The organism is Sphingobacterium siyangense (assembly GCF_023277505.1).
Classification (GTDB): Bacteria; Bacteroidota; Bacteroidia; order Sphingobacteriales; family Sphingobacteriaceae; genus Sphingobacterium; species Sphingobacterium siyangense.
The window spans coordinates 5,302,428-5,417,770 of the sequence record NZ_CP080574.1; the positions used below are offsets into that span (position 1 = coordinate 5,302,428).

The 115,343-nt window shown below is 38.7% G+C and carries 102 protein-coding genes and 5 tRNA genes (2 of these 107 cut by a window edge); 56 read left to right on the plus strand and 51 right to left on the minus strand.

The window, feature by feature from the left end:
* Both mrdA and rodA read left to right on the plus strand, forming a co-directional pair.
* A protein-coding gene (gene mrdA, locus K2F45_RS22345; RefSeq protein WP_248932476.1) for a penicillin-binding protein 2 crosses the window boundary here: on the plus strand, positions 1-1,294 show its 3' portion. 689 nt of this gene lie to the left of the window's left edge; 1,294 of the gene's 1,983 nt are visible here — the last part of the coding sequence; its start codon lies beyond the left edge, outside the window; the stop codon is at positions 1,292-1,294.
* A complete protein-coding gene (rodA, locus tag K2F45_RS22350; RefSeq protein WP_075993982.1) occupies positions 1,287-2,552 on the plus strand; it encodes a rod shape-determining protein RodA in 1,266 nt (421 codons plus the stop codon). Before mrdA ends, rodA begins: the two co-directional genes overlap by 8 nt.
* A gap of 103 nt (positions 2,553-2,655) precedes the next feature.
* Here rodA and K2F45_RS22355 read toward each other — a convergent pair whose 3' ends face one another.
* From K2F45_RS22355 to K2F45_RS22370, 4 genes are read right to left on the minus strand one after another with little or no spacing between them, the layout of a single operon-like run.
* Entirely contained in the window at positions 2,656-3,510 is an 855-nt protein-coding gene (locus tag K2F45_RS22355) for a nucleoside phosphorylase (RefSeq protein WP_075993983.1), read from the minus strand.
* Positions 3,507-4,124, minus strand: a complete 618-nt coding sequence (locus tag K2F45_RS22360) for an IMPACT family protein (protein WP_075993984.1) — start codon at positions 4,122-4,124, stop codon at positions 3,507-3,509. Before K2F45_RS22360 ends, K2F45_RS22355 begins: the two co-directional genes overlap by 4 nt.
* Positions 4,121-4,990, minus strand: coding sequence for an EamA family transporter (locus tag K2F45_RS22365; protein WP_075993985.1), 870 nt, complete (start codon positions 4,988-4,990; stop codon positions 4,121-4,123). Before K2F45_RS22365 ends, K2F45_RS22360 begins: the two co-directional genes overlap by 4 nt.
* A gap of 14 nt (positions 4,991-5,004) precedes the next feature.
* The gene (locus K2F45_RS22370; RefSeq protein WP_083663844.1) at positions 5,005-5,481 is read right to left on the minus strand and encodes a thermonuclease family protein; all 477 of its coding nucleotides are present in this window, start codon (positions 5,479-5,481) and stop codon (positions 5,005-5,007) included.
* A gap of 572 nt (positions 5,482-6,053) precedes the next feature.
* Here K2F45_RS22370 and K2F45_RS22375 point away from each other — a divergent pair.
* The 5 genes from K2F45_RS22375 to K2F45_RS22395 all read left to right on the plus strand — a co-directional run bounded on the left by K2F45_RS22375 (position 6,054) and on the right by K2F45_RS22395 (position 11,439).
* The gene (locus K2F45_RS22375; protein WP_046671823.1) at positions 6,054-6,878 is read left to right on the plus strand and encodes a prephenate dehydratase; all 825 of its coding nucleotides are present in this window, start codon (positions 6,054-6,056) and stop codon (positions 6,876-6,878) included.
* A gap of 46 nt (positions 6,879-6,924) precedes the next feature.
* Positions 6,925-8,037 (plus strand): chorismate mutase, encoded by a 1,113-nt coding sequence (locus K2F45_RS22380; RefSeq protein ID WP_046671824.1) that lies wholly within the window; start codon positions 6,925-6,927, stop codon positions 8,035-8,037.
* Positions 8,037-9,287, plus strand: a complete 1,251-nt coding sequence (aroA, locus tag K2F45_RS22385) for a 3-phosphoshikimate 1-carboxyvinyltransferase (protein ID WP_075993986.1) — start codon at positions 8,037-8,039, stop codon at positions 9,285-9,287. The genes K2F45_RS22380 and aroA overlap by 1 nt, the downstream gene beginning before the upstream one ends.
* Before the next feature lie 204 nt (positions 9,288-9,491).
* Positions 9,492-10,598 carry a chorismate synthase gene (aroC, locus tag K2F45_RS22390; protein WP_075993987.1) on the plus strand — a complete coding sequence of 369 codons (1,107 nt, stop codon included), beginning with the start codon at positions 9,492-9,494 and terminating at the stop codon, positions 10,596-10,598.
* The gene (locus K2F45_RS22395; protein WP_075993988.1) at positions 10,585-11,439 is read left to right on the plus strand and encodes an ROK family protein; all 855 of its coding nucleotides are present in this window, start codon (positions 10,585-10,587) and stop codon (positions 11,437-11,439) included. The genes aroC and K2F45_RS22395 overlap by 14 nt, the downstream gene beginning before the upstream one ends.
* Positions 11,440-11,497: 58 nt before the next feature.
* Here K2F45_RS22395 and K2F45_RS22400 read toward each other — a convergent pair whose 3' ends face one another.
* Complete coding sequence (locus tag K2F45_RS22400; RefSeq protein ID WP_075993989.1) at positions 11,498-13,912, minus strand: alpha-ketoacid dehydrogenase subunit alpha/beta; 2,415 nt, start codon at positions 13,910-13,912, stop codon at positions 11,498-11,500.
* 227 nt (positions 13,913-14,139) lie between these two features.
* Between K2F45_RS22400 and K2F45_RS22405 the strand changes: the two genes are divergently transcribed.
* The 3 genes from K2F45_RS22405 to K2F45_RS22415 are packed head-to-tail and all read left to right on the plus strand — an operon-like array spanning position 14,140 to position 16,623.
* Positions 14,140-15,330, plus strand: coding sequence for a DEAD/DEAH box helicase (locus K2F45_RS22405; RefSeq protein ID WP_075994950.1), 1,191 nt, complete (start codon positions 14,140-14,142; stop codon positions 15,328-15,330).
* A gap of 52 nt (positions 15,331-15,382) precedes the next feature.
* The gene (locus tag K2F45_RS22410) at positions 15,383-16,129 is read left to right on the plus strand and encodes a hypothetical protein (RefSeq protein WP_075993990.1); all 747 of its coding nucleotides are present in this window, start codon (positions 15,383-15,385) and stop codon (positions 16,127-16,129) included.
* A gap of 38 nt (positions 16,130-16,167) precedes the next feature.
* Complete coding sequence (locus K2F45_RS22415; protein ID WP_075993991.1) at positions 16,168-16,623, plus strand: NUDIX domain-containing protein; 456 nt, start codon at positions 16,168-16,170, stop codon at positions 16,621-16,623.
* 298 nt (positions 16,624-16,921) lie between these two features.
* Here the strand turns inward: K2F45_RS22415 and K2F45_RS22420 are convergent, their stop codons facing one another.
* Positions 16,922-17,635 carry a class I SAM-dependent methyltransferase gene (locus K2F45_RS22420; protein ID WP_075993992.1) on the minus strand — a complete coding sequence of 238 codons (714 nt, stop codon included), beginning with the start codon at positions 17,633-17,635 and terminating at the stop codon, positions 16,922-16,924.
* A gap of 171 nt (positions 17,636-17,806) precedes the next feature.
* Between K2F45_RS22420 and K2F45_RS22425 the strand changes: the two genes are divergently transcribed.
* Complete coding sequence (locus K2F45_RS22425; RefSeq protein WP_075993993.1) at positions 17,807-18,688, plus strand: LysR family transcriptional regulator; 882 nt, start codon at positions 17,807-17,809, stop codon at positions 18,686-18,688.
* A gap of 83 nt (positions 18,689-18,771) precedes the next feature.
* On the opposite strand, the gene K2F45_RS22430 is transcribed toward K2F45_RS22425, so the two are convergent.
* On the minus strand, positions 18,772-21,288 hold the full coding sequence (locus tag K2F45_RS22430; RefSeq protein WP_075993994.1) for a TonB-dependent receptor: 2,517 nt from the start codon (positions 21,286-21,288) through the stop codon (positions 18,772-18,774).
* 226 nt (positions 21,289-21,514) lie between these two features.
* On the opposite strand from K2F45_RS22430, the gene K2F45_RS22435 reads away from it, so the two are divergent.
* Positions 21,515-22,651, plus strand: a complete 1,137-nt coding sequence (locus tag K2F45_RS22435) for a serine hydrolase domain-containing protein (protein ID WP_075993995.1) — start codon at positions 21,515-21,517, stop codon at positions 22,649-22,651.
* Positions 22,652-22,804: 153 nt separating this feature from the next.
* Here the strand turns inward: K2F45_RS22435 and K2F45_RS22440 are convergent, their stop codons facing one another.
* Positions 22,805-23,329, minus strand: coding sequence for a glutathione peroxidase (locus K2F45_RS22440; protein ID WP_075993996.1), 525 nt, complete (start codon positions 23,327-23,329; stop codon positions 22,805-22,807).
* 11 nt (positions 23,330-23,340) lie between these two features.
* Positions 23,341-24,207 (minus strand): N-acetylglucosamine kinase, encoded by an 867-nt coding sequence (locus K2F45_RS22445; protein WP_075993997.1) that lies wholly within the window; start codon positions 24,205-24,207, stop codon positions 23,341-23,343.
* 336 nt (positions 24,208-24,543) lie between these two features.
* Here K2F45_RS22445 and K2F45_RS22450 point away from each other — a divergent pair, with 336 nt between their 5' ends.
* Positions 24,544-26,289, plus strand: a complete 1,746-nt coding sequence (locus K2F45_RS22450) for a M61 family metallopeptidase (protein ID WP_248932477.1) — start codon at positions 24,544-24,546, stop codon at positions 26,287-26,289.
* A 54-nt stretch (positions 26,290-26,343) separates the two neighbouring features.
* On the opposite strand, the gene K2F45_RS22455 is transcribed toward K2F45_RS22450, so the two are convergent.
* Positions 26,344-26,844, minus strand: coding sequence for a hypothetical protein (locus tag K2F45_RS22455; RefSeq protein ID WP_075994951.1), 501 nt, complete (start codon positions 26,842-26,844; stop codon positions 26,344-26,346).
* Positions 26,845-27,106: 262 nt separating this feature from the next.
* On the opposite strand from K2F45_RS22455, the gene K2F45_RS22460 reads away from it, so the two are divergent.
* On the plus strand, positions 27,107-28,873 hold the full coding sequence (locus K2F45_RS22460) for an AMP-dependent synthetase/ligase (RefSeq protein WP_075993999.1): 1,767 nt from the start codon (positions 27,107-27,109) through the stop codon (positions 28,871-28,873).
* A gap of 35 nt (positions 28,874-28,908) precedes the next feature.
* Positions 28,909-29,910 carry a YihY/virulence factor BrkB family protein gene (locus K2F45_RS22465; RefSeq protein ID WP_075994000.1) on the plus strand — a complete coding sequence of 334 codons (1,002 nt, stop codon included), beginning with the start codon at positions 28,909-28,911 and terminating at the stop codon, positions 29,908-29,910.
* A gap of 5 nt (positions 29,911-29,915) precedes the next feature.
* Here K2F45_RS22465 and K2F45_RS22470 read toward each other — a convergent pair whose 3' ends face one another.
* A complete protein-coding gene (locus tag K2F45_RS22470; protein WP_075994001.1) occupies positions 29,916-30,602 on the minus strand; it encodes a hypothetical protein in 687 nt (228 codons plus the stop codon).
* Positions 30,603-30,666: 64 nt separating this feature from the next.
* A complete protein-coding gene (locus K2F45_RS22475; protein ID WP_075994002.1) occupies positions 30,667-31,278 on the minus strand; it encodes a WbqC family protein in 612 nt (203 codons plus the stop codon).
* 87 nt (positions 31,279-31,365) lie between these two features.
* Between K2F45_RS22475 and K2F45_RS22480 the strand changes: the two genes are divergently transcribed.
* The 7 genes from K2F45_RS22480 (at position 31,366) to rplI (ending at position 37,558) form a co-directional block, all read left to right on the plus strand.
* Complete coding sequence (locus K2F45_RS22480) at positions 31,366-32,232, plus strand: lysophospholipid acyltransferase family protein (RefSeq protein WP_075994003.1); 867 nt, start codon at positions 31,366-31,368, stop codon at positions 32,230-32,232.
* Positions 32,229-33,260 (plus strand): glycosyltransferase family 2 protein, encoded by a 1,032-nt coding sequence (locus K2F45_RS22485; protein ID WP_075994004.1) that lies wholly within the window; start codon positions 32,229-32,231, stop codon positions 33,258-33,260. The genes K2F45_RS22480 and K2F45_RS22485 overlap by 4 nt, the downstream gene beginning before the upstream one ends.
* A gap of 119 nt (positions 33,261-33,379) precedes the next feature.
* On the plus strand, positions 33,380-35,404 hold the full coding sequence (gene ligA / locus K2F45_RS22490) for an NAD-dependent DNA ligase LigA (RefSeq protein ID WP_075994005.1): 2,025 nt from the start codon (positions 33,380-33,382) through the stop codon (positions 35,402-35,404).
* A 37-nt stretch (positions 35,405-35,441) separates the two neighbouring features.
* Positions 35,442-36,320, plus strand: a complete 879-nt coding sequence (gene dapA, locus K2F45_RS22495; protein ID WP_075994006.1) for a 4-hydroxy-tetrahydrodipicolinate synthase — start codon at positions 35,442-35,444, stop codon at positions 36,318-36,320.
* Between the two features lie 147 nt (positions 36,321-36,467).
* Entirely contained in the window at positions 36,468-36,836 is a 369-nt protein-coding gene (gene rpsF / locus K2F45_RS22500; protein WP_046671750.1) for a 30S ribosomal protein S6, read from the plus strand.
* The gene (rpsR, locus tag K2F45_RS22505) at positions 36,836-37,099 is read left to right on the plus strand and encodes a 30S ribosomal protein S18 (protein WP_028071347.1); all 264 of its coding nucleotides are present in this window, start codon (positions 36,836-36,838) and stop codon (positions 37,097-37,099) included. The genes rpsF and rpsR overlap by 1 nt, the downstream gene beginning before the upstream one ends.
* A gap of 15 nt (positions 37,100-37,114) precedes the next feature.
* A complete protein-coding gene (gene rplI, locus K2F45_RS22510) occupies positions 37,115-37,558 on the plus strand; it encodes a 50S ribosomal protein L9 (protein WP_046671751.1) in 444 nt (147 codons plus the stop codon).
* A 548-nt stretch (positions 37,559-38,106) separates the two neighbouring features.
* On the opposite strand, the gene trxA (K2F45_RS22515) is transcribed toward rplI, so the two are convergent.
* Both trxA (K2F45_RS22515) and dnaE read right to left on the minus strand, forming a co-directional pair.
* Complete coding sequence (gene trxA, locus K2F45_RS22515) at positions 38,107-38,427, minus strand: thioredoxin (protein ID WP_046671752.1); 321 nt, start codon at positions 38,425-38,427, stop codon at positions 38,107-38,109.
* Positions 38,428-38,551: 124 nt separating this feature from the next.
* Positions 38,552-42,970, minus strand: coding sequence for a DNA polymerase III subunit alpha (dnaE, locus tag K2F45_RS22520; protein ID WP_075994008.1), 4,419 nt, complete (start codon positions 42,968-42,970; stop codon positions 38,552-38,554).
* A gap of 649 nt (positions 42,971-43,619) precedes the next feature.
* Between dnaE and K2F45_RS22525 the strand changes: the two genes are divergently transcribed.
* The gene (locus K2F45_RS22525; RefSeq protein WP_075994009.1) at positions 43,620-44,402 is read left to right on the plus strand and encodes a Cof-type HAD-IIB family hydrolase; all 783 of its coding nucleotides are present in this window, start codon (positions 43,620-43,622) and stop codon (positions 44,400-44,402) included.
* Here the strand turns inward: K2F45_RS22525 and K2F45_RS22530 are convergent.
* Entirely contained in the window at positions 44,399-44,998 is a 600-nt protein-coding gene (locus K2F45_RS22530; RefSeq protein WP_075994010.1) for a hypothetical protein, read from the minus strand. The two genes, K2F45_RS22525 and K2F45_RS22530, sit on opposite strands and share 4 nt — an antisense overlap.
* Before the next feature lie 45 nt (positions 44,999-45,043).
* Here K2F45_RS22530 and K2F45_RS22535 point away from each other — a divergent pair, with 45 nt between their 5' ends.
* Positions 45,044-45,946 carry a pirin family protein gene (locus tag K2F45_RS22535; RefSeq protein WP_248932478.1) on the plus strand — a complete coding sequence of 301 codons (903 nt, stop codon included), beginning with the start codon at positions 45,044-45,046 and terminating at the stop codon, positions 45,944-45,946.
* A 141-nt stretch (positions 45,947-46,087) separates the two neighbouring features.
* Here K2F45_RS22535 and K2F45_RS22540 read toward each other — a convergent pair whose 3' ends face one another.
* Together K2F45_RS22540 and K2F45_RS22545 are read right to left on the minus strand one after the other, a co-directional pair.
* The gene (locus K2F45_RS22540; RefSeq protein ID WP_046671757.1) at positions 46,088-46,687 is read right to left on the minus strand and encodes a DUF502 domain-containing protein; all 600 of its coding nucleotides are present in this window, start codon (positions 46,685-46,687) and stop codon (positions 46,088-46,090) included.
* Between the two features lie 44 nt (positions 46,688-46,731).
* Positions 46,732-49,173 (minus strand): bifunctional UDP-N-acetylmuramoyl-tripeptide:D-alanyl-D-alanine ligase/alanine racemase, encoded by a 2,442-nt coding sequence (locus K2F45_RS22545; RefSeq protein WP_075994012.1) that lies wholly within the window; start codon positions 49,171-49,173, stop codon positions 46,732-46,734.
* A 77-nt stretch (positions 49,174-49,250) separates the two neighbouring features.
* Between K2F45_RS22545 and K2F45_RS22550 the strand changes: the two genes are divergently transcribed.
* The 3 genes from K2F45_RS22550 (at position 49,251) to K2F45_RS22560 (ending at position 50,014) form a co-directional block, all read left to right on the plus strand.
* Entirely contained in the window at positions 49,251-49,739 is a 489-nt protein-coding gene (locus K2F45_RS22550; RefSeq protein WP_075994013.1) for a regulatory protein RecX, read from the plus strand.
* 112 nt (positions 49,740-49,851) lie between these two features.
* Positions 49,852-49,924, plus strand: a tRNA-Gly gene (locus K2F45_RS22555).
* Between the two features lie 5 nt (positions 49,925-49,929).
* Positions 49,930-50,014: transfer RNA gene (locus K2F45_RS22560), tRNA-Leu, on the plus strand.
* A gap of 138 nt (positions 50,015-50,152) precedes the next feature.
* On the opposite strand, the gene chrA is transcribed toward K2F45_RS22560, so the two are convergent.
* From chrA to K2F45_RS22575, 3 genes are all read right to left on the minus strand, one after another.
* Positions 50,153-51,481 (minus strand): chromate efflux transporter, encoded by a 1,329-nt coding sequence (gene chrA / locus K2F45_RS22565; RefSeq protein ID WP_248932479.1) that lies wholly within the window; start codon positions 51,479-51,481, stop codon positions 50,153-50,155.
* Between the two features lie 204 nt (positions 51,482-51,685).
* Positions 51,686-52,207 (minus strand): OmpA family protein, encoded by a 522-nt coding sequence (locus tag K2F45_RS22570; protein ID WP_075994015.1) that lies wholly within the window; start codon positions 52,205-52,207, stop codon positions 51,686-51,688.
* 97 nt (positions 52,208-52,304) lie between these two features.
* Positions 52,305-54,491, minus strand: a complete 2,187-nt coding sequence (locus tag K2F45_RS22575; protein WP_248932480.1) for a glucoamylase family protein — start codon at positions 54,489-54,491, stop codon at positions 52,305-52,307.
* A gap of 160 nt (positions 54,492-54,651) precedes the next feature.
* Between K2F45_RS22575 and K2F45_RS22580 the strand changes: the two genes are divergently transcribed.
* The 3 genes from K2F45_RS22580 to K2F45_RS22590 all read left to right on the plus strand — a co-directional run bounded on the left by K2F45_RS22580 (position 54,652) and on the right by K2F45_RS22590 (position 56,589).
* Entirely contained in the window at positions 54,652-55,605 is a 954-nt protein-coding gene (locus K2F45_RS22580) for an acetyl-CoA carboxylase carboxyltransferase subunit alpha (protein WP_046671762.1), read from the plus strand.
* Between the two features lie 266 nt (positions 55,606-55,871).
* Positions 55,872-55,944, plus strand: a tRNA-Lys gene (locus K2F45_RS22585).
* A 459-nt stretch (positions 55,945-56,403) separates the two neighbouring features.
* Positions 56,404-56,589, plus strand: a complete 186-nt coding sequence (locus K2F45_RS22590) for a hypothetical protein (RefSeq protein ID WP_157626207.1) — start codon at positions 56,404-56,406, stop codon at positions 56,587-56,589.
* A gap of 58 nt (positions 56,590-56,647) precedes the next feature.
* Here the strand turns inward: K2F45_RS22590 and K2F45_RS22595 are convergent, their stop codons facing one another.
* The 3 genes from K2F45_RS22595 to K2F45_RS22605 form a co-directional block, all read right to left on the minus strand.
* Positions 56,648-57,397 carry a LytR/AlgR family response regulator transcription factor gene (locus tag K2F45_RS22595; protein ID WP_338055419.1) on the minus strand — a complete coding sequence of 250 codons (750 nt, stop codon included), beginning with the start codon at positions 57,395-57,397 and terminating at the stop codon, positions 56,648-56,650.
* Position 57,398: 1 nt separating this feature from the next.
* The gene (locus K2F45_RS22600) at positions 57,399-59,015 is read right to left on the minus strand and encodes a sensor histidine kinase (RefSeq protein WP_248932482.1); all 1,617 of its coding nucleotides are present in this window, start codon (positions 59,013-59,015) and stop codon (positions 57,399-57,401) included.
* 316 nt (positions 59,016-59,331) lie between these two features.
* Complete coding sequence (locus tag K2F45_RS22605) at positions 59,332-61,230, minus strand: alpha-L-fucosidase (protein WP_248932483.1); 1,899 nt, start codon at positions 61,228-61,230, stop codon at positions 59,332-59,334.
* A 380-nt stretch (positions 61,231-61,610) separates the two neighbouring features.
* Here K2F45_RS22605 and K2F45_RS22610 point away from each other — a divergent pair, with 380 nt between their 5' ends.
* The 4 genes from K2F45_RS22610 (at position 61,611) to K2F45_RS22625 (ending at position 64,370) form a co-directional block, all read left to right on the plus strand.
* Positions 61,611-62,063 carry an SRPBCC domain-containing protein gene (locus K2F45_RS22610; RefSeq protein ID WP_120333347.1) on the plus strand — a complete coding sequence of 151 codons (453 nt, stop codon included), beginning with the start codon at positions 61,611-61,613 and terminating at the stop codon, positions 62,061-62,063.
* A gap of 92 nt (positions 62,064-62,155) precedes the next feature.
* Complete coding sequence (locus K2F45_RS22615; RefSeq protein ID WP_248932484.1) at positions 62,156-62,584, plus strand: DUF1801 domain-containing protein; 429 nt, start codon at positions 62,156-62,158, stop codon at positions 62,582-62,584.
* Between the two features lie 8 nt (positions 62,585-62,592).
* Entirely contained in the window at positions 62,593-63,522 is a 930-nt protein-coding gene (locus K2F45_RS22620; RefSeq protein WP_248932485.1) for a DUF1801 domain-containing protein, read from the plus strand.
* A 23-nt stretch (positions 63,523-63,545) separates the two neighbouring features.
* Positions 63,546-64,370, plus strand: coding sequence for a VOC family protein (locus K2F45_RS22625; RefSeq protein WP_083663747.1), 825 nt, complete (start codon positions 63,546-63,548; stop codon positions 64,368-64,370).
* A 75-nt stretch (positions 64,371-64,445) separates the two neighbouring features.
* On the opposite strand, the gene K2F45_RS22630 is transcribed toward K2F45_RS22625, so the two are convergent.
* Complete coding sequence (locus K2F45_RS22630; RefSeq protein ID WP_075994020.1) at positions 64,446-64,865, minus strand: SufE family protein; 420 nt, start codon at positions 64,863-64,865, stop codon at positions 64,446-64,448.
* A gap of 12 nt (positions 64,866-64,877) precedes the next feature.
* Positions 64,878-66,101 carry a cysteine desulfurase gene (locus K2F45_RS22635; protein ID WP_248932486.1) on the minus strand — a complete coding sequence of 408 codons (1,224 nt, stop codon included), beginning with the start codon at positions 66,099-66,101 and terminating at the stop codon, positions 64,878-64,880.
* A gap of 190 nt (positions 66,102-66,291) precedes the next feature.
* Here K2F45_RS22635 and K2F45_RS22640 point away from each other — a divergent pair, with 190 nt between their 5' ends.
* Positions 66,292-67,284: an acyl-ACP desaturase gene (locus K2F45_RS22640; protein WP_075994021.1), complete on the plus strand. Its 993-nt coding sequence runs from the start codon at positions 66,292-66,294 to the stop codon at positions 67,282-67,284.
* A gap of 79 nt (positions 67,285-67,363) precedes the next feature.
* On the opposite strand, the gene K2F45_RS22645 is transcribed toward K2F45_RS22640, so the two are convergent.
* From K2F45_RS22645 to K2F45_RS22680, 8 genes are all read right to left on the minus strand, one after another.
* Complete coding sequence (locus tag K2F45_RS22645) at positions 67,364-68,893, minus strand: peptide MFS transporter (protein ID WP_075994022.1); 1,530 nt, start codon at positions 68,891-68,893, stop codon at positions 67,364-67,366.
* A gap of 54 nt (positions 68,894-68,947) precedes the next feature.
* Positions 68,948-70,720: a peptide MFS transporter gene (locus K2F45_RS22650; RefSeq protein WP_248932487.1), complete on the minus strand. Its 1,773-nt coding sequence runs from the start codon at positions 70,718-70,720 to the stop codon at positions 68,948-68,950.
* A gap of 137 nt (positions 70,721-70,857) precedes the next feature.
* Positions 70,858-71,187 carry a helix-turn-helix domain-containing protein gene (locus K2F45_RS22655; protein ID WP_046671770.1) on the minus strand — a complete coding sequence of 110 codons (330 nt, stop codon included), beginning with the start codon at positions 71,185-71,187 and terminating at the stop codon, positions 70,858-70,860.
* A 66-nt stretch (positions 71,188-71,253) separates the two neighbouring features.
* Positions 71,254-72,624, minus strand: a complete 1,371-nt coding sequence (locus K2F45_RS22660) for a Mur ligase domain-containing protein (RefSeq protein ID WP_075994023.1) — start codon at positions 72,622-72,624, stop codon at positions 71,254-71,256.
* A gap of 7 nt (positions 72,625-72,631) precedes the next feature.
* Complete coding sequence (gene prmA / locus K2F45_RS22665; protein ID WP_075994024.1) at positions 72,632-73,471, minus strand: 50S ribosomal protein L11 methyltransferase; 840 nt, start codon at positions 73,469-73,471, stop codon at positions 72,632-72,634.
* Positions 73,472-73,480: 9 nt separating this feature from the next.
* Positions 73,481-74,248 (minus strand): triose-phosphate isomerase, encoded by a 768-nt coding sequence (gene tpiA / locus K2F45_RS22670; protein ID WP_075994025.1) that lies wholly within the window; start codon positions 74,246-74,248, stop codon positions 73,481-73,483.
* 11 nt (positions 74,249-74,259) lie between these two features.
* Entirely contained in the window at positions 74,260-75,426 is a 1,167-nt protein-coding gene (locus tag K2F45_RS22675; protein WP_248932488.1) for a putative sugar nucleotidyl transferase, read from the minus strand.
* Positions 75,427-75,504: 78 nt separating this feature from the next.
* Positions 75,505-75,753 carry a type B 50S ribosomal protein L31 gene (locus tag K2F45_RS22680; protein WP_046671774.1) on the minus strand — a complete coding sequence of 83 codons (249 nt, stop codon included), beginning with the start codon at positions 75,751-75,753 and terminating at the stop codon, positions 75,505-75,507.
* A 225-nt stretch (positions 75,754-75,978) separates the two neighbouring features.
* Here K2F45_RS22680 and K2F45_RS22685 point away from each other — a divergent pair, with 225 nt between their 5' ends.
* Positions 75,979-76,317 carry a DUF2853 family protein gene (locus tag K2F45_RS22685; protein ID WP_075994026.1) on the plus strand — a complete coding sequence of 113 codons (339 nt, stop codon included), beginning with the start codon at positions 75,979-75,981 and terminating at the stop codon, positions 76,315-76,317.
* Between the two features lie 23 nt (positions 76,318-76,340).
* Here the strand turns inward: K2F45_RS22685 and K2F45_RS22690 are convergent, their stop codons facing one another.
* Both K2F45_RS22690 and K2F45_RS22695 read right to left on the minus strand, forming a co-directional pair.
* Complete coding sequence (locus K2F45_RS22690; protein ID WP_075994957.1) at positions 76,341-76,985, minus strand: carbohydrate-binding family 9-like protein; 645 nt, start codon at positions 76,983-76,985, stop codon at positions 76,341-76,343.
* A gap of 79 nt (positions 76,986-77,064) precedes the next feature.
* Positions 77,065-78,171 (minus strand): phosphotransferase enzyme family protein, encoded by a 1,107-nt coding sequence (locus K2F45_RS22695; RefSeq protein WP_248932489.1) that lies wholly within the window; start codon positions 78,169-78,171, stop codon positions 77,065-77,067.
* 230 nt (positions 78,172-78,401) lie between these two features.
* Between K2F45_RS22695 and K2F45_RS22700 the strand changes: the two genes are divergently transcribed.
* Both K2F45_RS22700 and K2F45_RS22705 read left to right on the plus strand, forming a co-directional pair.
* Positions 78,402-79,748 (plus strand): Gfo/Idh/MocA family protein, encoded by a 1,347-nt coding sequence (locus tag K2F45_RS22700; protein WP_075994028.1) that lies wholly within the window; start codon positions 78,402-78,404, stop codon positions 79,746-79,748.
* 144 nt (positions 79,749-79,892) lie between these two features.
* The gene (locus K2F45_RS22705; RefSeq protein WP_075994029.1) at positions 79,893-81,185 is read left to right on the plus strand and encodes a hemolysin family protein; all 1,293 of its coding nucleotides are present in this window, start codon (positions 79,893-79,895) and stop codon (positions 81,183-81,185) included.
* Positions 81,186-81,282: 97 nt separating this feature from the next.
* On the opposite strand, the gene K2F45_RS22710 is transcribed toward K2F45_RS22705, so the two are convergent.
* The 8 genes from K2F45_RS22710 to K2F45_RS22745 all read right to left on the minus strand — a co-directional run bounded on the left by K2F45_RS22710 (position 81,283) and on the right by K2F45_RS22745 (position 94,271).
* Positions 81,283-82,872 carry a peptide MFS transporter gene (locus tag K2F45_RS22710; RefSeq protein WP_075994030.1) on the minus strand — a complete coding sequence of 530 codons (1,590 nt, stop codon included), beginning with the start codon at positions 82,870-82,872 and terminating at the stop codon, positions 81,283-81,285.
* Between the two features lie 83 nt (positions 82,873-82,955).
* A complete protein-coding gene (locus K2F45_RS22715) occupies positions 82,956-84,530 on the minus strand; it encodes a peptide MFS transporter (RefSeq protein ID WP_083663750.1) in 1,575 nt (524 codons plus the stop codon).
* Positions 84,531-84,804: 274 nt separating this feature from the next.
* Entirely contained in the window at positions 84,805-85,695 is an 891-nt protein-coding gene (locus K2F45_RS22720; protein ID WP_046672364.1) for a TIM barrel protein, read from the minus strand.
* 22 nt (positions 85,696-85,717) lie between these two features.
* A complete protein-coding gene (locus K2F45_RS22725) occupies positions 85,718-86,446 on the minus strand; it encodes a (Fe-S)-binding protein (RefSeq protein WP_070566110.1) in 729 nt (242 codons plus the stop codon).
* 20 nt (positions 86,447-86,466) lie between these two features.
* On the minus strand, positions 86,467-87,765 hold the full coding sequence (locus tag K2F45_RS22730) for an MFS transporter (protein WP_075994031.1): 1,299 nt from the start codon (positions 87,763-87,765) through the stop codon (positions 86,467-86,469).
* A 10-nt stretch (positions 87,766-87,775) separates the two neighbouring features.
* Positions 87,776-89,095 carry a D-alanyl-D-alanine carboxypeptidase gene (locus K2F45_RS22735; protein ID WP_159333289.1) on the minus strand — a complete coding sequence of 440 codons (1,320 nt, stop codon included), beginning with the start codon at positions 89,093-89,095 and terminating at the stop codon, positions 87,776-87,778.
* A 124-nt stretch (positions 89,096-89,219) separates the two neighbouring features.
* Positions 89,220-90,935 (minus strand): RagB/SusD family nutrient uptake outer membrane protein, encoded by a 1,716-nt coding sequence (locus K2F45_RS22740; RefSeq protein ID WP_075994033.1) that lies wholly within the window; start codon positions 90,933-90,935, stop codon positions 89,220-89,222.
* A gap of 33 nt (positions 90,936-90,968) precedes the next feature.
* Positions 90,969-94,271 carry a SusC/RagA family TonB-linked outer membrane protein gene (locus K2F45_RS22745; RefSeq protein WP_083663751.1) on the minus strand — a complete coding sequence of 1,101 codons (3,303 nt, stop codon included), beginning with the start codon at positions 94,269-94,271 and terminating at the stop codon, positions 90,969-90,971.
* Between the two features lie 428 nt (positions 94,272-94,699).
* On the opposite strand from K2F45_RS22745, the gene mqnC reads away from it, so the two are divergent.
* From mqnC to K2F45_RS22760, 3 genes are all read left to right on the plus strand, one after another.
* The gene (mqnC, locus tag K2F45_RS22750) at positions 94,700-95,824 is read left to right on the plus strand and encodes a cyclic dehypoxanthinyl futalosine synthase (protein ID WP_075994034.1); all 1,125 of its coding nucleotides are present in this window, start codon (positions 94,700-94,702) and stop codon (positions 95,822-95,824) included.
* Between the two features lie 9 nt (positions 95,825-95,833).
* Positions 95,834-96,394 carry an SMC-Scp complex subunit ScpB gene (gene scpB / locus K2F45_RS22755; RefSeq protein WP_075994035.1) on the plus strand — a complete coding sequence of 187 codons (561 nt, stop codon included), beginning with the start codon at positions 95,834-95,836 and terminating at the stop codon, positions 96,392-96,394.
* A gap of 153 nt (positions 96,395-96,547) precedes the next feature.
* Positions 96,548-96,709, plus strand: coding sequence for a hypothetical protein (locus tag K2F45_RS22760; RefSeq protein ID WP_167450446.1), 162 nt, complete (start codon positions 96,548-96,550; stop codon positions 96,707-96,709).
* Between the two features lie 87 nt (positions 96,710-96,796).
* Here the strand turns inward: K2F45_RS22760 and trxA (K2F45_RS22765) are convergent, their stop codons facing one another.
* From trxA (K2F45_RS22765) to K2F45_RS22775, 3 genes are read right to left on the minus strand one after another with little or no spacing between them, the layout of a single operon-like run.
* The gene (trxA, locus tag K2F45_RS22765; protein WP_075994036.1) at positions 96,797-97,093 is read right to left on the minus strand and encodes a thioredoxin; all 297 of its coding nucleotides are present in this window, start codon (positions 97,091-97,093) and stop codon (positions 96,797-96,799) included.
* The gene (locus K2F45_RS22770; RefSeq protein WP_248932490.1) at positions 97,093-97,824 is read right to left on the minus strand and encodes a rhodanese-like domain-containing protein; all 732 of its coding nucleotides are present in this window, start codon (positions 97,822-97,824) and stop codon (positions 97,093-97,095) included. Before K2F45_RS22770 ends, trxA (K2F45_RS22765) begins: the two co-directional genes overlap by 1 nt.
* Positions 97,825-97,832: 8 nt before the next feature.
* Positions 97,833-98,681, minus strand: a complete 849-nt coding sequence (locus K2F45_RS22775; protein ID WP_075994038.1) for a glycoside hydrolase family 25 protein — start codon at positions 98,679-98,681, stop codon at positions 97,833-97,835.
* Between the two features lie 67 nt (positions 98,682-98,748).
* On the opposite strand from K2F45_RS22775, the gene K2F45_RS22780 reads away from it, so the two are divergent.
* The 6 genes from K2F45_RS22780 to K2F45_RS22805 all read left to right on the plus strand — a co-directional run bounded on the left by K2F45_RS22780 (position 98,749) and on the right by K2F45_RS22805 (position 102,419).
* The gene (locus tag K2F45_RS22780) at positions 98,749-99,633 is read left to right on the plus strand and encodes a bestrophin family protein (RefSeq protein WP_075994039.1); all 885 of its coding nucleotides are present in this window, start codon (positions 98,749-98,751) and stop codon (positions 99,631-99,633) included.
* A gap of 96 nt (positions 99,634-99,729) precedes the next feature.
* Positions 99,730-99,814: transfer RNA gene (locus K2F45_RS22785), tRNA-Ser, on the plus strand.
* A gap of 264 nt (positions 99,815-100,078) precedes the next feature.
* Positions 100,079-100,975, plus strand: coding sequence for an alpha/beta fold hydrolase (locus K2F45_RS22790; RefSeq protein WP_248932491.1), 897 nt, complete (start codon positions 100,079-100,081; stop codon positions 100,973-100,975).
* Between the two features lie 4 nt (positions 100,976-100,979).
* Positions 100,980-101,474, plus strand: coding sequence for an RNA polymerase sigma factor (locus K2F45_RS22795; RefSeq protein WP_248932492.1), 495 nt, complete (start codon positions 100,980-100,982; stop codon positions 101,472-101,474).
* A complete protein-coding gene (locus tag K2F45_RS22800; protein ID WP_075994041.1) occupies positions 101,461-102,057 on the plus strand; it encodes a hypothetical protein in 597 nt (198 codons plus the stop codon). Before K2F45_RS22795 ends, K2F45_RS22800 begins: the two co-directional genes overlap by 14 nt.
* A 277-nt stretch (positions 102,058-102,334) precedes the next feature.
* A tRNA-Ser gene (locus K2F45_RS22805) sits at positions 102,335-102,419 on the plus strand.
* A 66-nt stretch (positions 102,420-102,485) separates the two neighbouring features.
* Here the strand turns inward: K2F45_RS22805 and K2F45_RS22810 are convergent.
* Positions 102,486-103,376 (minus strand): winged helix-turn-helix domain-containing protein, encoded by an 891-nt coding sequence (locus K2F45_RS22810; protein ID WP_248932493.1) that lies wholly within the window; start codon positions 103,374-103,376, stop codon positions 102,486-102,488.
* A 172-nt stretch (positions 103,377-103,548) separates the two neighbouring features.
* Between K2F45_RS22810 and K2F45_RS22815 the strand changes: the two genes are divergently transcribed.
* A complete protein-coding gene (locus K2F45_RS22815; RefSeq protein ID WP_075994043.1) occupies positions 103,549-104,091 on the plus strand; it encodes a hypothetical protein in 543 nt (180 codons plus the stop codon).
* A gap of 317 nt (positions 104,092-104,408) precedes the next feature.
* Positions 104,409-104,945 (plus strand): ExbD/TolR family protein, encoded by a 537-nt coding sequence (locus K2F45_RS22820; RefSeq protein ID WP_075994960.1) that lies wholly within the window; start codon positions 104,409-104,411, stop codon positions 104,943-104,945.
* A 186-nt stretch (positions 104,946-105,131) separates the two neighbouring features.
* On the opposite strand, the gene K2F45_RS22825 is transcribed toward K2F45_RS22820, so the two are convergent.
* Positions 105,132-105,698 (minus strand): hypothetical protein, encoded by a 567-nt coding sequence (locus K2F45_RS22825; protein ID WP_075994044.1) that lies wholly within the window; start codon positions 105,696-105,698, stop codon positions 105,132-105,134.
* A 188-nt stretch (positions 105,699-105,886) separates the two neighbouring features.
* Between K2F45_RS22825 and K2F45_RS22830 the strand changes: the two genes are divergently transcribed.
* Positions 105,887-106,279 (plus strand): group III truncated hemoglobin, encoded by a 393-nt coding sequence (locus tag K2F45_RS22830; RefSeq protein ID WP_075994961.1) that lies wholly within the window; start codon positions 105,887-105,889, stop codon positions 106,277-106,279.
* 109 nt (positions 106,280-106,388) lie between these two features.
* Here the strand turns inward: K2F45_RS22830 and K2F45_RS22835 are convergent, their stop codons facing one another.
* From K2F45_RS22835 to fbaA, 3 genes are all read right to left on the minus strand, one after another.
* Positions 106,389-107,057, minus strand: a complete 669-nt coding sequence (locus K2F45_RS22835; protein ID WP_236582760.1) for a sterol desaturase family protein — start codon at positions 107,055-107,057, stop codon at positions 106,389-106,391.
* 234 nt (positions 107,058-107,291) lie between these two features.
* Entirely contained in the window at positions 107,292-107,966 is a 675-nt protein-coding gene (locus tag K2F45_RS22840; RefSeq protein ID WP_075994045.1) for a head GIN domain-containing protein, read from the minus strand.
* 135 nt (positions 107,967-108,101) lie between these two features.
* The gene (gene fbaA, locus K2F45_RS22845; RefSeq protein ID WP_046672381.1) at positions 108,102-109,181 is read right to left on the minus strand and encodes a class II fructose-bisphosphate aldolase; all 1,080 of its coding nucleotides are present in this window, start codon (positions 109,179-109,181) and stop codon (positions 108,102-108,104) included.
* 332 nt (positions 109,182-109,513) lie between these two features.
* Here fbaA and K2F45_RS22850 point away from each other — a divergent pair, with 332 nt between their 5' ends.
* From K2F45_RS22850 to K2F45_RS22875, 6 genes are all read left to right on the plus strand, one after another.
* On the plus strand, positions 109,514-109,861 hold the full coding sequence (locus K2F45_RS22850; protein WP_153846852.1) for an ArsC family reductase: 348 nt from the start codon (positions 109,514-109,516) through the stop codon (positions 109,859-109,861).
* Positions 109,862-110,030: 169 nt separating this feature from the next.
* Positions 110,031-111,977: a M1 family metallopeptidase gene (locus K2F45_RS22855; RefSeq protein WP_237241809.1), complete on the plus strand. Its 1,947-nt coding sequence runs from the start codon at positions 110,031-110,033 to the stop codon at positions 111,975-111,977.
* Between the two features lie 121 nt (positions 111,978-112,098).
* Positions 112,099-112,785: a peptidase associated/transthyretin-like domain-containing protein gene (locus K2F45_RS22860; RefSeq protein ID WP_075994047.1), complete on the plus strand. Its 687-nt coding sequence runs from the start codon at positions 112,099-112,101 to the stop codon at positions 112,783-112,785.
* A gap of 115 nt (positions 112,786-112,900) precedes the next feature.
* Positions 112,901-113,314 carry an Rrf2 family transcriptional regulator gene (locus K2F45_RS22865; RefSeq protein WP_075994048.1) on the plus strand — a complete coding sequence of 138 codons (414 nt, stop codon included), beginning with the start codon at positions 112,901-112,903 and terminating at the stop codon, positions 113,312-113,314.
* 7 nt (positions 113,315-113,321) lie between these two features.
* On the plus strand, positions 113,322-113,969 hold the full coding sequence (locus K2F45_RS22870) for an NAD(P)-dependent oxidoreductase (protein WP_248932494.1): 648 nt from the start codon (positions 113,322-113,324) through the stop codon (positions 113,967-113,969).
* 132 nt (positions 113,970-114,101) lie between these two features.
* On the plus strand, positions 114,102-115,343 hold the 5' portion of the coding sequence (locus tag K2F45_RS22875; RefSeq protein WP_075994050.1) for an amino acid permease. The gene runs 243 nt beyond the window's last position; 1,242 of the gene's 1,485 nt are visible here — the first part of the coding sequence; its start codon is at positions 114,102-114,104; its stop codon lies beyond the right edge, outside the window.

A 115,343-nucleotide genomic window follows, 5' to 3' on the forward strand; every position in this document is an offset into this window, starting at 1 on the left:
AGGACTGGTTTCCTCTTTGGATAAGGACCTCCAGATTCTAGGGGAAAACCTCATGAAAAATAAATTGGGGTCCATTGTCGCTATTGAACCTGCAACAGGTGAAATATTGGCGTATGTAAGTAGCCCGAGTTACAATCCAAACATGATGGTCGGCAGACAGTCTGGCAATAATTATATGAAATTATTGAAAGACGACACCAAACCGCTTTTTAACCGTCCTATTCAAGCCTCTTACCCCCCAGGCTCTGTATTTAAGGTTGTTTCAGCACTGACTGCGCAGCAGGCTGGTGTTATTGATCGCAATACGGTATTTTTCTGCCCGCATGGATATAGCTATGGTGGTGGACGCGGCTGGATGGGCTGTACGCACTATCATGGATCAACTACATTACAGCGATCTGTAGCTGTATCATGTAATACCTACTATGGATTTACCTATGCTAAGATGATCGACGGACGTGGGCTTTCGGGACCTAAGGCCTACGATCTATGGCGCAATGCAGTAACACAGTTTGGAATTGGCCATAAACTTGGAATTGATCTGCCGGGTGAAAAACCAGGTTTACTACCTACGTCAGATTTTTATACCAAACGCTATGGTAACGATAAATGGCGTTCAAGTTTCAATATCTCCTTATCTATTGGACAAGGGGAAATGGGTATAACGCCCTTGCAAATGGCCAATATTATGGCTATCGTTGCCAACAAAGGTTTTTATTATAGACCCCATCTGATTAAAGGTATTGGCGCACAGAAGATTGCCAAGAAGGAATTTACCGAAAAAGTCAGTGCCGGCGTGGATGAGCGGTATTATCCTGTTGTTATCCAAGGGATGAGTGATGCTGTCAATACACCCGAAGGTACCGCATGGGCCAATCGTATCCCAGGCATCGAAATGTGCGGAAAAACGGGTACAGCACAAAACCCACACGGAGAAAACCATGCCGTTTTCTTTGCTTTTGCGCCTCGAGAAAACCCTAAAATTGCCATTGCTGTCTTTGTTGAAAATGCAGGTTACGGTGGAACCTGGGCAGGACCTATCGCAAGTATGATGGTTGAGAAATACCTCAAAGACACGATAACTGCACCAAAATATATTCAGGACCGCATTTATAAAGCGAATTTTCTTCCTGCACCAAAAAAGGTTGTCGATCCAAAGATTAAAGATGTAAAAAAGACTGATTCCGTAAAATCAAAAACGGATACGTTAAAATCAAAACGCCAGCTGGCAGCCTTAACAAAACCAAAGGAAACAATTGTTCACCATAGCGAGATAAAGAGAAGATATGAATAATCAAAAAACTAGTTTCTTTGGAAAGATAGACTGGCTAACCATCACTCTTTGGCTTGCGCTATGCTTAATTGGCTTATTCAATATCCGTGCGGCTGTATTTAATCCTGAACTACCCAATTTCTTTACCTTAGGAACCAATTATGGAAAACAGTCTTTATATCTTGTTTCCGCAATTATTCTAGGGGTATCCATTCTGATCATAGACGCGAAATTTTTCAGTTCCGCCTCACCGATATTTTATGGTATAACAGCTGTCCTGCTTGTCATCGTGCTCGTTGTAGGGCGAAATGTCGGCGGAAACCAGGCCTGGATTGACTTAGGTTTTTTCCGCTTACAGCCTTCCGAGTTTGCAAAACTTTCAACCTGTCTGCTCTTGGCTAACTTTCTAAGTTCTCAAAGTAACAAAGCGCCGACCATGCAGACACTGGCCATGGGTGCGGGTATTGTCTTATTTCCTGTATTTTTGGTTATGTTACAACCCGATACGGGATCTGCCCTTGCCTTCTTTTCGTTGATTTTTGTATTCTACCGCGAGGGCTATGTTAATAATGAACTGCTTATATTTGGCGGGCTATGCATTTTACTTTTTGTTCTTTCTTTATTGGTCAATCCTTGGATTCTTATCTTGATTTTAGCATTGCTCATTGGCCTTGTCATGTGGAATTACCGTAAGAGAAGAAAATACATTATCAATCTAAGTATACTTTTTGCAGCCTCTGCTGTATTTGTTCTCTGTGTGGACTTGGTCTATGAACATGTGCTACAACCCCATCAACGTGACCGTATTGACATTATCCTAGGCAAAATGGAAGACCCTAAAGGTAAAGGATATAATTTGAATCAGTCGAAGATTGCAATTGGATCGGGGCAGCTTCTAGGCAAAGGTTACTTACAGGGAACCCAAACGAAATACAATTTTGTGCCGGAGCAGAGTACGGACTTTATTTTCTGTACCGTTGGAGAAGAGTGGGGATTTGTTGGATCAGTTACCTTATTACTTATCTATCTCACCTTACTGCTACGCATTATTCATATCGCCGAACGACAGCGTTCAGCCTTCGCCAGGATATATGCATACGGTGTAGCGTCCATCCTCTTTTTTCACTTATTTATCAATATCGGTATGACAATAGGTATTGTTCCGGTTATCGGGATTCCGCTGCCTTTTATCAGTTACGGTGGTTCATCCTTATGGAGTTTCACCATTTTACTGTTTATCATGCTTAAATTTGATTCAAATAGAAAAGGAGTTGTCTAAAAACAACTCCTTTTCTATTTGTAGCCTTATTTAGTTTTTCTCAACTCTTTTACTGCATCAATTGAGAAAAACTAAAGTCTCCCTTGCCTGCACAGACAAACGGTTAAATACGCTCCAAAACGAGCTGTATAGCTTTATCCACAACTTCTTCAGGTGCGGAAGAAAACCGGCCATCTACCCGACTTGCCAAAATTGCATTGATGGATAAAGCCTGATGTCCAAACATGTTAGCCAATGCATAAATACCAGCTGTTTCCATTTCCAGGTTGGTGAAACGCTGATCTTTATATTGAAAGGAGCTGATCAAGTTTATAAAATTGGGAATCGTATTAGTTGATCGGACAGTCCTTCCCTGCGGAGCATAAAATCCGGGCGCAGTCAAGGTGACTCCCTTCGGTAAATCAAAGGCTATTCGATCCAGAAGGCTTGCGCCAGCTTTTGCAACGTAGGGCTTTAAGTTTAATGCGGAAAAATATTCGGCTAGCTCAACCTGAAGCGCCTGCTCCTCGCCATCGTAAGATCCCTGATAATAGTTCATCAATGCATCAAGACCTATTCCATACGCAGAGGCCAAAATAGTTCCCATCTCAACATCTTGTTGTACCGCTCCAGAGGTTCCAATGCGAACAATATCCAATGAGCTAAGCGTCGACTTTACCGTTCTATTGTCAAAATCAATATTTGCCAGCGCATCCAGTTCATTCAACACAATATCTATATTATCAGTACCTATACCTGTTGAGATTACAGTCAACCGTTTATTTCCCAGATAGCCGGTATGCGTAATAAACTCACGTTTCCCTTTTTTGAGTTCAATACGATCAAAGTGTTTCGATACTTTCGCTACACGGTCTGGATCACCGACCGTAATTACTGTACTTGCCAGATCTTCCGGCAACAAATTCAGATGGTATATACTACCATCTGCGTTTAAAATCAATTCCGATTCGTTGATCATATCGTATATAAATAAGTTAACTGACAACCTTCTATTTTGGAAAACCGATCAACAACTCGATTGACTTGCATTTTTCGGACTTCAAACTCCAAATAACACTGATTATCAAATTCCTGCTTTTCAACTTCGACGCCCTCTTCCTTTATGATCCGCATAATATCATTCATATGGAGGTAATCGAAGGTAATACCATAATGGTCATTCACTGTACGCTCGATAATTTCTGATTGGGTCAAAGCATCTTGCGTTGCTGATTTGTAGGCATTAATCAAGCCTGGGACACCCAATAATGTACCACCGAAATAGCGAACGACAATCACGATAACATTGGTGACATCCATCGACAGGAGGACGTTCAAAATTGGGCGTCCTGCTGTCCCTGACGGCTCTCCATCATCATTCACACGAAAGACAGCACGATCTGGCGTGAGACGATAAGCCCAACAATGGTGTCTCGCTTTCGGATGAATCGCTTTCACTTCCAAGATCAGATCTTTTAATTGGTCTTCGGATTTAAATGGAAAAGCATAAGCAATAAATTTACTGCCCTTATCCCTAAAAATTCCCTCGTATTTTGCATCAATAGTCCGGTAAGTATCTTCAAATAAACTCATAGATATGCTATGATTAAAACTGAAACAATAGAAAGCGCTATGCCTAAATAATTCAATAACGATAACCTTTCTTTAAAAAATAAGACGCCAATTAGAGCGCCCAATGAGATCACACCAATATTCATCCCAGTAAACACGACTGATGGATTGTCTGGTAAGGCACGATGCGCTTTCATATAAAATAGGATGTTACAAAAGTTAAATACACCCAAAACCAATCCATATCCCATAGCTTGCTTTGAAAAACGTTGCTTTTCCACCAAAAGGAAATACAGCAATAGCACCATTGCAATAAACATCGCCATCACAAAGATAATAAACATGGAACTGATATAAGGTATATTAACATGCAAGGCGACCTGTTTGAAGAGGATATCAATTATACCCATACCGATAAATACCAATAATGGATAAAGCGCTTTATAACGACTATCAGCCATCGAGCTATTATGCTGATTTTTTTGCCAGCCAATAGAACATAGGATGGCTAATAAACCAAGGCCTATTCCAAGCATCTTATGTCCCTCCATTTTTTCATGAAAGAAGAAAAATGATGCAAGCAGGGGAATAAACAACGATAGACGTTGTGCAATCTCTGTCTTGACCAAACCACTATAGCGAATGGACAAAGCTATAAAAACAAACATCCCTGGAAGTAGTATCGCCAGACTCGTATACAAGGTAACCGGCATAGCATCCCATACGAGCGATTTTAGATCCGGTTGCAATACAAAATAGGTCAGTGCAACCGCCATGGGGTAATTCCAAACGATAACTTGTTTGGTTTCGACTCCATTTTGTTTTGCCAATTTTAATAAAACAGCAACGGTTACGCTGCAGATGACACTTAATAAAACAAAAATCATGATTCAAAATTCATTTATTTCCAAAGGCCACGTTTCTCCTGACGAGCCTGACGTTCCAATTTTACAAATAAATCTGCATATTGTACATTTGGCGCTAGCGTATAGGATACTGCATACCCCTGTTCAACCAAATCCCGATTGACGAATTTCTTTCCGATATACACATAGGCAAGAAGTCTTCCATACCGATCCCGTTTTCCAACGTCAAAGACTAACTTTACACTTTTTCCATTCAACATTGCCGTTAAGTACTGCTTTGCTTCTTGACCATAGTAACCGATTTCCTTACGTGCTGTCCGTCTCGTTTCCGGGGCATCTACCCCTATCAACCTAACTTTCTCCCCTTTTGAGGTTCCATTTTCAATGACAAAGGTATCACCATCTATAACGCGCTTTACCTTCGCATCTTTTTCCTCTCCTTTAAAAGTAAAACCTGTCAATAAAAAACAGATCATACATCCACATACATAAAAATTACTTCGTTTTAGCATAAAATCCAGCGTTTGCCCAAAGGTAGTAAAATACTTTTTTAACAAAACAGTCAAAAAAAACGGAAATATTAATATTAAAAACACATAAATTTAACACAAAAAAAACAGTAAAAAATCACATAAAAATACCGCTGTTTTCAATATAAAAAATAACACTAAAACATAATTTATTATAAAAGAAAAACAACAATACAAAAACTTAAACAACTAAAAAACAATACAATACTAACATTAAAGCAAAATAAACACTTTAAAAACATCACAAATAAATCACTGAAAATTAATCAAAAAAATCACATAAAAACACATAAAAAAAACCTTAAATTAACTCAATATTTATAATAAAAAATTATTTTTTTCTTTGATATTTCAAAAACATTCGTACATTTGAAATGTCAAACAACAACAGGATGAACAGAACATATACATATTTCTATTTTAACTTCTTTTATTTTAAAAATAAGAGCCGGGATTAGATTGTGTATAAATCATAAAAAATACAAACAAGAAGAGTCCCGGTTCAAATGATCGGGACTCTTTTTTTTGGAGACAACATAGCGAACAAAAAAACAATGAGTTTAAAAATTGCAATACAGGGAGCAAAGGCTTCATTTCATGAAGAGGCCGCATTTAAATTTTTCGGAAGAGAAGTTGAAATTGTAGAATGTGATTCATTTAAAAAAACTTGTGAATTGCTGAAGCAAAGAAAAGTCGACTATATCGTTATGGCGATCGAAAATTCAATTGCGGGAAGTCTATTACCGAATTATAATTTATTGAGAGATTACAAGTTCCATATCACTGGGGAAGTTTACCTAAACATTCAACAGAATCTCATGGTGCTGCCAGGCGTTAAGTTAAAGGATATTAAACACATCGAATCGCATCCAATTGCCATTCGCCAATGCGAGGAATTTCTTTCTGAACTTGAAGGTGTACGTATAACCGAGGGATCTGATACCGCTGCAACTGCGAAAATGATTGCGGAGCGAAAATTAACGGATACTGCTGCAATTGCTGGGACATTGGCTGCTGAAATCTATGGTCTTGAAATATTAGAAAAGAGAATCGAAACCAATAAAAAGAACGCAACGCGTTTCCTCGTATTATCTAATGAAGTTGTCGAACATAAGAATGCCAATAAAGCATCATTATCATTCCAAACAGGAAATACAGTAGGATCTTTGGCGACTATTTTACAATGCTTTGCCGAACAGAATATCAATTTGAGCAAAATTCAGTCAATGCCGGTAATCGGAAAACGCAATGAATATGATTTTTTCGTTGACGTAGAATGGAAAAAACAAACAGACTACGAAGCAGCAATACGTAAAGTACTCAAACATAGTGTCAATTTCAATATTATGGGCGAGTATGTCAAAAACGAAAAACTATAATTAACAATTTACGCATACAATATTAAAATAGATAATCAAACTTAACATGAAAAATACATTAGACATCACTCCTTTAAAATCTTGGTTGGACACAGGAGACAAACCTTTAATTATCGCAGGTCCTTGTAGTGCTGAAACAGAAGAGCAGCTGGTATCGACAGCACATTTGTTGGCAAATACCGGAAAAGTAAATATTTTACGTGCTGGTATCTGGAAGCCACGTACTCGTCCCGGAGAATTTGAAGGTATCGGTTCAATTGGTTTGGAATGGTTGAAAAGAGCGAAAGAAGAAACAGGTTTATTAACAGCTACTGAAGTTGCTACAGCAAAACACGTGGAAGAAGCTTTGGCTGCTGGTGTGGATGTACTATGGGTAGGTGCACGTTCAACTGCCAATCCATTTACCGTACAAGAAATTGCTGATGCTTTACAAGGTGTAGATATTCCAGTATTTGTTAAAAACCCTGTAAACCCAGATTTATCGTTGTGGATCGGTGCATTGGAACGTATCAACCGTGCTGGTATCAAAAAATTAGGTGCTATCCATAGAGGTTTCTCTTCTTACGAGAAAACAGCATTCCGTAATGAACCAATGTGGGATTTAGCGATTCAGTTAAAAACTGCTTGTCCTAATCTACCAATCATAAACGACCCAAGTCACATTTGTGGAAACCGCGAATTGTTACCATACATCGCACAAAAAGCAATGGATATGGATATGCAAGGATTGATCATCGAATCACATATTGATCCATCTGTCGCTTGGACTGACGCAAAACAACAAGTAACGCCAGCTGCATTGGCCGAGTTGATCGACCACTTGACGTTACGTAAAGCAGCTTCTGACAATCCTTCATTCGAAGATAAATTAGCAGAATTGCGTAGCAATATCGACAAATTAGATGATTTGATCATCCAAAAAATTGGTGAGCGCATGAAAATAGCTGAGAAAATCGGCGAATACAAACGCGATAACAACGTGACAATTTTGCAAGTTAACCGTTGGGATGAAATTGTTCAAAAACGCACTAAATTAGCGGAAGCGCTTTCTTTGGGTAGCGAATTTGCGACGAAATTCCTCGAATTAATTCACAACGAATCTATCCGCAAACAAAATGCGGTCATGAATACTCAGGAGCAACCAACAGCAGAAGCATAATGAATCAACAAGTCATCACGCTGACGCATCCTTCAAAAAAGATACAGGGCACGGTTCAACTCACAGGTTCAAAATCTGAGAGCAACCGTGCTCTTATTATCCAATCGCTGAGTAAAGGACAAGTTGAAATAGCCAACCTCTCTGAGGCTGCAGATACGGTTACCCTAAACGGCGTATTGCAAATCGCATCAGAACCGCAACCCGGTTATAATACGATTGACATAGGCCCTGCAGGAACGGCTATGCGCTTCCTTACAGCTTACCTCAATCTTGTTAAAGGCAATTTTATCCTGACGGGGACAGAGCGTATGCAACAGCGCCCAATCGGAATATTGGTCGATGCCATGAAAGAAATTGGCGCCGAAATCCATTATGAAAAAAAGGCGGGGTATCCTCCTTTGAAGATTGAAGGTGGATTATTTCAAGGAAAAGACCGTGTTAAGATCAAAGGAAATATCAGCAGTCAATACATATCGGCCTTGCTATTAATTGCTCCGGCATTAAAAAAGGGACTTACATTAGAGATTGAAGGCGAATTAACTTCCAGACCTTATGTATCCATGACCTTAGATATGCTTAAAAGTGTCGGGATCCAACATGAATGGACGGAGAACGCGATTAAAATTGCACCGCAAGAATTTGAAAAGCAAACCATATATGTCGAGCCAGATTGGAGCGCAGCATCCTACTGGTATGCTATTGTAGCACTTGCCGATGCAACTGCATCGATTGTATTGCCCGGACTAAGACAACATAGTTTACAGGGCGATATTGCCATCACAGACATTATGGCGCATTTTGGTGTTTATTCGAGCTTTGAATCGGATGGATTGCATTTAAATAAAAAAGAAATCAATTCAGACAAAACGTTGTTCGACTTTAAAGAATGTCCTGATCTCGCGCAAACAGTCGTCGTTGTCGCAGCGGCTTTAAAACGTGATGTTTCCTTTACAGGCCTAGAAACCCTAAAGATTAAGGAGACCGACCGTATCGCTGCGTTACAGACAGAAATCGCAAAGTTCGGTGCTGAATTGATCGAAGATGGTGATACCTATCACCTGAAAACAGCACAGGTATATCAGCCTGAAGATGTGACCTTCGACACTTACGAGGATCACCGTATGGCGATGGCATTTGCACCGCTGGCATTAGTTTTTGACCGAATCAAGATTGCTGAACCTCAAGTTGTAGAAAAATCATATCCTGATTTTTGGAAACATTTACAAGCGCAAGCTTTTGTAATTGACTAACATATTAAAAACAGGGATTAACATCAACATTAATCTCTGTTTTATTATTCAATCTCCCAGATAGCCTTTAGCCTGGGACAAAAAATTGTGATGTAATCTATTAGGCCATAGACGAGTTACAGATCCATAAATTTGTAGTCAGTCTGGTGCTTTAGAATTGCATTTAAAGGCAAATTTATCTAAGTTTATTGAAATTTAATTTTTATGGCAGGAAATTCATTTGGCGATTTATTCAGAATTAGCACTTTTGGCGAATCACACGGCAAAGCTATAGGTGTAATTATTGATGGTTGCCCTTCAAATATAACAATCGACGAGGAATTTATCCAGTCTGAGCTCGATAAACGTAAACCAGGTCAATCTAAGATCACGACACAAAGAAAAGAAAGTGATACCGCACAGATTTTATCTGGCGTATTCGAAGGGAAATCAACGGGAACACCAATAGCAATTGTTATTCCAAATGAAGACCAGCGTTCGAAAGATTACACACATATCAAAGATATCTTCAGACCTTCCCATGCTGATTTCACCTATCAGATGAAATATGGTATCCGTGACTATCGAGGCGGTGGACGGTCTTCGGCGAGGGAAACCGCTGCCCGTGTTGCTGCAGGTGCAGTAGCAAAAAGCTTCCTGAATCAATTTGGCATAGAAATCTTTGCCCACGTTTCGGGGGTAGGCACCATCGAGGCGCCAAATGTAGATACCAAAGATCTAAAAGCTTTGCTTGAATTACGGGAAGCTAACATTGCACGTTGTGCAGATCCAGCAACAGCAAATGAAATGGTTGAGTTTATCGACTCGGTCAGAAAAGCAGGTGACACAGTTGGCGGACGTATTTCGGCTGTCATCAGACATGTCCCTGTTGGTTTAGGCGACCCGGTCTTTGATAAGCTCCATGCAGACCTTGCAAAAGCAATGATGAGCATTAATGCTGTACATGGTTTCGAATATGGTTCAGGTTTTGCAGGTTCGGAGTTGCGAGGTTCCGAACATAATGATATATTTGTAGCAGATGACCATGATTTAAATCGAGTGCACACACATACCAACTTCTCTGGAGGGATTCAGGGAGGGATTTCAAATGGTATGGATATTACTTTTAAAGTAGCATTTAAGCCTGTTGCCACTATCATGAGAGATCAAGAAACAGTGGATATCCATGGCAACCCTGCTATTGCAAGTGGCAAGGGAAGACATGACCCTTGTGTTGTTTCGAGAGCAGTAATTATTGTGGAAGCTATGGCAGCACTTGTAATCGCGGATCATCTACTTAAAAATCAAAGTTACAAACATGCTGCAAGATAATTATGTCGTAGGTGTTGATATTGGAGGCACACATATTTCTGCCTGTATCATTGACACAAAACAATGGAATATATACTTAGAAAACGTGGCCAGAAACCACGTTTTTTCTCAAGGAGATGCTAAAACGATTTTACAAACCTGGGCATCCGCTATACGCGATATCATAGCCACTTCTCCTGCTCCTATTCAGTTCATCGGCATTGCTATGCCGGGCCCCTTTGACTACGAAAATGGAATATCTAAAATACAGGGACAAAGCAAGTATGATAATCTTTACAATAAAGATGTCAAAACTCTTTTAGCTGAAGAATTGGGACTTTCGCCTACGTCTATTCACTTTATCAATGACGCAGCAGCCTTCCTACAAGGTGAAATATTCGTACAGAACTTGCAAACAAACAACCGGATATTAGGAATTACGTTGGGTACTGGACTTGGATCTGCAGTATGGAATAAAGGTGAGAAGGCCTTTGATGCCGCCCTATGGAACAGCCCTTATGAAGATTGTATTTTCGAAGAATTTCTTGTCACACGATGGTTCGTCAAGCGTTTCAAAGAAGTAGCAGGAAACGATGTTACGGGACTTAAGGAGATTTTAGATAATCATCGGGAAACTGAGGAATTTCAAATTATCAAAGATGAATATGCTAAACATCTCTTTGATTTTATGCAGTTCTTCGCAGAGAAATATTCTTCTGAAATATTTATAATCGGTGGCAATATCGCTAAGGCGCTACCTATTTTCATTGGTGACCGAAAAGAATTTGAAAGATTTCAGATTTACACCGCCATACTTGGTGAAAAAGCAGCTATGATTGGTGCTGCGAGTATATTCAATTAAGAAAAGATATCATCCCTCGTTGGAATACTTAGCTTGGTCAAAAAAAGATATCCATCTATTAAAACATAGATGGATATTTTTCTGGATTAGCTTCATGCATAATGGCATACACCGTCTCGACAACATCGTCAGAAGATGGCTTCGAGAAATAATCCCCGTCGGAACCATATGGTGGGCGATGTGCCTTTGCAGTCAGTGTTCTTGGCTGACTATCCAATAGATAGTAACCATTTTGCTTCTCTAAGATCTCTTGTAAGATGAAAGCTGAAGCCCCGCCTGGTACATCCTCATCTACAATAAGTAGTTTATTTGTTTTCTTCAGCGATTCGGCGCAAAGTTTTCCTTTGTCAAAAGGCTGCAATGTTTGTGCATCAATAATTTCGATGAATATCCCCAAGCGCTCCAGTTCCACGGCTGCTTCTTCAACAACACGTAAAGTTGAACCATAGGATACTACAGTAATATCGCGCCCCTCTTTAACACATTCAGCATAACCGACTGGCACCGTAAATTCACCAACGTTTTCTGGTAGACGCTCTTTTAGACGATACCCATTCAGACATTCGACAACAATAGCCGGTTCGTCAGAGCGGAACAACGTATTGTACATACCTGCTGCCTGTGTCATATTACGCGGCACACATACATGCAAACCTCTCAAGGATCCTAAAATTACCGACATAGGCGAGCCCGAATGCCATATACCTTCCAATCGATGACCCCGTGTACGAATAATTAATGGTGCTTTCTGACCAGCAAAGGTGCGATAACTTAAACTTGCCAAATCATCACTTGCGACCGTAATACCATAGATTAGGTAATCCAAGTATTGGATCTCAGCAATTGGACGAAGTCCACGGATTGCCAAACCTAGTCCTTTTCCTATAATTGAATTCTCGCGAATACCGGTATCAAATACGCGATGCACACCAAGCTTTTCTTGTAGACCTGCAAAACCTTGATTCACATCTCCAATCTTACCGACATCCTCTCCAAATGCTAGTAGTCTTTCGTCACGTCTAAAGTTCTCTTCAAAACATAGATTCAAAACCTCACGTCCATCGACCACTTTAGCTTCTTCACTGTAGACTGCAGGTACGACTGTCACATGAGCAGGTGAATCTACACCATCTGTAAATAATTTTGAATTATAACGTTTTTCATTCAGTTCCTGCTTCTCTTTATACCAATTTAACAATTGCTGGCGCCCATCGCTATGCTGACCTTTAAGCTCGTGCAATACCTTGCGAACCTGGCCGTAAACCTCTTTCAAAGAAGGCTCAACCATCGATTGTAATTTCTTTGACGCAAAATCAGCCCGCTCATTTGGAATACCCTGAAGTAAATCAATAGCTTCCCTTGCTTCGATGCTCAACGTTTTAATATAATCGGCCCAAGCTCGTTTTTGTTCTTGACGAACATGGTCTTTGGCATGTTGATCCAATTGATCCAATTCCGCTATGGTAGCAATACCAGAACTTAAGATCCATTCTTTCATTTTCGCTAGACAATCGAAGTCAGTTTCCCATTGTAATCTATCTTGCGATTTATACCGTTCGTGTGAACCTGAAGAAGAATGTCCTTGCGGCTGCGTCAATTCGGTCACATGAATCAAACATGGAATATGCTTCTCGCGAGCAATATGGGCAGCCTGTTCGTACGTTTCACATAAACCCGCATAATCCCATCCTCTCACTTTGAATATCTCAATTCCGTTTGTCAGTTCTTCCTTCTGAAAACCTTTGAGGACTTCTGAGATATCTCCCTTTGTTGTTTGAATTTCATTGGGCACAGATATCCCATATCCATCATCCCAAATAGAAATCACTGTTGGAATCTGGTGAACACCTACGGCATTAATAACTTCAAAAAATACACCTTCAGAAGTCGCTGCATTTCCGATAGTGCAGAATGCAACTTCATTTCCTCTATTTGAAAAATAAGATAGGTAGTCTAAATTTCTATTCTGCTTATACAACTTAGAAGCCAAGCCTAAGCCCAGCAATCTTGCCATCTGACCACCGGTGGTCGAAATATCTGAAAACGAGTTTTTCTGAACCATTTGATCCAACCAGTTCCCTTGGTCGTCCACAACACGAGTCGAAAAATGGCAGTTCATTTGCCTTCCTGCAGAAGAAGGATCTGCCTCGACATCGGGATGGGCATATAATTGAGAGAAAAAATGGTAGACATCACTGATGCCAGAAGCAAATATAAATGTTTGGTCACGGTAATATCCCGACCGCCAGTCCCCATTTCTGAAAACTTTAGCCATCGCGATTTGTGCCAATTCTTTTCCATCGCCAAAAATACCAAACTTAGCCTTACCTGTAAGCACTTCTTTACGTCCCAATAAACTCACGTAACGACTTTCTAAGGCAGTTCGATAATCATTCACAATAATCTTTTTGAACTCGTCAAAGCTCAAAGTGGAAATTGATTCATTGTTTTGGTCAAATGCAGTATCAAACATATTCTTTTTTGTTTCAACAAATTTAACAAAAATATTATTCTATATAATTGGTGTTTATCAAATAAATTGATAATCAATAACTCAGATTTGAAATAGAATATTCTAATTTCTCAAATTAGTACTTTTTGACAAAAAATCCTAATTTTTACAGATTTTTAATTCCTATAAGCAGGCAAAAACACCATTGTCCTTTTTAATTTTTATTTTTGGGTTTTACATTCATTATTTTGAATTTTTCAGCACTTAAACTCGATAAAATCCTTGTCGCTAATCTTGAAAAACAAAAGCTTTCTTCGCTTACACCTATTCAAGAAATAGCTATCCCTGCCATTTTGGAAGGTAGAGACTGTTTGGCGATTGCCCCAACCGGTACGGGAAAAACGGAGGCTTTCGCCATCCCTATTATTCAGCGCTTACGAACCAAGATTACCGCAGACCACTTATCGGTCCTTATACTCCTTCCTACACGTGAACTCTGTATACAGACCAAACAGCGCATATCAGGCCTTATCGATGGTTTGGATTTGACTATCGCTAGTTTCTATGGTGGGGGAACTTATGAAAGTCAGCTTGAAGTTTATCCAAATGCCCAAATGATCTTGGCTACTCCAGGACGTTTGTTGGATTTTATTGAACAAGGTATTATCGATCTAAAAACGATAGATACATTGGTGATCGATGAATTCGATCAATTGTTGGATCTTGGTTTCACGAAAGAACTCAATAAAATTATCGGCACATTGCCCGCTGAGAGACAAACCATTTTCAGTTCAGCAACGAAAACCCTTGAAATCGAAAAAATTGTTCGAAAGAGATTAAGTAACCCTGTCGAGATCAACCTAGAAGCAAAGACCAAAAAAGGCCAAATAGAAGAATCTGTACTCTATGTCGATAAAAATGATAAAAAGAATCTTCTCCGTTATATCCTTGAGAACCGTGTTTCACGGCAGGTAATTGTTTTCACGCGAACAGTTCATGCAGTCGAACGGATCGCAACAGATCTAGATCGACACGGCATTTCTTGCTCTGCATTATATGGCGATAAATCACAGCAAAAACGAGAAGAGATTATTGATAAGTTCAGACAAAAAGAGGTACGTGTATTAATTGCGACGGACCTCTTGGCTCGAGGTGTAGATTTTCCAGACCTAGAGGCTATCATAAACTACGAGATTCCGGATAGCCCTGAGCTCTATACGCATCGAATTGGTCGAACAGGCCGTTCGGAAGCGGCGGGAAAGGCGTTTACCTTTTGCGATGCAGAGGACAATGAAAAGTGGATAAAATTACAGTTATCCTTAAAACGGCAAATTAAAATTGATGATCAACATCCTTATTTATTGAGCTGGGAGAAAATGCTTTCCAGTAGCCAAAACAATCAACGAAAAGGCGCCTCGAAATCAAGAAAACGTCGTTAATTAATAAATATTCTTTTACTTTTACCAGCAAATCAAAAAATCACAATCCGAGATGAATACAATACATTTATTTGACGATAGCAACAATGCGAATGATAATCGATTGGGAGACCTTGAAAAAACGATTATAATAAATAGCCTGATGGAAGTTCCCTTTGAAGAGCGGGATGAAGAGTGGCGTGATATATTTCTGGCTAATATTGCTGAATGTACCTTAAAATTAGCAGAAACAGAAGTGGTTGTTGGACCTGACGGATTTCCCTATTTTCAACTCGAAAGTGTTCCGAAGGATCAGAACTTTCAGGCTTTTGTCATTAAAAATCGGCTAAAGGATTTCGTGTTGCCAAAAGGTTTTGGTATTGCTATCAATACACAAAATGAAAACCCTGATTGGGTATTCACCTATGGCGACTTAGTTAACTACTTTTTAAACGGAGAGTTTTATACAGATGATAGTGTTTTCTCTAAGAAAAATGAACAAACGATTATAGGCAAAGATGAAGAAATATTAGTGGGGCAACCTGCAGAGACAATTCTTCCTCAGGCTGTCCGCAACCAATTACGTGAATTTTTGGATTATTATGGCGTAAAGAACACAAAGGTTATGCTCCTTGCCCGTAATTATAAAGATGAAGAAAATGCTTCACAAGATTTGGCATTCAATATCGTTGCAAACCAATTCAGGACTGAAAAAGAATTTACCAATATCATGGAAGCAATAGGCTGGTTTCTTCCCAGACATTATTCCTATATCGGATTGGATGAATTTGCAGTAGACAATGGTTTTATGCCACTGTAAAAAAACAGAAACTAAATATATACAAACATAATTAACCCATGTTTCCATTTAACGTAAGAGTGTACGGAATATTGATCAATGAAAATCAAGAGGTATTGATCAGCGATGAAAGAACGGAAAATGTTTCATTTACCAAATTCCCTGGTGGGGGCTTAGAATACGGGGAAGGCTTATTGGATGCTTTGATCCGAGAGTATCAGGAAGAATGTGATTTTGACATTGCTGTGGTTAAACATATTTACACCACAGACTTTTATGAGAAATCAAGCTTTAATGATAGCCAAATCATATCGATTTACTATCAGGTAAAGAATACCTCAGCTATTCAGATCAGAACGACTACCAAAGCTTTTGATTTCGATCCTGATCAGAGACCTGAAGATAATAAGCTCCAATCTTTTCGATGGGTACCAATTGAATCGGTTTTAACGGCAGATTTGACCTTCAAAACAGATCAAATCGCCTGGGAAGAATTCTTAAAAACAGTCAAATAATAATAATTTTTCAATTTTCATCATTTTTATTTGTATTTAAAAAATAAAGACATATCTTTACGTAAACCAATGGAAATACTTGATTTTTTTAAAGTATTGACCTTAATAATTACATTTTATTATTTATTTGACATCTCGCATGTGACGAGGAATAAAAGTAGAGAAGCGTGGGATGGATACATACATTGGTTTATTGAATTTGTAAATTCCTAGTCCTATAGGTTTTTTAATAGTTAGTGTGATTTTATGGCGATACTCCCCGTATCGCCTTATTTATTTGACACTCGTTTTCCAGCCCCTATTTGAATCCCATATAAGAAGCAAAACAAAGATTTTTGTGTAGAACATCAACATTTTTAAAGCCAACTTGTGTCAATAAGTTTAGTTGATAGATCAGCGATCTTGGTGTATCCTCGTGTTCGATATAGTCAAAAACATGATCACGATACTGCTCATCCTTCAGGTTAGTTAAGTATTCACCATATTTTTCCCTGTAAATTAATTTTTGAAGCTGTTCATTATTTTGCTCAATCAAATCAAAAATCCACAGACTTCCTCCGGTTCTTAATAAGCGGAACAGCTTGCTAAACGCATTTTCCCAATCTTTATCATCTCGAAGATGATGTAAAACGGATGTTGCGATAATGACATCAAATTTGTTTTCCTCTAAAGCTGCGGCACGAAAGTCGCCTTTAATCAACTGAATTTCTCCCTTGGTTAATTTTCCAACGCGTTCCCTTGCTCTATTTAACATTGGCTGGCTCAGGTCCAACAGACTAACATTTGGATTAGACTCCAATTTTTGCAATAGTTTTACGTCGTAATTGCCAGCTCCGCATCCAATGTCCAATATATTTTGAGCGTTTGGATAAAGACTGACAATGGCATCCGTAATAAGCTCCATGTTCCATACCGCATCCAATGTGGTTGCTTGACCTGTTTCTAAATTTGAGAACCGCTCGACATCGTTGTCAAACCGTGTTTCAATCTCTTGTAGCGTCGCTTTGTTCATCTGTAAATTGTTTATTCTCTAAAGTTCAGATAGATTCCCCCGCACAGCAGTATCTTACACTGTCTGATCGGCGGTATTTCATCCATTAATTTTTAATAATTTAAAGGTAGGACTAACTGGAATTCATTAAAAATATTTATTTTGTCATCAATTCATACCAAAAAAGTATCGATGGAAATCCGACATCTCATTTATTTCAAAACAGTAGCCGAAGAGCTTCATTTTGGCCGAGCAGCAGAACGCTTATTTATGTCCCAGCCCCCATTAAGCCGGCAGATTAAAGATCTAGAAGACGAATTAGGTGTTATTCTTTTCTTCCGAACCAACAAACGCGTCGAGCTAACGGAAGCAGGGAAATACTTTTTGGAGGAGGTTGTGGAGATCCTACAAAATATCGAACACAGCAAAACGATCACCAAACAGATCCACAACAATATCTCAGGAGAATTCAAACTGGGCTATATTAGTTCGACACCTAAGAAAATGCTTGCTACGGTATTAAAGCAAATTCAATTGAAATTTCCATACTTAAGAGTTAGTCTTTTCGAAACATCGACACAGAAACAAAAATTAGCACTCGAAAACGGAAAATTGGATCTGGGTATTATGCGTGCTCCAATTTATTCAAGTGAATTGCTTACCACTCCCCTTTTCGAAGACCCTATGGTTATTGTAGGTCATTCACAGGTGAAATTTAATGCGATCAACTTTTTTAATGAAAGTTTCATTTCTTTCAATCAGAAATACGCATCGGAATATCACCGACTTGTTATTAATACCTGTAATCGCATGGGCTTTGAACCAAAAATTGTACATCAGAGCAATTCGATGTCTTCTATCCTTGAGTTGGTGTCACAAGGCCTGGGCCTGGCAGTCGTCCCTTCGTCCACCATCAAACAATACCCGCATTTAAACCTAAAAATCATGAAGCTTGAGGATATGGATAGCAAAACAGAAGTGATCCTGGTCTCTAATATAAAAAGTAAAAACAGTGCATTAGGCGAATTTATAGCCTGTATCCAGAAAGAGTATCTTGATTTTAATGCGTCCTAAAGTGGCATCGATTGAAATTCCAGTATAAAAAAACGGAGTCAGCATGTTGCTGACTCCGTTTTTTTATGGGTTGAAGAGCGATATTACCTCTTCTCAAATTTATACGCTAAAGTTGCCATAAAACTACGCGGTGGAATCGGATTCACACTATAGTTTTCATGGATATAATAGTTAAACGCGTTGGTGATATTGGATAATTTACCCAAAATACTCCAGTTTTTATAAGCATAACCAGCGGAGAAATCTATGGTTGTAAATGGACTAACGGAGATCAGACGATTAAGACCATCGCGTACGTTGATCTTTGTATTATTCCAACCTGCATTACGTCTACCTGTATAAAATGCGGAAAAACCTAACTTCAGCCCCTTAACAGCCCCGTTTTGAATGGTATAAAACACGGTTCCATTAGCCGTATGTGCTGTAGTTCCTACCAAACGTACATTTTCTTCGTTTCCAGAGATTTCAGTCACTTTCTCCTTACCATCAACGATGGTTGTATAACTTGAAATTGGATTGGTTTCGGTATAACGCATATAATTATAGGAATAACCGGCGATAACATTCAATCCTGGAAGTAAAGTTCCGGTAACATCAACTTCCAATCCGCTTGAAGCCGTCTTTCCAGAAAATTCTTTCATATTTGCATCGCTATTGCTTGTTCCATTCGGAAGTACCAATAATTGTTGGGCAAAGCGATTGTTGTTAATTCTATACCAAGCAACATTTGCGGATAACCTACCATTGAAAAAGTCATTTTTCACACCTGCTTCGTACTGATCGATGATGGAGGGAGCTAACGGTTGATAATTTACATCGTATCCCGAATTCGATGTAAAGTTATTTGCATAAGTAACATAGACACTTGATGAGCGGATCGGCTGATAGATCAATCCAAATTTAGGCGACCATGCTTTGTCGACTTTTGCTCCGATCGGATTTTTTTGACCATCTAGATTAATAATCTCTTCCGATTGATTCGTCGCATACGTATACTTTTCCGAATTCGGTGTACGCTGATACGTATAGCGAATCCCAGCCAATACTTTAAATTGTTCAGTAACTTCTATTAAGTCCTGGAAAAAAGCGCCATAACGGAAGATATCCGTTGTTGTTTTGGTCAATAAATCCGCTTGTGGCATATCTGTTCGAAGTCCATTTCCCGAAGCCAAATGCTGCGCAGTTTGTGAGGGATTAAAGACATAAATAGAATCGTATACACCGCCCACATTTTTAGATGCATCAATTTTATAGGCATACGCATTTGAATGCGATTGATCGGCATCTGCTCCCACCAGGATCTTATGCTTGATGGATCCTGTTTTTACAGTTCCCGTTAGATTCAATTGCTGGTTGGCCGTAAACTCATTTGATTTGGATCGGGTTAAACTCCGCGGAGCAATTCCATTTTTATTCGCTTGAATCCGATCTGATCCATAATAATCACGATCGTACGTTTGGTAACTTGCTATTGCGTTTAAATTCCATGAATCATTAAACTTATGGTTCAAATTGATCTGGCCGTTTGAGGTATTTGTTCTGTTGAAAGCAAAAGGCACATTCATAAAAGTGTTTCTGCCAACTTCATTGTTCAACTTTCCATCCACGGTCCCCATTCCAAAGTCTGGAGTAAAATCACTTTTTAAGTAATCGAATGTAAAGTTGAGATCAGTTTTATCGGATATTTTATATAAAACAGAAGGATTTACATAAGTACGTTTTGATGTGACCTGATCCCTAAAGCTACCCGCTTTTTCATAAGTTCCGATAACGCGGAATGCAACCTTATTGGAAATTGGACCATACACATCCACTGTTGGTTTATAGAAGTCATAACTTCCTACGCGCATTGAAGCCTCGCCTCCATAATAAAATTTAGGCTTTTTCGTAACCAGATTTACAACGGCCCCACCAGATACACCCCCATATAACAAAGCAGAACTTCCTTTTAAAATCTCTACAGATTCCAAGGTGCTCGCCTCAATCGAACCTCCATTGTTGGTTCGCGCACCATTTTTAAATATATTATTCCCGCCTAAGCTATAGCCCCTTGCGTAAAAATTTTCGTTGACCCCACCGCGATTTGCTCCCATCGCGACACCGTTTGCATTTTTTAGCGCATCACTCAAGCGATTAACCTGTTGATCTGCAATAACCTGTTCGTTTATAATTTGTACACTCTGCGGCAAATCCCGATCAATAATACCTGCTTTACCGACATTAACTGTTTTACTGTTATGCGAGTTGTAACCTACCACTTCCACTTGTTCCAATTGAGATTCAGAAATATTCAAAGAAACATTAATAGCTGTCGCCTTTCCATTTTTAACCTCGATAGTACGCTCCTCAGCTCCATTTCCGATACTTTTGATCCGAATAGTATAGGTTCCATCTGGAAGATTAGAAAAATGGAAGCTTCCATCACCGGAAGTCGACGTAGACCTACCTAAAGAAACTATGGTTACTGTAGCCGATTCAATTGGTGCACCATCTTTGGTTTTAACACGGCCATGTATCCCCTTACTTTGCGCCGATGCATCCAAATGAATTGCTCCTACCAATCCTAGACTTAAAACAAGTCCCAGAAAAGTTCTTTTCATGTTAATAAATTGTGAGTTCGTAAAAATTATTTGTCGGCGCAAACATACGATATTATTTTATTGTTTAGAATAGTTTTAAATAAAAATAGCTTGTTGTTGTAATATGTGAATGATTCAGCTATGTAGCATTTATTATATGTTGCAAGGATTCATTGTAACTATTTCTATTAATCGTAAGGATTTCCTTACATTTATACCATAACTAACATCCCAACTAATCAATTCAATGATAACGCATAAGCTCCTACTCTCCGTTTTTATTTTTCTATTCTTTCCCACATTTTTGCTGGGCCAGCAAACACAGGTTGATCATGATCTCACAGCAATTATGCATCGTTATAATGCTGTCGGGCTCAGTGTGGTCGTCGTCAAAAACAATAAAATTGAGTATCACAAAAATTATGGTTACAAAAACTTGGAAACCAAAACGGCTCTCGGAGAGAATGACCTCTTTAGAATTGCTTCTATTTCAAAGTCATTCACTGCAACATCATTAATGCAATTAATAGCAGATGGCCGATGCAAGTTAGACGACGACTTCGGGGATTTGATAGGTTTTCCAATCAGAAACCCCAATTATCCAGAAAAAAAAATCACACTCCGGATGATCCTTTCCCATACGTCCAGCGTCAATGATAAAAACGGTTACTTCAACCTAGATGTCATCAATCCATCCAAGAACCCAAATTGGAAAGATTCCTACAATCTTTATGAACCCGGCACACAATACCAATATTGTAATCTCAATTTTAATATGGCAGGAGCCGTCCTAGAGAAACTGACCAATACACGTGTCGACAGCTACATTGTTAATCAAATCCTCAAACCGCTCAACTTATATGGTGGTTACTGTATAGACTCCTTGGATCAGAAGAGATTGGTTTCGTTATATTCCTTTGATGAAAAGGGAAATCCACATGAAGAGCCCAGTGCCTATAATCCACGTCGGGAAGAACTCAATCAGTACATCTTGGGGTATAGCACTCCTGTGCTTTCTCCGACAGGTGGAATGAAAATATCTGCCTTAGATTTAGCAAGATACATGATGATGCACATGAACTACGGCCATAGTCAGGAAAAAAACATCGTCACTAAAAAGTATGCAAAGATTATGCAGACAGCTGTAAATAAAGAATCAGGCTATGGATTAGCGATTATGAACAATGCAAAAATTGTCCCCGGTGTTAACCTGACAGGACATACCGGTTCGGCATATGGGCTTTATAGTGCGCTGTTTTTCAATCCAAAGAAAAAATATGGGTTTATTGTGATAACCAATGGCTGCAATATTCCCGATAGCGATGACTTCAACCCTTTGCTTAAAGATTGTATAGGAGCCTTGTACGATGCATATATCAAATAGGTAACAGCTTACATCAAGTAAACAAAAGCCAACCCATAAACTATAACCTTGTCGCTAAGCTTTATGGGAAAACCAGAGGCCCTCGGATCGACTGGACAATAAACAAAATAAAAAAGCTGCAGATTTTGCAGCTTTTTTATTTTGTTATTTTTACTATTTCTTGTTTTCTACCCAGTTTACAATAGCCGGATCCAGCGGATTCGTCGCTGAACGGAAGCGATGTACAAGTTTACCGTTCTCATCGATCAAAAACTTTTCAAAGTTCCATTTGATTTCACCTTTAAAATCGGGGTTTTCCTGAGCGGTCAAATACTTAAACAGAGGTGATATTTGATCTCCTTTCACATCGACCTTTTCGGCCATTAGAAAATCAACACCATAATTTTGTTCACAAAACTCTTGAATCTGCGCATTTGAACCCGGTTCCTGTTGTCCAAAATTATTTGCCGGAAAGCCAATAATGACGAGCTTATCACCAAAGGTTTTGTGCAATTCCTCCAGATCTTTGTACTGTTTTGTGAAACCACATTTTGAGGCAGTATTCACGATCAATATTTTCTTTCCCTTGAAATCGGACATTTTCACTTCTTGCCCATCAAGTGTCGTAAACTTAAAATCATAAAAATTGGGATTGCCAAATAACATTGACATATACACCATAATAGTTGCAATAATCATATCTAATTATTTTAAAGACTTAACAATGAATTACTCTCTCTTTCCAGTACCGCATCAAAAAGCTCTTTGATAGGAGATTTTAAAATGGTACCTACCTTTATCTGATGTGCTTCACAGACTTCCCGTAAAATTAAATCAAAACTATAAGCAATAGAGCCTACAAAGTGACAGGCATATTTATTATAGTCCGGATAGGTCAAAATCGAAGCTTGAACAAATTCTTCGAATCCACTCTTTACCAGATCAATAATAAAGGGATGGGTAATATTATCGGACATGAACGGTGCAAACGATGCTAAGAAAGCATTTGGACGTTCTTTTTGATAAACATTTTTGATGACGATCTCTTTATTTATTCTGTATTTGTTCGCAAATTTTTCGTTCAGATCTTTCGGCATACGGCCATATAGAAAAAGTCTAACAAGATTTTTACCAAAATATGCCCCCGATCCCTCATCACCTAATACATAGCCATTTCCATTATGCGATGGCATCAGCTCCTCTCCGTCAAAAAAACTCAAATCAGACCCTGTACCTAATGTCGCTACATAACCTTTTTTATTACCACAGGTTGCTAAGGCACTACCAAAAAGATCATTTTCAACAGAAATGTAAGCATTTTCGAATAAGGGTGTCAATGCATTTGAAACCATTTCCCGACGATCAGGTGTAATGCATCCTGCACCAAAAAAATACAACTCCGTAACTTCATCGGCGTAGGGAATAATTTCGGGTATCTCCTTAATAACACGTGTGATTTCCTTTTCATTTACAAAAAAAGGATTGAGTCCATTTGTACTGAACGAGATAGGTGCACTATCTGGCAATTCCAACTTCCAATCCGACTTTGAAGAGCCGCTATCAACAACTAAGATCATACAAATTCTTGATTATTTTCCCCCTATAAACTACTGTATCAAACTTAGCAAAAATTCTGATAAAAAACAGATTTTTTGCTTCATCTCCCCAGTCCAATAAAAACCGGTATTTCATCCAAAGCAGCTATTATGCCTATCGATTAACACCTCATTTCTTAAATAAATTTATGTATATTGGAGGGTACTATTAGCTGCTTCCCGTCATTGTTCTTTTTCTACTGAAGGAACAATGACGGAGCACGCTAATTCATAATTGTAGAACCAACAATCTATTTTTTTGTTTGGTTAAGCGTACGATACTTTTAATTTTGTAAGCTCATACTAAAATCATCTTTCATGGACAGTGACCATTTCAGTATACCCGAAATACATTTTGAGGTATCATTTTCAGAAGCACAAGCTCATTATATCGAAGTAAAAATGAGCATCGCAAAGCTCAACCAGCCTTATGTCGATCTAAAAATGCCGGTCTGGTCTCCTGGATCTTATTTAATTCGTGAATATGCTAAAAACGTAGAACGATTTCGATCATTTGACAAAACAGGAAATACAATTGCCTACCAGAAAATTTCAAAGAACACCTGGCGAATACCCACAGAATCTTTGGATCAGATCGAAGTCATCTACGCAGTATACGGTTTTGAAGTTTCTGTGCGTACCAACTTTTTCGATAGTGACCATGCTTTTATTGTGCCTACGGCAACTTTCTTTCATATCGATGGCCGTATAGACAATCCTTCGACAATCAGCATAGCACTAAAAGATTCGTGGGCAAGTATATCAACTGGACTCCAACAAATTGAAGAACGTACGTTTTATGCGCCAAATTTTGACATATTATATGATACACCCATCGAAGCTGGTAATCAGGATGTCTGGAAATTCCAAGCTGCCGGTGTCGAACATGAATGCGCCATGGTCGGGGGTGGAAGCTATGATAAAGAACGCCTGACGAAAGATATCACACGTATCGTCGAAGAAGAAACCCGCATCTGGGGTTCAAACCCCAATGAGCGATATGTCATTATTACCCACAACTACCAATCTGGAGGTGGAGGTCTAGAACATCTCAATTCAACAGTATTGGGAGCCTCGAGAAATGCCTATCTAAATGAGACCAGCTACAAAAACTATTTGAGTCTCGTTGCACATGAGTATTTTCACCTATGGAATGTGAAACGCTTACGTCCAAAAGCATTAGGACCGTTTAATTACGATGCCGAAAACTATACCACAGGCCTCTGGATCATGGAAGGATTCACTTCGTACTATGATAATTTAATTATTAAACGCTGTGGATTCTATGATGAAAAAGAGTATCTCGCTTTGCTAGCCAACGATTTCAACATTGTATTAAACCGCCCTGGGCATACGATACAGTCTGCTGCCGCCTCAAGTTTCGATACCTGGATTAAATATTATCGGCCTGATGAAAATTCGATGAATTCTGGAATTTCCTATTACAACAAAGGTGCAATGCTGACAGCATTGTTGGATATTAAAATTATTGCCGCTACAGAAGGTAGGCTAAAATTGGATGATGTTATCCGCGAGGCTTATGAGGAGTTCTACCTAAAACTTGATCGTGGATTTGAAGAAAACGAATTGAGAAGCCTTGCTGAACGTATCGCAGGCACTTCGCTGGACGACATTTTCAATGCTGCTCATCAGGACGGAGAACTGGAATACAACGATTATTTTAATCTCGTTGGTTATGAAATTGTTGATACCAATGTTAATAACAACACGTTGACACTAGGTATTACAACCAATAAAGTGGATGGGCTAATTTCGGTAGCGACAGTGGAAAAAGATTCTGGTGCATATGATGCCGGATTAAGTGTAAAAGACGAACTAATTGCAATTAATAGTAACAGGCTCGATGTTAAGGACAAGGAAATTGATTTCATTGTTCAACATGCCAAAGAGGGGGAGATATTAAACTTCCTGGTGGCACGAGATGGTTTAGTGCGGGAAATCCCTGTTCAAATCAAAAAGAGCAATAAAAAGATATACGAAATCCGTCCGCTCAAAGAACAAACCTTTCTACAGGAATTGCTAGGTAAAATCTGGATGGCTTAACACGGAAGTATTATCATCAAAAAAAGAATAGCGGGAAATCCCGCTATTCTTTTTTTAAAATTTATATCTTACCGAAAAACCGATCGGATCAAATAATTTGATACTGGATTCGTTTAGAAAATCGAAATATGGTTTTACATCCAATGAGATTTGAAACGGTGCCTGCGGAATATTATATTCAATACCTACGATACCGTCAATACTTAGATTAAGCTGTGAATCAAATGAATGGCGCTGACCATCTATAATTTTGTCTTTCTCCTTATAAGAACCGATACTACCACCAAAACCATAATACCAATTAAACCCAGCAGTCAATGGTTTATAGATTTCATATAAACCCACAACGCGGAAACGGCGAAAATCAGAATTGCTCTGAATACTCATAATTCCTTCCAATGCATGGTCCGAGTTAAGCGTGTGACGATATGTAATTCCCTGAGCAGACCCGAAACGTCCACCAATAGCACCCTTATTGTCCAACTGAGCCATAGCTCTATTGGATAATGCTCCAAACATCAGCATTCCACCGACAGCCAAAAATATTTTTTTCATAAAAATCGTACGCTTTTTTTGCTTTACATTTTTCCAAACATAGATAAATTGCTTTTTATATGCAATATAATTGCAGTGCACATAAAAAACTATTTACCAGAACTTCCCTTACGAAGGACCTTTTCGATAGGGTAAATATCCATTACAGCTATAACGAAACAATGTTTAATTTGTTATGACAATAATCCCAAATTATCCAACTTTATTTCTGTATATTTAGGTCAATACAGCATGTAGTAGTAACCAAATAAACTCAAGTGATATGGGCAGAATTTTTGACTTTATAACCTTATATAAAGAAAAATACGCAAAGGACATCATGGTGGCAGGGCGAGATGGAAATGGCCAGTGGAAGACATATTCTACCAAAGAATACACCGACGCAATTGACACCTTAAGCAGGGCGTTACTACAATTAGGCCTCAAAAAAGGTGATCGGGTAGGAATCATGTCTGGCAACAGACCCGAGTGGAATTTAGTTGATTTTGCCTGCAATCAAATAGGTCTTGCAACTGTTCCCCTCTATCCCACTTTATCCGCACAGGATCTTTCGTTTATTGTAAATGACTCGGATGTCAACGTACTATTTGTCAGCAACAGAGAATTGACGGACCGTATTGAACAAGCCATCAAAGAGCACGGTATACACCCACAACTGTATACATTTGATGCCATTGAAAATTATACGCAGCTAAAAACATTCATCGAAACAGCAAAAGATGACACAACCGACCTTGCTCCACTTCGAGAGGCTGTTACAGAAGATGATCTATTGACACTGATCTACACTTCAGGTACCACAGGACGCCCTAAAGGCGTATACCTGTCCCACAAAAATGTATACAGCAACGTCTTGGCATGCAATCATCTCATCCGATCGGATTTCAAAACAGCACTAAGCTTTCTTCCGCTATGCCATATTTTTGAACGCATGGTGGTATATATGTACTATTCGAAAGGAATCCAGATCTATTTCTCCGAGACCTTAGACAATGTTGTTGCCGATATCAACGATGTCAAACCGGATGTATTCACCACCGTACCCCGTGTCCTAGAGAAAGTATACGATAAGATTATTGAAAAAGGGAAAGCCTTAACTGGATTAAAAAAGAAAATTTTCTTCTGGGCTGTTGATCTTGGTTTGAAATTTCAAGAACCGGAGCATAATGGACCACTTTACAAGCTCAAACTTGCGATCGCTAGAAAACTGATATTTTCGAAATGGCAAGAAGCTCTTGGCGGAAATATTAAGATCATTGTATCCGGTGGTGCAGCTCTTCAAGAGCGTTTAGCACGTGTATTCTGGGCCGCTGGACTTAAAGTACTTGAGGGGTACGGCCTGACTGAAACATCTCCGGTTATTGCTGTAAACTCCTACTTACCCAATGGGTTGAAATTTGGAACTGTGGGCAAACCGCTGAAAAATTTAGAAGTAAAAATTGCTTCAGATGGTGAAATTCTTGTCAAGGGCCCCAGTATCACGACAGGCTATTATAAAAATGAAGAAGCCACAAAAGAAGCTTTTGACGATAATGGTTTTTTCAAAACGGGCGATATTGGGGAAATTACATCCGATGGTTTCCTAAAAATAACCGATCGAAAAAAGGAAATGTTTAAGACGGCAGGTGGTAAATATATCGCGCCCCAATCCATTGAAAACAAACTCATGGAGTCTACATTAATCGGACAGGTCATGGTTTTTGGAGAAAATAGAAAATTTCCCGGCGCCTTGATTGTTCCCGCATTTGATGTGCTGTCCAAATGGGCCAACCAAAAAGGTATTAACAGCGGTTCAAACGAAGAAATCATCAAAAATCCGGAAGTAATCCAAAAATATCAAGAAGAAATTAACCGATTATCTACTAACTTTGGACATTGGGAAATTGTCAAGAAATTTATTCTTCTTCCAAAGGAATGGACAATCAACGACGGTCAATTGACGCCAAAATTGAGTCTAAAACGAAAAATTATTTTAAAAGAGAACGAAGCCGCAATCGACAAATTGTATCAGGAACAAAACCAAGAGTAACAATTTGCACGATTATTGGAGCTGATCATCTTATTATGAAGCACGTTACATTACGAGATTTATTTACACTCGCCTACTGGAAAAACGTTTGGCATGTCTTAGTTGATGCCTTTAATGGATTCAATGATGACAAATGTATGAAGAAGAGTGCTTCATTGGCTTATTATACCGTCTTCTCCATCGGCCCACTTCTTATGATTGTTATCTGGTGTATCGGATTTTTCTATGGAGAACATCTTCAAAGTGGATCTTCAGCGCAGGATCAGGTGCTGGAGGAAGTCATGGTTCTTTTTGGTCAGGATGTAACCACACAGATCCAGTCCTATCTTCAAAAAATAACTTTCGAGAATAAATCTAATATGGGGATCACGATTGGTATCGTTACATTGATTCTATCCTCCACAACCTTATTCGTTGATATACAGGACTCAATAAACAATATCTGGAAAGTAAAACCGAAACCAAAAAAGGGATGGCTAAAATTAATCATCAACAGGCTGATTTCTTTTTCCATCGTGATTGCCCTTGGTTTTTTGCTAATTGCCTCACTCATGATCAACGGAGTTATTGTTGCCGTGACCAATTTAGTCATGACTTATTTTCCTTTTATTCCGATTGCACTCATTTCGTGGGTCAATACGGGTATCACATTTTCGGTCATTGTCATTTTATTTGGCTTTATCTTTTCCTTCCTTCCGGATGCTAAAGTAAAATTCAGGGACATGCTTGGCGGAGCTATCTTTACAGGCTTACTCTTTATGTTAGGCAGGTACGGCATTTCAATCTATCTGAACCTTTCCTCCACAGCAAGCTTTTACGGAGCCGCAGGATCTATCATTGTCATGTTATTATGGATTTACTATTCGGCTGCGATATTGTACTTTGGCGCAGAATTCACGAAATTTTATGCAATTAAATTTGGCGCAGGCATTATTCCGTCCGCATTTGCAGTAGCGATTGAACAAACGGAAAAAGTAAAAAAAACAGGCAGCGACGCCGAAGCACATGTTGGAGACACTATTCAGGTCTTAAAATAAGTCATCTATTTTTTCTCTTTTTTACCACTAATGGAACCATCGATACCAATGACATTGATGACTTTATCCCCAATTTGTGTAATATCGGATTTTAATCCAACCATGACGGTAAAAATATTCACAGGAGTGTCCTGAATCTTCCTAAAATTATGGAGATAACCAAGCTCAAGCCCTAAAAAGAAACCGTTAAATTTATAATCTGCCCCAGCACCTATTTTGCTGGAGAAATTCAGGTGATTTTTATTTTCCATCTTAATAAGCTTTTGGTCTGCGAGTACATTCGCCCTTGGCTCACTCGTCAATCCTACACCGGGACCTACAAAACCATAGATATTCAATAATCGCATCTGCTTCCTAATGCCCCCCGAAAATGAAAGGGTATAGAAATTGGTATTTGCATCTTCGATACGATACTCAAAATTCGGATCGACCAATCGCTGCTTATACTTGAATGAAAGTGTATAAAGTGTGGGGGATACGAAAAACATTGGATTTTTCAGGGAGATATCCAAACCAATACTACCAGAAAACTTTGGCGAAAGTATATCTTTGGTTTTTCCGATCGGAAAGCCCATTCCCGTTGTACCCCAATAGTAAACTTTTCGATAATGTATCGTATCAACACCGCCCTGAGCCCGCGCGAAAGTCCAACACAAAGAAAAAAGAAGAAAAGTAAAAAAGAAATGTTTCATTTAAATGCGTTCAATATTGAATAACAACAATATTAAACGCATTTTGTTCAAAAAAACCGTCAGGCTACAGGTAACTTTTTGATTGTGGTCCTTGATTGAATAGCAAATCAATAATGCTTAAATCGGGATAAAAGCCATTTTTATCAGAAAAAACCTGATAATATTCTTTTGGATCACGCAATACACTTTCTTTTTTAGGATGAATCAGGTTACGGAAATCGATCATTTCCGAAGGCGCAGCAACATACTCTTCTGTAAACCCTATTGCTCGTTTAAGTTTGATCGATTTTAGAATGAGTTCTAACTGAGCAACATTAAAGTCTACCAAATACGCAAACTTTTCCTTATAGAACCGTATAAAATCATCTTCATAATATTCAAAATATGCAGAGCTACGGTAAGCTGTCTGAATACTTAGCCAATGTAAACGCTGCCAGTCAAACTCATAGCTTATCCGAATATCTTTCATAGGAACACGTTCTTTATTGCCATGTTGAATGGGTACGATCAAATCCTGCACACCATTTGCTGAAGCAATGCGTGCTCGCGTACGATAACTCTGCTTTTGAAAATGCTCATATTTCTCGATGACCAAAGGAAGATTATGCTCATGTATCGTATGAAAATAGGATATTGGTGGAAGATAACATGCCGGAAGTAATAACTGCGATTCCATAAAAACTGATGATTTTTGTTATAAGTGACGCAAAAATAACTTAAATTAAGGATATTTGTAAAGAACACTGGGAATTTTAGCTATAGCATGAAACAAAAAGCGTTAAACGCATTAATCTATATCATATCTCTTCTCCCCTATTGGTTTCTATATTTGATCTCCGATGGGCTTTATTACATACTCTACTATATTATTGGATATAGGAAGAATATTGTATTTCAGAACTTAAAGAATGCTTTTCCAGAAAAAACGGATAAAGAACGTCTGGTGATTGCCAAAAAGTTTTATCGTTTTTTCCCGGATCTTCTTGTCGAATCGATCAAATTGAAAACGATTACGGCTGAGGAAGTCAAGAAAAAGATGACTTTGGATAATGTAGAAGAATTGACGAAACACCTCGAAGCGGGCAAAAACGTAATCGGGGTGACCTCACATTATGCCAATTGGGAGCTGGGTATTCACCGTTTGAGCTTAATTACAAACTTTCCTACGCTGATTGTATACAAACCACTCAATAACAAAGATATTGATACCGTATACAATGATATGCGTGGAAGATTTGGCGCCGAAATGGTACCAATGAAACAAATACTCCGCCATATCGTAAAGTTGAAAGGCCAGCCCAATATCAGTATACTCGTTGCCGATCAAACACCGCTGTATTCGGATTCCGATTATTTTATTAATTGGCTAAATCAGGAAACATTGGTCTATACAGGAGCCGAAAGACTTTCTAGAATAAGTAAAGCGCCTGTGGTCTATTGCTATATCGGAAGAAAGCCCAAAAGAGGGCAATATTTCTGTAAATTCGTTACTTTAATCGAAGATCCAAGTGGCTTTGGAGAACATGAAATTACCGATATACACAATCAATTTGCTGAACAGCTTATTCGTGAAAACCCAGAATATTGGTTATGGTCACATAATCGCTGGAAAAGAAAACGTAGAAAATGAGTAAATTACCAAAAGTAGCTGTCGTTATCCTCAATTGGAATGGCCGATTTTTCCTGGAAAAATTTTTACCATCCGTATATAACAGTTCGTATCCGAATGTCGAATTTGTCATTGGAGACAATGCCTCCGATGATGATTCAATTTCATTTGTGAAACAGTACTATCCGACGATTACTATCCTTGAAAATGACAAAAACTATGGCTTCGCGGGAGGTTATAACAAAATACTGCAGCGTGTAGATGCTGATTACTATGTACTTCTCAATTCGGATGTTGAAGTGAGCCAAAACTGGATTGAGCCAGTGATTGAATACTTGGAAAGAAACCCTTCCCTGGCAGCAGCACAGCCCAAAATACGTTCATTTCATGACAAGCAGAAGTTCGAACATGCCGGAGCGGCCGGTGGGTATCTGGATTACTTTGGCTTTCCTTTCTGTAAAGGTAGAATCCTACATGAAGTAGAAGATGATGCGGGACAGTACGATAATGAATCCGAGATTTTCTGGGCATCTGGAGCGGCACTTTTTATTCGCTCTGACGCCTGGAAAGAGGCAGATGGCCTTGACGAAGATTTCTTTGCTCATATGGAGGAAATCGATCTATGTTGGCGATTAAAGAAAATGGGCTATGGCATAGGCTATTGTCCTAAATCTATTGTTTATCATGTTGGTGGGGGAACCCTCAATGCAAGTAATCCCAAAAAGACTTACCTCAATTTTAGGAATAACATGGTCATGCTGCAAAAAAACCTGCCGCTAGGCAAAGCAATATGGATTATTTTCATCAGGCTTTGGTTTGACCTTGCAGCCCTTGCTAAGTTTCTGATCGACAGGAAACCCAAGGATGCCTGGGCAATCAGTCGTGCACATCAGTATTTCTTCTTGAATATTTTCAAAAATGCTAAAAAACGAAAAAAATACAAGGTGAAAGAAAATACAAAAGGACAGTACACAAAATCGATTATCATTGATTTTTACACAAATAACAAACATAAATTTTCTCAGCTAAATCCAGAGGATTTCAAATAGCGTATTATTTCCCTGTAACATAAAATGCAGAAAAACGCATTTTCAAAATAAAGCAGTCATTACGACAAGATTCTTTATTTATTTTATTTAAACGTACTTTTTATTTGTAATTTTGCAAAATGTTGGTGATGGATATTGAAAAAAAGATAAAAGACTTAACGGCAGAGCTCAACCATTATAACTATCAATACTATGTATTGGCGAACAGTGTTATTTCGGACTACGACTTCGACCTTAAATTAAAGGAACTCGAAGCGCTGGAAGCTCAATATCCCAACTTTGCCGACCCCAACTCCCCTACACAGCGTGTTGGTGGAGACATTACCTCCCGATTTCAAACGGAAAAGCACCGCTGGCCAATGCTTTCATTGGGCAACACATACAATCAGGAGGAGTTACTTGACTTCGACCAGCGAATCCGCAAAATCATCGGCGATCAGTTCGAATATGTTTGTGAATTAAAATTTGACGGTTTATCCATCAGCTTGACTTATGAAAATGGCCTACTAAGTAAAGCCGTTACGCGCGGTGATGGTACACAAGGCGATGTTGTCACAAACAATGTTAAAACCATTCGTTCTATCCCGATCAAACTCAAAGAAGGAGATTATCCAGATCAATTCGAAATACGAGGTGAAATATTTATGCACAAATCAGCTTTTCTCCGCCTGAATAAGGAACGAGCCGATAATGAGGAGCAAACTTATGCCAACCCAAGAAATTTCGCTTCTGGAACCATCAAACTCCAAGATTCTGCTGAAGTTGCAAAACGCCCATTGGACTGTTTCCTTTACTTTTTGTACTGCGACAACAGAACAAATCTATTTCACGACCATTGGAATAGCTTAAACCATGTCAAAGACTGGGGATTTCACGTCAGCGAGCATAGCAGAAAATGCAGCACGTTAACCGATGTTTTTGCATTTATTGACTACTGGGATGTCGAACGTCATAACCTAGGTTATGAAATTGATGGAATTGTTATTAAAGTAAATGATTACGCACAGCAGGAGGAACTTGGCTTTACTGCCAAAAATCCACGTTGGGCAATATCCTATAAATTCAAAGCAGAGCGTGTAGAAACCACACTAAACTCGATTAGTTATCAAGTTGGACGCACCGGCGCTGTTACACCTGTTGCCAATCTTCAACCTGTACAACTGGCAGGCACAACGGTAAAACGCGCTTCCCTACACAATGCAAATGAAATCGCACGTCTCGACCTACACGAAGATGACACTGTCTTTGTAGAAAAAGGGGGCGAAATTATACCTAAAATAATTGGGGTAAACCTCGAGAAAAGATTAGCAGGATCAACAAGTTTTGTCTACCCCACATCTTGTCCGGAATGCGACACAGTACTCATACGGCAAGAAGGCGAAGCCGTACACTACTGCCCTAATGAAACTGGATGCCCGCCACAAATTGTTGGCAAAATGCAGCATTTTATCGGACGAAAAATGATGGACATCGAGGGAATGGGAGACGAGACCGTGGATACTTTCTTCAAGAAAGGTTTGTTACGCAATATCGTTGACATCTATGGCCTAAAAGACCATCAAGATGACCTGCAACAACTGGAACGTTTCGGTCAAAAATCAATCGATAACATGCTCAACGGCATCGAAAAATCCAAAGAAAAACCTTTTGAAAAAGTCTTATTTTCGCTTGGAATACGTCATGTCGGCGAGACGATTGCAAAAAAATTAGCTCAGCATTTCAAAAATATTGATGCACTCGCGCAAGCCTCGACAGAGGAAATCGAAGGAGTACAAGATATTGGACGCCGTATTGCGGAGAGTGTCAAAGAATACTTAGACAATCCAATTCATCAACAACAGATTGTTGCACTGAGAAATTATGGCTTAAATTTCGAAATTGAGGAAAAGGAGATCATCCTTGCGAGCAATTCACTTGAAGGGAAAACCTTCCTGATTTCCGGTGTATTTGCAGACCATTCACGTGAAGAGCTAGCAGCAGTAATTGAAAGCAATGGCGGAAAGATGTTATCTTCCATTTCTGCCAAATTAAGCTACCTCGTAGCGGGAGATAAAATGGGACCGTCCAAACTAGCGAAAGCAGAAAAATTAGGTATCCCGATGATTAATGATCAAGAACTATTTGAACTCATTAATCCCAAGTAAGTTTTTTTAATTAAATTTATATAAATACAAAAACAAGATGAACGAGCTTCACGGCGCAGGAGTAGCATTAGTCACTCCTTTTAACTCAGATGAATCTGTTGATTTCGAAGCATTAGGTCAGCTAATTGACTTGCAAATCAACGAAGGTATGGATTATTTGGTTTCTTTAGGTACAACTGGAGAAGTTGCCACTTTAACCAATGATGAACGAAAGCGTATCTGGGATTTTACTGTCAAGCGCGTGAACGGTAGACTTCCTTTGGTTGCTGGAATTGGTGGTAATAATACGGCCGAAATTGTGGAACAAATTAAAAACTTTGATCCAACAGGCTTCTGTGCAATTTTATCCGTATCTCCTTATTATAACAAACCAACACAAGAAGGCATTTACCAGCATTACAAGGCTGTTTCAAACGCCTCTCCACTTCCGGTTATTTTATACAATGTGCCTGGGCGTACGGGCAGCAATATAACAGCACAGACAACATTACGACTGGCCAATGGTTTTTCCAATATCGTAGCCATCAAAGAAGCTTCTGGAAATTTTGCACAATTCAGCGAAATTCTACGGGATAAACCTACAGGATTTCTATTGATCTCCGGAGATGATCCGGTTACCTTGCCGATGATGTCTCTTGGAGCTGCTGGTATCATTTCAGTGATCGGAAACGCATTACCGAAAAAGGTCGCCACATTAGCTAAGTTATGCGCTGAAGGCAATTATGCGGAAGCTAGATCGATCCATAATGAACTCCTTAACATTACAGATCTGTGTTTTATTGAAGGAAACCCTGCTGGTGTAAAATATATTCTACAAGAATTGGGGATCGGAAAAGATCAATTACGACTTCCTTTAGTCCCTGTTAGCGAGAAAATACAGGCAGCTATCAAAGAAGAATTAAAGAAATTGAACTAAAATATAGCCTAGTTCGGTTGAGAAAAGTTTAGATCCCTCCAAAGGATCTAAACTTTTTTATTTCAAAGCTTTGCAACATAACAATATAATAACTACCTTTGCACTTCCACAAAAGTGGAATTTTAAATAACAAAATTAATTAACACAATGCAACAGTACGAATCTGTAATCGTTCTTACCCCGTTGCTTTCTGATGATGCTGCGAAAGAAGTAATCGCAAAATTCAAAAACATCTTAACAGAAGGCGGAGCCGAGATTGTCGCTGAAGACAATTGGGGTTTGAAAAAATTAGCGTATCCAATCCAGAAAAAAACTACTGGATTTTATCACTTAACTGAATTCAAGGCTCCAGGTGAATTAATCAATAAATTAGAGGTTGAATACAAACGTGATGAGCGCATTATGCGTTTCTTGACTGTAAGCTTAGACAAACATGCTAAAGCATACAACGAGAAAAAACGTAGCGGTGCATTCAACAAAAAAGCTGAAACTAAAACTGAGGAGGGCGCAAACTAATGGCTAACGAAAATATCCAATACGTAACTGCTCCTAAAGTAGAGGACAACCGTAAAAAATACTGTCGTTTCAAAAAGAATGGTATCAAATATATCGATTATAAAGATGCTAACTTCTTGATGAAATTTGTAAATGATCAAGGTAAAATCTTACCTCGTCGTTTAACTGGTACATCTTTGAAATTTCAACGTAAAGTAGCTCAAGCTGTTAAACGTGCTCGTCACATCGGCTTATTACCTTACTTAGCTGATGCAATTAAATAAGGAGGACGATAGAAAATGGAAGTAATTTTAAAACAAGATATCAAAGGCTTAGGTGAGCAAAACGATATCGTTAATGTAAAGCCAGGTTTCGGTCGTAACTACTTAATCCCGCAAGGATTTGCTATCCAAGCGACTGAATCTGCAAAGAAAGTTTTAGCTGAGAACATCAAACAAGCTCAGTTCAAACAAGAAAAAATCAAAAAAGACGCTACTGAATTAGCTGGTAAATTGGAAGCTATCAAACTTTCAATCGGTGCTAAAGCAGGTGAATCTGGTAAAATCTTTGGTAAAGTAAACAGCATTCAAATTGCTGATGCGTTGAAAGCAAAAGGTTTTGATGTAGATCGTCGTCGTATCACTTTCGAAGTAGAACCTAAAGAACTAGGTGAATACATCGCAAACTTAAACTTACACAAAGAAGTGAAAGTTCAAGTTCCTTTCGAAGTAATTGCTGAATAATTCAGTTTATTTAGTAAATAATAAAAAGCGGCTATCCGAAAGGATAGCCGCTTTTGTTTTTACCCATACTTTAGCCCCAAAAAAAACTCGCGTTACGGAGAGCAACGCGAGGCATAATCTAGGGTATTTGAAAGGGAAAATCTTTGTCAATTTCTATTTTTTTCAAAAAAAACAACTCCTAAATCATCGAGTCAAAAAAAATAACATCAAAATCAAAAAATCGAAACAAATTCTTTTCGAAAACCAATTTCAATACTCAAAAGAAGTAAAAAATATTTGTTTTTGCAAATAAAATTGATTTTTTATCAAAAAATAAATATAAATACACAAAAAACAACAACAAAATCACACTAAAAACACTAAAACACTAAAAATACAGCACATTACACTATTAAAGTAGCAAAATAAACACAAACAATACGCAAAACAAACAAAATATAGACATAAAACAACTAAAGTTTGAAATAAAATCAAAAAAAAATGGGGTTTTAAAAACAAAAAAAGCCTGAAAGATAATATTTCAGGCTTTTTATTATTATTTAGCTAAGTTATGCTAATTGTTTTTCTAATTTCTCGTTCAATACTGATTTTGGAACGGCTCCAATTTGTTTATCAACAATTTCTCCATTTTTAAAGAACAATAGAGCTGGAATATTACGAATGCCATAACGAACAGAAATCTCTGGATTTTCATCCACATTTACTTTTCCTACAACAGCTTTACCTTCATAATCCTTAGCCAGTTCTTCAACCACAGGACCTACCATACGGCAAGGACCACACCACTCTGCCCAAAAATCAATTAATACTGGTTTGTCTGCTTTTAAGACAACTTCTTCAAAGTTGCTATCTGTAATTTCTAATGCCATAATCTTTTAATTTTATAAACCGAAGTTATATCTTTAATACTATTTAATTGCTAAAATCAATAAACAAAGATAGTAACAACTACCAATGTATTTGTAATCTTAATTACACAAATTCCAATCCAAACTAATTCAATCGGTAATTTATCCCTTCAAACTTATCTATACATTCCAAAAATTCATTTGTTAGGTTTATTTTCAGACTTTTAGCTGGCATTTCGACAGATATTTCATCTTGGGGATCCCAAATTTTAAACTTTAATTGACAATTTGGCACAACCCCCTCAATCTCATTTTGCGCCAGTATATCTTTGATTCCGTCAAGAAATGCTTCATTCAACTTAGGTAAAGGAATATTGATCGTAAAACTCTTCGCCATCTTCTCACGAAGATCCGAAAGTAACTGTACACTACGCAGCTCAAAGCCCCAATTTCCAACCTGTCTGAAACGTTCCTGTACCAAACCTCGTAATTGCACAAAATAGCCTTCTTGCAAATACCCCTTCAATTTGACGTATTCTTCGCCAAAAACTGCCATATCATAAGAATCACTATAATCTTCTATGATAAACGACGCAAAAGGCTTACCAGTCTTCGTCAATCGATGGTTTGCCGATGCGATAATGCCACCAATCACCAATTCTTTATTCTTGATTCGATTAAACTCAAGCAAAGTCTCTTCATCGACCTCTGCCGCTTTAACTTTATTGATCAATGCCAAATCTGAAACCGAATTCTGACAAAAATGCTCAATCTCAAACCGGTATGTATCTAAGGGGTGACTGGTCAAATAAATACCGATAACATCTTTTTCATATTTAAGCTTTTCAATCAATCCCCATTGCGGACATGGTGCCAAAACAGGTTCCGGCAATTCTGCTGCTCCACCTACACCAAACAAACTCGCCTGGGCCGAACTTTCATTTTCTTTAAAGCGCTGGCCAAATCGTATCGCCTTTTCCATTCCTGTTGAATTTTCATCCGAATGGAAATATTGTGCACGGTGCGTGTTCTCAAAACTATCAAAACCACCAGCATAAGCCAGACTCTCGAAAGCTTTCTTGTTGACCGCACGAAGATCAATCCGTTTGGCCATATCGAAAACAGATTTATACAATCCTGATTGTCGAGTTTGCACGATAGCATCTACTGCTCCTGCCCCGACACCTTTAACTGCACCTATTCCAAAACGAATAGCGCCGGACTCATTTACTGTAAACTTATAATAGGATTCATTCACATCAGGACCAAGTACCTCTAGCCCCATGCGCTTACATTCCTCCATAAAGAATGTCACCTGCTTGATGTCATTCATATTGTTAGAAAGTACCGCAGCCATATATTCCGCTGGAAAATGTGCTTTCAAATAGGCTGTTTGATAAGCAACCCAAGCATAACAGGTAGAATGGGATTTATTAAATGCATAACTTGCAAAAGCTTCCCAGTCGGTCCAGATCTTTTCCAAAACTTTTGCATTATGTCCTTTCTCCTCTGCCTGCGACACAAACTTAGGCTTCATCTTATCCAGTACTGCCTTTTGCTTCTTACCCATGGCCTTACGCAAAACGTCGGCATCACCTTTCGAAAATCCAGCTAACTTTTGAGACAAAAGCATTACCTGCTCCTGGTATACCGTAATTCCATACGTTTCTTTCAAATATTCCTCGCAGGCATCCAAATCGTAAACAATAGGATCTATACCATGCTTACGCTTAATAAAACTTGGAATATACTCTATTGGACCCGGGCGATAAAGTGCATTCATCGCAATCAAATCGGCAAATACTGTCGGCTTAAGGTCTCGCATGTATTTCTGCATTCCAGGAGATTCATACTGAAACACCCCGATGGTCTCTCCCCGTTGAAAGAGCTCATAAGTAAGCTCATCGTCGATCGGAAATTGATCCGGATCCAGCACGATACCATGGCTTAATTTGACATTTTCGACTGTATCTTTAATCAGTGTCAGTGTCTTTAAACCCAAAAAGTCCATTTTCAGCAAACCTGCACTTTCAACAACGTGGTTATCGAACTGCGTCACATAAAGATCTGAGTCTTTTGCCAAAGAAACAGGAACGAAATTAGTAATATCGTCTGGCGTAATGATAACACCACAGGCATGGATACCTGTATTTCGGACAGAACCCTCCAAAACCCGGGCCTGTCTGATCGTTTCAGCCTCCAATCCAGCACCATCAGCAATAGATTTCAACCGATTAACAGCTTCAATTTCCTCAGTTCTCAGCTTTTCCTTTAAGCCAGCATCATCTAAAGTAAAAATCTTGGATAATTTAAGATTCGGAATCAGCTTGGCAATCTCATTGGCATCACCCAAAGGTAAGTCTAATACACGCGCTGTATCTTTGATGGATGACTTCGCTGCCATTGTACCATAGGTAATAATCTGGGCAACCTGACTAGCTCCATATTTATTGATTACATATTGCATGACACGACCACGCCCCTCGTCATCAAAATCGATATCGATATCGGGCATTGACACACGGTCGGGATTCAAGAAACGCTCAAAAAGCAAGTCATATTTAATCGGATCGATATTGGTAATTCCCAAACAATAGGCTACCGCCGAACCAGCAGCAGATCCCCGTCCTGGCCCCACGGAAACTCCCATATCTCGGGCTGCCGCAATAAAATCTTGAACAATCAAAAAGTACCCTGGATACCCCGTTTTCTCGATGGTAGCCAACTCAAAGTCAAGACGTTCGCGAATATCATCTGTTATTTCCTCATAACGCTTCTCAGCCCCCACATAACAGAGATGAGCCAGGTATTTATTTTCACCACGTTTTCCACCATCTTCAAGGTCGGCTTCCACCTGAAATTCTTCGGGTATATCAAATTTAGGTAAAAGGACATCCCGGTTTAACTTAAATATCTCTACCTTATCGACAATCTCCTGAATATTTAGAATCGCTTCGGGCAAATCTTTAAATAAAGCTTTCATTTCATCCGAAGACTTGAAATAATACTCCTGATTCGGTAAACCAAAACGGAACCCTCGTCCTCTACCTTTTGGCGTTGAGAGTTTCTCACCATCCTTTACACACAGCAAAATATCATGTGCATGCGCATCGCCTTTCTTCTCATAATACGTATTATTGGTCGCAACAACTTTAACCTTATATTTACGGGAAAACTTCAGCAAGGTTTGGTTCACACGATCCTCATCTTCCTGACCATGACGCATCAATTCCAGGTAAAAATCATCCCCAAATTGTTCTTTCCACCACAGCAAAGCTTCTTCGGCCTGGCTCTCACCAATATTCAGTATTTTATTCGGCACCTCGCCCTGTAAGTTACCTGACAGAGCAATAACATCTTCCTTGTATTGAAGAATAAGATCTTTATCAATCCGCGGCACATAATAGAACCCTGACGTATAAGCAAAAGAAGCCAGTTTAGCCAGATTATGGTACCCGCGTTTATTTTTCGCCAATAACACAATCTGATAACCATTATCCTTCCTGGACTTATCTTTGTGGTTTTCACAAACAAAAAACTCACAACCAACAATTGGCTTTAAAAGCTGACCAGTAGGCTCCTCTCCATTCTCAACTGCCTCCGCATTTTGTGCTTCAACTTCTTTGTTATGGCCTATAACACGAGAAACAAACTCAAAAGCCCCCATCATATTTCCGTGATCCGTTAACGCAACAGCAGGCATATTATCCTTGACCGCTGCCGAAACTAACTTATCGTACGACATCGTCGACTGCAGGATCGAAAACTGAGAGTGGTTATGTAAATGGGCAAATTTGGCATCCTTTAAAGCTGCTAACGCGTCCGCATCAACGACAACCTTGACTTCATCTGGCTGAGACCGTTTTCTAATTTCATCAGAAGCTGCTTTTAGGTTGATATGTTTCAGTCCAACAGTAGGTATAGGCCCCGGATTGTTGGTTTTAAAATCGACAAAGTAGCCCGTATCGACCTGAAGTTCTTCGGCAGTGAATACCTCTCTTCTGACAAGCTCCAGAAAACAACGTGTTGTTGCCTCAACGTCGGCTGTTGCATTATGTGCCTCAGCAAACGGCACCCCAAATAAATAGGAATGCAGCTCGGTCAAATTAGGTAATTTAAAACGTCCACCGCGACCGCCCGGAATTTTCAGGAGTTCAGCTGTTACTTCCGTACAGGTATCCAATACAGGCATATTAGCCATATTGGACACAACACCATAACGGTAAAATTCACAGCCCATGATATTCAAATCAAAACCAATATTCTGTCCAACAACAAACTTGGCTTTATTCAATGCCACATTGAATTTCTCTAGGACCTCCTGAAGCGGCAACCCCTGCTCTTCTGCCAATGCAGTCGATATGCCGTGTATTTTTTCAGAGTCATAGGGTATATCAAATCCATCTGGCTTAATCAAGAAATCGTGATGTTCGACCAAATTTCCCATCTCATCATGAATCTGCCAAGCCAATTGAATACAGCGAGGCCAATTGTCCGTATCGGTAATTGGTGCGTCCCAACGCTTAGGCAAACCCGTCGTTTCCGTATCGAAAATAATATACATAAAATTCTAACCCTCTTTAATACAATACATTAAATGCAAGACAATTTACATTTTTTTGAACTTGAAATTTACGAAATTATTAGAGAAGATTGTGTCAGATTTTTGCGAAAATCCACTAAAGAAAATCTGGCGTTACACGATATCTTGCAGTTGTTTCGCTTTAACAAGAAACAGCATCATAAACTCCTTTATCTTTCTCTTTTTATTTGCATCGAAAAAGTCAATATCAGGCCAAATCATCAAGCCCTCGAGCTCTTTTTTATCATGTATATCAAAAGATCCAACAGTATACCAACTTCAAATTAACAGTTTTTTTAACACGTACTTCAGAGGGACTTTATAGGGACCTCATTCGGACCTTATTCGGATGAATACCTATAATGTTCCTATTAATCCCCTTGTATTTCCGATTTTATTTTCTCTTAACCTTGCGATTGACATTTACTTATCTCCACCAAGTGTGGTAAAAATTTTCATCAAAAATCGCAACAAACCATGAATAGACCTGTTGCCTTCTATTCAGATATGTTTATACACACTTCCATTAAAAACCAGATAACCCTATGGGAGATAAAACACCGCAGATTTAATATTGTAATAGTTACACTATCCCAAGTATTTAGTATATTTGATTTTGACCCAAAAATCCATGATTAAAGCTATCTTTTTTGACATCGATGGAACTTTGCTAAGTTTCAAAACACATCAAGTTCCCGAATCTACTCAACAAGCATTTCAATTATTAAAAGAAAAAAACATCAAGGTATTTGTTTCAACAGGAAGGTCCTACAATCAGCTGGGGCATATTCGTTACCTCGATTTTGATGGATATATCACCTTCAATGGCGGGTATTGCGTCACGAAGGAACAGGAAGTCATTTATAAAAATAACATTCCTCAAAAAGACATTCGCTCCTTATTGGATTATGCTAAAAAGCGTGAAGACCTGACTTTTTCATTCATGTCTGAAAAAGAAATTTCCTTGAACCAGGTTACACCGGAGGTACAACGAATGTACGAACAGGTCAATGTCCCCACCCCACCAGTTCGGGATTACGAAAAGGATTTTGATCTTGACTCAGTTATGCAGGTCAATGTTTTCATCAATCCTGAAGAAGAAGCTGAATTCATGGAAAATGTAATGCCAAATTCGGTTGCTTCGAGATGGACGCCCATTTTTGCTGATGTCAATCCGATGGGACAAAGCAAAAAAATTGGAATAGATGTTTTTTTAGATCATTTCAACTTCACTTTGGAAGAAACCATGTCATTTGGCGACGGCGGAAATGATATTACCATGCTAGCGCACACCCATATTGGAATTGCTATGGGTAATGCCAATCCCGAGGTAAAGGAAATTGCAGATTATATAACGGACAGCGTTGATGAAAATGGCATCTGGAATGCCTTAAAACACTTCAATATCATCTAAAGTTGGATAGTTAACGTAATTCGAGAAGTATTGCTGTTGCTATTCATCAGCAAATTATGTTTTTCCGGAAAAAGATAGTCCAATCGCTGTCGAAAATCACGTATCAATGTGCTGCTAAACTGACTTTCCAGATAATGGTTCACGCGATAGCTAACTTCCAGCATAATCAGCTTTGATGAGCCCGATAAGCGAATCCGAACTGGATGAGAAGACATCGTATTATAACCATTTTCAACAGCATGCTGTACCACAGGAAAAAGAATGAGCGGCGGCAACATAATTTCACCCTGAGACTGTAGCTTATTTTCCCATTTGACTGAAAAACCTGCTGGAAGAAAATGTTCGGCCAACTGCAAATATTGGTTCAACAAGTCCAGCTCTACCTGCATAACCTCAAATCGGTCAACATGAAGCTTAAGCAACTGCTCTTGAAAAACAAAATAGTCCACTGGATCTATTTTGTCACGTTGTATAAAATGCCCTATCAAAAAACTGTCCAGCTGACTGTTCCTAAAAGACAACCTATCCGCCAGTGCCAAAAGCTCTTCATTTCTTACACTCTTTTTACCCAAAAACCGATTGATTATACTGGACATTTCTTAAATTGCTTTAGATTAGAAACACAAAAATAAGGAAACATTATGTCAAATATTGCAATAGTTATTGAAGAAAGAGCCGCTGACATAGGCAATTTCTTAGTTGGGCGACTTCTTCCTTTCAGGCAGAAACGTATGGTCGGCCCTTTTATCTTTATCGACCACATGGGACCTGATAACATTGCCGAACCGCACTTTATGGATATTGCTCCACATCCGCATATCGGATTATCCACATTGACTTATCTATTCGAAGGTAGCATTATGCACCGTGACAGCTTAGGAAATGCCGTGGAGATCAAACCTGGAGCAGTCAATTGGATGACGGCTGGTAAGGGTGTCACACACTCCGAAAGAACTCCCGAACAGCTGAGATCTACCCCGCACGACCTACATGGGCTGCAGATTTGGGTGGCCCTACCAAAAGAACTCGAAAAAATGGAACCTAATTTTGTTCACATAGAAGAACCGCAGCTTCCACATTGGACCGAAGACGGTGTATCTTATTGTTTAATTGCAGGTGAAATTAAAAACCATCGTTCCGAGGTTCCGGTATATAGTCCATTATATCTTATTGAAATCAAAGCAGAACAAGATGCGACCATTAAACTGGGCGATTACCTATATGGCGAAAGTGGATTGTATATCCTTCATGGAACTGTTCATGCGGAAGGCCAGGAATTCGGTCCAAAACAGATTTTAGTTGCCAAGGATGCGAAACTATGTGAATTCGAAATGAGGGCGGGTACTTCAGTTTACATTTTTGGGGGCGAACCCTTTCCTGAACAACGATATATCGACTGGAACTTCGTCGCTTCAGACATTGAAACATTGAAAATAGCGCGCGAAAAATGGGAAAATCATGAATTTCCAAAAGTACCTGGCGATGACGGCTATATTCCAATCCCACCAGTAAATCCGACTTTAGGGCAGAAAAAAAATCAATAGCAATGCCCTATACGAATAACAACGTGGACGTATAAATTGGAAAAGCCCCAAAAGTAGAAAGACAGAATAAGCAAAAAAATAAAAATGCTGGAAATCATACAACGACTTCCAGCATTTTTACTTAACCGATATGAAAGCCGACTAATGGGCTATCCCGCTCACACCACCGGAAACAACGAGTTTCATGGCATCTGTTGGAGACATATCTAATTTTTTCACCTTATCTGCACTGATAATGACGACCTGCCCTGCAAAAGAGTAGGAATATGGAAAATACACCATAACTTCTTCTTCAAGCCCAATGCTTTTTAAATCATGCTGCGTTAAGAAACCTATCTTCTTCAGACCAAACTCATTCACCGTCACCAGGACAGGTTCATTAAATTTCTTTGCATCACCAACAAAGGCCTCTGTAAAATCTTTAATCGAAGAATATAAGGTATTTAAAAGCGGAATCCGCTGGATCTGATGATTAATCCACACTTTAATGGGGTCTGTCACAAAATTTGTAAAAATAAGCCCCGCCAGAACCAATACCAAAATAACGGTCAGAATACCTATTCCTGGAATATACAAGGGGTGCCCTCTATCATCCTCCAAAAAATGTTCAGTTAGATTCAATGCCGAATCAACTGATGCAACAATCCAAACTATTAAAAAAATAGCACCAGCTAGAGGAACCACCACCAGGATACCTCGTATCAAATAATTAATAAATCCTCTGATTAATTTGCTAAACATGAATTGAAAATCAAATATTATTCAAAAATGCAGAATATCCTTTATTATTCATAAAAATATACTCTTTTTACGCGTTGGGAAATACTCGTCAGCAGTTCATAAGGAATCGTTCCTATAGCTTTCGCCGCTGACTTTATATCAGGGTACACGATAACTTCATCTTCCTCTCCAACTTCCACACCCGTAACATCCAACATGCACATATCCATACATATATCACCTATAGTAGGGACTAAAAACCCGTTTATCAACATTTTACCCACACCGTTACCAAAACGCCTATCGTAACCGTCCGCATAACCAATTTTAATTGTCGCAATCTTACTGTCTCTATACAGGACGCCGTGCCTATTATAACCTACGGTTTCACCTGCCGGGAGGTATTTAATCTGTGTCACATTCGTTTTCAAGGTACTCGCCTCCCTAATGGGTAAATCATGGCGCTCAATATCGATACCATAGAGCCCTATCCCCAACCTCACCATATCAAAATATGCATTCGGCCACAATTCAATACCCGATGTTGCTGCAATATGACGTAGAAAAGAATATCCTATACCACTTTCGAGACGCTTTGTAAACTCATCCAGCAGATCAATTTGTCGTTGTGTAAATTCCCGATCCTTTTCATTACCTGCAGACGCTAAGTGGGAAAATGCAGATTTAACCTCTAAAATCGCTTCCGCACGTAGCACCGCTATTAAACGATCGACCTCGTCAGGCATAAAACCCAACCGATGCATACCTGTATCTATCTTAATATGAATCGGAAAAGAAGCTATTTGTTTCGTTTTCAGAAAATTCAAAAAGGAGAACAATATTCTAAAGCTATAAATTTCCGGTTCAAGGTTATACTGAACAATGGACTCAAAAGAACTTTCATCAGGGCTCATCACTACAATAGGTAATTTTATGCCCGCACCACGCAAATCAACTCCCTCATCCGCAAAAGCAACCGTCAGATAATCCACCCGATTGAATTGCAAAAGATTTGCGATCTCGAAGCTTCCACTACCATAAGAAAAAGCTTTGACCATGGTCATCAACTTCACCTGTTTCGGCAGCAGCTGTCGATATACGTTCAAATTATTCTCGAGTGCATTCAAATTGATTTCAAGCACTGTATCATGCGATTTTGCAACTAAAAGCTGACTGATACGTTCAAAATGAAACTCACGTCCTCCTTTCAATAACACCGTGGCATTTTCAAAAGAAAGCGACCTAATATCGGCCAAGAAAGCAGTTGTATCGCTATATGAAATAGAAGGCACATCAAATTGTGATGCCACTTTAGGCAACACTTCGCCTATCAATATCAATTTATCCAAACGATACTCACGAAGCAAACGTTTCAGCTTGGACAAACTTTTTTCATCTTCGATATGGACACCAGGGATATCCGACAATATCAACATCTTGAACGGATGCTGCCCCTGCTGATTTAAAAACTCCAGGGCTATCTGCAACGCATCTAGATCATTACTATACGAGTCATCGATAATGGAGCTATTCTTTTTTCCTTTTTTTAATTCAAGACGCATCGCCACTGGCTGCAACTCTTTAATCCTCGATGCGATCACTTCATTTTCATAACCAAAACGTAGCATCACCGCTACACAATTTATCGCGTTCTCAACATTACCTTTATCCACAAACGGTACTTCAACAGCAAAGGTGCGACCGGTATAATAGAACGTGACCATAGTAAATCGGTCGTTAACCTGTTTGATGGAGTATACTTCCAACGAAAGGCCCTCATCAAGCCCCCAAGAAAATTTTCGTGGTCTATATGGCAATTGAATATTTTCGAGGTAACTATTTGGAAAAATCATAGTTTCAACATTTTTAAAAAGCTCGAGCTTTTCATAAATCTTTTCCTCCTTAGATTTGAAACCAGCTTTATGGGCAACACCGATGTTGGTTAATAGTCCTATAGTTGGTTTTATCATCTGCTCAAGGCGCAGCATTTCCCCCTTTTCTGAAATCCCCGCTTCGATTAGCGCAAGATTATACTGATCGGACAATCCCCACAAGGACAAAGCCACACCAAGTTGAGAATTATAGCTCTTAGGACTTCGGTAAATCTTATATTCAGGAGACATAAGCTGGAAAAGCCACTCTTTTACAATCGTTTTGCCATTGCTCCCAGTAATTCCGATGAAAGGATAATCAAATTTCTGACGATGAAAAGTTGCCAGCTCCTGCATAGCAACTAAACTATCCGATACCCAAAGAATATTAGCTTCCAAAAGCTCCATTTCCTGTCCCTCCTCGGCCTGAAGCACAAAATTACGAACTCCTTTTTCGTAGGCTTCCCGGATATACCGATGACCATCTCTGTTCTTCTGAAGTGCAAAAAAAATCCCGTTGTCCGCCTGGGCAATTTTACGGCTGTCATAAAATAAATGCTGGACAAAAGAATTAGGATCCGTTATAAATGTGCGATTAGGATGTAAAATCTGGGCGATTTCCGATATTTTGTACATTCTCCTGATATATTTTGATTGTGTCAAAACTGAACATTTTTTTAGTTATTTCATATTATTTTTGAAATTTTGACAATATGTTTGACGAAGAAAAAAGAAACAAGAAGATATTAACGCAGCATCAGGCGCAGTTGAAAGCGGAAAGCTATTGCGTCTATCAAGAACGCGCACAGCAAGAAGTACGCGATAAGCTCTACAGTTGGGGACTAAACGAAGAAGAAGTCGAAAATGTATTGGCTAATTTGATCAGCGATAATTTTTTAAATGAAGAACGCTTTGCTATTGCCTACTGTAACGGAAAACTCCGCATGAAAGGCTGGGGTAAAGTAAAAATCAAGCAGGCACTCAAAGCAAAAAGGGTATCCGAACAATTGATAAAAATTGCCTTTAAGCAAATCGATCTAGATGAATATGAACAAATCTTAAATCATATCATTGACAAAAAACTCCGTGAAATTAGTGGTAAGAACCACTATGCAGTTAAAAACAAAGTTTATCAGTTTGCACTATCCCGCGGATTTGAAAGTGATTTAATTTTTTCTACACTGAATTCAAAGGAGTTATAAAAAACACAGAAAGAAAGTAAATAAATATTTTGCAATATTGAATTTTCGCTCTATATTTGCATCACCAAAAAGGAACGCAAGGTTCTTTTAAAAATTGAAATAAAATTCCAATGCGAAAATAGCTCAGCTGGTAGAGCACAACCTTGCCAAGGTTGGGGTCGCGAGTTCGAATCTCGTTTTTCGCTCACCTGCCTAGGTGGTGGAACTGGTAGACACGCAGGACTTAAAATCCTGTTCCCGTTAAGGGAGTGCGGGTTCGATTCCCGCCCTAGGTACAAGAAAGCTCATCTAACGATGGGCTTTTCTTGTTTATGCGCGTATGTTACCTCGAATGGCCCTATCAAATTCACAAAACTCCCTTCAATCTTCAATAAACTTGCTTGCGAAACTCATCAGCCAATAGACATTTTATTTTATCGCCATAAAAATAAGAGAAAGCCGTAGGCCAGACTCAACAATATAAGTTTCAACATGCCTATTTTATACTTGAATAAAAGAAAAAGTGAAAATAACACCCAAACCAGAGCCATCGGCTCAATGGCATACCAAGAACTGACACCACTTGGAAATAGAATTCCTATACCTAAATAACAGGCTAAATTAACGATTACACCAACTACGGATGCAGTCACTAAAGATAGGATAAATTGTATACATGTATTTTTTTGGGTCCGTTCAATCAGTGGTGCCCCAACAAAAATCAAGGCAAAGTTTGGCAAAAAGGTAAAATATGCTGTAGTGATCAAACCTATTGCTGCCATGGAATAGGACTGATGAAAATGATTGAAGCCAGCCATAAAACCAACATAGGCCAAAACAACCACTAAAGGCCCCGGCGTCGTCTCTGCAAGAGCAAATCCATCGATCATCTGGCTCTTCGAAAGCCAAAACAATTTCTCTGTCACAAGAGCTGCAACATAGGGAATGACGGTATAAGAACCTCCAATTGTCAAATACGCAGACTTTGTAAATAAAAAAGAAAGTGTCTTCCAAAATTCAGTATCGATGGTAAAAAACAGCAAAATGCTCAACGGAATCAACCATAGTAAGAAAAACAGCAGCACCTGAAGAGAAATACGACGGTAGGATACCGAAGGAAGTGTTTCGAGCGTATTGACATAATAAGTAGATTCGAACTGCTTGTCTTCATTTTCACGATTAGCATCAATTTTCGAAGTTTTTGACAAGATTGCATATAGTAGTAGACCAACAGCGATCACACCCACAATAATCCAGGGCATTGGAACCCCAGCAAAATACGATAGAAGAAAAGCGGCCAATGCTACCAAATAATGCCATGTGCTGACAAGAGATTTCTGCCCCACCCGAAAGGTTGCAAATATAATGATCGCTAGAACTGCAGGTTTTAAACCCGAAAATAAAGCAATAAGCAATGCGGAGTTGCCATAGTGAGCATATAGTGTACTGAGTCCACATATAATAAGAAGTGAGGGAACAATAAAAAATACCCCGGCCAACACACCACCTTTTATGCCGTGCAACTTCCATCCTAAATAAATCGTCAATTGATGCGCTTCCGGTCCCGGCAACAACATACATGCATTGAGTGCCTGAAAAAACTTCCTGTTACTTACCCATCTTTTTTTTTCGACCAAAAAATCGTGCATAATGGTCACATGGCCGGTTGTTCCACCAAAACTTATCCAACCTAACACAAACCAAAACCACATGGCTTCCCGAAAAATTGGCTTCTGTCTATTATTTTCTTCCTCTAAATTCATCTTTTTCAACGCTATTTGTCTTAGGCCCGGATTTTATCGAAAACAATTTCTGCAGAACAGGCCCTATTCCGATGTCTCCTGTTTTAAAACATCTTGTTTCGGGAGACCATATACAGCGGTGTGAAAACCGCCATATAACTGCATAAAAAAAGCGAGATATCTTAAATATCTCGCTTTTTTTATATTAAGAATTGGTCTGATAAACTATTTTTTATCTAAAATAGTAACTTCCACTCTTCTGTTTTTTTGACGTCCTTCCGGACTTTTATTATCTCCAACTGGATTTGATTGACCGAAACCTTTTGCCGTAATGCGCGATTCAGCAACCCCAGAATCTACCAAGAACTTCTTAACAGACGCCGCTCTTTTATCGGAAAGCCACTGATTATACTCAACAGTACCCGTAGCATCAGTATATCCATCAACTTTGATCTTATTATTACTTTCCTTCAAGATCAACGCTAATTTACTAACTTCAGTTTTCGCCTTCTCAGATAGGTAAGAAGAGTTTGTTGGAAACAATAAATCAGACGATATACTAAACTTAATCCCTTCATCAGTTCTTTTCGCATCATTAAAATCCTTCTTCACATTTTTCAAACCATCATCAGTTCCATCTTTTGTTACAACTGCACCTGGATTGACTACAATAGCTTGTTGTTTACAGGAAAATAACGATAAACTTGCACATAAGGTTAAAATTCCCAAATTAATTTTTCTAAGCATGTCGTTTCTAACGTATTTAATATCGATTTAAGCAAGTAAATATAGCGAAAAAAGTCCAATATGACATCCGTTTTACGTCATATCTAACGTAACAAATCTATTTCTTGGTATATACTTTTTCTAAAGTCTTTTTTACCTCAGGAATATTCTCATACAATTTCCAAATCATGCCTGAATTTGCATTCTCGATCATCACGGCAATCGTTGCCTGATTCCTCGCACGATAAGTTTCAGAAACATCGTTGTTTTTAATATCAATCCAGCTTCTGAAACCATATTGTGTAAATAACACATCAGCGTATTCTTCGTAAAATTTACGTAATGCTTTTAGACCAATCTCCTTTTCAAATGGGTAAGCTGCAATAGCTATTGCAGGATTCACCAAATACCCCTGATAGGTATCTTCCACATTTTCCACTCCCCAAATATCGGTAAATCGAGTCCCTATACTCATTTCATTATCTCTCCGTTTATAGGCAAGAATATAATTCGATAAATATTTCTTGTAATCGACAAAATCATCTACTTTCCCTTTAGGATCCATAATCAAAAAGGGACGATAGACAGACATCAATGATTCATTTAAACTGCCGCCTGCAATACTCTTGGCAAAAATAACTTTGTCGTCGGAGTAGATCGAAATTCCGGCATTTCCCCTATCGCCAATTAAAGGGTTTGCACTTATTGAAAGCGCCAAAGAATCATTTAATTTCATTTTGAGTTCAGGAGCCAAATCACTGGAGTCATCCCCAAAATACAATTCGTTGCCTTTATGTTTGGTTGCAAATCCATTGATATAAGCTGAAATAGCTAAAGGGTGGGTAGGTGAAGACATCGCCAGTAAATAGGTACCCAAACTCTCGTTAAATCCCCCCAAAGGCCTCGATCTAGCTGTACTGTCTACAGGCGACCACTTATTCCAGAGTACATCAGGATTCTGTGCGTCGGTAAAATAGTTCCAATTTATGCGTTCCCAGAGCTTCGTAATATTATTTCTCAACGTCTGTTCCACAGGATCTTCTTTAGAAAAATATTGCCGGGCGATTAAAAGCGATTCCATGATATGTGAGGTTCCGCGCAAATCGTACGTTGGAATTGAATCGCGATAATAAGGCACCCCCGACCGGCCATCGTAAAGCGCTGTAAAGATCCCTTGATGTTGTTGTGCACTGCTCAAAAATTTTACAATCCGTGTTAACCTGACCAAAAGAGCTTGTCGCGAGATCAAGTTATTCTCTCCCGCCACAAGTAAGCCCAAGATCGCATAGCCAGTTTCATTTGTAGATACAATAGCCTGTCTATTGCCTCGATCAGGCAGAAACATACCACTATTTACATCATAGTTGTCTATAAAATAATTCACATGAGCATTCCGGATAAAATTTAACATCTCCGTATCCGTACCTTTTTTTGTCTGTACCTCCCTAACCTCAGAAAAAGGAGATTCAACATAATTATAGTCTACCCAAGCGATCTTATAATAATAAGATTTGTTATATTCATTTACCCTATCGAGCGACTTCTGTACATAGATGGGTAAAATTGCGATCGGCTGAAAATTGAGTTTATCTTCCGAACGGTAGATTTTCACGTAGCGAATACTTGGTGTTAGCGGCAATTGCCAGACCAACTCGACTTGTTTATCCACGGAACTGATCTTAGATAAGATAGCTGCTGATGACAGTCTTACCTTTGGATAGTTTTTGGGCAAAAACTCTATTTGATCGATAAATAATTGATTTGTCTGCAGTGCAGTTCCATTCTGTTCAAGAATTAAAGCCGAAACAGGCTTCCCTAATGAAATTCCTACACATTTGGCGACTGGAATGGAAACATTAAGCCAAGTATCATAAGCAAAATCATCGATATAATTTGCGATATCCACAGCATTTGTCCTTGTATCATTTTGCTGTAAGGTGACTTTTGGCAATTGTCCCTTTTCAGTATTGCTTTGAATAAAAAGCTTAAAAGTTAGCTGATCATCCTTGGCAATTAAATAGGGAAATTTCTGTTTATCGTTTAAAATACTTGCCTCCCATTTACCATTAGGAGAAGAAACGTACCGCAAAGAAAGCGAATTGCCTGGCGTAAAAAACAAACTATCGGAAACCGGTAGGCTATAGCTCACATTTTGGATCCATGATTCACCAGTATAATGAGCGATACTCTTAGCATAACTCCCGTTGATAACACTATTGTCAAATAAAACCTCAGGATAACTTTCTGATCGAACAAGTGTAGGTAAGATCAGTAACAAAAGAAAGTAAAAATATTTTTTCAGCATAAGTCAACATTTTTCACAGGCCTACAATCAAAAACTAAGCCACCAGTACGATTATAACGCAAATGTAACAAAGGAATTCCAATGATATTATCCTCCCTAATTTTAATTTCAGAAAAAATGCGCTAAATTAGCCCTCTGAATATTTTCATAAAATAGATATATGAAAACCACGTTTGATTTTGAAAAGCCAATTGCAGACTTGCAATTGCAAATTGAAAAGGTAACTCAAGTTGCCGAAAAAACTCAAGTTGACATGAGCGCAACCGTTCGTGAGCTTGAAGAAAAGCTTGCTTCTACTGAAAAAGAAATATACGGCAATTTAACAGGCTGGCAGAACGTTCAAATGTCACGCCATCCGGATCGCCCTCAGACTTATGATTATATAGAAGCTATCTGCGACGAATTTATCGAGTTGCATGGTGACAGAACCGTTAAGGATGATAAAGCGATTGTCGGTGGTATGGCTTCTATTGATGGTAATGCCGTTATGATCATCGGTCATCAAAAAGGTAAAAACACCAAAGAGCGTCAATACCACAACTTTGGAATGGCCAATCCTGAAGGCTACCGAAAGGCACTACGTTTAATGAAAATGGCTGAAAAGTTCAACAAACCTGTGATCACTTTAATTGATACGATGGGTGCTTATCCAGGACTTGAAGCTGAAGAACGCGGACAGGGTGAAGCGATTGCACGTAACCTCATGGAGATGGCTGTATTGAAAGTTCCAATCATTTGCGTTGTTATTGGTGAAGGAGCTTCAGGTGGAGCTTTGGGTATTGGCGTTGGAAACAGAGTCTACATGATGGAACATACCTGGTATTCGGTCATATCGCCTGAATCTTGTTCTTCTATCCTATGGAGAAGCTGGGATCATAAAGAAAAAGCCGCTGAGGCATTAAAATTGACTTCAGAAGACATGTTGGGCAACGGCTTGATTGATGGTATTATCCCTGAACCGCTAGGTGGTGCTCACCAAGATCCCGCGGCAGCAGCGGCTAATCTAAAAAGCCAGCTGTTGAAAGATCTTGCTGAATTGACGGCTAAAGATAGCGATACATTAGTTACTGAAAGAATTGATAAGTTTAGCAAAATGGGTGTGGTAACTGAATAATGTTAGCAATACAACCCTAAAAAATAAAAAAGTCAGCAATTAGCTGACTTTTTTTATGGCTATCCTGCATTAAAAATACACCTCCTCGTTCTAACGAACAGCCTCCATACAAATCAATCCTATCCACAAGTTTCTAAAAGGCTTTTTTAATAAAAAATAATTCGGTAATTTTTAAATAGTTACAACTTTAATCAATAAAAAAGACAAAAACATTTTGCGCAAATAACTTATTTTTCTACCTTTGCATCACTTTCAAAAACAGAAAGGATTCCGTAGCTCAGCTGGTAGAGCAATACACTTTTAATGTATGGGTCCTGGGTTCGAATCCCAGCGGGATCACAAAAGAAAAGCTAATCTTACGATTAGCTTTTTTTGCTTTATCGGTATTTGAACCCGAAAGAAGTGTAGACAGGGTTTGATCGGAACATGTTAATCTACATCCCAAAATGTTCTATTACCCCACAATAACGATCGTTTTGTTATCTAAGCGTAGTCCTTTTCATTTTTAATTTTTAGCTGCACAAATTAGGATCAAGTAGGGACGAAATTCGCTTTTATTACAGTGCTTGTTCAGTGCTCGTTCAGTGCTTGTTCAGTGATTGCTCAGTTATGGTTCAGTATAGACTGAATAATCACTGAGCAATCACTGTCTAAAAATTGATTGAAAATTGTTATTAGGTATAAGTTGGTATGCGAGACCTCCAAGAAGATACCGTTGGTAAAAGAATAGAAAAGCCAGAATTTCCTTGAAATAATAATCATTACCTTAAGTGAATGTTTCATCATTAGGCTCGGTATATGATTAAACTTGGTTATTTGATCGCTATGGAGCTGATCACCTTAACTACAATGGCTTCACAATCGTTACCAAAGTGCTGCCCTCCGGGCAAGATTCCTACAAGTTCCTGTATTTCTAAACTTCGCGAATGGATTATGAAAGATATTTCTACGGTATTTTACCTTAAAAGCTATCTGAGCACATAGCACCAACCTGGATCATGTAGGCGATCAGATTTTAAAGCGGGGATTACAATAGACTAGATTAGAGCTGCTGCAAGGCTTGTTTCACCATGTCTCTGTTGGGCTTAGAAATAGGTATTTTTTCACCAGACATTAAGAGTAAAATACCACCGTCTTCTTTTAACCAGCTTTTCACGTATTTTGGATTTACCAGATGGCTTTGATGAGTTCTTACAAATCCGTTGGGATGCAGTAGATCCGCATATTCTTTAAGCGATTTAGAAACCAAAATTTTTTCACCATTCGCAAGGATAAAGTGCGTGTAAGTATTATCTGCTTCACAACGTATGATTTCGGATAAAGTAACATACCTGATTTCGCTTTGCATCTGTAGAGCAATCTTGCCAACGTTCTTTTCGGGTTTCTTTAGTTGCTGTAGTAAAAATTCGAGCTGTGAATTTTGTTTCTGCGCAGCCAATTTATATTCAGCTTTATTTACCGCATCCATTAATTCTTCAATATCTATAGGTTTTAAAAGATAATCTAATGCCGCAAATTTTACAGCTTGTATTCCATATTGGTCGTAAGCGGTAACAAAAACAACTTCAAAATCACGCCATGGCAGCAGATTTAACAGATCAAAGCCTGTCTTATCGCCCATTTGAATATCAAGAAACACTAGATTAGGCAAATATTTTCCAATAACATCAACAGCATCTCTCACGCTTTGCGCCATCGCAACTACACTTACCTGCGGACAGTGTTTTTCTAGCAAAGCCTGTAGGTTTTCTAAATTGGAGATTTCGTCGTCTACTAAAACCGCTCTCATCATATTATAGCCAATCCGTTAATGTTAAACATATTTTAGTGCCATTAATGCTTGATTGTATAACTAAGATAAAACGATTTTCTTTATAAACTCTATTTAAAAGTGCTACTCTACTGTCACTTAATTGAAGGCCCAAACCAGTGTACTTTCTTTCCGTGTCAAATCCAGTTCCATTATCGGTAACGGTTAGGATCAAGTTATCTGCTTGCTTCATAAATTCAATCATAATTTTGCCAGAAGTAGTTTTTTGCGCCATCCCATGTTTCACTGCATTTTCTACAAAAGGCTGCAGTAACATGCTTGGTATTTCTATGTTTGCCAAATCTAAGTCTCCAGAATGATTGATGGTGTACTGAAAGCCAAATCGCAATTGCTCCATTTGTAGGTAATCATCCAATAGAGATTTTTCTTGTAATAAACTAATCCGCTCATTATCCTTAAGCACGTTACGCGTTAAGCGAGCGAATTTAGAAAGGTATTTATTCGCACTGTCTATTTCATTCTTGTTTATCAGATTTTGGATACCAGAAAGTGCATTAAACAAAAAATGAGGATTTAATTGGGAACGAATGGAGTTAAGCTGTAGCTTTATCATGCTTCCTTCCTGTTCTTTTTCTGCCAGCTTTTTTTTGTTACTTTTTTTGGTGAGATAGAGGATAACAAGAAACACGAATCCAATGGAAGATGTTCCAATTGCCGCATAAGTAAAAAGCTCTAATTTGGTATAACTTTCTTCATCTATCGTTATAGAAAGCGTATGCCGGGTCACATATTTTTCTATTTCTTCTGATGAAATATCAAAATCCGAGTATCTATCCCATTTGATCAATGGCTGAATGATAATTTCATAATCTCCCGATTTTTTGAAAATGCTTTTATCAATCTTTATATAAGGTGAAAGTTTATAGGCTTCATCAAGGTAGCCCCCATATTGCCAAGCTGTTGATTCGAAGATGATCTTATTTGATTTTTTATCTTTTATGGAGGTATAGTAGAGATAATCAATATCCAACCTGTCTTTTACGATCGTTAATTCATCGTCCTTGCGGGTAAAAATAATGCTTGTCTTTTCTTTCGGATCTGTGATATAGCTGTAATCAATACCTTCTTTAGTAGCGAAGCGTTTTGCAAAAGTTTTAATTTTCGCTTTCGGAATTGGTCTACCGTAAAACACATTTTTGTAAACATCTTGCGGTCTTTGGATGTCATAGGTGAGTATTGTAATGATTTTATCTTTTATAGAGAAGGTACCTAACGTAGCAGAGCGTCGTATTTCCCCCTCCCCTCTATCAATATTTTTCAGCCGTGCAGTGTCGATCAACTTATTTATCGCTAAAGGTTTGTTATCCACCAAGATTGTATACCGATAATCCTGTACACGTTCTGTCTTTCTAAAATAGATTTGGACACTTATATCGTTAATTCCTTGTAAATAATTAAAAGAGGTCTGCGGTTGATTTGGAAATATATTTCCATAATAAACGTTTTTGGCTGCACTATCAACAAACATAGCTAATCTTCCGCCAGCAGCGTACGAGCGATAAAAGTTAATGCCATTTTGTGCATTTGCAGCAGATAGCATAATAACGACGTTTAGCAATGCAAGGATTATCTTTTTCATTTTGTCTGGTTTAATTTTCATCAAACTTGCCACAATGATAGCAAAACTAAAACCATAAAATAGTAAAGGTAATGTTTGAATTAGTAAATGTATAGTTCTGCACAGTATTTGAATGTTCTCAAAAAAGTTACTTTTAATCATTAAATCAGACACAGCATTAGTCCATAACAAGTGAAAAATTTATATCGTTTTTTTTGATTCGAATTTCGTACCAGTCAACACAAGAACAGCTAATCTTTCGACTAGCTGTTCTTGGTATTAAACCTAGATAGATTTAAACAAAGGATCGACAGATGCTCACTAAGCTCAATACAAATTATTCGGGCAGCAATATGACTTCCAAAAACTTCACCATTTCTGCCCCCGCTATAGTATGGGCATGTAATTCAATAACTTGCTTGCCCTTTGGTAATAGCACCGTACCCAATTCCAGTTGATTGTCATGCAAACTGACAGAAGACGACGGATCTATTGTAAAATCCATATTCTTCCCCCCTAAATTTAAGCCGAGCTTCCCTCCCGTACCTGCAACATCTTTCACATACCGTATAGCCACCTTGAAGCGTCCACCATTTAACACATTCGTTTCCCATCTCAAACCTTGACTTAAACTAGTCCACCCCGTCACATAGTAGCGATTCCTTTTACCATCCCCAAACTTCATCGGACTACCTATCTGTTTTGCATAAAAGGTCAGTAGCCGATTTTTATTGATATTATGATCCACATATATTAAATCAGGATTTATTGGATGAGTTATCGTATCCTTCAATTGCACCACCACAACCAGATCATCCTTCTGAGACGTAATTTGATCTATAGGAATATGCAGTCCATCTTTTTCGGATCTATATTTTCTGATCGTTTCTCCCGACAATAACGAAACAGAATTAACCTTAGCAATCAGTCCGCCGACAATGAGATCATTCCGTAGAGGGCGTTCGAAAATATGTAAATACAGGGTATTTTTGCGCTGTGTAATGACTCCCCAGGGCTGACGAGGTAAACGAGATGGTCCAACAGCAATGACACTTTCACTATTCCCCCGCATCCACTGTCCTAAGCCCTTTAAAATTTCGACGTCAGCACTGTCGATGCTTCCGTCACCTTTTGGGCCAATATTCATTAAAATATTTCCCCCCATGGCCCTAGCCTTCGCTAAGAGTTTGATAAAATGAGCGGTCGGTTTATGGCTCTTATCGGTCGACGAATAGCCATAGGATTCATTTGTAGTTGGTATGGCCTCCCAATAAGCGCCAGAAGCAACTGGATAATACTCCTCAGGTCGATCTGCCGTATTCAGATAATCGCCATAATTCTTTTCCTCGGTACGCGCCAATCGACCATTGACTATGATATTCGGATCTGCTGTTCGAATAGCCTTTAAAATTCTCAGGTTTTCAGATAGCGGCAACTTATGAGGTGTATCAAACCACAACAAATCCGGATGATAGCGCTGAATAAGTTCCTCAATCTGTGGAATCGCCTTTTGATCTACATAATGTCTGGCCTTTATCAACCATTCGGGATGTTTGTCAAACCAATTTGTACCACCCAACAATTTATCCCCACCTGGATTACTGTAATCCCAGTCATTGCCCGGAGCATCCGGATGCTCCCAATCAAAAGCATGCGAGTAATAGAATCCAAACAAAAGCCCATGTTTATGGCAGGCTGCTGCTAATTCCGCCAACGGGTCCCTTTTAAATGCGGTGCTTGACAATGAATAATCACTTGAAAATGCAGAAGGGTACATCGCAAAGCCATCATGATGCTTAGCCGTGATGATAAAATATCTCATCCCTGCATTTTTTGCCAACAATACCCATTCCTCTGCATCGAACTTTAAAGGATTAAATCTACGTGCAGAATCAAGATACTCAGTACGTGGGATTTTCATCACACGCATCAGATGCTCCGCATAGCCCCCTCCCGGCCTCCCCTTCCAAATATTTCCATATTGAGAATAAACACCCCAATGAACAAACATACCAAATGAGGCTACCTTCCATTTTTCTAGGCGTCGTTCACGAGTTAATGCAGCTTGTTTCCACCAACCAGTTTCTGCTTCAACAATCGCATTTTTATCACGTGCTGTCGCATCATTAAACATATTTGAAGCCTCATTGCCCTCATTTACATTTTTAATCTGTGCGCTCGAAAACAATATTCCCGAAGAAAGCATAAGAAGAAAAAAACACTTAATTTTAAACATAACTTTGGTTTTATGAAGATGGCAATTCCAACCTGAAAGATTTCAGGCAGGCACCCTTTCTAAATTTATTGAATTATCGTTCCTGGCGACCTAACGGAAGGAATACAGGGGCGATTTTAACTATTATCAAAAATAATCTAAAACTACATTTTATAAGTGTACAATTCGTTCGTTTTAGAGGAAATATTGATCCGAGTCCCAAAAAAGAAAACCTATTCTTTAATAGGATGTTTATATCGTATATACATCTTAAATTAAATAAACAGTGATCTAAGCAATAGATTGCTCCATGGTCACCAAAAGATCTTTAAATATTTTTAACATAATCAGATACAAGCTATCTGTATTTATTGAATATTTGTCTAAAACTTTAAATTAATATGGAAAAACTAACCGCCAAAGCCAGCATACAAATTCAGAAACCAATCAACGAAGTTTTTGAGGCCATTGTAGATCCCAATAAAATGAATCACTATTTTATAAAATCTTCAACTGGACGGCTAGAGACAGATAAAACGGTAGAATGGACATTTCCAGAATTTCCCGACAGTTTTCCCGTGACAGGAAAAACCATCAGCCCCAATTCTTATATTTCTTTTGACTGGAGTGGAGGACTTCCCAATCAATTGGTAGAAATCACACTATCCACATTCGGAGAAAGCGCGACGGTCATAAAGATTACAGAACACGAAATGAACAACGATGCAGATGGAATTCTGATTATGATGCGACAAACAGAAGGTTGGGCCAACTTTTTAGCGTGTATGAAAGCGTATCTAGAATATGATATCAATCTGAGAACTGGAGCTTTCGATTTTATGTTCCAAAAATAGTGTTATCTAAAAATAGCTGCTCATCGAATTACTTCAAACACAATATATTCAACTACAGTTATCCGAATATCCGGCAAAGACTTCAACTATACATGGCAAAAAATAAAACGGCATATACCGAAGCATCTGTCCAAGACTTTATAAAAACAGTTGACGACCCACAAAAACAAATCGATAGTGCAACACTGATACAACTTATGGAAACCACAGCGGGTGAGCCGGCTAAAATGTACGGACCAACTATCATCGGATTTGGAAACTATCATTATACCTATGCAAGTGGGCATGAAGGCTATGCTCCTTTGATTGGATTTAGTCCCCGAAAATCAGCAATCTCCCTTTATGTATTTACCGGTGCCGATGAGCACCGACATTTGGTCGATCAGCTCGGGAAATTCAAAATAGGCAAAGCCTGCATATACATCAAGAAATTAAGCGACATCAATATAGAGATACTCCATCAGCTTATGTCCGAAACGATACAGTTTATAGAAAATAAGTATACGAGAATCAAAGAATAACACGAATTATGGCAACGAGCATCGCAACAATAGACGAATATATCAATCAATTTGAAGAGGAGAAAAAGGAATATCTGATCAAGGTGAGACAGCTTATTGCTGACCTAGTCCCTCCTTCTGCAGATGAAACGATCTCCTATCAAATGCCGACCTTCAGATACAAGGGTAATATCATCCATTTTGCGATGAACAAAAACCATTTGGGCCTCTATCCAGGCCCCGCTGCGATCGAGCACTTCGCTACAGAACTCAAAAATTTTAAAACCACAAAGGGTGCAATACAAATCCCCTTGGATCAACCGATTCCAACACAAATAATTACCGATATTGTCAATTTTAATATTGATAAGCTTAAAGACAAACAAGGCCCTAATTGGTACCAAAGCCGAGGGAACTGGCAGGAGGCCGAAGAACTCATGCAGCAAATCATCCTGCGAACTTCCTTAAAAAAGGAATTCAAATGGGGGAGTTACATCTATACTCATAAAGGAAAAAATGTCATCGGTTGGGGCGGCTTTAAAAATTTCTTTTCCCTCTGGTTTTATAATGGTGTATTCTTAACCGATCCGGATAAACATCTCATCAGTGCCTCCGAAGGAAAAACGAAAGCATTACGACAATGGCGCTTTGAAGACGTTATGGATATGGATGTCGAAAAAATAGCCGCCTATATCCAAGAATCCATCCAAACCATTGACGAGGGAAAAGAGCTCAAACCAACGAAATCTCCAACGAAGGCCCCCACTGGCCTATTATTAGAAGCACTACAGGCAGATCCGACCTTCGGGGAAAGTTTCCGGGCTTTAACACCAGGAAAACAGAAAGAATACATCGCGTACATCGATGAGGCCAAGCAAGAAAAAACGAAACAATCCCGTCTTGAAAAAATTAAGCCGTTGGTCCTCGCTAAAAAGGGATTGAACGACAAATACAAATAGGTGAACGCTAAAACAAAAAGAAAATGATGAATAATTCAATTATCCCATCCATTTGGTTTGATCAAAACGCGCAGGAAGCCTTTGATCTTTACTGTCGCATCTTCCCCGAAAGCCATATTGGCAATAGCTCTCCCATCGTTGTTGAAGCTGTCCTAAACGGTGTAAAATTTATTGGAATAAATGGAGGCCCCATATTCAAACCCAACCCCTCCATATCATTTATGGCCATTTGCGAAAGCAAAGAGGAAATTGATCGTATCTGGAATTCACTTTCTGAGGGCGGCAATACCTTAATGCCACTAAACTCCTACCCTTGGAGCCCTTACTACGGCTGGCTGGCCGACAAGTTTGGTGTCAATTGGCAATTATACCTCGGTAAACTAAGCGACACCAACCAACAGGCAATTGTACCAACCTTAATGTACTGCGGAGAGCAACAGGGAAATTGTGAACAGGCTTTAGCATTTTATGCAGAATTATTTCATGATTTTCGAAGCAATGGGATCATGAAATACACAGCAGGTGAATATATCGGATCAATCCAACATACCCAATTTTTAGTCCGGGATTTTACGCTCATGGCAATGGATAGCGGAGTTCCTCAAACTTTCACGTTTAACGAAGGTATTTCACTCACAATCCTCTGTAAAGATCAGCAGGAAATTGATTATTTCTGGAATAATATCACGAAGAAAGGTAAAGAGAGCATGTGTGGCTGGTGTAAAGACGAATTCGGCGTAAGCTGGCAGATCGTACCCGAACAAATTGCAACATTACTACAGCGACCGGGGGCGAATGAAGCGCTCATGAAAATGAAAAAAATCATTATCCAGGAGCTCATAGGATAATTTCAAGAGAGACCTCAAGCTCAGGATAAGAGCTATGTAAAATAGTATTAAAAAAAGGGGATGAATAATCCCCTTTTAAGCTTTCACTTGCAATGCCAATGCGTACAATTTCATCTGTTTAATCATGGATAGCAAGCCATTTGCCCTTGTCGGTGACAAATGTTCTTTTAACCCTATTTTATCTACAAAATATAAATCGGCATCAACGATCTCCTTGGCGCTGTGTCCAGATAGCACTTTGACCATTAAACTCACCAAGCCTTTTGTGATAATCGCATCGCTATCTGCCGTAAAATACACTTTCCCATCTTTTATTTCCGGGAAAAGCCATACTTTGGACTGACATCCTTTGATGATATATTCATCTGTTTTGTATTGTTCATCAATTAGAGGCACTTCTTTTCCCAGCTGGATGATGTACTCATATTTTTCCATCCAATCCGTAAAGAAAGCAAAATCCTCAATTAATTCATCCTGTATTTCATTAATGGTCATACCTATTTTTTATTAAACCAACATATTGACCGCGCGTTGGATACCAGCGACCAAAATATCTATTTCCTCTTTTGTATTATATACGGCTAAAGAAGCACGAATAGTTCCCGGGATGCCGAACCTATCCATGACAGGTTGGGCACAATGGTGGCCTGTACGCACAGCGATTCCTAATTTATCCAAGATCACACCAACGTCATAAGGATGCGTGCCGTCGATTACAAATGAAATAACGGAACATTTCTTCTCGGCCGTTCCAATAAACCGCATACCTGGAATTTCAGCCAATTTCTCCGTAGCGTACTGCAACAAATCGTGTTCGTAGGCCTCGATATTTTCCAGACCTATAGAATTGATATAATCGATAGCCTCGTTCAGACAGATACCGGCTTCAATATTGGGCGTACCCGCCTCAAATTTAAAGGGCAGTTCGTTATAGGTCGTTTTTTCAAAAGTAACCTCTTTAATCATATCTCCACCACCTTGATAAGGCGGCATCGCGTTCAATAAGTCCTCTTTACCGTATAACACCCCAACTCCAGTAGGGCCGTACATTTTATGCCCGGAGAATACCAGAAAATCTACATCAAGCTTTTGAACATCAATCTGTATATGTTGAACCGCTTGTGCAGCATCAACTAACACAACAGCACCATGTCGGTGAGCAATTGAAATCATCTCACGCACAGGATTGATTGTCCCGAGGGAGTTTGAAACATAGGTTACTGCAACTAATTTGGTTTTCTCATTAAACAAATTGCGGTAGGCATCCATATCAAGCTCACCTTTATCATTCATCGGAATAACCCGAATTTTACAGCCCTTTTCATCACAAAGCATCTGCCAAGGCACAATATTAGAATGGTGTTCCATCGCTGAGATAATAATCTCATCACCTTTGTGGATAAAAGCTCTGCCATAACAAGTTGCGATCAGATTAATTCCATCTGTTGTTCCTTTAGTGATAATGATTTCCTTATCTTCAGTAGCATTGATGAAAGCCTGAACTTTTTTCCGAGTCACCTCAAAAGCGTCCGTCGATATCTGACTAAGATAATGTACGCCCCGATGCACATTACTATTCATATCTGTATAATAATGTACAATCGAATTGATAACAGAACTCGGCTTCTGTGTTGTCGCGCCGTTATCCAAATAAACCAATGGTTTACCATTGACCTCTCTCTTCAGAATCGGAAAATCGGCACGTATTTTATCTATATTAAATTTTTCCAACGTCGTCTAAATAATTTATACAAAGTTAATAGTATTTTATCGAATACAGGCTGGCCAATCTGTTTTTTATGTCATTATCAATGTCGGTTTTCCAAGGTATCCTCAGCCAAAAAAGGATTTTCTGGCATTTTAAACAATTATAGTTCGCTTTTATAATTTATTGATGCTATTTAGTTACCTTTGTAATGATATGCAAGAATTACCTCTAAATTTACCAGAAGGCTCACGTAAAGAAGTGATGGCCTATTTGGAACCGTTCATGCTCAATGAGATGAGCGAATACCTGAAGCCTGTTGAAGACATGTGGCAACCTGCCGATTTTCTTCCAGATTCTTCTAGGGACACTTTTTTTGAGGAAGTAAAAGAGTTGCAGGAAAGTGCAAAAGAACTCTCTTATGATTTGGTCGCAGTATTAGTTGGAGACACCATCACCGAAGAGGCCCTTCCAACGTACGAATCATGGTTAACCATGGTAGAAGATGTTGACAAAAACGAGCAGGGTGGATGGATGAAATGGGTACGCGCTTGGACGGCTGAAGAAAACCGCCACGGTGACCTGTTGAACAAATACCTTTATTTGTCAGGCAGAATAGACATGCGCCAATTTGAAATGTCTACACAATATCTTATTCAAGACGGTTTTGATATCGGCACTGGTGCAGACCCTTACCGGAATTTTATTTATACTTCATTTCAGGAATTGGCAACCAACGTTTCCCACCGTCGTGTATCTGGGCTTTCTAAAAAAAGCGGTGATAAACTTTTGGCAAAAATGTGTGGTGTCATCGCATCTGATGAAGCACGCCATGCCAAAGCCTATATGTCTTTTATTTCAAAAGCAATCACAGTAGACCCGAGTGAAGTCATGATTGCATTTGAGGATATGATGCGTAAAAAAATCGTTATGCCAGCCCAGTTCTTAAGAGAAGCAGGCGAGCCCCAAGGAGAAGCATTTGCACATTTCTCGGACGCGGCCCAACGATTGGGAGTATATACTGCTTTGGACTACGTGGATATCTTGAAAGAGCTGAATAGTGAGTGGAAAATAGATCAAGTTACTGGCCTGAATGATAAAGGTGAGAAAGCGAGAGATTATCTACTGAAACTACCCGATCGTTTGGCTAGACTGGCTGATCGGATGAAGGTTCCAGAAAAAGATTATAAATTCAAATGGATTTATTGATATAAAAAAAAGCTTGATTTAATAATCAAGCTTTTTTTATGTTGAACGAATAACTTTACTGTGTCAAAATTATTAACGCTTATTTCACGTTACCCATCAATTTACGCACAACAGGCGACAAGGCTATAAGCACCACACCAGCAATCAGAGAATATAAGCCTAATTGTTTATAACTCTCCGTATAAGTCACCAGTTTATCCGCCAAGGAACTGCCTTCCTTAGCTTCGGCCATACTAGCACCGATCAAACCTGCTACATACTGACCGTAAGCACTCGCCAAGAACCACATTCCCATCATGATACCTTGCAATCTCGCCGGAGACAATTTCGTCATAATGGAAAGACCAATTGGTGATAGACAAAGCTCCCCAACGGTAATAACAAGCAGCGCAAGCGTAAAGACATCCAATGAGGTCATACCGTCGTGAGCGAATAAACGCGTAGCAAATAGAACATAATAACCTAATCCCAAGAAAACAAAACCAAGACCAAACTTAATAATGGTATTTGGCTCAAGTTTACGTTTGCCCAGCCAAATCCAAAAAAGGCCAAAAAGAGGTGCTAATGCAATAATAAATAACGCTCCACCTGAATTGTTAACACCATTTGGATCGAGCGTCATAACGCCCAATAAAGAATCATTCAAATGCTTAGCAGCAAAGATGCTTAAGGAACCGCCACTTTGCTCATATATTCCCCAAAAGATAATCGAGAAAAGAATAAACACCAGGGCAGCAATTAATTTCTTCCGCTCTTCAGCAGTCACTTTAGACATTTCATAGAAAAGATACAACAGCGTCAATGGGCCAATTGTGTACATAAAATAGTCTGTATACTGCGTTTTTGACACCATGATCTGAATGATAGGGATAAAAATCAACGTGGCAATATATACAGCATATTCTACCCATTTTGGAAGTGCCTTTGTTTTTACAATCGCATCAGGGTTACCCGGCTGAAGTCCAATTGGCCCCAAATGTCTTTTAGTGAAATGAAAATTCACTAAACTAACCAACATTCCTACCGCCGCCAAGCCAAAAGCAACATTCCAACGATGTCCCTCAGAAATAATTGACGTCAGCATATATCCTTTACCGATCGCAACACAGATATATCCGCCTAAGAATGCACCTAAATTTATTCCCGCATAAAACAATGAAAAACCACCATCACGACGAACATCACCTTTTTTGTACAGCTCGCCTACCATCGTCGATATGTTGGGTTTAAAAAAACCGGTACCTATAATGATAAATGATAAACCAAAAAAGAAATACTTATGCGGATCTGCTGCAAGAAATAAGCTCCCTACGATCATCAATAAGCCACCCCAGAATAAAGACTTTCTAAAACCAAGAATTTTGTCTGCAAACAGCCCACCTATAAATGTAAACGCATAAACAAATGCCTGTGTCGCTCCATATTGTAAATTGGCATCCTTTTCAGCAAAGTTTAATTGTGTGATCATAAAGAACACCAACATACCGCGCATACCATAGAAACAGAACCTTTCCCACATCTCGGAAAAAAACAAACTCCAGATTTGCTTTGGGTACTTTCCGTCAAAATTTTGAATCTCTTCTAGCGATTCCCTTGTACTAACCTCCATACTAATTTATATTAATCAAAAAAGCTTCTTTCGTAAAAGAAGCTTATATATTTGTTATTTAATTCCGTGCATCAATCGTTTAATCAATGGATTAAACAGCATTACTAACAGGCCTGCTAAGGCAGGAATTGCTGTAAATAAAAAGAAGAAGTAACTCAAGGAGTGTTCCTCTTGAATGGTCTCGACTTGTCCCCCCAATGCTGCAGCAAGTTTCTGCGCAATAGCGATTGCCAAGTACCAGATGCCAAACATAAATGCAAGCATGCGCGCAGGCACCAATTTCGACACATAAGATAAACCTACAGGCGAAATAAATAATTCACCCAATGTATGGAACAAATAGGTCAGCACCAAAAACACCATCGAAATTTTTGTCCCCTGACTTATTCCTATTGATCCTAATCCAATAATCAAAAATCCTATCGCAACCAAGATCAGTCCAAAACCATATTTAAAGGCCGCCGATGGATTATACTTCGACTCCCAAATTTTGGATACCGAAGAGGCAAGTGCAATGATAAAAAATGAGTTTAGAATAGAGAACCAAGAAACTTTGATTTCTGATGCTTCTTTATTGAACTCATTGTACAACATCCAGATTACTGCTCCCCAAATCAACCCAAAACAGATAAACAATACGATATTTGAAATGGCAATTTTGTTCCAGGTTACTTTTGCCAATTTAATCAGAACCCAAGAGATAATTGAAAGCGGTACAATCGTCAATAAACCATTTACCACATTAAAGGTCGTCAATGCAGCACCAGTAAGTGATCTATCAATATTATCTCTAGCCACAAGAACTAATGAAGTTGCTCCCTGCTCAAAGCTCATAAAAAAGAAGACCAAGAAAAAAGCCAACAGCACAACTGCGAACATCCGATCCCGCACCACTTTGTCGTAACGCAATATCCGAGTAACAACAAGATAAATAAAGAGAATCAACGCCACAATGACCATTATATACTGCCCTCTTAGAAACGGCGTATCCAACGCAGCAAACACATCACGAATCCCATTTTTAGACAAGGGGTCATTAAAAGCGTATACAAAACCAATAATAGAAACGATCGCGATCAATACATAATCCCGTATGGTAAATGGATTTCTTGTATCCGTATCCTCAGCGATAACTTTATGCTCCCCAGAGGTGGATTTATTTAAAACACCAAGATTTCCCATGAGTGGTTTTGCGAAAACAAACTGCAGTGTTCCCAAAAGCATAAAGATACCAGCCAAACCGAATCCCCAATGCCAGCCATAAGTTTCGGCAATATATCCACATAGCATCATACCAAAGAAAGCACCGGCATTGACCCCCATATAAAATATGGTATAAGCGCCGTCTTTTTTTTCTGGCAGATCTTTATACATCTCACCTAAGATAGATGGCATGTTAGGCTTGAAGAAACCCGTTCCGATAACTAGACACACTAAACCAAGGAAAAACATAATCGAAGTATCAAAGGCCATGGCAGCATGGCCAAGCGTCATAATCGCCGAACCGATGATCACAGCTTTACGTGATCCAATATATTTATCCGCTATAATCCCTCCTATAATAGGAGTTAAATAGAGCATCATGGCATAGGTCCCATAAAGTGCTCCAGCTTGTTGTGCAGTCCAGGACCATCCAGAGAAAGGACTACCTTGAATAACTGCAGCAGTTAAAAACTGCATTAAGAGTACACGCATCCCGTAGAACGAAAAACGTTCCCACATTTCAGTAAAGAAAAGGACAAAAAGCCCTGAACGCTGTCCCAATACATTTGACTTAAAAAAATCAGTCGACGGGCTAGTCGTAATATCCCCGTTTAATCTCCCCATAAATAATCAACCTTTATTTTTTTGATAAAATACTTACAAAGAAACAAAAACAAAATCACTTTTGACCAAAATAAAGTTGCATAAACAAAAAAAGGCAACCCTTTGGATTGCCTTTTCGGTAACAATTTTAATATGCCTTATCTTTTGTGCAATTGCTCATAAAGATCAATAACCTTTTTCTGCAATTCAATTACTTCGCTATCGCGTTGTTGTAATTTTTGCGTCAAAGCATTCACCTCATTTACATACTCTTTGTCTTCTTCAGAATCAGAGGTAGATAAAAGTTGAACAACTGTCAAATTGAATAATTTTGAGATTTGATTCAGGCGAGACAAATTCACATCTGTAATCCCTGTTTCAATTTTAGAAAATGCTGGGATTGAGATATCCAATCGTTTTGCAACATCCTCTTGACTCCACCCCTTTTGGTGTCTAAGTAATCTGATTTTTTTTCCTAATGCATTCATCTGGTAGATATTTTAAACAAAAATAATAAATTACAATTTAATTTACATTAAATTATAATTTTTTCTCTAAAAATCTCTAAAAAACCGATCAGCCAGCACGGACAAATTAACCCCATTATAATTATTTAAACTCATAAGAAGTAAATTGTAGCCCTTTGATTTGACACCATCTAAAAATGAATAGAGTCCGTCTAAACTTACAACAACCTCTAAATCAGGATTATTAAAATTATCTTTAATATTATTTGGGACACTTTCGATATCTTTATTAAGTTCTTTACAAGAATTTATATTCACGTAGACCACAGATACATCCGACTCTTTCATCGAGTTTGCATATTGTAACAAAAAGGAAGAATCTAAACTATCATACGAGTTTAATTCGATAATTGTGACCAATTTCTGATTAGGAAATTGCTCTTTCACGGCGTGAATACTTGACTTCACTTTATCCGCATTACAGGCATAATCCTGATAAACCACCGATCCTTCCGAGCTTGCAACAAATTCCAAATAACGAATCGAAGTATTAAAACTTTTTATAGCCTCAAAGAACTCCTTTTTTTTGATCCCCAACCATTCGCAGATCGTATAGGCCCCAGCAATATTAGATAGGTTGTGCTTGCCAAACACTTGCAAAGGAACATCTCCATCCGGTGTATTGATATAGGTTACCCCCTTATTAATTGTATAATCTGGAATCTTATAGCCATGTCTATTGATCTTACAATCTTTCGTATCTTGAAGAACCTTCTGTAAAACAACATCTTCCTTATTATAAATTAAGGTACCTTTAGGCGGAATTGAGTCAATAAAATCTTCAAATTGTTTAATATATTCCTCTTGTGATATTTTCGAGTTAAACTCATTCCATACAATACCCGAAATTAAGGCTATATTCGGTTTATAATACAAAAACTTTGACTTCGGATCAATCTTGGATGAAACATATTCATCTCCTTCGATAATAATAATCTTATTATGCTTAGTAATATCGACCAACTTATCAAAGCCTCTTAATTGAGCCCCTACCAAATAGTCAAATTCTTTTCCTAGAAATCGCATAACGTGCATCACCATGCTCGTTATGGTTGTCTTGCCGTAACTTCCAGCAATAACCACCCGGATTTTATCCTGTGAAAGCTCTTGTATAAATTCTGGAAAAGAATAAATTTTAAGACCTAATTCCTGTGCTCGCTTTAATTCAGGATTATCTGCCTGGGCATGAGCCCCCAGGATCACAGCATCAATATCCTCCATCACTTTTTCCTCAAACCAGCCCAATTGATTGGGAAGCAAGCCTGCTTCAATCAAATGGGAACGGGAAGGCTCTACGATCTGATCGTCAGAACCTGTCACTTGATGCCCTTGTTTTGCCAATGAAATAGCAAGGTTATGCATCACACTACCACCTATTGCTATAAAATGAATCCGCATAGCTAAATTATCGCTTCACAAACTTGGCTGCACACCAATTATTTAAAACTTTTTTGGAGATAAACTCAAAACCTAATGACGTCGCCGCATCGCTTAAGATTGCTAAATCTTCCTGCTCATAGAAACCGCTTAGGTACAGCTCACCCCCTGTTCGAATGCTCAATGCATACTGAGGTAATTGTTCTAAAAGAATGTTACGATTAATATTTGCCAAAATCACATCAAAGACCCGACCTGTTAATACTTCGTAAGATCCACAGAGCGCCTCAATATGCTCAACATGATTGAGTGCCCTATTTTCGATCACACTTTCGACACATATTTCATCATAATCCACCGCCAACACAGAATTAGCACCTTTTTTTGATGCCAAAATGGCCAGAATCCCTGTACCGCAGCCCATGTCCAAGACCTGCTTGCCATTAAAATCATTCTCCAAAATATACTGAAGCATCATCGAAGTTGTTTGATGATGGCCCGTGCCAAAAGACATCTTCGGATCTATAATGATTTCATAGGGAAACTCAGGTTTTACCTCATGAAAAGTTGCACGCACATAGCATTGCCCCCCCACCTCAATTGGGTTGAAATTACTTTCCCACAATTTATTCCAATTCTGGTTTTCTATTTCCTGTATCTTATAATCGACCTCTAGGCCTTCATAAGGTTGAAGCATCAAAGTTTCTAATGCTTGCAAGTCAAGATTTGCAGCTGAAATATAAGCTGCAAATCCAGATTCGGTATCCTCAAAAGTATCAAAGCCAATATCAGCCAAATCAGATATCAACAAATCCTTCTGCCATTCTTCACCTGATCGCATTTGAAAGATAACCTCTACGTATTTCATTTCTAAAAATTAGCCGTTAAATACTTTAGCGATATCAATAAAATCTCTCGATTTTAAAGAAGCCCCTCCTATCAAACCACCATCGATGTCGGCTTGAGCAAACAAATCTTTTGCATTACCTGGATTACAAGACCCTCCATACAGAATACTTGTATTATCAGCAATCTCCTGACCATATTGATCAGCTAGCACCTCGCGGATAAATTTATGAACCTCCTGTGCTTGCTCAGGACTAGCTGTCAAGCCAGTACCAATTGCCCAAACTGGCTCATATGCCAATACCACAGATGCAAAAGCTTCTTTAGACAAGTGGAACAATCCATCTGTCAATTGTGTTTTGATCACATCAAAGAAAGCTCCAGATTCGCGTTCTTCTTTTGTTTCTCCAATACAGAATATTGGTGTTAAATCATGTTTTAATGCAATATCCACTTTAGATGCCAACAATGCATCAGTCTCACCAAAATAAGCACGTCTTTCAGAGTGCCCCAAAATAACATGTGAAGCGCCTACTGATTTTACCTGTGAAGCCGAAATCTCACCTGTATAGGCTCCGGACTCAGCTTGGTGAATATTCTGTGCACCGATATTTACATTTGCAACATTTTTCGACAATTGCCCAAGGCTTGACAAATGAATAAATGGGCTACAAACAACCAATTCTTGGTTTCCAATCACTTCATCTTTGGCCATATTGATAATTTCAGAAAACAAGCTCAATCCTGATTGATAGTCTAAATTCATTTTCCAATTACCAGCTACGATTTTTTTACGCATGATTTTACGATTTAATTATATTTTTTGTTAAGTTGATTCAATTTATCTTTAATCTGCTCCGTGAGCTCTTCCCCTTTTGATGCATACAGCGTCTCCAAATATGCCATAAACTTATCAAATTCATAAGTTTGCACACCTCCGTCGAACACCCAAGCAAATGACGGTACAAATTTAGCATAAAAACTTGTATCTGCTAGCATGCTTGCAATTCCAATTACCGTACCTGTATTTAAAGCCGAATTGATACCAAGGCGCGTATAGTCTCCAATAAAGGCTCCGCATTTTAACAGACCTGTATCCCGAACACCGTCCAATGCATAATCATAAATTGAAACGGTCTTTAAGTTATTCTTCAAATTGGAATTAGAGGTACCAGCCCCTAAGTTACACCAATCCCCTATCACCGAGCAACCTAGATAGCCATGATGCCCCTTGGCCGAAAAATCACCTATGACCGAATTCCCGATCTCTCCCCCAATGACACTCTGCTTCCCTATCGAAACATTGCCATAAATCGTGGCGCCCATTTTCACAACAGCTCCTTTACCAAGGTACAATGGACCACGCAAATGCGCTCCCTCCATAATTGTAACATCTTCATCGATATATATGGGGCCTTGGAGGGTATTGATCGTAGCACACTCCACGCTAACACGATCTGCTACATAAAGGTCATTTCCTAACAATTGATTCGTCACAGCTATACTGGACGACTGAACATCTTGTACCAGCAGATTGAAATCACGTGTTATTTCAGTTCCTGCAAGCAAAAACAGATCTTCTACCCCCTTTAGTAGATCCACTGACGTATCAATCTCTTGTACACGATAAGAACCCATACGCGCATAACAACAAGCGATAACGTATCCGCCCTGTACAAGGACCTCTCCTACACCCAAGCGCTGTATAGCCCGCAATAATACTACTGACGGGATAACGTTCTCAGACAACCAAATAATCCCCTCCTCGTTCGAATGAGCGGCAATATAGTGTACATCAAATGCTAAAGCTAATTTTTGCCATTTCTCCCGTAAAGTCAGTATACCAACCCGAAGGTCCAAGCAAGATTTTACGAAAGTAAATGGATAAAGACTCTTTCTATCAAAAGTAGTTAATGGGGGGCTAAGCTTATCCAACAATTGGATCGAATCAAAGCAATCTGTAAAGAAGATTTTCACAAATTAAAAATAACAAAAAAAACTCGACAAATTATATTTATCGAGTTCTTAATATTGTAATATACAGATCTGCTACAATTATTTTTTGTTGTAACGGTTACGGAATTTGTCGATACGACCAGCAGTATCAACCAATTTCATTTTACCTGTATAGAAAGGGTGTGATGTATGAGAGATCTCTAGTTTTACAACTGGATACTCATTACCATCTTCCCATGTGATAGTTTCTTTAGTATCAACACAAGATTTTGTAATAAAAGCATAGTCATTTGACATATCTTTAAATACAACTAATCTGTAATTTGAAGGATGCAAATCTTTTTTCATTATTATTATGATTACGTATATTCAATTATTGAGGTGCAAAGATAACTTATAAAAATGTAACTTACAACAATTACCAAGAATAATTAGCTGAATTTTTCCACATTTTAATTAACGGCACTTATCAAGACTGCAAATGTAACATTCTTTCCTTGAACAAAAGAATAATTTTGTTTATCGACTTTTTTACCTAACTTAACTATCTACAATTAAATCACTTACATAATTATGAGCAAATTAGATGAAAAAATTGCTGCATATGTTGCAGAATCAAAAAAGCTAGGCTTATCATTAGATGAAGCATTTATTGCAAAAGTAACAAAAGGAATAGGACCTTCCATTTACAATGCAGACTCCGAAACCATCGCTGCATCAGATCCCGAAGAACTGAACCGTGTCAAACAAAATTTTTTGATCAAAAAATTAGGCCTAAAAGATGGCCCTGAGCTAGACAAAGCATTAGAGGAGGTTATTACCGCTATTGGCAAATCCAATAAAAATAAATACCGTGTATTAGTATATGCTTTATTGGCAAAGAAATTCAAAAAAGAATCTGTTTACCAATAAGCATCAACTTTTTTACTCAACTCCTAACCAAAGACCATTTCTCCAAAAAACTCGGGGAGATGGAAGTTAGGAGTTGGGTTTTCTATTTTATTCCAAGATATAAAATGTGGTTGTTTGAGATGATCACCACATTTGTAAAAATTCCCATGTATCCGTTTACCTTTCAGGTCTACAAGATCGTCAAACTGAAATACAGCAAATGGAATTACCTCAATCATACTCCATCGCTTATCGGAACCATTACGCTCAATTAAAGAGTAAGTACGCACCTGTTCTATTGTTGTACTATCCAATCGATTTCTACTCGCCTTTTCGGCCGGACCATAACCGATCAAACCCGTTCCAATTAGATTAAATTCAAGGTTATAATAATGTTTGCGTCCATCAAATGAAATAAAGAACTCCACACAACTATCTTCCCATACATTTTGATTTGTATCGGAATAATTACCCCGAAGTTGTTCTTCGACGACATCGTACTGCAACACTAGATATTCCCGGGTGTAGCCAATCTTAAATTGTACCTCAGGTTTATACGGGAAAGATTCGCTCCAATTATTAAACTCCAAAGAATGAGATTCAAGATTGCTTAAGAGCTTCGACAAAGTATGATAATCTAGTGTATTGGTCAGCTCCGCTGCGATAGGCAAAATGGTTAGTTTTTTCATTCGAATATTTTTTTTACAGAAAAAAGAAGCTTCATCTACGCGATGGAAGCTTCTCAATATGATTAAAGGTATAAAATTGTTAAATGCAATCAAAAACTACCTTACGCATAAATGCTTCATTCTTTTCCATCTCTTCAACCAATTTCAGTTGCGTATATGTACGAACCAGATTATGGTCCTCATATTTAGTCTTGTAGTAATGATCTCCTTCCAAATAGTCCGTTAAGAAACGTACTCCTTGCATATAGGGCAATAAGAAGGCTCCATCTACTAATGTTTCTTTCTCCAAAGTTGTCAAGAAGTCATTAGCTTCCTCCAAATATCCTTCGGCATATGCCTTATATAAAGCAAGATTTAGCAGAATTTTCGATACATCCTTCTCATCCTCGGCAACGGGGTTAATAATCGTCCGAATAGCATCCCCAAAATCATATGCCACATAGCCCGGCATGACGGTATCTAAATCGATGACACATTGCATCTTATCGTGGCGATCTAAGAGCACATTATTAAACTTTGTATCATTATGTGTAATACGCAGCGGAAGCTCACCCTTACTACCAAGTTCAAGAATGGTTTTCATTCGATCTTCACGACTAAAGATAAAATCCAATTTGTCTTTCACCGACGCTACGCGTTGACAGACATCTTTAGCGATCGCTTTTCTAAGATTTTCGAGTCTAAACTCTATATTATGAAAGTTAGGAAGTACCTCAACGATCGATGAAGCATCTAAATCCGAGAGCTGCTTTTGAAACAAACCAAAAGCACGCCCCCCCTCAGCTGCCTGTACCTCAGTCTCTACAATATCATAGCTTTTGGTGTCCTCTATGAGGATAAACATGCGCCAATAATTACCCTGACTATCTTTTATATATAATTTCCCATCTTTTGTAGGAACAATTGTCAATACATGATCGCTGATTCTTTTTCCTTCAGCGACTTTAACTTTCTTACTAAGATGCTTGGTGACAATCTCAATATTATGCATTAATCCATCCACGTTCGGAAAAACATGGTGGTTAATACGTTGTAATAAATGCGATATACCGCTATCTACAGTAGTAACTACACGATAAGTATCATTGATATGACCAGAACCAAACGGTTGCACTGAAATGATATCTCCTTCTAATGTGAATTGTTTTGCTGCGCTCTCTACTACTAATTGGTTAAAATCAGACATTAAACTATGTTTTTTAAATCATCAATGTGCTTGCAATATCACAAATTGAATTAATAAATGATAATTTTTATTTCAATCAAACGTTTGCATGAAATTTAATAAAATTAAGCAAACGTTTGCACTTTCATTTATCCCAAATGAAATAATATATTTGTTAATAGTAGCCAGTCTTAAGGACTGTTTTCAAACAAGTAAATAACTAATATACAAACTCCTTATATCTCAAAACAATGGATAGAAGAAATTTCATAAAATCGACTGCCATCACTACAGCTGGAATCGGTGTCCTTTCAAGTACAGAATTATTTGCTCAAACAAATGGGAAAATAAAAATCGGTTTTATTGGCGTAGGCCTTAGAGGACGTAATCACGTTCAAATTGCCCTAAACAGAGATGATCTAGAAATTGTGGCTGTCTGTGACACCCAAGAAGAATCTCTAGCACAATGCCGTAAACAATTCAACGCAAAAGGCACCAAACTTCCAAAAGAGTATACTGGTGGGGTTGATGCTTACAAAAAGATGTTAAGCAATGAAAAATTAGATGCTGTCATTATTGCAACGCCTTGGCAATTCCACAAAAACCAAGCTATTGATGCAATGAAAGCTGGTCTATACGTGGGTTGCGAGGTTATTGCAGGTTTAACGCTACAAGATCACTGGGATATTGTGAAAGCATCCGAAGAAACTGGAAAACCTTACATGACCCTAGAAAATGTTGCATTCCGTCGTGATGTACTTGCTGTATTGAATATGCACAGACAAGGACTATTTGGTGAATTGTTGCACCTGGAAGGCGGTTATCAACACGATTTACGCGAGGTATTATTCAATGACGGAAAAGCCTATTATGGCCATGGCGTTGAATATGGCCCGAAAGCGATTTCTGAGGCACAATGGCGTACACAGTTCAATATCGACCAAGATGGTGATCTATACCCGACACACGGTTTAGGTCCAATTATGCAATTTGCAGATATCAACAAGGGGAACAGATTCACTCATATCACTTCGTACTCAAGTAAAGCCCGTGGATTGGCAGCCTATGTCAATAAAGTTTCCCCGGGACATCCTAACGGTAAGATCAATTACAAAAATGGTGATATTACACAAACGATGTTACAATGTGCGAATGGAGAAACCATGTTATTAACGCATGATACACACTTGCCAAGACCTTACTCTATCGGTTTCCGCGTACAGGGAACAGACGGTATTTGGATGGATGTTGCCAAAGGTATTCACATCGAGGGTAAATCCAAACCACACACTTGGGATTCAGCAGACGAGTGGGTAAAGAAATACGATCACCCAATCTGGCAAAAATATGAAGAGGTAGCAAACGGTTCTGGTCATGGTGGCATGGACTGGTTTGTATTCAATGCGTTCATTCAGGCGGTAAAACAAAAAGTACAGACTCCAATTGACGTGTATGATTCAGTAACCATGAGTGCTGTATTCCCACTATCTACCGAGTCAATTGCAAAAGGAAATAAAACGTTGGAATTCCCTGATTTCACAAAAGGAAAATGGAAAACCAAGAAAAATACCTTTATGTTAGATGATAGTGGAATGTAATTGAAAAAACATGCTTATTATCATAAAAGCCGTATTGAAAGATATACGGCTTTTTTTATGAATGCTTGACATAATCATAATAATCCTACTATTTGGCCGGTCTTTTCCGTAAATTAGCCTAGCAAACAACTTTTTCAACTCATTATGCTTACCGAAGCAATTATTATTTTAGTCCTGATTATTCTAAACGGAATACTATCGGCATCAGAAATATCCATCGTGTCCAGCAGAAAGGCAAGGCTACAGGCTGAAAGCGATAAAAACAATGCCGCTGCAAAAATAGCGCTAAACCTAAAAGAATCGCCCAACAGCTTTTTATCCACTGTACAAATAGGCATTACCCTTATTGGCATCCTAACCGGATTCTTTTCTGGCGGCAGTATTTCATCTTACCTCGTAGAGATCTTTAATAAATCCAGTATCATAGCCCCCTATAGCGAACAGCTCGCTGTAATCATTGTCGTCTTTATCATCACCTACTTTTCGTTGGTGCTTGGTGAATTAGTCCCCAAACGTATCGGTATGGCTATTCCGGAGAAGTATGCCATGCTAATCGCTTACCCGATGAACCTGCTCAGCAAAATCGTTCGGCCATTTGTATGGCTACTCAGTATGTCGACGGAGTTTATTGTCAAAATACTCAATATCAAGAGCAGCGGCAATAGTGTCACGGAAGAAGAAATTAAGGCATTAGTAGACGAAGGTGTCGACAGTGGTGTCATCGAAGGTATTGAGCACGATATCGTCGACCGTCTATTGAGTTTAGGGGACAAAAAGGCGGTCAACCTAATGACTCACCGCAAAAACATTGTTTTTTTGGATCTGGAAGATTCTTTTGAAGAAAATAGAAAGATCATACTGGACAACGATCATTCCATCTACCCGGTCTGTGAAGGTGGACTCGACAATATTAAAGGTGTTGTTCATGTAAAGTCCTTACTACGACAATGCCTCCAGAACGAAGCATTTGATCTCAGAACACTTATGTTACCGATCAAGTTTGTTAACGAATTCAGTTCATCGTATAGCATTATGAATACCTTGCGTACCTCCAGTATCCATCAAGCGGTTGTCATTGATGAGTATGGGTCACCACAGGGAATTATTACCTTACGGGATATCGTTGGCGATTTGGTTGGCAACATCACAGAAAGCGACCTAAGTGCCCGTCCGACAATACGTCAATTGGAAAACGGCGATTATGTTGTCGACGGACAATATCAGATTGAGGATCTTTTGGATGAATTTGAAATCGGTCTTTCCGAAGAAGACGAAGATGAGATCAATAACGTAACCACCGTAGGAGGCCTCGTGTTTCTAAGATTAGATCACGTACCCGAAGAAGGCGAACGTGTCCGATTTAAAAATCTAATTTTCGAAGTGCTTGATATGGATGGACACCGCATCGATAAACTGCTTTTAAAAGTGGAAGAATAAACATAAATAAGCATCAACAGAAAAGTAAAAAGAGATAAAAAAAAGGGCCAATCAGTGTATTGATTAGCCCTTTTTTTTGTGATGCTATCGATCCTGATTAATTGATCCCATGCATCATTTTTTTCAATATTGGATTGAAGACAATTAATAGCAATGCCGTAACCCCAGGAACTATTGCAAATATCATAAAGAAATAGGACATCGAATGTTCTTCTGTAATGCGATCAATGTATGAGCCTAAAAATCCACCGATAAAATTGGCAATTGCCGAAGCACAGAACCAGCAACCGAAAAGAAGCCCTAAAAATTTCTTTGGGGAAAGCTTACTAACATAAGACAAGCCAACAGGTGAAAGACAAAGCTCCCCTGCTGAATGAAAGAAATAGGCGATCACCAACCAAATCATACTCACAGACGCTGTCTTTGCTCCTTGAGGAATCTCGCTCGCTCCATAAGCTAATGCTGCAAATCCAATTCCCACCAATATTAAACCTAGCGCAAACTTAACTGGTCCCGAAGGATTCCAGACCTTCTCCCAGAATTTGCTAAATGACGATGCAAGTGAAATAATAAAAAATGCATTCAATATTTGAAACCATGAGGCTCCAACTTCCGATCCGGTTATTCCAATTTCTCGAAATACTTTCCATAAGCCCAAGCACCAAATGATACCAAATGAGACAGCGGTAAATAAAATAGTCAATGGATACTGTTTATATATTTTTCTAGCCAATGCTGTTAAAACGATCGTCACAATAACGATAGGCACAATAGTCAAAATAGTATCAATCCATTTAAATGTCACTGCTGAACTTCCAGACAGGACCCTCTGTGTATAATCCTTTGCAAAGATAGACATGGATCCGCCCGCCTGTTCAAAAGACAGAAAGAAAACTACACTAGCCAACATAAATATGGTGACAACTATTAACCTATCACGGACAACATGTGCAGGAATGACCTCTTCCTCCTCTTCGTGATTTTTGATCTTTTTCTCATGGTAAGCCTGAAGTGCTTTGGGTGAATCTCCGATAATTCCAAATATCTTTTGTCCAAAATAGAATTGCAACATACCAAAGAACATAAATACTCCAGCAAGCCCGAAACCATAATGCCAACCAATTTTTTCGCCGATATACCCACATAGAAGCATTCCCAAAAATGACCCGGCATTGATGCCCATGTAGAATATGGTATACCCTGCATCTTTTTTAGGACTTTGATCTGGATAAAGATTTCCCACCATAGAAGAAATATTAGGCTTAAACATCCCGTTACCCAAAATCATTAACACAAGACCCAGATAAAAGAAATTGGAATTCACGCCCTCAAATGCCATAGACAGGTGCCCCAATGTCATTACCAAAGCGCCTATCAAAATCGCCTTCTTAAAACCGGTTAGCTTATCCGCAATCATTCCACCGATCAATGGTGTTAAATAGACAAAACCAGTATACAAACCGTAAAGTTTCATGGCACGTTCGTTACTCCATTCCCATCCCCCATCAGCAAGGGAACTTATTAAAAATAAGGTCAACAATGCCCGCATACCGTAGTAACTAAACCGCTCCCACATCTCTGTAAAGAATAGCACAAATAATCCGGCAGGATGCCCATTTACCATCTTGTCATCGATCCCCTGCTTAGCAAGATGTGCTACAAGAACTTGATCTTTTTCTTGATTCATATAATTTCAATAATTGTTTTATAACTCAGGTTTTGTTTTTATTTTGATAAAAATCGCTTGAAGATACACTATTTTTCTATGAATTAATCAATTCCATGCATCATCTTTTTTATTTTTTTGTTACCCAGAATAAGAAATACAGCAGCCACCATAGGAATTACTGTAAATACAGCAAAGAAATATGACATGGAATGAGATTCTGTAATCTTATCAATATATGACCCAATAAAGCCCCCTATAAAATTAGCTATGGCATTGGCACAAAACCAAAAACCAAACAATAAGCCCAGGAATTTTTTTGGCGATAGTTTACTGACATAAGAAAGTCCGACCGGACCAATACATAATTCGCCCACTGTATGAAAAAAGTACGCCAACACCAACCAGATCATACTAACAGAGGCCGTCTTTGCACCGGTAGGAATCTCAGAGCTTCCAATAGATAAAGCTGCAAAACCAACTCCAACCAATGTCAGTCCCATTGCAAACTTAATTGGACCAGAAGGATTCCATACTTTCTCCCATATCTTACTAAACGATGTGGCCAACGTAATGATAAAGAAAGAATTTAACATCGGAAACCAGGATACAGTAACTTCGGAATTCATACCATAATATTCCCGATAAACTTTCCAAAGACACAAAGACCAAATGATCACAAAAGAAATACTCGAAAAAAGTATGATCATAGGGTATTTACGTACGATTTTCTTTGCTAAAACAAACAGTACTCCGGTAATTACCACAATCGGCAAAACCGTCAATGCAGCATCCAACCATTTAAATAAAACCGCCACTTCACCACTCAATACCCGTTGTGTATAATTTTTCGCAAAGATCGTCATCGAACCACCTGCTTGCTCAAAAGCTAAATGGAAAACAATACTTGACAACATAAAAATGGCTATTACCAGCAAACGATCACGAACAATATGCTTTGGATTTTCTTCTTGACCACCCGCAATATCGGTTAACTCGTCTTGTTTCTCGGGTGTATTTCCAATTTTTCCGAAAATGGGTTGTGCAAAATAGAACTGCAACATTCCCAAAAACATAAATACTCCGGCTAGCCCAAAGCCATAATGCCAGCCGATCTTCTCACCAATATAACCGCATAGCATCATTCCTAAAAACGCTCCCCCGTTGATGCCCATATAAAAGATGGTATAACCCGCATCTTTTTTACCTCCTTTATCCGGATATAATTTCCCTACCATCGAAGAAATATTGGGTTTGAACAATCCATTTCCCAAAACAATCAGCACCAAACCCGCCAAAAAGAAGCTTTTATTAAATCCCTCTAAAGCCATAGCGATATGTCCCAGCGTCATAATTATAGCTCCGACCATAATGGATTTTTTATATCCTGTCAGGCGATCGGCTATAATCCCACCGAACAGTGGCGTTAAAAACACCATCCCGGTGTACAAACCATAAAGCTTCATGGCCTCGGAGTTGGTCCAACCCCATCCTTGTTGTGCAATGGTAGAAACCAGAAAATTGACCAACAGCGCCCGCATACCATAATAGCTAAAACGCTCCCACATCTCTGTGAAGAATAATACAAACAAGCCGGCAGGATGCCCTTGTACCAATACATGTTCAGCCCCTACTTTTTGCAAATGGGTCTCAAGAACAGCATTTTTTTCAAAATTCATGTTTTTTTAGTCGTTATTTTTCAAAATAAGGTAGTGCGATTTCCATTTATAAAATATACCATCGGTAAACGGAAAAATCCGATGATCCTCTACACAAAGAAAGAGGTTGTTCACCCGTCTTCATATGCTCAAGCAAGATAGTGAAGATTTTAATAGGTTTCTAACGAATGGACGGCAGTTTTTTTCGTTGTTGCATCCAAGCAACACTTCAATTAAAACCTATCAACGAGTCGAGTTCTTTCCATTTCCTGAAAAGAACTCGACTCGTTAAATATTAAATCAAAGGGCGCAAACGTTCCAGTAATTTTTTAGTAGCAAAAATACCCTCTTCTTCGCTCAACTTACTTCCCTCATATTCAATCCCCACATAACCTTTGAATTTTGCTTTTTTAACAATCTTCAACATACGCTCATAGTCAATTTGCGTTTCATTTCCATTGGCATCAAAATCATGTGTTTTGGCACTCACACCATGCGCATAAGGCATTAGATCAGTCACGCCTTGATAACGATCATACTCATAGAAATTACCAAGATCAGGTAAACTTCCACAATATTTACTACCCACTGCTTTTAATGTATTGGCCAACCAGTCACCATGTGAAGAGATACCACCATGGTTTTCTACAATAATGCTAATCCCCGCTTTTTTACCAATATCAGATAGCGTTGTTAAACTTTCAACAACACGTTTACTCACTTCCTCAGGAGTTCCTTTTCCAGCCGCATTGACACGGATTGCATGACAACCTAAGAAATTAGCAGCAGAAATCCACTTATAATGGTTTTGCACGGCTTGTTTTCTCTTTGTTTCATCTTCATCACCGAGATTTCCCTCACCATCAATCATAATGAGTACATTACGTACACCATTATCTTTTGCACGCATATTCAGCTCAGTAAGGTAGTTATTATCATTAGCCTTATCCTTAAAAAACTGATTCACATATTCCACCCCGTAGATACCGTATTTTTTGGCAGCTAATACCGGAAAATCCAAATTGTTCAAATCTCCCTTGAACAAGGATTTATGCAATGACCATTCAGCCAAGGAAATGTCAAACCAATCTTTCTTTGCTGCCGCAAAACTCTCCAAAGAGGGAGCTAATGCTATACCAGCAGACGCTAGCGCAAGGTTTTTAAGAAAATCTCTTCTTGAATTCATGTGTTTAGATTTAATGTGTTATTTAAATATTTCCCCAGCCAGTAGTCAACACATCAACAAGGTGCATCGTCTGAATGGGTAATTTATGTTTATCGATATAAGATTGAAGCTGTAGCAAACAAGATGAATCAGTGGAAATAATATAATCCGCATTCAGATCAAGTGCGTTGCGCACTTTTTGCTCAGCCATTGCTGCGGATATTCCTTCGAATTTAACGGCAAAACTCCCCCCAAACCCACAACATGTCTCGCTATCTTTCACCTCCACCATCTCCAAACCTAAGACCTTACTCAATAATTTCCGTGGTTCCTCTTTAATCTTGCACTCTCGCAAAGCCGAACAAGAATCGTGGTACACCGCAACACCCTCAAGCTCTGCTCCAAAATACTCTTTTTTTAGCACGTTTACTAAAAAATCAGAGATTTCCATAACCTGTTGCTGTATTTTATGGCATTGATGGGAATCTGCCGAATTTGCGAATAAATCATTATAAGCATGTCGTACCATACCGGTACAAGACGCAGAAGGAGAAATAATCACATGATCTCCTGAGAAATCACCTAAAAACTTCCGTCCGACCTGTTTTGCATCATCCCAAAATCCAGCATTATAGGCAGGCTGGCCACAGCATGTCTGCTCAGGATTATAGACAACCTCGCAGCCGACCTTTTCTAATAAACGAACCGTATTAAAAGCGGTCTCAGGGTAAAGCTGATCTATAAAACAAGGAACAAAAAGTTCTACTTTCATATGCAATTCAATCAATAAAATTAAGATTTATTGGATACTAATATCCGGATCAAAAGTAACAATCCAATTACAAAAAATAAAGAAAGAACCAATGCCGAATATCGAATATTATGTGTAACCTGTTCTATAAACCCGAATGAGAATAATCCTATGACAATGGCAACTTTTTCTGTGACGTCATAGAAAGAGAAGAAAGCAGTCGTATCTTTGATATCCGTCGGAATTAATTTAGAATAGGTTGAACGCGATAAGGACTGAATCCCGCCCATAACTAAACCGACCAATGCAGCAATGATATAAAACTGAAGTGGGGTAGATAAATAAAAGGCCGAAATACAGATTCCGATCCAGATCATTACCACAACGATCAACACCTTGATATTCCCAAAAAGCGTAGATAAATAAGACATTAAAAATGCACCTAAGATAGCTACAAGTTGAATGAGAAGAATGGTAGCAATCAACCTTTCCGCGCCTAAATGCAAAATTTTCTCCCCAAAAGAAGAGGCGACAATCATCAAAGTCTGAACACCAATTGCATAAAAGAAAAAAGCCGGCAAAAACTGTTTTATTTCAGGAATACCTTTGATCTTTTGGATAACATGGCCGAATTCATTCCGTACATTCTGAACAAAACTCTTACCTGTGTTATTCTCGGTTGCATCGATTTTAGGCAGGTATTTAAAAGGAATCATTGAAAACCCAAGCCACCACAATCCGACCATTAAAAATGATATACGAGCCGGTAGTGAAGCATCTGTAATACCAAACCATTCAGGTTTAAGCACCACTATAAAACAAAGAATCTGTAAAGTGACACAGCCAATATAACCATAAGCAAAACCTTGCGCACTCACCTTATCTTGCTGATCGACTGTCGCCAAAAGCGGCAAATAGGAATTATTAAACAAAACACCGCCAATATACCCCATCGCTGCAAGCACAAAACAGATGATACCAATTTCCAAAGTTTCAAGCTTGAAGAAAAATAAGCACATACATGCAACTGCTCCAACATAAGTGAAGAATTTCATAATCTGTTTCTTTTTTCCTTTTGCATCAGCGTACGAAGAAATAAAGGGCAAAGAAAACGACATCAACAGATAGGCAAAAGCCAAAGAAAAATTAGAAAGTGCGGTATTGACGACTTCAATCCCAAAGAAACTAACAACATCACCATGCTCTTTTGTTGTAGTAATTGCGGTATAGTAAACAGGGAATATCGTGGAAGTAATAACAAGGTTGTAAGCAGAATTGGCCCAATCGAACATGGCCCAAGAACGAATCAATTTTTTATTGTTTTTTACAATTGCTTCCATTTAAATTGGCTTAATAAGTTTGACGAATATAAGTAATTATTTTAGCCATTTCTTTACGAATTGCACTTGCTCGATCATCTATATAATTATTGTTCATAAAAGAAAATGCCAAGCGCCTTCCTGTCCGTGTGATCAAATAACCACTTTGATTATAGACAGATGTAATCGTTCCCGTTTTAGCAAAAACAAACGGTTCTCCGAGATCTTTGCTATAGGTACGTTTCAGGGTACCATCTACACCTCCGGCCGGAAAAAGACGAAAACGTTCCTTCTCATCCGGCAACTTATTTTTCAAGACGACCAATAGATCGACATTATTTTGCGGTGTCACCTTGTTATAGGACGACAAGCCCGATCCATCAAAAATGGCAACCTCAGCTGAAAAGTATTTATAAACGTTATTCTTCATCCAGTCCCGCACCAAGTAAGTATCAAATTGGCCGAATTGTTTCCACGAACACATCATTAAAAACTGTTCAGCAATAAAATTATCACTTGGCAACATCATTTCACGTATTAAATTTTTGGTACTGCCGGAATAGAGTATCTTGGTATTGCTTGGTTTTTGATAAGACAATAAGGTCACGGATTTACCTAGACTATCCGACAATAATTTAATAAATAAGCTATCAGAATAGATAAATGGGACTTCATTGACATAACCGCTCGGAACGGGACGTTTGGACATCCAAAAGGAATTTGCACGAAATGAACGGGAAAGTTCAAAATCACCTACCTTAGGTTCCGGCAAAAAATCCAGTGAATTTTGAAAACTCGTTGGAGAGGTTGATAAATAATTATAACCTTTTTGTCGAAAAGTGACCACATTGCCATAAATAGGAAATGTACTGATTTCAGGCTGATAGTAAGCTTCAAAATCTTCCATAGCCCAACCATGTGCAAAGAACTTATTCTTCATTGTCCCTGGTACAACAAAAATGCGTTTATTCGTATTTTTCAAAAAGTTATACACTACCCGGGTATCTAACCGATTATGCAAAAACGTCGGATCGCCTGTCCCCCAGATAAGCAGCGAGTCTCCTCGTTCCACATACTCCAAACCGGGTATTGAATCGCCCAGCAGGGCCAAAGCGGCATAGGTTGTATACATTTTTGTATTGGAAGCCGGTGTAAAATGCTTATTGCCGTTTATGTCCATCACATATTTATTGGCATTTAGGTCATACAAAGAAAAACCAACAAAATGATCATTTAATATTTTAGATTCTTGAAATAGCTGATAAACATCCTCAAAGCTCTGAGCCTTCGCTACAAAAGTAGCCGCCAGCACAAACCAAAGCAGCAACAATGCACTTAAAATTTTTTTCATCAGTTCAAACATACAAAAAACTGCAAGAACTCTCTTTCGCCTATTGCCAAAATTCAGATACAAATCCTTTAAAAAGGAAAGGGGAAGACATTGCCTCCCCCTTTCCTTTTTAAAATATCAAAAATTAATATCCTTGATTTTGTGTCAGAGCTCCACCACTTCTGTCAATCTGCGATTGTGGAATTGGGAAGTAATCATTTTGAGGTTTATAGTTTAAGCCTTTATAGCGAGCCATAAAACCGCCTTCAAACGTTGCGTAGCTTTCCAATACAGTTTTCGCCTCCCCCCAACGCACAAGGTCATAGAAACGATGTCCTTCCATCGCTAATTCTAAACGACGTTCAAAACGAACAGCTTTGCGCGCATAATTTTGGTCTGGGAAAGAAGTATAAGGTTTAACAACATATACCGCCGCTGCTACATTATCGCCAGTCGTTTTAGGAGGTAATTTTGCCGCACGCTCACGAACTGCATTTACCAGATTCATTGCTGCACCTAAATCGCCTAATTCAACCTGACATTCAGCTGCCATTAAAACAACATCAGCTAAACGAATAATATTAACATCCAAGTCAGTAATATATGCCGCTCCTGACGCAGTATGTGTTGCATGCAAACTCTTCGGAATCATTGTTTTTATACCAACAAATGGTCCACCTGAGCTCACCTCACGAATCCATGCATCACCTGGCATGACACCATAATCATAGAAATTCACACCTCTACGGCCAACCGTATAATCTAAACGTGGGTCAAAACGAAGCGTAACATCAAGTTTATATGTTTTCTTTGCGTCATCGGACAAACCGAAATCTGATTTATATGGATTATTTCGATAAGAACCATCTAACAATGGTAATCCATTTGCATCGACTTTATAGGCATTAACCAAATCAATGGTCGGCTGATAGAAACCACAACAACCTACAGGATTACTTCCATTTAATCCAGACAACATATCACCAACATTGGCATTATCACCAGATCCATCTGGATTAATCACATGCTTCGATACCAATAATGCCTCTGGGCCGTCTTTTGTAAGTACATCAAAGTTATTTTGGTACGGCATCGTACGTAGATCCTTTGCACCTATAACTTCCTTAAACAAAACTAACGCATCCGCATATTTTTTCTGATAGAGGTAAACTTTACCCAGATAAGCTTTCGCGATATTCTGATCCATACGTCCGGCCTGGCTATTGATTTTTGTCGCTGGCAAATTCGCTATTCCTGCTTTTAAATCGTCAATAATCTTCGGAAGTACATCATCCTTATTCGGTTTCGTTTTAGCCTCATCATCTGTTGTGTTCTCATCAACATACGCTAGATTTTTGAAAACACGCCATAAATAAAAATAATAATGCGCTCGCAATACTCGGGCCTCACCTTCTATTTCCTTCGCACGTGCAGCCGTTACCGTTTTTTCACCTGCTTGGTCAGCCTTCAGAATACGCAACGTATTATTTGCCCTTAATACGCCCTCATAATAAACTTCCCACATTTGACTCAGGTTGTCGTTCGAACTATTTGGCGTATGAAATTCGATCATATTCATGTTCGGTTGATCGGTTGCCTCAGATCCTTTATGTGCATTATCTCCAGCAACTTCACCAAACAACCATTGGCTAGGCGCCGAAGAGTAATTCCCCCAGGTACCGTTGACATTGCCGTTTAATATTCCATACGCCCCGATAAGAGAGGCCTCTATACCTTTTGAATTTACAATCTGAGACTCGGGCAATTCTGCTTGCGGATCACGCTCCAAAAAAGATTTCCCACAAGAGGCTAATAAAGTCAATGATATACCTAAAACTGTAATTATATTTCTTTTTTTCATTTCAATCAAATTTTAACTTAAATCACTAAACCCTTAAAATCCTAGACTAACACCCAACATATATTGACGAGCCTGTGGATACACACCAAAGTCTACACCCAAGGCTGGGTAAGTCGACGGAGTAGCCGTAACTTCTGGATCAAGTCCCTCATATTTAGTAATCGTAAACAGATTTGTTACCCCCACATAAGCACGGAGTTTCTTGATACCGGTATTATTACCAAAAACACGATTGGTATCGAAGTTATAGCCAACTTGAAGATTTTTCAATTTCAAGAAACTTGCATCCTGTACATAATAGCTCGAAGAAGCATATTCATAGGGTGAAGCATTTCTCACTTGGGAAGGGATCATGCTACCGCTATTCGTTGGACTCCATTCATCCAATACGCGCGTACTTTTTTGACCTCTAAACACACCAAAATCTGTAAAGTATCTCGTAGCTTCATAGTTTTGATTACCCTTTGAGCCATAGAAGTAAGCCATAAAATCAAAGTTTTTATAAGCCGCATTGATATTGAATGAATACACAAAATCAGGATGTGGGCTACCTATAATGGTACGGTCACTTGCATCAATTTTGCCATCACCATTGACATCCTCAAATTTAAGTCCACCAGCTCTCGACTTTCCATCCTCATATTTAGCGACACTCGCATTGTTCATATCCGCTTCCGAATAAATACCAATTACTTTATAGCCATAGAAAGCACCAAGAGGTTCTCCAGGTTTTAAGATGGAGGTTTCCATACTTCTAAAACTACCGTACACTTGTTGGGTTACTGATGGTGCCAAAGAAACGATCTTGTTCACGTTACGTGAAATAGTAGCGGACAGATCCAATTTAAATGCACTTTCTTGACGTCTACCGTAATGATAATTCAATGAAAACTCGATACCTTTATTTTGCATATCACCAATATTTACATAAGGCGATCCGGCCCGACCTGCGGCAACAGCAGGTAAAGGTAACAGGTACAACATGTCTTTCGTCTTTTTATTGTACCAATCGAAAGATCCATCAAAATCACCTTGTGCCAGGGTAAAATCCACCCCAACGTTTAATGCAGATACTTGTTCCCATTTCACGTCCGGATTACTATAGGCATTGTGCCACATACCGGAAGTCAAGCTTCCGTCAATAGGATATGAAGATGAATTAATAGCGACCTGATAGCGATTCAGATATTGATTGGCTGGAATACGTTGGTTCCCCGTCACACCATAACCCGCTCTGATTTTTAGGTCCGAGATCCATGAAACACCTTTCATGAATTCTTCCTCCGACAAACGCCAGGCAGCACTCGCTCCAGGGAATGTTCCATATTTATTGTTCGGCCCAAAATTAGAAGAACCGTCACGACGCACTGTTGCACTTAAGATATACCGATCTTTGTAGGAATAATCAACCTTTCCAAACACCGAAAACAAGGAACCTACAGAACCGCTACCTTCACTGACGCGACCAGTTGAAGCGGCATCCAAGTAAAGGTAATCAAGCGATGACATTGTAAAAAAGCCATTTCCTTTTCCCCTTATCTGCCTATTTCTATTCTGAATAGCTTCCGTACCAGCGAGAATGCTCAACGTATGCGCCTCATTAAATGTTTTTTTATAATTTAAAGTATTTGTCCAAGTCCATTCTTTATTCAGTCCAAAAAATTCATTAATTCCGTTGTTAAAACTTCCTTCTGTAAACTCAGGGTTTGGATAGGTATAAGATACACCATTGTAGTTTTCATACTTCATACCAAAACTGCTACGGAAGGTTAATCCTGAGACAATATCAAATTCTCCAAAGACATTCCCGAAAAACATATTGCTCTTATTTTTATTATCCTTGGCACGATAGGCGATAGCAACAGGGTTTTCGCCATTACCATACTGTCCGCCAACAGATCCCGCAAAATTTCCACCCTCATCATATACAGGAATGATATTATGAATACGATACGCAAAACCTAAAGCACTACCTTCACCGATATAGTCCCCGGCAGTATTGGTATTTACCCCCATACCAAATCCTTCCGTAAAACTGTATTGCATATTTTCGCCGAAACGTAGTTTATTATTAAAGGCAGAGAAGCGTGTGTTTGAACGAAGATTATATTTTTCAAAACCGGTATGAATAATCGTTCCTTTTTGTTTCAGATAACCGCCCGAAATCGCATAGGACGCATCTTCACCACCTCCTAAAACGCTAAGTTGGTGCGACTGCGTAGGCGCATTTTGGGATAAAGCATCAAACCAGTTGGTTCCGGCCTTATTTGCTTTGGTAATTTGATAAAAATCGCTTCGGCTACTCGCATCGTACTTATATTTTGACATATCCACGTCTGCGGCTGTAATCACATCTTTTCCGCCCACTTTAGGTCCAGCAATAAGGTAATCAGGCATCACATTGTTTGTGCCGTCCAATCTGTTTTCAATATCCAATGTTTGTTGTGGAGACAACATTTTTGGAAAACGTCCACTATTTGGAACCTGCACACCATAATAAGAGTCAAGGCTAAATTGAGGTTTTCCACTTTTACCGATTTTTGTGGTAATGATCACAACACCATTATTTGCACGTGAACCGTAAATTGAAGCTGCTGATGCATCTTTTAAGACCTGCATCGTCTCAATATCATTTTGATTCAACCAGCTTAACTTTCCTTCATAAGGCACTCCATCAATAATGTAAAGCGGCTCGTTGTTGTTGATCGTACTGTAACCACGAATTTTGATCTGTGGTGTAGAACCAGGGGCACCATCGACTACGATCTGAACCCCTGTCGCCCGCCCTTGCAATGCCTCAACTGCACTCGCCGCCGGGGTAGTCTTCAACTCCTTCACATTGACAACGGCAACAGCACCGGTTAAATCTTTCTTCCGCTGTGCCGAATAACCTGTGACAACAACCTCTTCCAAGGCATCTTCTGAACCACTTAAGGAAATTGCAAGATCAGCCTTCGAAGAAACAGTAACTTCAGTACTTTTGTACCCAATATAACTGATAATCAACACATCGCCTACTTTTGCTTGAATGGTAAATGCACCATTCTCGCCGGTCGACGTCCCGTTACTGCTCCCTTTGACTTTCACAGATACACCAGTAATACCTTGACCTGTAGCAGCATCCTTCACGACCCCCTTGATAGGTGTCTGTTGTACGCTCCTTGTTTTGATTAATGAAACGACTTCAACTTTGCCATGGCTAGTTAATCCACTGGCAAATCCATGAGTGGTCATTCCTCCCCCAATGAGAAGAGAACTCATAATCAGAAACCTCTTATTGAACTTTTGGCCCAATATGAGATCAAAACAGCAATTTTTGTCCGTTTTTTTCATCATAATTTTACTAAATAGGTGGTTTAAAAAAATTTATGTTTATGCTTTAGTTGTTTTAGTTGCTATTGGTTATTATTTAAGTTTTTGGTCATTTTTTAGGTCTGACGACAACAATGCTATATTATTGGCAGATTCAGGACCCTTGGTTATTCATTTTTTACTAATTTGGTTATTTTCCAGAAATGTTAAAATCTGTTAAATAAATGTAAAGAATAATAAATGTAAAAAAAAAGGAAAAATCTTAATTAATTCACAAAGCGCTATAAATCAAGTTATTGTATTTTATACACTAAGTTGCAATGCAATACTATTGTTACACAAGCATATCCTTTTGTTTTTTATATCCAGAATGTTTCCCAAAATCAATTTGCATTGTCAAATATTCCGCAAACAGGTCCAAATAAGCTAAAAGCTCCTTATATTTGTTGTTGATGAATGTAAGTAATTTATTAGAACGGGCGCTCCGATTTGAGTTCCTATCCAAGGAAGAAGGTGTTTTTTTATATCAAAATGCACCTACAGCTGATTTGACTTTCGTAGCCAATGAATTGCGTAAGATACAAGTGCCACATGGTAAGGTAACCTGGCAGATCGACAGAAATGTCAATACCACAAATGTGTGTATTGCAAATTGCAAATTTTGCAATTTTTTCCGTCGCCCTGGTCATGAAGATAGCTACATTACCGATATTGAAAGCTACAAACAAAAGATAGAGGAAACTTTTAAATACGGTGGCGATCAACTGCTGCTGCAAGGTGGCCATCACCCGGATTTAGGTATTGAGTTTTACAAAAACCTTTACAAGCAATTAAAGGAACTTTATCCTACGCTAAAACTACATTCTCTCGGCCCACCTGAAATTGCGCATATTTCCAAATTGGAGAACATGAGCCATATTGAAGTTTTGACGCAATTGAAAGAAGCAGGACTAGACTCGCTACCTGGAGCGGGAGCTGAAATTCTCAATGATCGTGTGAGACGTCTTATATCAAAAGGAAAATGCGGTGGTAAAGAATGGCTAGATGTTATGCGGGCAGCCCATAAAATTAATTTACCAACTTCTGCCACCATGATGTTTGGTCATATCGAAACGATAGAAGAACGTTTTGAACATTTGGTATGGATTCGCGAAGTACAGGATGAAAAACCTCAGGAATCCCATGGATTTATTGCGTTTATCCCTTGGCCTTTCCAAGATGATGGCACCTTATTGAAAAGACTGCGCGGTATTACCAATAATGTAACGAGCGAAGAATATATTCGCATGATTGCCTTAAGCCGCATCATGCTTCCTAATATTAAAAATATACAAGCTTCCTGGCTCACCGTCGGAAAGCGCACAGCGCAATTATGTCTGCACGCTGGAGCGAACGACTTCGGCTCAATTATGATTGAAGAAAATGTCGTTTCGGCAGCAGGTGCACCACATCGGTTTACATCAAAATCTATACAGGAAGCTATTTTGGAAGCTGGATTCAGCCCACAACTGCGAACACAAAAGTATGAGTTCCGTGAGCTACCAGCCCATATGGTCGAACAGGTCATTAACTATTAATACGATACATTGAAAGACGTCATAAGAAATATTGAAGCAATTATATTTGCTTCTGCGGAAGGAATAGATCTTGCCGATATCAAACAGATTTTGCAGGAATCCTTAGCCATCGAAGTATCCAGGGAAGAGCTACGTGAGTTGATTAAAAAAATTGAAACGAAGTACCAGGATGAAGACTATGTACTCGAATTACGCTATATCAACAACGCCTATCAGTTTTTGACAAAAGCTGTTTATCATGAATCGATACAACAGCTCCAAAATCACAATAACAAGCGAAAACTAAGTCAATCAGCACTAGAAACACTCGCAATCATTGCCTACAGACAACCGATAACAAAATTAGAAGTGGAGCAGATTAGAGGTGTAAGCTGTGATTACTCTATTCAACGGTTACTGGAAAAGAAGTTGATCAAAATTGCGGGAAAAGCAGATAGTATCGGAAAACCTTTACTTTATGCAACAAGCCAGCAGTTCATGGATCACTTCGGAATCAATGGTGTGAGAGATCTCCCTCAATTGAAAGACATCGTTACCGAGGACAATGCGATTGGCGAAACAAATGAATAAATAAAATAAAATAAATTTTTATTTTCAAAACACAATTCAACATACTGATTAACAGAAAAATAAAGCTTAATATTTTTTTAAAAAAAAGTTTTAAAAAATAGTTTTCTTCTCTAATTTTACAACATTGAATAAGAAACAATAAAGTATTATTTTATGAACACGGCAACTTTAGCTAACGAAGATCTTGAAGAAGTAAAATTCGCATCTTTCAACGGTCCTGATGACGATGATGATGATTTCGATGATGATTTCGATTTACCTGAAATCGACTCGATTGGAGGATTGGATGACTTCGATGATGACGATGAATTTTAATATTTTAGTGCGATATAACACTACCTATTAAAACACCAGAGTATCATTAAAAAATAAGGCGTTCAATTTGATTGAACGCCTTATTTTTTACTTTACTTGATCGATCAATTTATGTAATTCCATCTTGGGAATCATGCCGCTTTGTCGCCATACCTGTTGGCCATTTTTGAACAACACGAAAGTAGGCACGCCACTTACCTTATAAATCGAAGCAATTTTTGGATTCTTATCCACGTCGATCTTAATGATAGACAAATCATCTTGATAAAATTCCTTTACATCCTGTAAAATCGGCGCCATAGTCTGGCAGGGACCGCACCACGTCGCAAAAAAATCCACCAAAACCAGCGAATTTGATTGAATAATCTGGTCAAAAGTAGCCATTATTGATTCTCCTTTACTTCTTCTTGCAATGCCTTATACCCACCTTGGATATTGCATATATGTTTAAATCCTTTAGCACTCAAAATAGATACAGCCACTGCACTCCTATAACCTGATTGACAGTGTACATACAGCTGTTGATTGTCTTTTTTAAGCGTAGAACCAAAATTAACGAAATCTGTTAATGGAATATTCATTGCATTGTCAATATGTCCATTACCAAATTCTTTAGCTGTTCTTACATCCATAATATGACCTTGATCTGATCTTTTCCTGAATTCTCCTGCACTGATATTACGCAACGAGACTACATCTTCACTAGCTTTCCAAGTTTCAATGCCGCCTTCCAAAACCCCAATAACATGGGTATAACCCAGCTTTAATAAATGATGATAAACCGTATCTTGACTATTTCCGTCTGTAATCAATAAAAGCTTTTGAGCTTTATTGGGAAACACTTGCGCCAAAAAGTGGTCAAAAGGACCTTTAAAGCCTATATTTATAGATTTAGGTACAAATCCTTGTAGGAATATATCGCCAGGTCGCGTATCAAGAACTTGGATAGCTGTTTCACGACGCAATTTTTTAAATTCTTTCAATGTTAATCGTGATAAATCTGAAGCGGGTTGCGACATCTCGACCCGATGACTCTTCGATTCTGCATGCAATTGCATTTGAACATTAAACAGTGCTAAACAAACCCCACATAATGTGATAAAAACTCTATGCATATATTTTACTATTTAAAAGGAATAAGCAGCTTTTCCAATTCCTCAATTTTACCATTGTATATATTTAAGTCCACATTGCCTTGAATCCCTCTGACAGTACCTTTTTCAGAAAATTGCCAGAAAGCCCAATGCGCTTTGGGGTTCTCAACCCAGAAGTTATAATTTGCAATCCACAACGTATAAGCTGCAAATTCCTTTTCCAAAAAGTCACTATAAAACTTATCTCCGGAGTAAAGAATGGGTTTTACTTTGTAGTGGGCTTCAACTTCTTCAAGCCAACGTTTTAGCCCAACTTTCAAGCTATCCATCGATTGTTGTTTTGGATGCTCCTCAATATCCAAGACCGGTGGAAGATCGCCAGACTGTAGTTTAACCTTCTGAATAAAATTCTTCGCTTGCTTGACCGAGTTCTCATTGGGTCTAAAATAATGGTAGGCGCCTCTCAAAACTGCCCTATTTTCCGTTTTACTCCAATTTCGACTAAACTTATCATCAATTCCTTTTTCACCCATTGTCGCCCTGATAAACACAAAATCTATCGGAAAATGATCATTGATTGTGCTTACCTTTTGCCAATCTATTTCTTCCTGATAGGTAGACACGTCTATGCCAAACACCTTATCATCGTGCTTGCTCATAATCTCAATATTACGAATATCATATTTAGCTTCCTTCGTCAGAGACTTGTCTTTGGAGGTAGCCACGCGAAAATAGTATATAATTCCAGCCCGATAATGCCACACAACAAGACAGAGGAAAAGCACCAGCATTCCTGCTATCATCCAAATCCACTTTGTTCCACTAACCTGACTTCCTTTTGTACTTGTTTTCTTTCTTTTTGATCGCTGTTGTGCCATAGCACGATGAAGTTACGGCAATAGCAATTAACTCGCAAAATTTTCGCAACAATTTATATTTTTGTGTATGATCGTATACAACCCCAAAGACTGGCTTTCGGCAACTTTCAAGTTGCATAAATCAGATACCTTCAAAAAGTTACTGCCATTTCTTGTTTTGATAGCGTTTTATTCCTGGATGATTGCCTTTCTTGAATTGGAATACCTCAAACTAAATGAAAAGAGCTGGGTCAAAAACATTACCATTGTCCACAACCTACTCGGTTTTGTTATATCGCTTTTACTGGTATTCCGAACAAACACGGCCTATGACCGCTGGTGGGAAGCCCGAAAACAATGGGGTACATTGACCAATGTTAGTAGAGCCTTTTCGTACAAACTAAATGCCATGCTGGATGTAGATGACAAAGTGAATCGTAGTTTTTTCAGAAAGGCAATCCCCCTATTCGCAGAAACACTATACGATTTTCTAAGATCGGATTACACCAAGTTTATGCTCGACGAAAACGAACACCCTGAGTTAAAGGCTTTAGACAATAAAAAACATGGTCCGAACCAAGTTTCCACCATGATCTTCCACAAAATCAATGATCTATATAAAGAAGGAACTATAAGTGGCGATCAGCTTATTATCCTTAATGAGGAAATTATTACCATGACACATGTTTGTGGAGCTTGTGAGCGTATTAAAAACACCCCAATACCATTAGCATATAGTGCATTTATCAAGAAGTTCATTATATTCTATACCATGACCCTTCCAGTAGGTTACGTTTTTTCCATCGGTTACTTTGTTGTGATTGCTGTACCATTTATCTTATATGTTTTAGCATCTCTTGAATTAATTGGTGAGTCCATTGAAGAGCCATTTGGTATCGACCAGGACGATTTACCGATCGACAAAATTGCGGCCAACATCAGGAAACACTGCCATGAGATTATCCCTGCATAGACTTTTTTAAAAAACAATCTAGCTCATTTTCAAACGCTAAGACTAACTATAGAAAATAAGTTTTGTAAATCTATTCGAAATTTCTACTTTTGTCGCGGAGAGTTGGCAGAGTGGTCGAATGCGGCGGTCTTGAAAACCGTTAACTGTCACAGGTTCGGGGGTTCGAATCCCTCACTCTCCGCAGAAAAAGCCTTTCAGAAATGAAAGGCTTTTTGCTTTTGCTCCTTTATTCTCCCCCATCAAAAGAACAATTTTCTTATAGTACCATTCCATTCGAATTATCAGAGCGTTACCTACAAGAAAACAACATTTCCCTCAACTCTTCCTGGCCACATGCACTCTTTTTCACTTTTTTCATTCTTTTATGTAATAATCTGTAATTCATAACATCTAATAGGCAGAATATTTTAGAAAACCATAATTACTAATTTTAAATTCAATTCTTATGAAAACGATTGTTCTTCGTATCAATAAAGATCTACCGAACTATTTAAGCCATTTCACCAAAGTCGGTATTTCAATACTTTTACTTATGATTTACGGATCGGCATTTGCACAGAAAAAATATGATTTTCAGGTCAGTATCTATGGAAAAGGAACACCGATCATTCTTATTCCAGGATATAGTTGTAGTGGAACCGTATGGACAGAAACTGTAAATCACTTAAAAGATAAATACGAATGTCACGTGCTTACACTTCCTGGTTTCGCAGGACAAGCAGCGATTAAAGAAGCATTGCTTGAGACTATGCGCAATGAAATCATAGCATATACAGAGGCAAAAAAATTGCAAAATCCGATTCTTATAGGCCATAGTTTAGGAGGCTTTTTGAGTCTCTGGATCGCAAGCACCGCACCTTCGCTATTTCAAAAAGTTATCGTTGTGGACGGAGTACCGTTCTACCCGGGCATGCAGAACCCAAATACAAGTGTAGAGGAAGTGAAAAAGTTTGTCGATAAAGATGCACTTATCGCACAATTTACTTCGATGGGAGACCAACAACTTAGTGTGTATGCTGAAAATATAGCACGACAGCTGGTAACTGATTCTATAAAAGCCAAAACAATAGCCGAATGGCAAGTAAAGAGCGATAGAGTTACATTAGCATCTGCTTTTTATGAAATGATGACGACGGATATCCGCCAGGATCTTGCTAAAATTACCATACCCGTTTTGGTGCTAGGTAGTAAGTACGAAACGCTGGAAAAATCACAGCAGATTCTTTCCGAGCAATATAAGTATGTAAAAAAGCTAACTTTACACAATACCAACAGTAAGCATTTTATTATGTATGATCAGCCAATTTGGTTTTTTAAAGAACTAAACACATTTTTAAAATAACCCGATGACCAACAAAGAAAAGTTTGAGATTATTTACAAAGAATATGCGCCGGCCATCCGCAAATTATGCCTCAGTTATACCGGAGACCGAGATAATGCAGAAGATTTAATCCAAGAGACCTTCATTACTGTATGGAAAAAACTCGATAGTTTTCGCAACGATGCCAAATTAAGCACCTGGATCTACAGAATAGCGATCAATAATTGCTTGACGAGTATGCGAAAAAAACATCTGCATTTAAAAAAAATGACCGACACAAGCTGCATCGATATACCAGAGGATTCATCGAATGAAAAAATACAGCAGATTGATCTGCTGTACAAATGTATCAGCAAACTAAAAGAAGCTGATAGGGTACTGATCACATTGGTATTAGATGAAAAACCTTATGAGCAAATAGCAGAAATTACGGGAATTACAGAGAATAATCTCCGTGTAAAAATCCATAGAATTAAAAAAGAATTAACCGAAATTTTCCATAAATATGCAAGACTTTAACGATTTACAACATCTTTGGAAACAGGATAGCAAACAAAATATCTTGCCCCCAAAACACCTGAATAAGGTCAAAAACTTTCGTCAAGAATTAATAAGGAAAGAAATAGCCGGTGCTGTTTTATTGCTTGCAACGGGATTAATTATTCTTGCTCTGGCATATTTCCTTGATTTTAGGCATAAAACGCTCGCATTGTACACAGCAATGTTTATCGTATCCTTCCTTTGTTTTATACAGGCATATTTAATGTTGACTACTGCACGAAAAGTCAAACAAATCAACGAAGTAGCTTTACCTACCGAGCATTTACAACAGTGGCAAGAGTTTGACTCCTTTCGAAAGAAAAGAATTCATTGGAATATGCCGATTTATCATCTACTTCTCGGTATAGCGATCTCGATCTATCTTCGGGAAATCCTAGCGGGTGCTAGTTTCCATTATTATTTACTGACTTACCTTCCAACCTATAGCTGGATTCTATTTTCCTACTTTTATCTGGGCAAAAGACAACTCGCTAAAATTGATCGATCAATCAACGAAGTTATTTTTGAATTACAGGAGTTAGAACGACAGTTCGGAAATTGAAAATCGGATGATATTTGCTCCTAAAAAATACATTCATGGTTACATTTTTAATTGCAATAAATAAGCTAAAACAAGATTATGATCACATCCAAAGCGAACATATCGTCCAGGGCAGAGCCCGCTATCTCCAATATGACATCGAAAAGTGGGGCACCCGTTAAAAATAACCGACTGGTATTCAACTACATTTCTATTTAAGAGTGCTAAAGCTATTTTTAAACAAAGAAAAATGTAAAATAAGTTTTGTAATTCTACCCAAAATTTCTACTTTTGTCGCGGAGAGTTGGCAGAGTGGTCGAATGCGGCGGTCTTGAAAACCGTTAACTGTCACAGGTTCGGGGGTTCGAATCCCTCACTCTCCGCAGAAAAAGCCTTTCAGAAATGAAAGGCTTTTTGCATTTTAGCCCAATTTATCCCCTTACTCTGTTTTAAGAACTTACCTCAAGTTTATATCCTTTACCACGTATAACCGTAATTTTGATATTCGGATCAAACTCCAGTTTTTTTCTAAGTTTTGATATAAACATATCTAAACTGCGCCCAACAATAATCCCCTCATCTTCCCAAATCTCTTTTTGCAGCCGGGTTCGCGCTATCGTCTGGTTAGGAGACAAGGCGAAAATATGCAACAGACGAGCTTCCGTTCCAGTGAGATCTATGGTGTTTTCATTAATGACCATTTCTCGCTCCTGCGGATTAAACAAAACGGCCCCAAAGGTTAAAATACTGTTATTTTGATCGTCTAACACAGTGCTTCGCTTCCGATCCGATTTCCAAAAAATGAATCCAGCAAATGCTAAGAACAACAGGATACCAAGAAAATAGCTATTCGCTGCTGTATTTATCCCGCTCGGTTTAAATTTAATATTGATCATGTAACATCCTTTAGGTTGCACTCTACCTCTACAAGCAATAATATCATCTTTTTTATTATGGGAAATAGCATATCCATAAGCTACACTCGAATTGCCACAGTTGAGGACGTTAACGACATAATCACGGGCAAGAGGATCATTGACCAACAGGCGCTGAATAGCACTCACCAGTGAGTCTGGTTTAAAAGTGATTTCATTCTCAAACCTGATCTGATATTCATTTTCTTGAATCTTTTCTATCGGAAGTACCCTTGATCTACTGTCTCCAGACTGCGTAAGCAGTTCATCTCCTATCCTCCTAAGCAAAACTTCCCTCCTAGCGCTATCAAAATCGTCTGTGCCAGTCATATCAAAAGCAACAAAGGCCATCGCAATAAACAAGAGTATTATACCACCATACAAGTACTTGCGGTTCCCTGAGAAAATATTTCGGCTTTCAGACATACGATTTACAATTTATTTACAAAGATTACATCACTATTTACAATATAAATCCCTCTATATAAGTATCATCAAAGTAATTTTGTTACATCACTCTAAAACAGATGCGAGAAAAAAAGTTTGAACGGATCTAATTTACTGGGATAAATCTAATGTTCATTAAACTTTTAAAAATATGAAAAAAATTATCTACGTATTGGTTTTACCGCTCGCTATAGGAAGCGGCTTGGCCTTTGCCAATCGCGAAATCAAAAATGAAACCTTAAAAAAAACAGCGCCGAATTCACGCACTTCTACTGGAACGACCACCGAAAGGAATAAATGGGAAGCGAGCCCCAATGGTATAAAGTTCAAAAAATGGAAAGAATCTCCCGAAGGTATAAAAGTACTTGACAATGCTGCGAAAATAAAGGATCAAGTAAAGAATTCTGCCAACATAGAGGCGGTTGTAACTTCTCTCTATCTTCCTCTTGGTGCACAGTTAGGTTTTGGAGTGATGGTTAGGATTAATCGTGAAGACTATATTCTAAGTTTTGGTCTCGAAAATTCTAATGAATTTCAACAATTGAAAAGTCTGAAAGTAAACGACAAAATAACGATAAGGGGGCGTAGTGTCATGTACGCGCCTAAGTATTCGTATCCAATAGTAGCGGGCGACTATGTACAAAGAGATAACAAAATAATTTATAAACGCATCCCTAACCAAGGCGGTTGCTAAGTAACTTACCCACCAATCCGCAAGAAAAGCCTTTCAGCATAGAAGGGCTTTTTTGCAAACCACTAGAAAAATTTCGACAGCCTAGCAAGCGCCCTAAATTGATTGAAAGGACAAAATGACAAGTGAATTGGTCAAATCGGATCAACAACGAACAAACTAAAACATAGCAAAAAAACACTGATTATCAACAATTAAGAAAAAAAACACTGAAAGTACTTGAGAAAAACCCTAGTTTTTAAAAAAATACTGTGGAATCCGTTCTTCTCTGACATCATAATAGTGAGTAACAACAACGTGTTAACCTAAAGATGACGATCATGGCAGAATTAAACCAAAAAACGCAAGAAACGGGAAAGAAAAAAATAAGAAGCAGAAAAATGGCTCCTAAAGTAGATTTAACAGCCATGGTAGACCTCGCATTTCTTCTCATTACATTCTTTATGTTGACCACAACATTAAATAAACCATCTGCAATGGATATCGCCATGCCAGACAAAATTAAATCAGATGTAGAAAGTTCGGTTCTTATTGATGAAAACCGCACAGCGACCCTCATTCTTGGCGAAGGAAAATTCATGTGGTATCATGGGGATTTCAAAAAACCGATCAGCTCTTCAAAAGTACCGGTAGATATCGAGAAGGGGCTCTCAGCTGTTATAGCACAGTTAAAAGCTAAGATAAGCACCATACCCAATACAAAGGAAATGATTGTATTGATCAAGCCTAGCAAAGAAGCGCGCACAAAAGATGTTATTCAGACGATAGATCAATTGAAGGGCAAACATATCGCACGCTATGTGATCAGTAAAACACAAATTGAAGAAGAAAAGCAATTGCTCGCTGCACTCCAGTAACATTGATTTGATCGATATCCTATCCATGCATTGAGTCAACCTATTGAATAAGCCTTTCATAGGTAAAATCAATTAACATCATCAAAAAACGTGGAAATGCTTTCTATCTGATGAAATAGACAATAACAAACTTACCGAAAGATCGTATGGTCGATCTTTCGGTAGATTCCAGACCCGTACCGAAAATTATCTTTTATCCAGATTGTTCCAATAACGTTCCACATTTTCTTTTACCTCAACCGGTAGGGACGCATAATTGTCTGAAAACGTTGTTTGACTATAACCATCTGCTTCCTCCGCACGGAGACGGTAAAACTTATTCTTATAAAGAACTAGTCCAATACAACTAAGCTGCTTTTGTAAATCATCCTTTGGATGCCTTGAATAGATAAATAATGCATCCAATTTACCGTCCCTATCGGCATCAAAAAATGCCTTCCGAGATTCCCAAACCGACGTAACGATCCCTTCTTCGGATATCAATTCATCAGCCACAAGCTGCCACATTCCATCGATCTGCTGAAATTGTTGTACATAGAGTTTGTCGGGGTCGGCACCCCGTTCCTCTTTTGAAAAAACAATATAATTATCTTCTTTTGGAGTTTGAATGCGTTCCACTTGCAACACACGCTTCCCTTTAAATGGAAAACCAGAAGATTGAAAATTTTCCTTATTGATCGAAATTGTTGTAACCTGCGCCTCAGCAGCATAAAATCCCATCGATAATAGGATTAAAAGAACGTATTTTCCCATATGTTTTTCCCTTAGTATTGAGTCAATTTACTGACAATAAAAGAGAATTACAATATTTCAACGAGACATCTTTACATCCAAGTGATGCGATTCTCCATAAATGTCACTACATTTAATCTAGATAAACATCATGAAGAAGCTTTTGATCCAGCTATAGGTCTTTATTCATGAGCTTAGATCATACGCCGATGAAACAAGATATTCAAACACTCGATGACATTAAAGTATTAGTAGATCAATTTTATACGACGATACGTAACGATACTTTGCTCGGACCTATTTTTAAAGAAAGAATCCAAGACAATTGGGCGATCCATCTTGAAAAGATGTATAGTTTCTGGCAGACTATCCTACTGGATGAACATCGTTATTTCGGCAGCCCCTTTCCACCTCATATTAACTTGCCCATTGATGCGCAACATTTTGGTCAATGGCTCAAATTATTCGAAGCAACAGTAGATGGCCTATACAGTGGACAAAAGGCTGAAGAAGCCAAATGGCGTGCGCAGAAAATGGCCCAAATGTTTCAGTTCAAACTGGAATACCTGCACGCCAACCCCAACAAGAAACCATTGATCTAAAGTTAGCCTACAAAGCCTACTTGATGGCATTGTTAAATAAAAAGAAAAATTATTCCATAAAAAAAGCCCTTGAAAACTTCCAGGGCTTTTTTAGTTGATGTGATTCAATTTATGCTTTTTCTTCTTTTAAGGAAGTAGAATCTTTTTTGGGTTCCTTTTCTTCGAAACCTGAGCGTAAAATTTCATCCCATAAGGAAGAACTCACTCCAAAACCCTTTTCTGGATCAGAATAATGGTGCAACATATGGTGCTGCTTGATCCGTTTGAAAATACCGCTTTTAAAATTAGCATGGTGCATCGCGTAATGACATTCGTCATAGATCAAATACCCCACCATAAAACCTGAGAAAAAACAGGCTAAGATAAACTCATTCGAAAAAAACAATGTAAAACCAAGATAGACCAAAAGAGCTAGTGGAATACTCGCTGACAACGGCATCACCAAACGCATACGGTCTCTTGGGTAATCATGATGCACACCATGGAAAATAAAAGCGATTCGCTTTCCCCATTCCGATGTCGGATGAAAATGAAACACCCAACGATGTAATGCATATTCAAAAGCAGTCCAAAAAGCTAAACCAAAAATAAAATACCCAATGTAGGTTAAAAAGGAAATCTCTCCCCAAACTAGCGCTTTATACGAAAAGAAAACAACCACGGGTACATAGAAAATCAAAGGTACACTCCAATGCACTTTCGTCAAAGACTCTAAAAAGTCATTCTTGAACATGCGCGTAGATTCCGTAGAATTTGAAACATAATTACGCTTTGCCATAATACTATTTTTATTATTCCCTCACAAAAATAAGTATTTTAAGCACAAATGAAGAAGGTTTCTGATGAGAAAAACAAAATAACTGACCTTTTTAATAAAAAGGTTAAACAATAATCATTACCCCAATCAAGCTAAACCCTTTTTATTTCATCTATTACCTCAAATTTCCACTCTTTTCTATAAAATCAACTAAAATGAACTCGCACTAAAATTGACAAATCCAAGACAGTTTACTTATTTAAAGTTGACTGTTCCTCCGGCCATTTTCTTTTCTACACGTTGTTCTGGTTTTCCATAGACATCAATGACACCGCCACCACGTGTTTTGGTTTCGATGGAATCAGTAACATAAACATCTGCTTTACCGCCACCATTCACAGTGACCGTCGTGATACTCGTCTTAAAATCTTTACCTTCATATTTGCCGCCAAAATTCGAAATGATCTCCTGTTTATCTGCCTTTCCATACAAAGCGATTGTAGCCCCCGAGGTCACTTTTATTTCAGCTGTTTTTACAGCCGTATAGAGATCGACCAAACCACCTTCTGAAGCATATACTTTTAAGTGGTCAGCAGCAACTGGATTATTTGTAGTTGCAAATACCTTGGCTCCTTTTTTTGCTTCCACATTGTTCAAACTCTTGTAATATACCTTCACAGAGATATTCCCCCCTTGCAGCATATTCAACGTATTCATTTTCAAAACCAAGGATCCATTTGTGTTGACAACCTTAACATTTTCATGGTTCTGTCCTTCAAACGTCACCAAGGACTCGTCGGATTTAATCAACTCCACCTGAATCTTGTCCGTCGCTACAACCGAAGAAAAATCGCCAACATTTTGCTTCACCTGCCCAAACCCCATTTGGGCAATTAATAAAAGAATTACACTGACTCCTAAAAATTTCATATTTACTTGACTTTTTATTGTTGTTCGTCAAAAAATAAGCCAATTCCTATTAAGAACAATATTTTTAACCTATTTTGACATAAAAAAGGCGCCCTATCTAAGGGCGCCTTTGTGATCTATTTTTTCAACCTAAGCTTATAGTTTGCTATTAACGTCTACTGCATTCAAATCAGCGAATGCTTCTTTCAGACGAGCAACAAAAGTTTCTTCACCTTTACGTAACCAAACGCGTGGATCGTAATATTTTTTATTTGGAGAATCAGCTCCTTCTGGATTACCGATCTGACCTTGCAAATAATCATGGTTTTTCGCTTCATAAGCTCTTACACCATCCCAGAAAGCCCATTGCATATCCGTATCAATGTTCATTTTGATCGCACCGTATGAAATCGCTTCTGCAATTTCTTCCGGAGAAGAACCAGAACCACCGTGGAATACGAAGTTTACGGGCTTCTCAGCAGTAAGATTATATTTCTCACGAATATATTCTTGAGAATTATGTAATATAACTGGTTGCAATTTCACATTACCTGGTTTGTAAACACCATGAACATTACCAAATGCAGCTGCCACTGTAAATTTGTCAGATACTTTAGACAATTCTTCAAAAGCATAGGCAACCTCTTCCGGTTGGGTATACAGTTTTGAACTATCCACATCCGAGTTGTCAACACCGTCTTCTTCACCACCTGTAACACCCAGCTCGATCTCCACAGTCATACCAAGTGGTTTCATACGTGCTAAGTATTTAGCTGAAATCTCAATATTTTCTTCAATTGGTTCTTCCGATAAATCCAACATGTGAGAAGAGAACAATGGTTTTCCATGTTGCGCAAAGAATTTCTCGCCAGCGTCCAACAAACCGTCGATCCAAGGTAAAAGTTTCTTAGCTGCGTGATCTGTATGCAGAATAACTGCTACACCATAATGCTCAGCTAATAAATGAACATGTTGTGCTGCAGATACCGCTCCCAATACGCAAGCTTGTAAATTATCGTTGTTCAAGGTTTTACCAGCGTAGAATTGCGCTCCACCATTTGACAATTGAATAATTACAGGAGAATTTACTGCTTTCGCAGTTTCCATAACCGCATTGATAGAGTTTGTTCCGATAATGTTTACCGCAGGCAAAGCAAACTTATGTTTCTTCGCAACCTCAAACAACTCTTGTACTTGATCTCCTGTCAATACACCTTTAAAATCTTTTAGGCTCATATTTCTGTTATTGATTTATTTTAATCTTTCATTAAACTTGAAGCTACTAAATTATTAAAAATTATTATTACTTCCTAATTTTTATAGTGTACTAAATACACTATCATTTCACATGGGATATAGAATCTTAACAAATCATAAAACCCTGATTGTTCAATTGAAAAGGAACTTTCCGGTTGCTCTTTTTTCAATGGCATTGATTTTTCAATGGCATTGACAACAACATATCCACAATTATCCTTAAATCACAGATAAGACACCATAGAAATATGAATTATTTTAAAAATTGTATCGGGATTGATTAAATTTGGATTCACCAAATTGTCACTATTATGCTACAGGTATACGGTATCAAAAATTGTAACACAGTAAAAAAAGCACTTACATGGTTGGAAGACAATAATGTTCCCTTTCAATTTCATGACTTCAAAAAAGAAGGCGTCAGTGTGGATAAATTAAAAGAATGGGAAACACAGGTAGACTGGCAGGCTCTAGTGAATAAAAAGGGAACTACATGGAAAAAGTTATCTCCGGAAACTCAAGAGCAAGTCATTGACAGTGATAGTGCCAATAAAGTACTTCAGGAAAATACAAGTATGATTAAACGTCCTGTTATTGAATACAACAAAGGTATATTACTCGGTTTTAATGAAGCAGAGTACGTAACAAATTTAAAATAGTTCCACAATGCTTCCCGGAATGGAGGTTCTAAAAAGCCTCCAATTATCCAAAATAAACCTTTAAGGTCACTTTCTATCCCTTTTATTATAAGACGTCGTTTGCGTTTTTTTTGGCTCAATGTACTTTTCATTGTATATTGGAGCAAATAAACATAATTTAAGTAGACGTATGATGAAAAGAATTGCACTGGCTTCTTTAAGCCTTGTTGCGTTGAGCTATGCTTATCCGGCCTTTGCACAGGAGAAAACATCCAATTACAGCTATACAGAGGCCTTTGCACCCTTGTTTTTTAAAAATAATGGCAATGAATATCGTTCCGCAGCCGGAAAACCGGGCCCTGCCTACTGGCAAAATGCAGCCGACTATAAGATTCAGGCTTCCCTGAACGATCAAAATGATCAAATTACAGGATCTGTCGAGATTACCTATAGCAACAATAGTCCAGACAATATGAACTATCTGTGGTTACAATTAGATCAAAATATGTTTTCACAACATGGCCGCGGTCAATTGATCTCCCCCTTGACCAACAGCCGTTACGGTGATGGCAACTCAACTTTTGATGGTGGATATCAGATACAATCTGTTACGGATGTAAACGGAAATACGATCGAACATATTATTAACGATACCCGCATGCAGCTTCGACTTCCTGCTGCGTTAAAGAGCAAGGGCGGAAAAATAACGTTTAAGATTAAATACCAATACACAGTTCCTAAATACGGTGCGGACCGTACAGGTATACTTGACACAAAAAACGGAAAAATCTATGCCATTGCACAATGGTTCCCAAGACTGTGTGTCTATGACGACATTAGAGGTTGGAATACCCTTCCTTATACAGGACCGGGAGAATTCTATCGTGAATTCGGAAATTACCAGGTTGAGATCACTACCCCGGCAAACCACATGGTTGTATTGGGTGGTGAATTGTTAAACCCACAGGAAGTATTTACAGCTGAGCAACTCAAGCGATATCAACAGGCACAACGCAGCGACGAAACCGTGATCATCCGCTCCGCCGAAGAAGTTAACGCAAAAAACTCCAGGCCCGACAAGAAAACCTTAACCTGGAAATATCAACTTAATAATGCCCAAGACATTGCCTGGGCGTCCTCTACGGCATTTATATTAGATGGCGCGAAGATCAATCTACCGAGTGGAAAAAAATCCCTCGCTTTGTCTGCCTATCCAATTGAAAGTAACAGTAACAATGCCTGGGAACGCTCGACAGAATACACCAAAGCCGCAATTGAAATCTATTCAAAAAGCTGGTTTGAGTATCCTTACCCTGTAGCGGTCAATGTAGCCTCCAATGTCGGTGGAATGGAATATCCAGCCTTGTCGTTCTGTGGCAATCAGGCCAAAGCAGGATCTCTTTGGGGTGTTACCAACCACGAGTTTGGTCACAATTGGTTCCCAATGATTGTCGCATCCAACGAACGTGAACATGGATGGATGGATGAAGGGTTCAATACATTTATTAACGAACTCGCAACAAAAGAATTCAACAATGGCGAATATTACCGTAATCAGGCGAGCAGATCGTACATCTTTACTGCCCGTAATCTTGAACCGATCATGAGTACCCCGCAAAACATGAAAGAACGTAATATTGGTGCTTTGGTCTACTATAAGCCAGCTTATGGACTGAAATTATTGCGAAACGAAATCATCGGTCCTGAGCGCTTCGATTACGCTTTTAAAAAATATATCCAAGAATGGGCTTACAAACACCCTACTCCGGAAGATTTCTTCAAAGCTATTGAAAATGGTGCTGGTGAAAACCTAAACTGGTTCTGGCGCGGGTGGTTTGTCAACAACTGGCAAATGGACCAAGGTATAAAATCAGTATCCTATGTCAACAACGAGCCAAAATTTGGCGCACTTGTCACCGTGGAAAATCTCGAAAAATTACCGATGCCAGTTATTGTTGAAGCTACAACCGTATCGGGCAAGAAGATTCGAAAAAAACTACCCGTGGAAATCTGGGAAAGAAACGACGTATGGCAATTTAAAATTCCGACCACAGAGCCACTGCAATCTGTACAGTTAGATCCTGACATGGTCATGCCGGACAAGAACCCAGACAATAATTCGTGGAAAGCAAATTAGCAGATTTTCAAAATCTATTCGTTATTTTTGGCTAGAGAACGCTCATGAACGTACGGCGTAAACAAAACGGCAAATACCCGGTTCATTCATAGATTGAAAATACATAACTATATTTATTCACATGAAAATCTTACAAACGATTCTAAGCTGCTTACTTATTACACTAATGAGTGGACATCTTGTTGCACAGGAAAAAACCAAGGGGATTATTATGGAACTTGTCAGCGGTGAGAAAATTGAGGCTGCACAAATTCAAAATTTAAGAACCAAGGCTGAAGTACAGACCAATAGAGATGGCTCCTTTGCAATTGACGCCAATGTTAACGACCTCTTGTTAATCAAAGCTGTGGGATATGAACAAGATACTGTTTTCATTTATGATACGAGCTTACGCAGAATCTATTTGAACAGAATGAATAATGTTATCGAACTCAGTGAAGTTGTCGTAGAAAGGATGACAGACAGTAGACTTGCTGCTGAAATCCAGCGCGAGAAGACTTTAGGAAAGTATTCCGACGCAAGTCAAAACCGCGGCGGAGTACGAATTTCTCCAAGCCGTATATTTAGCAAAGAGGGAAAACAAGCACGTTCAAATTATAAACTCTTAGTCGATGAACGTGAGAAAAGAGCAGTTGATCGCAAATTCACCGAAAATCTGATCAAAGAATTGACTCCACTCAATGGTTCGGATCTAGCCCTGTTTAAGGAAAGATTTAGACCTTCCTATAAATTTATTCAAAACAGCAGCCAAGAGACTCTGAAAGTCTATATCATGGATAGCTATAAAAAATTTAACGAGAAAAAATAAAAAACAAACACTTTTATCACGTGATTGTCAGAAGGTTTTAAACTGTAATAATTTTTATTTCAGTTTAAAACCTTTTCTGTTACTTTGTGTTATAATTTAGAAAAATCAGCAGAGGATGTTACACAACTTGAGGTTCGCAACAGCATTACACATTATGGTTCTGGCACAGTTAGAAGAGTCAAATCAATGGCTTTCTTCTGAATATATCGCGTCAAGCATCCAAGTCAATGCAAGTGTGGTTCGCAAAGAAATTGCATCTCTCAAAACAGCATCTTTACTAACGAGTAAAGAAGGTAAGGGCGGCGGTATTCGCATAAATCCCGAAAATCCAACGATTACCTTGGCTGATATTTATATCAGCACCAAGCAAACCGATTTCGGTGGGAAATTTAACAGTCCCAATCCGGCCTGTATTGTGGGCAAAAATATCAACTCCAAACTCCAGGATCTGTATCAGGAAGTCGACACTGATATTGTACAGCGTTTGGAAAAGATAATCCTGTCTGATTTTAGCAAAACATTTAATTAAAGGAAGCATGAAAGTAGCAGTAATTGGATCCACAGGATATGTAGGATCTCATCTCGTAAAAGAATTGGTAGACCGTAACTATGACGTAGTCGCCATCGCCCGCCACATCGAAAATATTCCATCGAGTGAAAAAGTAACCAAACTCCAAGTAGATATCAATGATAATAATCAATTGGTTTCTGCCCTAAAAGGTGTTGATGTTGTTGTTTCGGCTTTCAATGCCGGATGGACCAACCCTAATCTTTATGAGGATTTTACAAAAGGTGCATTGGCCATCCAACAGGCTGTTAAAGATGCCGGTATCAATCGTTTCATTGTTATTGGTGGTGCAGGAAGTTTATTGATTGATGGAAATAGACTGGTCGATTCACCGGATTTTCCCAAAGAAATTAAACCTGGGGCATTAGCTGCAGCAGATTATCTGAATACCATCCAGAAAGAAGATCAACTTACCTGGACCATGTTTAGTCCCGCTATAGAAATGAATTCCCATGCTGGTGGAACACGTACCGGAAAATACCGCACAGGCCTTGATGCTCCTGTATTTGATCAGGAAGGTCGTTCTAGATTATCAGTAGAGGATTTTGCTGTAGCAATAGCAGACGAAATTGAGAATAAACAATTCCTCAATAAACGCTTTACAGCAGCGTATTAGTACCCAAACAAGCATTTGATTCAGATTTTATTACAAAAGGGAGGAGCAATCTTCCCTTTTTTCATTGAGATCATTTATATTTGACATTAATTAAACAATTGAAAAGCTAAATAATCGTAAAGAATTAATCCTATGCTATTTAAAAAATCGATTCCTCAACTCATTGCTGAAGCAAATGAAAATGGAGAACACACGCTAAAGAGGACACTGTCCAGCTCGGGCCTTATCGCCCTCGGTGTCGGGGCCATCATTGGGGCAGGACTTTTCTCCCTAACAGGGATTGCTGCTGCTGAAAATGCAGGGCCAGCTGTTATCCTATCTTTCATTATCGCAGCAGTAGGCTGTGGGTTCGCAGGTCTTTGTTATGCCGAATTTGCCTCTATGATTCCTGTTGCCGGAAGTGCTTACACATATTCCTACGCCACAATGGGTGAATTTGTCGCCTGGATTATCGGCTGGGATCTCGTCCTAGAATACGCACTGGCAGGAGCTACAGTAGCCGTCAGCTGGTCCCAATATTTCAACCAGCTCCTGATGATATTCCATATCCAGCTCCCCGATACCCTACTCAAAGGCCCTTGGGAAGGTGGAGTGGTCAACTTACCTGCTATCATTATTGTTTGTTTACTGTCGCTATTGCTCATGCGTGGTACACAGGAATCATCCCGTGTAAACAATATATTGGTTATCCTAAAAGTCGGTGTTGTATTGATTTTTATCGCCTTGGGATGGAGCTTTATCAATCCTGCAAACCACGATCCATTTATCCCTGTAAATGCAGGTGAAGAGCTTGTAAAAAGTGGACAACAAAGCTTCTGGTCATTTTTAAAGAGTGATGACTTCGGTCACTTTGGTATCAGTGGTGTATTGCGCGCTGCTGGGGTTGTCTTTTTTGCATTCATCGGCTTTGACGCAGTGAGTACAGCTGCCCAGGAAGCGAAAGATCCAAAAAAAGGTATGCCAATCGGTATCATCGGCTCGTTAATAATCTGTACACTTTTGTACGTTTTATTCTCTTACGTAATGACAGGCATCGAAAACTATACGATGTTCAAAGGTGACGCAAAACCTGTTGCGACAGCTTTTGCAAAAACTGGATATCATTTCTTAAATACAGCGTTGATTATTACGATTATTGCAGGATACACTTCAGTTATTCTCGTGATGTTACTTGGTCAGAGCCGCGTATTTTATTCGATGAGTAAAGATGGTTTGCTTCCAAAGATATTTTCAGACTTATCCAAAAGACAGACTCCTTGGAAAACAAATGCTATTTTCATGGTATTTGTAAGTATATTCGCAGGTTTCGTTCCAGTTTCTGACCTTGGCCATATGGTAAGTATTGGTACCCTATTTGCCTTCACTCTCGTATGT

What these genes read in the sequence shown, in the direction of transcription:
- K2F45_RS22360 (WP_075993984.1), bottom strand. Translation starts at nt 4,124, where the DNA reads ATGAGTTTATTTGAAGATACTTACCGGACTATTGATGCAAAATACGAG.
- K2F45_RS22640 (WP_075994021.1), top strand. Translation starts at nt 66,292, where the DNA reads ATGCAAGAATTACCTCTAAATTTACCAGAAGGCTCACGTAAAGAAGTG.
- K2F45_RS22655 (WP_046671770.1), bottom strand. Translation starts at nt 71,187, where the DNA reads ATGAATGCATTAGGAAAAAAAATCAGATTACTTAGACACCAAAAGGGG.
- K2F45_RS22710 (WP_075994030.1), bottom strand. Translation starts at nt 82,872, where the DNA reads ATGAATCAAGAAAAAGATCAAGTTCTTGTAGCACATCTTGCTAAGCAG.
- prmA (WP_075994024.1), bottom strand. Translation starts at nt 73,471, where the DNA reads ATGAAATACGTAGAGGTTATCTTTCAAATGCGATCAGGTGAAGAATGG.
- K2F45_RS22395 (WP_075993988.1), top strand. Translation starts at nt 10,585, where the DNA reads ATGCTGCAAGATAATTATGTCGTAGGTGTTGATATTGGAGGCACACAT.
- K2F45_RS22610 (WP_120333347.1), top strand. Translation starts at nt 61,611, where the DNA reads ATGGAAAAACTAACCGCCAAAGCCAGCATACAAATTCAGAAACCAATC.
- dnaE (WP_075994008.1), bottom strand. Translation starts at nt 42,970, where the DNA reads ATGTATATTATTTTCGATACGGAAACGACGGGTTTGCCTAAGCGTTGG.
- K2F45_RS22690 (WP_075994957.1), bottom strand. Translation starts at nt 76,985, where the DNA reads ATGAAAAAACTAACCATTTTGCCTATCGCAGCGGAGCTGACCAATACA.
- K2F45_RS22840 (WP_075994045.1), bottom strand. Translation starts at nt 107,966, where the DNA reads ATGAAATTTTTAGGAGTCAGTGTAATTCTTTTATTAATTGCCCAAATG.
- tpiA (WP_075994025.1), bottom strand. Translation starts at nt 74,248, where the DNA reads ATGCGTAAAAAAATCGTAGCTGGTAATTGGAAAATGAATTTAGACTAT.
- K2F45_RS22795 (WP_248932492.1), top strand. Translation starts at nt 100,980, where the DNA reads ATGACCAACAAAGAAAAGTTTGAGATTATTTACAAAGAATATGCGCCG.
- K2F45_RS22745 (WP_083663751.1), bottom strand. Translation starts at nt 94,271, where the DNA reads ATGATGAAAAAAACGGACAAAAATTGCTGTTTTGATCTCATATTGGGC.
- K2F45_RS22430 (WP_075993994.1), bottom strand. Translation starts at nt 21,288, where the DNA reads ATGAAAAGAACTTTTCTGGGACTTGTTTTAAGTCTAGGATTGGTAGGA.
- aroA (WP_075993986.1), top strand. Translation starts at nt 8,037, where the DNA reads ATGAATCAACAAGTCATCACGCTGACGCATCCTTCAAAAAAGATACAG.
- K2F45_RS22650 (WP_248932487.1), bottom strand. Translation starts at nt 70,720, where the DNA reads ATGGGGAGATTAAACGGGGATATTACGACTAGCCCGTCGACTGATTTT.
- K2F45_RS22775 (WP_075994038.1), bottom strand. Translation starts at nt 98,681, where the DNA reads ATGGCACAACAGCGATCAAAAAGAAAGAAAACAAGTACAAAAGGAAGT.
- K2F45_RS22375 (WP_046671823.1), top strand. Translation starts at nt 6,054, where the DNA reads ATGAGTTTAAAAATTGCAATACAGGGAGCAAAGGCTTCATTTCATGAA.
- K2F45_RS22460 (WP_075993999.1), top strand. Translation starts at nt 27,107, where the DNA reads ATGGGCAGAATTTTTGACTTTATAACCTTATATAAAGAAAAATACGCA.
- K2F45_RS22485 (WP_075994004.1), top strand. Translation starts at nt 32,229, where the DNA reads ATGAGTAAATTACCAAAAGTAGCTGTCGTTATCCTCAATTGGAATGGC.
- K2F45_RS22850 (WP_153846852.1), top strand. Translation starts at nt 109,514, where the DNA reads ATGCTACAGGTATACGGTATCAAAAATTGTAACACAGTAAAAAAAGCA.
- K2F45_RS22600 (WP_248932482.1), bottom strand. Translation starts at nt 59,015, where the DNA reads ATGAAAAAGATAATCCTTGCATTGCTAAACGTCGTTATTATGCTATCT.
- K2F45_RS22780 (WP_075994039.1), top strand. Translation starts at nt 98,749, where the DNA reads ATGATCGTATACAACCCCAAAGACTGGCTTTCGGCAACTTTCAAGTTG.
- K2F45_RS22700 (WP_075994028.1), top strand. Translation starts at nt 78,402, where the DNA reads ATGGATAGAAGAAATTTCATAAAATCGACTGCCATCACTACAGCTGGA.
- K2F45_RS22685 (WP_075994026.1), top strand. Translation starts at nt 75,979, where the DNA reads ATGAGCAAATTAGATGAAAAAATTGCTGCATATGTTGCAGAATCAAAA.
- dapA (WP_075994006.1), top strand. Translation starts at nt 35,442, where the DNA reads ATGAACGAGCTTCACGGCGCAGGAGTAGCATTAGTCACTCCTTTTAAC.
- K2F45_RS22425 (WP_075993993.1), top strand. Translation starts at nt 17,807, where the DNA reads ATGGAAATCCGACATCTCATTTATTTCAAAACAGTAGCCGAAGAGCTT.
- K2F45_RS22445 (WP_075993997.1), bottom strand. Translation starts at nt 24,207, where the DNA reads ATGATCTTAGTTGTTGATAGCGGCTCTTCAAAGTCGGATTGGAAGTTG.
- rplI (WP_046671751.1), top strand. Translation starts at nt 37,115, where the DNA reads ATGGAAGTAATTTTAAAACAAGATATCAAAGGCTTAGGTGAGCAAAAC.
- K2F45_RS22370 (WP_083663844.1), bottom strand. Translation starts at nt 5,481, where the DNA reads ATGCTAAAACGAAGTAATTTTTATGTATGTGGATGTATGATCTGTTTT.
- K2F45_RS22630 (WP_075994020.1), bottom strand. Translation starts at nt 64,865, where the DNA reads ATGACCATTAATGAAATACAGGATGAATTAATTGAGGATTTTGCTTTC.
- K2F45_RS22790 (WP_248932491.1), top strand. Translation starts at nt 100,079, where the DNA reads ATGAAAACGATTGTTCTTCGTATCAATAAAGATCTACCGAACTATTTA.
- K2F45_RS22625 (WP_083663747.1), top strand. Translation starts at nt 63,546, where the DNA reads ATGATGAATAATTCAATTATCCCATCCATTTGGTTTGATCAAAACGCG.
- K2F45_RS22545 (WP_075994012.1), bottom strand. Translation starts at nt 49,173, where the DNA reads ATGTACAAAATATCGGAAATCGCCCAGATTTTACATCCTAATCGCACA.
- K2F45_RS22720 (WP_046672364.1), bottom strand. Translation starts at nt 85,695, where the DNA reads ATGAATTCAAGAAGAGATTTTCTTAAAAACCTTGCGCTAGCGTCTGCT.
- K2F45_RS22645 (WP_075994022.1), bottom strand. Translation starts at nt 68,893, where the DNA reads ATGGAGGTTAGTACAAGGGAATCGCTAGAAGAGATTCAAAATTTTGAC.
- K2F45_RS22475 (WP_075994002.1), bottom strand. Translation starts at nt 31,278, where the DNA reads ATGGAATCGCAGTTATTACTTCCGGCATGTTATCTTCCACCAATATCC.
- K2F45_RS22455 (WP_075994951.1), bottom strand. Translation starts at nt 26,844, where the DNA reads ATGAAAAAAATATTTTTGGCTGTCGGTGGAATGCTGATGTTTGGAGCA.
- K2F45_RS22605 (WP_248932483.1), bottom strand. Translation starts at nt 61,230, where the DNA reads ATGTTTAAAATTAAGTGTTTTTTTCTTCTTATGCTTTCTTCGGGAATA.
- K2F45_RS22420 (WP_075993992.1), bottom strand. Translation starts at nt 17,635, where the DNA reads ATGAACAAAGCGACGCTACAAGAGATTGAAACACGGTTTGACAACGAT.
- aroC (WP_075993987.1), top strand. Translation starts at nt 9,492, where the DNA reads ATGGCAGGAAATTCATTTGGCGATTTATTCAGAATTAGCACTTTTGGC.
- K2F45_RS22570 (WP_075994015.1), bottom strand. Translation starts at nt 52,207, where the DNA reads ATGCTTAGAAAAATTAATTTGGGAATTTTAACCTTATGTGCAAGTTTA.
- K2F45_RS22410 (WP_075993990.1), top strand. Translation starts at nt 15,383, where the DNA reads ATGAATACAATACATTTATTTGACGATAGCAACAATGCGAATGATAAT.
- K2F45_RS22695 (WP_248932489.1), bottom strand. Translation starts at nt 78,171, where the DNA reads ATGTCTGATTTTAACCAATTAGTAGTAGAGAGCGCAGCAAAACAATTC.
- K2F45_RS22735 (WP_159333289.1), bottom strand. Translation starts at nt 89,095, where the DNA reads ATGAAAAAAATTTTAAGTGCATTGTTGCTGCTTTGGTTTGTGCTGGCG.
- K2F45_RS22615 (WP_248932484.1), top strand. Translation starts at nt 62,156, where the DNA reads ATGGCAAAAAATAAAACGGCATATACCGAAGCATCTGTCCAAGACTTT.
- trxA (WP_046671752.1), bottom strand. Translation starts at nt 38,427, where the DNA reads ATGGCATTAGAAATTACAGATAGCAACTTTGAAGAAGTTGTCTTAAAA.
- K2F45_RS22730 (WP_075994031.1), bottom strand. Translation starts at nt 87,765, where the DNA reads ATGGAAGCAATTGTAAAAAACAATAAAAAATTGATTCGTTCTTGGGCC.
- K2F45_RS22660 (WP_075994023.1), bottom strand. Translation starts at nt 72,624, where the DNA reads ATGCGGATTCATTTTATAGCAATAGGTGGTAGTGTGATGCATAACCTT.
- K2F45_RS22865 (WP_075994048.1), top strand. Translation starts at nt 112,901, where the DNA reads ATGTTACACAACTTGAGGTTCGCAACAGCATTACACATTATGGTTCTG.
- K2F45_RS22540 (WP_046671757.1), bottom strand. Translation starts at nt 46,687, where the DNA reads ATGTTTAGCAAATTAATCAGAGGATTTATTAATTATTTGATACGAGGT.
- K2F45_RS22470 (WP_075994001.1), bottom strand. Translation starts at nt 30,602, where the DNA reads ATGAAACATTTCTTTTTTACTTTTCTTCTTTTTTCTTTGTGTTGGACT.
- K2F45_RS22870 (WP_248932494.1), top strand. Translation starts at nt 113,322, where the DNA reads ATGAAAGTAGCAGTAATTGGATCCACAGGATATGTAGGATCTCATCTC.
- K2F45_RS22860 (WP_075994047.1), top strand. Translation starts at nt 112,099, where the DNA reads ATGAAAATCTTACAAACGATTCTAAGCTGCTTACTTATTACACTAATG.
- K2F45_RS22820 (WP_075994960.1), top strand. Translation starts at nt 104,409, where the DNA reads ATGGCAGAATTAAACCAAAAAACGCAAGAAACGGGAAAGAAAAAAATA.
- K2F45_RS22480 (WP_075994003.1), top strand. Translation starts at nt 31,366, where the DNA reads ATGAAACAAAAAGCGTTAAACGCATTAATCTATATCATATCTCTTCTC.
- K2F45_RS22365 (WP_075993985.1), bottom strand. Translation starts at nt 4,990, where the DNA reads ATGATTTTTGTTTTATTAAGTGTCATCTGCAGCGTAACCGTTGCTGTT.
- K2F45_RS22705 (WP_075994029.1), top strand. Translation starts at nt 79,893, where the DNA reads ATGCTTACCGAAGCAATTATTATTTTAGTCCTGATTATTCTAAACGGA.
- K2F45_RS22355 (WP_075993983.1), bottom strand. Translation starts at nt 3,510, where the DNA reads ATGATCAACGAATCGGAATTGATTTTAAACGCAGATGGTAGTATATAC.
- rpsR (WP_028071347.1), top strand. Translation starts at nt 36,836, where the DNA reads ATGGCTAACGAAAATATCCAATACGTAACTGCTCCTAAAGTAGAGGAC.
- rodA (WP_075993982.1), top strand. Translation starts at nt 1,287, where the DNA reads ATGAATAATCAAAAAACTAGTTTCTTTGGAAAGATAGACTGGCTAACC.
- K2F45_RS22450 (WP_248932477.1), top strand. Translation starts at nt 24,544, where the DNA reads ATGGACAGTGACCATTTCAGTATACCCGAAATACATTTTGAGGTATCA.
- K2F45_RS22435 (WP_075993995.1), top strand. Translation starts at nt 21,515, where the DNA reads ATGATAACGCATAAGCTCCTACTCTCCGTTTTTATTTTTCTATTCTTT.
- K2F45_RS22550 (WP_075994013.1), top strand. Translation starts at nt 49,251, where the DNA reads ATGTTTGACGAAGAAAAAAGAAACAAGAAGATATTAACGCAGCATCAG.
- K2F45_RS22465 (WP_075994000.1), top strand. Translation starts at nt 28,909, where the DNA reads ATGAAGCACGTTACATTACGAGATTTATTTACACTCGCCTACTGGAAA.
- K2F45_RS22380 (WP_046671824.1), top strand. Translation starts at nt 6,925, where the DNA reads ATGAAAAATACATTAGACATCACTCCTTTAAAATCTTGGTTGGACACA.
- mqnC (WP_075994034.1), top strand. Translation starts at nt 94,700, where the DNA reads ATGAATGTAAGTAATTTATTAGAACGGGCGCTCCGATTTGAGTTCCTA.
- K2F45_RS22530 (WP_075994010.1), bottom strand. Translation starts at nt 44,998, where the DNA reads ATGTCCAGTATAATCAATCGGTTTTTGGGTAAAAAGAGTGTAAGAAAT.
- K2F45_RS22440 (WP_075993996.1), bottom strand. Translation starts at nt 23,329, where the DNA reads ATGATTATTGCAACTATTATGGTGTATATGTCAATGTTATTTGGCAAT.
- K2F45_RS22855 (WP_237241809.1), top strand. Translation starts at nt 110,031, where the DNA reads ATGATGAAAAGAATTGCACTGGCTTCTTTAAGCCTTGTTGCGTTGAGC.
- fbaA (WP_046672381.1), bottom strand. Translation starts at nt 109,181, where the DNA reads ATGAGCCTAAAAGATTTTAAAGGTGTATTGACAGGAGATCAAGTACAA.
- K2F45_RS22620 (WP_248932485.1), top strand. Translation starts at nt 62,593, where the DNA reads ATGGCAACGAGCATCGCAACAATAGACGAATATATCAATCAATTTGAA.
- K2F45_RS22590 (WP_157626207.1), top strand. Translation starts at nt 56,404, where the DNA reads ATGATTAAACTTGGTTATTTGATCGCTATGGAGCTGATCACCTTAACT.
- K2F45_RS22815 (WP_075994043.1), top strand. Translation starts at nt 103,549, where the DNA reads ATGAAAAAAATTATCTACGTATTGGTTTTACCGCTCGCTATAGGAAGC.
- K2F45_RS22715 (WP_083663750.1), bottom strand. Translation starts at nt 84,530, where the DNA reads ATGAATTTTGAAAAAAATGCTGTTCTTGAGACCCATTTGCAAAAAGTA.
- K2F45_RS22595 (WP_338055419.1), bottom strand. Translation starts at nt 57,397, where the DNA reads ATGATGAGAGCGGTTTTAGTAGACGACGAAATCTCCAATTTAGAAAAC.
- chrA (WP_248932479.1), bottom strand. Translation starts at nt 51,481, where the DNA reads ATGAATTTAGAGGAAGAAAATAATAGACAGAAGCCAATTTTTCGGGAA.
- ligA (WP_075994005.1), top strand. Translation starts at nt 33,380, where the DNA reads ATGTTGGTGATGGATATTGAAAAAAAGATAAAAGACTTAACGGCAGAG.
- K2F45_RS22680 (WP_046671774.1), bottom strand. Translation starts at nt 75,753, where the DNA reads ATGAAAAAAGATTTGCATCCTTCAAATTACAGATTAGTTGTATTTAAA.
- K2F45_RS22575 (WP_248932480.1), bottom strand. Translation starts at nt 54,491, where the DNA reads ATGCTGAAAAAATATTTTTACTTTCTTTTGTTACTGATCTTACCTACA.
- K2F45_RS22415 (WP_075993991.1), top strand. Translation starts at nt 16,168, where the DNA reads ATGTTTCCATTTAACGTAAGAGTGTACGGAATATTGATCAATGAAAAT.
- trxA (WP_075994036.1), bottom strand. Translation starts at nt 97,093, where the DNA reads ATGGCTACTTTTGACCAGATTATTCAATCAAATTCGCTGGTTTTGGTG.
- K2F45_RS22535 (WP_248932478.1), top strand. Translation starts at nt 45,044, where the DNA reads ATGTCAAATATTGCAATAGTTATTGAAGAAAGAGCCGCTGACATAGGC.
- K2F45_RS22770 (WP_248932490.1), bottom strand. Translation starts at nt 97,824, where the DNA reads ATGCATAGAGTTTTTATCACATTATGTGGGGTTTGTTTAGCACTGTTT.
- K2F45_RS22740 (WP_075994033.1), bottom strand. Translation starts at nt 90,935, where the DNA reads ATGAAAAAAAGAAATATAATTACAGTTTTAGGTATATCATTGACTTTA.
- K2F45_RS22580 (WP_046671762.1), top strand. Translation starts at nt 54,652, where the DNA reads ATGAAAACCACGTTTGATTTTGAAAAGCCAATTGCAGACTTGCAATTG.
- K2F45_RS22400 (WP_075993989.1), bottom strand. Translation starts at nt 13,912, where the DNA reads ATGTTTGATACTGCATTTGACCAAAACAATGAATCAATTTCCACTTTG.
- K2F45_RS22835 (WP_236582760.1), bottom strand. Translation starts at nt 107,057, where the DNA reads ATGGCAAAGCGTAATTATGTTTCAAATTCTACGGAATCTACGCGCATG.
- K2F45_RS22800 (WP_075994041.1), top strand. Translation starts at nt 101,461, where the DNA reads ATGCAAGACTTTAACGATTTACAACATCTTTGGAAACAGGATAGCAAA.
- K2F45_RS22525 (WP_075994009.1), top strand. Translation starts at nt 43,620, where the DNA reads ATGATTAAAGCTATCTTTTTTGACATCGATGGAACTTTGCTAAGTTTC.
- K2F45_RS22810 (WP_248932493.1), bottom strand. Translation starts at nt 103,376, where the DNA reads ATGTCTGAAAGCCGAAATATTTTCTCAGGGAACCGCAAGTACTTGTAT.
- K2F45_RS22830 (WP_075994961.1), top strand. Translation starts at nt 105,887, where the DNA reads ATGAAACAAGATATTCAAACACTCGATGACATTAAAGTATTAGTAGAT.
- K2F45_RS22725 (WP_070566110.1), bottom strand. Translation starts at nt 86,446, where the DNA reads ATGAAAGTAGAACTTTTTGTTCCTTGTTTTATAGATCAGCTTTACCCT.
- K2F45_RS22825 (WP_075994044.1), bottom strand. Translation starts at nt 105,698, where the DNA reads ATGGGAAAATACGTTCTTTTAATCCTATTATCGATGGGATTTTATGCT.
- rpsF (WP_046671750.1), top strand. Translation starts at nt 36,468, where the DNA reads ATGCAACAGTACGAATCTGTAATCGTTCTTACCCCGTTGCTTTCTGAT.
- K2F45_RS22760 (WP_167450446.1), top strand. Translation starts at nt 96,548, where the DNA reads ATGAACACGGCAACTTTAGCTAACGAAGATCTTGAAGAAGTAAAATTC.